The sequence below is a fragment of the Cryobacterium sp. TMT2-42-4 genome (assembly GCF_004402645.1).
GTDB lineage: Bacteria > Actinomycetota > Actinomycetes > Actinomycetales > Microbacteriaceae > Cryobacterium > Cryobacterium sandaracinum.
In genome coordinates, this window is record NZ_SOFT01000027.1 from 1 (window position 1) to 113,471 (window position 113,471).

106 protein-coding genes and 1 riboswitch (1 of these 107 running past the window's edge) are annotated in these 113,471 nt (G+C 67.4%); of the genes, 36 read left to right on the plus strand and 70 right to left on the minus strand.

All coding sequences use genetic code 11. From position 1 onward, the window contains the following. On the minus strand, positions 1–601 hold a 601-nt coding region (locus E3O18_RS09250; protein WP_174722114.1), incomplete at its 3' end, for a transposase. A gap of 65 nt (positions 602–666) precedes the next feature. Then, positions 667–1,200: a hypothetical protein gene (locus E3O18_RS09255; RefSeq protein ID WP_134417957.1), complete on the minus strand. Its 534-nt coding sequence runs from the start codon at positions 1,198–1,200 to the stop codon at positions 667–669. Positions 1,201–1,532: 332 nt separating this feature from the next. On the opposite strand from E3O18_RS09255, the gene E3O18_RS09260 reads away from it, so the two are divergent. From E3O18_RS09260 to E3O18_RS09275, 4 genes are all read left to right on the plus strand, one after another. Then, positions 1,533–1,790 (plus strand): hypothetical protein, encoded by a 258-nt coding sequence (locus tag E3O18_RS09260; RefSeq protein ID WP_134417958.1) that lies wholly within the window; start codon positions 1,533–1,535, stop codon positions 1,788–1,790. 251 nt (positions 1,791–2,041) lie between these two features. Further along, positions 2,042–2,611, plus strand: coding sequence for a hypothetical protein (locus tag E3O18_RS09265; protein ID WP_134417959.1), 570 nt, complete (start codon positions 2,042–2,044; stop codon positions 2,609–2,611). Further along, positions 2,608–4,569, plus strand: a complete 1,962-nt coding sequence (locus E3O18_RS09270) for a hypothetical protein (RefSeq protein WP_134417960.1) — start codon at positions 2,608–2,610, stop codon at positions 4,567–4,569. Before E3O18_RS09265 ends, E3O18_RS09270 begins: the two co-directional genes overlap by 4 nt. Before the next feature lie 167 nt (positions 4,570–4,736). After that, complete coding sequence (locus E3O18_RS09275; protein WP_134417962.1) at positions 4,737–5,096, plus strand: hypothetical protein; 360 nt, start codon at positions 4,737–4,739, stop codon at positions 5,094–5,096. A 304-nt stretch (positions 5,097–5,400) separates the two neighbouring features. On the opposite strand, the gene E3O18_RS09280 is transcribed toward E3O18_RS09275, so the two are convergent. The 3 genes from E3O18_RS09280 to E3O18_RS09290 all read right to left on the minus strand — a co-directional run bounded on the left by E3O18_RS09280 (position 5,401) and on the right by E3O18_RS09290 (position 7,753). Continuing rightward, positions 5,401–5,820, minus strand: a complete 420-nt coding sequence (locus E3O18_RS09280; RefSeq protein WP_134417963.1) for a hypothetical protein — start codon at positions 5,818–5,820, stop codon at positions 5,401–5,403. 399 nt (positions 5,821–6,219) lie between these two features. Continuing rightward, a complete protein-coding gene (locus tag E3O18_RS09285) occupies positions 6,220–7,221 on the minus strand; it encodes a hypothetical protein (RefSeq protein ID WP_134417964.1) in 1,002 nt (333 codons plus the stop codon). A gap of 277 nt (positions 7,222–7,498) precedes the next feature. Beyond that, entirely contained in the window at positions 7,499–7,753 is a 255-nt protein-coding gene (locus tag E3O18_RS09290) for a hypothetical protein (RefSeq protein WP_134417965.1), read from the minus strand. Between the two features lie 152 nt (positions 7,754–7,905). Here E3O18_RS09290 and E3O18_RS09295 point away from each other — a divergent pair, with 152 nt between their 5' ends. Continuing rightward, entirely contained in the window at positions 7,906–8,373 is a 468-nt protein-coding gene (locus E3O18_RS09295) for a hypothetical protein (protein WP_134417966.1), read from the plus strand. Between the two features lie 82 nt (positions 8,374–8,455). Here E3O18_RS09295 and E3O18_RS09300 read toward each other — a convergent pair whose 3' ends face one another. Beyond that, complete coding sequence (locus tag E3O18_RS09300; protein ID WP_134417967.1) at positions 8,456–8,812, minus strand: hypothetical protein; 357 nt, start codon at positions 8,810–8,812, stop codon at positions 8,456–8,458. Positions 8,813–9,767: 955 nt separating this feature from the next. Then, the gene (locus E3O18_RS09305) at positions 9,768–10,505 is read right to left on the minus strand and encodes a tyrosine-protein phosphatase (RefSeq protein ID WP_134417969.1); all 738 of its coding nucleotides are present in this window, start codon (positions 10,503–10,505) and stop codon (positions 9,768–9,770) included. 91 nt (positions 10,506–10,596) lie between these two features. On the opposite strand from E3O18_RS09305, the gene E3O18_RS09310 reads away from it, so the two are divergent. Together E3O18_RS09310 and E3O18_RS09315 are read left to right on the plus strand one after the other, a co-directional pair. Further along, the gene (locus E3O18_RS09310) at positions 10,597–11,184 is read left to right on the plus strand and encodes a helix-turn-helix domain-containing protein (protein ID WP_134417970.1); all 588 of its coding nucleotides are present in this window, start codon (positions 10,597–10,599) and stop codon (positions 11,182–11,184) included. A gap of 12 nt (positions 11,185–11,196) precedes the next feature. Continuing rightward, complete coding sequence (locus tag E3O18_RS09315; RefSeq protein WP_198410912.1) at positions 11,197–12,480, plus strand: MFS transporter; 1,284 nt, start codon at positions 11,197–11,199, stop codon at positions 12,478–12,480. A gap of 109 nt (positions 12,481–12,589) precedes the next feature. Here E3O18_RS09315 and E3O18_RS09320 read toward each other — a convergent pair whose 3' ends face one another. Continuing rightward, positions 12,590–13,525 (minus strand): phosphotransferase, encoded by a 936-nt coding sequence (locus E3O18_RS09320; RefSeq protein ID WP_134417971.1) that lies wholly within the window; start codon positions 13,523–13,525, stop codon positions 12,590–12,592. Between the two features lie 148 nt (positions 13,526–13,673). Between E3O18_RS09320 and E3O18_RS09325 the strand changes: the two genes are divergently transcribed. Both E3O18_RS09325 and E3O18_RS09330 read left to right on the plus strand, forming a co-directional pair. After that, positions 13,674–14,588 (plus strand): hypothetical protein, encoded by a 915-nt coding sequence (locus E3O18_RS09325; protein ID WP_206750812.1) that lies wholly within the window; start codon positions 13,674–13,676, stop codon positions 14,586–14,588. Next, complete coding sequence (locus E3O18_RS09330; protein ID WP_134417973.1) at positions 14,588–15,010, plus strand: GntR family transcriptional regulator; 423 nt, start codon at positions 14,588–14,590, stop codon at positions 15,008–15,010. Before E3O18_RS09325 ends, E3O18_RS09330 begins: the two co-directional genes overlap by 1 nt. 890 nt (positions 15,011–15,900) lie before the next feature. Here the strand turns inward: E3O18_RS09330 and E3O18_RS09335 are convergent. Then, the gene (locus E3O18_RS09335) at positions 15,901–16,254 is read right to left on the minus strand and encodes a hypothetical protein (RefSeq protein ID WP_134417974.1); all 354 of its coding nucleotides are present in this window, start codon (positions 16,252–16,254) and stop codon (positions 15,901–15,903) included. 398 nt (positions 16,255–16,652) lie between these two features. Here E3O18_RS09335 and E3O18_RS09340 point away from each other — a divergent pair, with 398 nt between their 5' ends. Then, complete coding sequence (locus tag E3O18_RS09340; RefSeq protein ID WP_134395053.1) at positions 16,653–17,090, plus strand: hypothetical protein; 438 nt, start codon at positions 16,653–16,655, stop codon at positions 17,088–17,090. A 35-nt stretch (positions 17,091–17,125) separates the two neighbouring features. On the opposite strand, the gene E3O18_RS16350 is transcribed toward E3O18_RS09340, so the two are convergent. The 3 genes from E3O18_RS16350 to E3O18_RS09355 form a co-directional block, all read right to left on the minus strand. Beyond that, positions 17,126–18,322 carry a GAF domain-containing protein gene (locus tag E3O18_RS16350; protein WP_198410913.1) on the minus strand — a complete coding sequence of 399 codons (1,197 nt, stop codon included), beginning with the start codon at positions 18,320–18,322 and terminating at the stop codon, positions 17,126–17,128. A 123-nt stretch (positions 18,323–18,445) separates the two neighbouring features. Beyond that, positions 18,446–19,780 (minus strand): DUF445 domain-containing protein, encoded by a 1,335-nt coding sequence (locus E3O18_RS09350; protein WP_241976629.1) that lies wholly within the window; start codon positions 19,778–19,780, stop codon positions 18,446–18,448. 70 nt (positions 19,781–19,850) lie between these two features. Then, entirely contained in the window at positions 19,851–21,767 is a 1,917-nt protein-coding gene (locus E3O18_RS09355) for a primary-amine oxidase (protein ID WP_134417975.1), read from the minus strand. 136 nt (positions 21,768–21,903) lie between these two features. On the opposite strand from E3O18_RS09355, the gene E3O18_RS09360 reads away from it, so the two are divergent. From E3O18_RS09360 to E3O18_RS09375, 4 genes are all read left to right on the plus strand, one after another. Then, positions 21,904–22,500, plus strand: a complete 597-nt coding sequence (locus E3O18_RS09360) for a TetR/AcrR family transcriptional regulator (RefSeq protein WP_134395056.1) — start codon at positions 21,904–21,906, stop codon at positions 22,498–22,500. A 114-nt stretch (positions 22,501–22,614) separates the two neighbouring features. Further along, positions 22,615–23,577: a helix-turn-helix domain-containing protein gene (locus E3O18_RS09365; RefSeq protein ID WP_241976645.1), complete on the plus strand. Its 963-nt coding sequence runs from the start codon at positions 22,615–22,617 to the stop codon at positions 23,575–23,577. Between the two features lie 125 nt (positions 23,578–23,702). Beyond that, entirely contained in the window at positions 23,703–25,148 is a 1,446-nt protein-coding gene (locus E3O18_RS09370) for an aldehyde dehydrogenase family protein (RefSeq protein WP_134395057.1), read from the plus strand. A 98-nt stretch (positions 25,149–25,246) separates the two neighbouring features. After that, a complete protein-coding gene (locus E3O18_RS09375) occupies positions 25,247–26,752 on the plus strand; it encodes an APC family permease (protein ID WP_134417977.1) in 1,506 nt (501 codons plus the stop codon). 31 nt (positions 26,753–26,783) lie between these two features. Here E3O18_RS09375 and E3O18_RS09380 read toward each other — a convergent pair whose 3' ends face one another. Both E3O18_RS09380 and E3O18_RS09385 read right to left on the minus strand, forming a co-directional pair. Further along, a complete protein-coding gene (locus E3O18_RS09380) occupies positions 26,784–27,767 on the minus strand; it encodes an aldose 1-epimerase family protein (RefSeq protein ID WP_134395059.1) in 984 nt (327 codons plus the stop codon). A 9-nt stretch (positions 27,768–27,776) separates the two neighbouring features. Next, complete coding sequence (locus E3O18_RS09385) at positions 27,777–28,655, minus strand: DeoR/GlpR family DNA-binding transcription regulator (RefSeq protein WP_134417978.1); 879 nt, start codon at positions 28,653–28,655, stop codon at positions 27,777–27,779. 84 nt (positions 28,656–28,739) lie between these two features. Here E3O18_RS09385 and galT point away from each other — a divergent pair, with 84 nt between their 5' ends. Together galT and galK are read left to right on the plus strand one after the other, a co-directional pair. Then, entirely contained in the window at positions 28,740–29,954 is a 1,215-nt protein-coding gene (galT, locus tag E3O18_RS09390) for a galactose-1-phosphate uridylyltransferase (RefSeq protein ID WP_134398026.1), read from the plus strand. Next, positions 29,951–31,111 carry a galactokinase gene (gene galK, locus E3O18_RS09395; RefSeq protein ID WP_134417979.1) on the plus strand — a complete coding sequence of 387 codons (1,161 nt, stop codon included), beginning with the start codon at positions 29,951–29,953 and terminating at the stop codon, positions 31,109–31,111. Before galT ends, galK begins: the two co-directional genes overlap by 4 nt. Before the next feature lie 178 nt (positions 31,112–31,289). On the opposite strand, the gene E3O18_RS09400 is transcribed toward galK, so the two are convergent. Further along, the gene (locus tag E3O18_RS09400; RefSeq protein WP_134417980.1) at positions 31,290–32,186 is read right to left on the minus strand and encodes an ABC transporter substrate-binding protein; all 897 of its coding nucleotides are present in this window, start codon (positions 32,184–32,186) and stop codon (positions 31,290–31,292) included. 198 nt (positions 32,187–32,384) lie between these two features. Next, a complete protein-coding gene (locus E3O18_RS09405) occupies positions 32,385–32,861 on the minus strand; it encodes a YbaK/EbsC family protein (protein WP_134395064.1) in 477 nt (158 codons plus the stop codon). Between the two features lie 49 nt (positions 32,862–32,910). Here E3O18_RS09405 and E3O18_RS09410 point away from each other — a divergent pair, with 49 nt between their 5' ends. Beyond that, positions 32,911–33,459 (plus strand): gamma carbonic anhydrase family protein, encoded by a 549-nt coding sequence (locus tag E3O18_RS09410; RefSeq protein WP_134395065.1) that lies wholly within the window; start codon positions 32,911–32,913, stop codon positions 33,457–33,459. Positions 33,460–33,501: 42 nt separating this feature from the next. Here the strand turns inward: E3O18_RS09410 and E3O18_RS09415 are convergent, their stop codons facing one another. The 8 genes from E3O18_RS09415 to E3O18_RS09450 all read right to left on the minus strand — a co-directional run bounded on the left by E3O18_RS09415 (position 33,502) and on the right by E3O18_RS09450 (position 42,152). Continuing rightward, a complete protein-coding gene (locus E3O18_RS09415; protein ID WP_134395066.1) occupies positions 33,502–34,386 on the minus strand; it encodes a bifunctional methylenetetrahydrofolate dehydrogenase/methenyltetrahydrofolate cyclohydrolase in 885 nt (294 codons plus the stop codon). Between the two features lie 151 nt (positions 34,387–34,537). Then, positions 34,538–35,836, minus strand: coding sequence for a serine hydroxymethyltransferase (gene glyA, locus E3O18_RS09420; protein WP_134395067.1), 1,299 nt, complete (start codon positions 35,834–35,836; stop codon positions 34,538–34,540). Positions 35,837–35,878: 42 nt separating this feature from the next. Then, a riboswitch (ZMP/ZTP riboswitch) is annotated at positions 35,879–35,968 on the minus strand. Between the two features lie 6 nt (positions 35,969–35,974). Next, entirely contained in the window at positions 35,975–36,313 is a 339-nt protein-coding gene (mnhG, locus tag E3O18_RS09425; protein ID WP_134417981.1) for a monovalent cation/H(+) antiporter subunit G, read from the minus strand. After that, positions 36,310–36,573, minus strand: a complete 264-nt coding sequence (locus E3O18_RS09430) for a monovalent cation/H+ antiporter complex subunit F (protein ID WP_134395069.1) — start codon at positions 36,571–36,573, stop codon at positions 36,310–36,312. Before E3O18_RS09430 ends, mnhG begins: the two co-directional genes overlap by 4 nt. Beyond that, positions 36,573–37,199, minus strand: a complete 627-nt coding sequence (locus E3O18_RS09435) for a Na+/H+ antiporter subunit E (RefSeq protein WP_134395070.1) — start codon at positions 37,197–37,199, stop codon at positions 36,573–36,575. The genes E3O18_RS09430 and E3O18_RS09435 overlap by 1 nt, the downstream gene beginning before the upstream one ends. Continuing rightward, positions 37,196–38,755 (minus strand): Na+/H+ antiporter subunit D, encoded by a 1,560-nt coding sequence (locus tag E3O18_RS09440; RefSeq protein ID WP_134417982.1) that lies wholly within the window; start codon positions 38,753–38,755, stop codon positions 37,196–37,198. Before E3O18_RS09440 ends, E3O18_RS09435 begins: the two co-directional genes overlap by 4 nt. Then, positions 38,752–39,240, minus strand: a complete 489-nt coding sequence (locus E3O18_RS09445) for an NADH-quinone oxidoreductase subunit K (RefSeq protein WP_134398017.1) — start codon at positions 39,238–39,240, stop codon at positions 38,752–38,754. The genes E3O18_RS09440 and E3O18_RS09445 overlap by 4 nt, the downstream gene beginning before the upstream one ends. Further along, entirely contained in the window at positions 39,237–42,152 is a 2,916-nt protein-coding gene (locus tag E3O18_RS09450; protein ID WP_134417984.1) for a Na+/H+ antiporter subunit A, read from the minus strand. The genes E3O18_RS09445 and E3O18_RS09450 overlap by 4 nt, the downstream gene beginning before the upstream one ends. Before the next feature lie 188 nt (positions 42,153–42,340). Here E3O18_RS09450 and E3O18_RS09455 point away from each other — a divergent pair, with 188 nt between their 5' ends. Then, the gene (locus tag E3O18_RS09455; RefSeq protein ID WP_241976628.1) at positions 42,341–43,867 is read left to right on the plus strand and encodes an amino acid permease; all 1,527 of its coding nucleotides are present in this window, start codon (positions 42,341–42,343) and stop codon (positions 43,865–43,867) included. Positions 43,868–43,972: 105 nt separating this feature from the next. Continuing rightward, entirely contained in the window at positions 43,973–44,392 is a 420-nt protein-coding gene (locus E3O18_RS09460) for a GreA/GreB family elongation factor (protein WP_134395075.1), read from the plus strand. 81 nt (positions 44,393–44,473) lie between these two features. On the opposite strand, the gene E3O18_RS09465 is transcribed toward E3O18_RS09460, so the two are convergent. Next, positions 44,474–45,799, minus strand: a complete 1,326-nt coding sequence (locus tag E3O18_RS09465) for an MFS transporter (RefSeq protein ID WP_134417985.1) — start codon at positions 45,797–45,799, stop codon at positions 44,474–44,476. 166 nt (positions 45,800–45,965) lie between these two features. Between E3O18_RS09465 and E3O18_RS09470 the strand changes: the two genes are divergently transcribed. Both E3O18_RS09470 and E3O18_RS09475 read left to right on the plus strand, forming a co-directional pair. Further along, the gene (locus tag E3O18_RS09470) at positions 45,966–46,838 is read left to right on the plus strand and encodes a formyltetrahydrofolate deformylase (protein ID WP_134395077.1); all 873 of its coding nucleotides are present in this window, start codon (positions 45,966–45,968) and stop codon (positions 46,836–46,838) included. Between the two features lie 28 nt (positions 46,839–46,866). Continuing rightward, positions 46,867–47,223, plus strand: coding sequence for a YrdB family protein (locus tag E3O18_RS09475; protein WP_241973364.1), 357 nt, complete (start codon positions 46,867–46,869; stop codon positions 47,221–47,223). 103 nt (positions 47,224–47,326) lie between these two features. On the opposite strand, the gene E3O18_RS09480 is transcribed toward E3O18_RS09475, so the two are convergent. The 5 genes from E3O18_RS09480 to E3O18_RS09500 all read right to left on the minus strand — a co-directional run bounded on the left by E3O18_RS09480 (position 47,327) and on the right by E3O18_RS09500 (position 56,810). Beyond that, a complete protein-coding gene (locus E3O18_RS09480) occupies positions 47,327–48,655 on the minus strand; it encodes a DUF222 domain-containing protein (protein WP_134417986.1) in 1,329 nt (442 codons plus the stop codon). A 255-nt stretch (positions 48,656–48,910) separates the two neighbouring features. Then, the gene (locus tag E3O18_RS09485) at positions 48,911–50,128 is read right to left on the minus strand and encodes an MFS transporter (RefSeq protein ID WP_241978162.1); all 1,218 of its coding nucleotides are present in this window, start codon (positions 50,126–50,128) and stop codon (positions 48,911–48,913) included. Between the two features lie 119 nt (positions 50,129–50,247). Further along, positions 50,248–53,337, minus strand: a complete 3,090-nt coding sequence (locus tag E3O18_RS09490; RefSeq protein ID WP_241978163.1) for a S8 family serine peptidase — start codon at positions 53,335–53,337, stop codon at positions 50,248–50,250. 148 nt (positions 53,338–53,485) lie between these two features. Next, entirely contained in the window at positions 53,486–55,447 is a 1,962-nt protein-coding gene (locus E3O18_RS09495; protein ID WP_134417988.1) for a heavy metal translocating P-type ATPase, read from the minus strand. A gap of 148 nt (positions 55,448–55,595) precedes the next feature. Next, complete coding sequence (locus E3O18_RS09500) at positions 55,596–56,810, minus strand: NADP-dependent isocitrate dehydrogenase (protein ID WP_134395080.1); 1,215 nt, start codon at positions 56,808–56,810, stop codon at positions 55,596–55,598. Between the two features lie 175 nt (positions 56,811–56,985). Between E3O18_RS09500 and E3O18_RS09505 the strand changes: the two genes are divergently transcribed. The 3 genes from E3O18_RS09505 to E3O18_RS09515 all read left to right on the plus strand — a co-directional run bounded on the left by E3O18_RS09505 (position 56,986) and on the right by E3O18_RS09515 (position 58,280). Then, on the plus strand, positions 56,986–57,438 hold the full coding sequence (locus tag E3O18_RS09505) for a GNAT family N-acetyltransferase (RefSeq protein ID WP_134395081.1): 453 nt from the start codon (positions 56,986–56,988) through the stop codon (positions 57,436–57,438). 10 nt (positions 57,439–57,448) lie between these two features. Next, complete coding sequence (locus E3O18_RS09510; RefSeq protein WP_134395082.1) at positions 57,449–57,769, plus strand: MGMT family protein; 321 nt, start codon at positions 57,449–57,451, stop codon at positions 57,767–57,769. 64 nt (positions 57,770–57,833) lie between these two features. Next, on the plus strand, positions 57,834–58,280 hold the full coding sequence (locus E3O18_RS09515) for a cytoplasmic protein (protein ID WP_241973361.1): 447 nt from the start codon (positions 57,834–57,836) through the stop codon (positions 58,278–58,280). A 24-nt stretch (positions 58,281–58,304) separates the two neighbouring features. Here the strand turns inward: E3O18_RS09515 and E3O18_RS09520 are convergent, their stop codons facing one another. The 9 genes from E3O18_RS09520 to sucC form a co-directional block, all read right to left on the minus strand. After that, a complete protein-coding gene (locus E3O18_RS09520) occupies positions 58,305–60,110 on the minus strand; it encodes an ABC transporter ATP-binding protein (protein ID WP_134417989.1) in 1,806 nt (601 codons plus the stop codon). Further along, the gene (locus tag E3O18_RS09525) at positions 60,107–61,828 is read right to left on the minus strand and encodes an ABC transporter ATP-binding protein (protein ID WP_134395186.1); all 1,722 of its coding nucleotides are present in this window, start codon (positions 61,826–61,828) and stop codon (positions 60,107–60,109) included. The genes E3O18_RS09520 and E3O18_RS09525 overlap by 4 nt, the downstream gene beginning before the upstream one ends. Positions 61,829–62,551: 723 nt before the next feature. Next, positions 62,552–63,637 (minus strand): Glu/Leu/Phe/Val dehydrogenase family protein, encoded by a 1,086-nt coding sequence (locus E3O18_RS09530; RefSeq protein WP_134417990.1) that lies wholly within the window; start codon positions 63,635–63,637, stop codon positions 62,552–62,554. Between the two features lie 119 nt (positions 63,638–63,756). After that, complete coding sequence (locus E3O18_RS09535; RefSeq protein WP_241978164.1) at positions 63,757–64,953, minus strand: mechanosensitive ion channel family protein; 1,197 nt, start codon at positions 64,951–64,953, stop codon at positions 63,757–63,759. Positions 64,954–65,047: 94 nt separating this feature from the next. After that, positions 65,048–66,724: a bifunctional phosphoribosylaminoimidazolecarboxamide formyltransferase/IMP cyclohydrolase gene (gene purH, locus E3O18_RS09540; RefSeq protein WP_134395085.1), complete on the minus strand. Its 1,677-nt coding sequence runs from the start codon at positions 66,722–66,724 to the stop codon at positions 65,048–65,050. Next, positions 66,721–67,314, minus strand: a complete 594-nt coding sequence (gene purN, locus E3O18_RS09545; protein ID WP_134417992.1) for a phosphoribosylglycinamide formyltransferase — start codon at positions 67,312–67,314, stop codon at positions 66,721–66,723. The genes purH and purN overlap by 4 nt, the downstream gene beginning before the upstream one ends. Positions 67,315–67,323: 9 nt before the next feature. Further along, a complete protein-coding gene (locus tag E3O18_RS09550) occupies positions 67,324–68,805 on the minus strand; it encodes a DUF6350 family protein (protein ID WP_134417993.1) in 1,482 nt (493 codons plus the stop codon). A 258-nt stretch (positions 68,806–69,063) separates the two neighbouring features. Further along, positions 69,064–69,951 (minus strand): succinate--CoA ligase subunit alpha, encoded by an 888-nt coding sequence (gene sucD, locus E3O18_RS09555; RefSeq protein WP_134395088.1) that lies wholly within the window; start codon positions 69,949–69,951, stop codon positions 69,064–69,066. Positions 69,952–69,964: 13 nt separating this feature from the next. Next, the gene (gene sucC / locus E3O18_RS09560) at positions 69,965–71,134 is read right to left on the minus strand and encodes an ADP-forming succinate--CoA ligase subunit beta (protein WP_134395188.1); all 1,170 of its coding nucleotides are present in this window, start codon (positions 71,132–71,134) and stop codon (positions 69,965–69,967) included. A gap of 234 nt (positions 71,135–71,368) precedes the next feature. On the opposite strand from sucC, the gene E3O18_RS09565 reads away from it, so the two are divergent. Both E3O18_RS09565 and E3O18_RS09570 read left to right on the plus strand, forming a co-directional pair. Next, positions 71,369–72,079 carry a VIT family protein gene (locus E3O18_RS09565; protein ID WP_134395089.1) on the plus strand — a complete coding sequence of 237 codons (711 nt, stop codon included), beginning with the start codon at positions 71,369–71,371 and terminating at the stop codon, positions 72,077–72,079. Between the two features lie 44 nt (positions 72,080–72,123). Next, a complete protein-coding gene (locus tag E3O18_RS09570) occupies positions 72,124–72,516 on the plus strand; it encodes a DUF3054 domain-containing protein (protein WP_134395090.1) in 393 nt (130 codons plus the stop codon). A gap of 189 nt (positions 72,517–72,705) precedes the next feature. Here the strand turns inward: E3O18_RS09570 and E3O18_RS09575 are convergent, their stop codons facing one another. From E3O18_RS09575 to E3O18_RS09595, 5 genes are all read right to left on the minus strand, one after another. Next, a complete protein-coding gene (locus E3O18_RS09575; protein ID WP_134395091.1) occupies positions 72,706–72,939 on the minus strand; it encodes a hypothetical protein in 234 nt (77 codons plus the stop codon). A gap of 131 nt (positions 72,940–73,070) precedes the next feature. Next, the gene (locus E3O18_RS09580) at positions 73,071–73,460 is read right to left on the minus strand and encodes a hypothetical protein (RefSeq protein ID WP_134395092.1); all 390 of its coding nucleotides are present in this window, start codon (positions 73,458–73,460) and stop codon (positions 73,071–73,073) included. Between the two features lie 66 nt (positions 73,461–73,526). Next, positions 73,527–74,648 (minus strand): FUSC family protein, encoded by a 1,122-nt coding sequence (locus tag E3O18_RS09585; RefSeq protein WP_241978165.1) that lies wholly within the window; start codon positions 74,646–74,648, stop codon positions 73,527–73,529. Beyond that, positions 74,648–77,104 (minus strand): UvrD-helicase domain-containing protein, encoded by a 2,457-nt coding sequence (locus E3O18_RS09590; RefSeq protein WP_134395093.1) that lies wholly within the window; start codon positions 77,102–77,104, stop codon positions 74,648–74,650. The genes E3O18_RS09585 and E3O18_RS09590 overlap by 1 nt, the downstream gene beginning before the upstream one ends. Positions 77,105–77,163: 59 nt before the next feature. Continuing rightward, positions 77,164–78,180: a glycerophosphodiester phosphodiesterase family protein gene (locus E3O18_RS09595; RefSeq protein ID WP_134395094.1), complete on the minus strand. Its 1,017-nt coding sequence runs from the start codon at positions 78,178–78,180 to the stop codon at positions 77,164–77,166. Positions 78,181–78,218: 38 nt separating this feature from the next. Here E3O18_RS09595 and E3O18_RS09600 point away from each other — a divergent pair, with 38 nt between their 5' ends. Together E3O18_RS09600 and E3O18_RS09605 are read left to right on the plus strand one after the other, a co-directional pair. Then, on the plus strand, positions 78,219–78,767 hold the full coding sequence (locus E3O18_RS09600; protein WP_134395095.1) for a hypothetical protein: 549 nt from the start codon (positions 78,219–78,221) through the stop codon (positions 78,765–78,767). A 66-nt stretch (positions 78,768–78,833) separates the two neighbouring features. After that, positions 78,834–79,640: a Bax inhibitor-1/YccA family protein gene (locus E3O18_RS09605; protein ID WP_134395096.1), complete on the plus strand. Its 807-nt coding sequence runs from the start codon at positions 78,834–78,836 to the stop codon at positions 79,638–79,640. 177 nt (positions 79,641–79,817) lie between these two features. Here E3O18_RS09605 and guaA read toward each other — a convergent pair whose 3' ends face one another. From guaA to E3O18_RS09640, 7 genes are all read right to left on the minus strand, one after another. After that, complete coding sequence (guaA, locus tag E3O18_RS09610) at positions 79,818–81,410, minus strand: glutamine-hydrolyzing GMP synthase (RefSeq protein WP_241978166.1); 1,593 nt, start codon at positions 81,408–81,410, stop codon at positions 79,818–79,820. Further along, positions 81,407–81,865 carry a DUF3817 domain-containing protein gene (locus E3O18_RS09615; protein ID WP_134395097.1) on the minus strand — a complete coding sequence of 153 codons (459 nt, stop codon included), beginning with the start codon at positions 81,863–81,865 and terminating at the stop codon, positions 81,407–81,409. Before E3O18_RS09615 ends, guaA begins: the two co-directional genes overlap by 4 nt. A gap of 9 nt (positions 81,866–81,874) precedes the next feature. Then, on the minus strand, positions 81,875–82,657 hold the full coding sequence (locus E3O18_RS09620; RefSeq protein ID WP_134395098.1) for an SURF1 family cytochrome oxidase biogenesis protein: 783 nt from the start codon (positions 82,655–82,657) through the stop codon (positions 81,875–81,877). After that, positions 82,654–84,162 (minus strand): cation:proton antiporter, encoded by a 1,509-nt coding sequence (locus E3O18_RS09625; RefSeq protein WP_134395099.1) that lies wholly within the window; start codon positions 84,160–84,162, stop codon positions 82,654–82,656. The genes E3O18_RS09620 and E3O18_RS09625 overlap by 4 nt, the downstream gene beginning before the upstream one ends. A 3-nt stretch (positions 84,163–84,165) precedes the next feature. Beyond that, entirely contained in the window at positions 84,166–84,693 is a 528-nt protein-coding gene (locus E3O18_RS09630; protein ID WP_104100916.1) for a TrkA C-terminal domain-containing protein, read from the minus strand. A 597-nt stretch (positions 84,694–85,290) separates the two neighbouring features. Continuing rightward, positions 85,291–87,021 (minus strand): glycerol-3-phosphate dehydrogenase/oxidase, encoded by a 1,731-nt coding sequence (locus tag E3O18_RS09635; RefSeq protein ID WP_134395100.1) that lies wholly within the window; start codon positions 87,019–87,021, stop codon positions 85,291–85,293. A gap of 87 nt (positions 87,022–87,108) precedes the next feature. Then, entirely contained in the window at positions 87,109–88,227 is a 1,119-nt protein-coding gene (locus tag E3O18_RS09640) for a GuaB3 family IMP dehydrogenase-related protein (RefSeq protein ID WP_134395101.1), read from the minus strand. A 63-nt stretch (positions 88,228–88,290) separates the two neighbouring features. Between E3O18_RS09640 and E3O18_RS09645 the strand changes: the two genes are divergently transcribed. Continuing rightward, entirely contained in the window at positions 88,291–89,433 is a 1,143-nt protein-coding gene (locus E3O18_RS09645) for an aminotransferase class I/II-fold pyridoxal phosphate-dependent enzyme (RefSeq protein ID WP_134395102.1), read from the plus strand. Between the two features lie 16 nt (positions 89,434–89,449). Here the strand turns inward: E3O18_RS09645 and guaB are convergent, their stop codons facing one another. Next, the gene (gene guaB, locus E3O18_RS09650) at positions 89,450–90,952 is read right to left on the minus strand and encodes an IMP dehydrogenase (protein ID WP_134395103.1); all 1,503 of its coding nucleotides are present in this window, start codon (positions 90,950–90,952) and stop codon (positions 89,450–89,452) included. Positions 90,953–91,229: 277 nt separating this feature from the next. Between guaB and E3O18_RS09655 the strand changes: the two genes are divergently transcribed. The 4 genes from E3O18_RS09655 to E3O18_RS09670 are packed head-to-tail and all read left to right on the plus strand — an operon-like array spanning position 91,230 to position 95,173. Beyond that, the gene (locus E3O18_RS09655; protein ID WP_134395104.1) at positions 91,230–92,507 is read left to right on the plus strand and encodes a branched-chain amino acid ABC transporter permease; all 1,278 of its coding nucleotides are present in this window, start codon (positions 91,230–91,232) and stop codon (positions 92,505–92,507) included. A 14-nt stretch (positions 92,508–92,521) separates the two neighbouring features. Next, positions 92,522–93,502, plus strand: coding sequence for a branched-chain amino acid ABC transporter permease (locus tag E3O18_RS09660; protein ID WP_134395191.1), 981 nt, complete (start codon positions 92,522–92,524; stop codon positions 93,500–93,502). Further along, positions 93,492–94,406: an ABC transporter ATP-binding protein gene (locus tag E3O18_RS09665; RefSeq protein WP_104171788.1), complete on the plus strand. Its 915-nt coding sequence runs from the start codon at positions 93,492–93,494 to the stop codon at positions 94,404–94,406. Before E3O18_RS09660 ends, E3O18_RS09665 begins: the two co-directional genes overlap by 11 nt. Further along, the gene (locus E3O18_RS09670) at positions 94,403–95,173 is read left to right on the plus strand and encodes an ABC transporter ATP-binding protein (protein WP_104171787.1); all 771 of its coding nucleotides are present in this window, start codon (positions 94,403–94,405) and stop codon (positions 95,171–95,173) included. Before E3O18_RS09665 ends, E3O18_RS09670 begins: the two co-directional genes overlap by 4 nt. A gap of 213 nt (positions 95,174–95,386) precedes the next feature. Here E3O18_RS09670 and E3O18_RS09675 read toward each other — a convergent pair whose 3' ends face one another. The 4 genes from E3O18_RS09675 to groES all read right to left on the minus strand — a co-directional run bounded on the left by E3O18_RS09675 (position 95,387) and on the right by groES (position 98,913). After that, complete coding sequence (locus E3O18_RS09675; RefSeq protein ID WP_134395105.1) at positions 95,387–96,682, minus strand: ABC transporter substrate-binding protein; 1,296 nt, start codon at positions 96,680–96,682, stop codon at positions 95,387–95,389. Between the two features lie 125 nt (positions 96,683–96,807). Beyond that, complete coding sequence (locus E3O18_RS09680; RefSeq protein WP_134395106.1) at positions 96,808–97,539, minus strand: ABC transporter substrate-binding protein; 732 nt, start codon at positions 97,537–97,539, stop codon at positions 96,808–96,810. Positions 97,540–97,585: 46 nt separating this feature from the next. Next, on the minus strand, positions 97,586–98,515 hold the full coding sequence (gene rarD, locus E3O18_RS09685) for an EamA family transporter RarD (protein WP_134395192.1): 930 nt from the start codon (positions 98,513–98,515) through the stop codon (positions 97,586–97,588). Between the two features lie 101 nt (positions 98,516–98,616). Then, on the minus strand, positions 98,617–98,913 hold the full coding sequence (gene groES, locus E3O18_RS09690) for a co-chaperone GroES (RefSeq protein WP_066597535.1): 297 nt from the start codon (positions 98,911–98,913) through the stop codon (positions 98,617–98,619). A 127-nt stretch (positions 98,914–99,040) separates the two neighbouring features. On the opposite strand from groES, the gene E3O18_RS09695 reads away from it, so the two are divergent. Then, entirely contained in the window at positions 99,041–100,240 is a 1,200-nt protein-coding gene (locus E3O18_RS09695; protein WP_134395107.1) for a methyltransferase domain-containing protein, read from the plus strand. Between the two features lie 25 nt (positions 100,241–100,265). Here E3O18_RS09695 and E3O18_RS09700 read toward each other — a convergent pair whose 3' ends face one another. The 10 genes from E3O18_RS09700 to glmS form a co-directional block, all read right to left on the minus strand. Further along, positions 100,266–100,676 (minus strand): DUF4190 domain-containing protein, encoded by a 411-nt coding sequence (locus E3O18_RS09700; protein WP_134395108.1) that lies wholly within the window; start codon positions 100,674–100,676, stop codon positions 100,266–100,268. Between the two features lie 19 nt (positions 100,677–100,695). Further along, entirely contained in the window at positions 100,696–101,259 is a 564-nt protein-coding gene (locus E3O18_RS09705; protein ID WP_134395109.1) for a DUF4190 domain-containing protein, read from the minus strand. 97 nt (positions 101,260–101,356) lie between these two features. Then, on the minus strand, positions 101,357–101,725 hold the full coding sequence (locus E3O18_RS16115; protein ID WP_166784637.1) for a DUF4190 domain-containing protein: 369 nt from the start codon (positions 101,723–101,725) through the stop codon (positions 101,357–101,359). A 139-nt stretch (positions 101,726–101,864) separates the two neighbouring features. After that, positions 101,865–102,977 (minus strand): tRNA (adenosine(37)-N6)-threonylcarbamoyltransferase complex transferase subunit TsaD, encoded by a 1,113-nt coding sequence (gene tsaD / locus E3O18_RS09715; protein WP_241976623.1) that lies wholly within the window; start codon positions 102,975–102,977, stop codon positions 101,865–101,867. Continuing rightward, on the minus strand, positions 102,974–103,483 hold the full coding sequence (gene rimI / locus E3O18_RS09720; protein WP_134395111.1) for a ribosomal protein S18-alanine N-acetyltransferase: 510 nt from the start codon (positions 103,481–103,483) through the stop codon (positions 102,974–102,976). The genes tsaD and rimI overlap by 4 nt, the downstream gene beginning before the upstream one ends. A gap of 2 nt (positions 103,484–103,485) precedes the next feature. After that, complete coding sequence (gene tsaB / locus E3O18_RS09725) at positions 103,486–104,118, minus strand: tRNA (adenosine(37)-N6)-threonylcarbamoyltransferase complex dimerization subunit type 1 TsaB (RefSeq protein WP_134417994.1); 633 nt, start codon at positions 104,116–104,118, stop codon at positions 103,486–103,488. Between the two features lie 126 nt (positions 104,119–104,244). After that, the gene (tsaE, locus tag E3O18_RS09730) at positions 104,245–104,766 is read right to left on the minus strand and encodes a tRNA (adenosine(37)-N6)-threonylcarbamoyltransferase complex ATPase subunit type 1 TsaE (RefSeq protein ID WP_134395113.1); all 522 of its coding nucleotides are present in this window, start codon (positions 104,764–104,766) and stop codon (positions 104,245–104,247) included. After that, positions 104,766–105,944, minus strand: coding sequence for an alanine racemase (alr, locus tag E3O18_RS09735; RefSeq protein ID WP_134395114.1), 1,179 nt, complete (start codon positions 105,942–105,944; stop codon positions 104,766–104,768). The genes tsaE and alr overlap by 1 nt, the downstream gene beginning before the upstream one ends. Beyond that, complete coding sequence (locus tag E3O18_RS09740; RefSeq protein ID WP_134395115.1) at positions 105,941–106,297, minus strand: holo-ACP synthase; 357 nt, start codon at positions 106,295–106,297, stop codon at positions 105,941–105,943. The genes alr and E3O18_RS09740 overlap by 4 nt, the downstream gene beginning before the upstream one ends. Before the next feature lie 59 nt (positions 106,298–106,356). Continuing rightward, positions 106,357–108,207 (minus strand): glutamine--fructose-6-phosphate transaminase (isomerizing), encoded by a 1,851-nt coding sequence (gene glmS, locus E3O18_RS09745; RefSeq protein WP_134395116.1) that lies wholly within the window; start codon positions 108,205–108,207, stop codon positions 106,357–106,359. 33 nt (positions 108,208–108,240) lie between these two features. Here glmS and coaA point away from each other — a divergent pair, with 33 nt between their 5' ends. Continuing rightward, positions 108,241–109,197, plus strand: a complete 957-nt coding sequence (gene coaA, locus E3O18_RS09750; RefSeq protein WP_134395117.1) for a type I pantothenate kinase — start codon at positions 108,241–108,243, stop codon at positions 109,195–109,197. Between the two features lie 291 nt (positions 109,198–109,488). Here the strand turns inward: coaA and glmM are convergent, their stop codons facing one another. From glmM to E3O18_RS09775, 4 genes are all read right to left on the minus strand, one after another. Beyond that, positions 109,489–110,850, minus strand: a complete 1,362-nt coding sequence (gene glmM / locus E3O18_RS09760; protein WP_134395119.1) for a phosphoglucosamine mutase — start codon at positions 110,848–110,850, stop codon at positions 109,489–109,491. Positions 110,851–110,872: 22 nt separating this feature from the next. Next, positions 110,873–111,358, minus strand: coding sequence for a 30S ribosomal protein S9 (rpsI, locus tag E3O18_RS09765; protein WP_104100939.1), 486 nt, complete (start codon positions 111,356–111,358; stop codon positions 110,873–110,875). 49 nt (positions 111,359–111,407) lie between these two features. Further along, positions 111,408–111,854, minus strand: a complete 447-nt coding sequence (gene rplM / locus E3O18_RS09770) for a 50S ribosomal protein L13 (protein WP_134363342.1) — start codon at positions 111,852–111,854, stop codon at positions 111,408–111,410. Positions 111,855–112,023: 169 nt separating this feature from the next. Further along, positions 112,024–112,857 (minus strand): tRNA pseudouridine synthase A, encoded by an 834-nt coding sequence (locus tag E3O18_RS09775; RefSeq protein WP_104171773.1) that lies wholly within the window; start codon positions 112,855–112,857, stop codon positions 112,024–112,026. 196 nt (positions 112,858–113,053) lie between these two features. On the opposite strand from E3O18_RS09775, the gene E3O18_RS09780 reads away from it, so the two are divergent. Next, positions 113,054–113,471 carry the 5' end (the start) of an acyltransferase family protein gene (locus E3O18_RS09780; protein WP_241978167.1) on the plus strand. Its footprint extends 1,493 nt past the window's final position, so only the first 418 of its 1,911 coding nucleotides appear in the window; its start codon is at positions 113,054–113,056; its stop codon lies beyond the right edge, outside the window.

The window sequence follows — 113,471 nt, forward strand, 5'->3', positions numbered from 1 at the left end:
CGAAACCGAGTACTTCACGGCGTCCGTCGGCCGCGACGCCGATCGCGACGACGATGGCCTGGGACACGATCCGGTGCCCGACGCGCGCTTTGCAGTAGGTCGCGTCAAGGAACACGTAGGGGAAGTCCTGCACGGAGAGGGTGCGGTCGCGGAACTCGGCCACCTCAGCGTCCAGGCCCGCGCAGATCCGGGACACCTCCGACTTCGAGATCCCCGTGTCCGCTCCGAGCGCTTTGACGAGGTCGTCGACCTTCCGGGTCGATACACCGTGGACGTAGGCCTCCATCACGACCGCGAACAACGCCTGGTCGACCCGGCGGCGCCGCTCCAACAGCGCCGGGAAGAACGACCCGGCGCGCAGCTTCGGGATCTTCAGGTCGAGGTCCCCGGCCGTCGTCGTCAACGTCCGCGGCCGGGTGCCGTTGCGGTGGGTGGTGCGGTCGCCCGAGCGCTCGAACGGGGCGGCACGGATGAACGCGGTCGCCTCCGCATCGATCAGTTCTTGATACAGGGTTTCGGTCGCGACGCGGATGCGGTCGGTGACATCGGTGAGTTTGAGTTCTCCCAGCAGGTCGAGCAGGGCAGACTGGTCTAGAGCCATCGTGTGGTGTCCTTTGTGAGTTCNGTTCTTTGATCGGTACTCACTGACCATCCCACGGTGGCTCTTCACGTTGACGAAGCAACACTCAAGAGCGGGAAACCACACCACTCACAGGGACGTAACCCCACGAACTCGGCGCGGGTGCTTTGGTAAAGCGTCACCCCAGCAATAAACGGCGTCCGACGCAGGGTTCCGACGTCATCGACGAGGAACCCGGCGACTTCGGACTCCTCCGCCAGCACACTCATGGGCAGCTCTTCGGGGGCATCGACCAACCATTCGTCGCAGAGCTGTGCTGCACGTGTAACTGCCCGTCGCGTTTGCTTGTACTGGAAATTGGTGCTGGCAGGGCGGAATTCCCACGAACTCGCTGACGGCCACCGCCAATCTTCCTTGGCGGCCATGCCCTGCCAGGCGATGGATGTTGCCTCGGTGACCAGCGTCACTTCGAGGGCGCCACGCCTTCCGTCTGGCCATTCCAGTAGGTAGTCCACAGCGGATTGGCGGCCGTCTATGTCGTAAGGAATGGCTTCCGCGCCGGTTTCGTGGGCGACCAAGTGCGCCGCAATTTGCTCAGCTCTGTCCGCGAACCCTGTCATGAGTTCGACTATGCCGTGGCGCATCTCTTCGACGGGGTGATTGGGTCACAGGTGCGGTGCGTTCGGGCGAGACTTCATCAGGGCCTACCAGCCATAGCGAACCTTGTGCGGGCGTTTGTTGTTAAGTGGCCTGCGAGCTTGGCAGTCTTGCCGAGTGCTATTCAGATGGATCGGAGCCGGAGCCTTGGGTTGGGTATGCAGGGGCGCGGCAATAGGCTGTGGCTAACCGAGGGGGACATCGGGGAATCGCTTTGGGTCCTCCGCTCGCATCCCACCTGTTCAAAACAGCAACGTGATGTGGCCGGGACGGAGCTCAAGAAAGGATCCTCGCAGTGGAGATTGTGACCGCATTCGCTGGGGCCGTGCTCTCACTGGTCGTCTTTGGAATCACGCTCTTTGCGGTGATCCTGGCAACCAAGCTATTCAGATATTGGCGACTGACTCGCTCTGCAGAGCGGGCACGGAGAAGGCAAGAGGTTTCCGATGCCCGCATTCGCGAATCGCTTCGGGTGGCTGGATTCAAGGAGTCGGAAATCGAAGATGCTCTCCGCGACTCCGGGAGCGTCGGGCCACCGACAGCTCAGGAGTGAGACGCTGCCGGGAACCTTTAACGGGATCCTCGAGAAGATCAAGCAGCAGCATGCTCCATCGATTGCGCTTCCACAGGAGTAAGCAGACGACGGCTGCGATGACCAGCTCCGCCGCTGTAATAGGGAATGACCAGGCTCAGAGCCCACCTCCTTAGGTTGGCGGTGGCGTGCACGATCACTCCCAGACTGTCGGTCGGCACAGACATCATCACCAATCACAGACGAGGGCTGAAGTCCCCTAGGTTGTCATTGTGAACTGTATCGATTTGCCCAGGTCAACCTCGTGTTATCTCGACGGGATCTATCAGAAGATGACCGAACCGGACTACCTTTCATACGCATCAATAGTTGTCTCTGCTCTGCTTGCGCTGGCGGCGTTGTTGGCAGCGATCTCGGCAAACAACCTCGCTCGGAAGAGCGTGAACTTAACGAAGGGTGCCAACGAGCTCGCAAATCAAGCTGTTGAGCTCACTCGGCGCGCTGAACGGCGCCGTTTTGGCGAGGCAGTGACGGCCTATTACAACAGTCGTCGGAAGGATCTATGGAGCGGCAAGAATCACAACATGCCGCACTACACGCACGAGGTGCAAGGTGTAGCGAACGAGGTGCAGGAACCGAATGCGGAGAAGCTCCTCGACTGGCTGACCACAACGATTGATACCGTCATCGACCCAGCGAACCCCAATTTTGCTCGACAAGCTGAGGCGCATCGCATGCGGATGACAGTGCCGATTGAAATTGGCAAGTGGATTCACGACCCCACAAGCTATACGCCAACACCGTTCGTGCGGGATGCCGCCCTGAACGGGACAGTCCAGTGAAAGAGGAAGACGACGAGCCGCGTCGGGTTCGCTTCTATGGAGTGCATGACCTGGCAGCTGGCTGGTACTCTCCGCGGGTCGCCGAGATCGCCGTCGAGTTCGATCCGGAGAATCCGCCAACGAACATCGTGGACGTTCTCGAGCTTCACAACGTTCAGCAATACCTCGAGCATGGATCTATCCCGAGCACCCACACAGATGAAGAACGCCATCGGCTTGTGGCGCTGGTGCCGCAGATTCGCAGTGCGGTTGCTCGATTCTTCACCGGCATCGACAGCTCGAACTTCGCCGCCATCGTGGCCGAGGTCGATTATGAGTATCACAGAGATCTCCTTGACCTTCTTGGTCGTAACAAGGTCTTCGCACGCTGTAAGAGTGAGATCGCCCTTCAGTCGCTGAAGGCGGCAGGTGTGCATCTCGGAGAGCTGCTCGCGAGTAGGAGCCTCGTTCAGGCGTATGACACCGAACTGCGGGATGAATTGCTCGTCTCGCCTCGCGGTGCTGAGTACCTCGTTCGCAAATACCTAGAGAAGGACGCGCGAGGGGAGGTACACCTTCCGCGTAGCTTCACGTCGATGGACGCCCGCATTCTGCTTGCGCGCTACATCGATGCCGATGAAGCGAACCTGAACTACGTGCGGTTGATAGCGACTGCACGAGATAATGCTCAGGCGGGGATCGACGCCAAGCTGCGGTTGCGGGCAAAGCGGCGTAGCGAGGTGCTGAACGCTGAGATCTTTGCCCGGAACGAAGGGTACAAGACCGGTTCGGAGGTGAGCATCTCCGATGTCCAGGATGAGCCAATCGTCCTCGAGGTGGACACCTCGGATGGATCGGTCTGGCGGTACACATACGGCGGGCGCTGGCTCGAGGACACTATCGATAATCCGAGCATCCTCAACAACTTTCAGCACCTGTTTGAGTTCGGTGATCGCCAAGTGCTCCTGACGCTTCCGTCCTACCCTGCGGGCTTAGGCGTGATGGAACGGACGGTGGGCCTCACCGGGAATGCCGAGTACAAGGTTGGCAGCGCTTTTCGAACTGTCAACTCGAGGTCGATGGTTCAGACGCTCATGTATCGTCAGTTTCTTGAATCGCACGATATTGACCTTGAACAGGTCATTTCATGGTTTTGCGGAACTTACCTCCTCGAAGAGTTCGGAATCTCGGAGTTCTCGTTCATTCCGTCGGCCGGCGGCTCCTCGTACCTCCAGAAGGTCCGGCATCTCTTCGCTGAGATGGAAAGCCTCGCCAACCAATTCGGCCTGTTCGTCGAGAACGGTGAGCTTGATCGCGATCTGCTCACTATCGGGGCGGACCAGATTCGATACAAGGAGATACCCAGCCTCCTCAAGGGCAAGTATGTCTACCCGTCCGAAGGCTCAGAGATCGCCAGCATCCTCAATCTTCTGTTTTCCGACCAATCGACGCTGACCTACATTGACGAAACTTTGCGGGCCGATAATGCGGCCAGACTCCTTCTTGAGAACCAACTCACCTATACAGACTTTCACCACTACCAGAAGGCAAGTGTCGACCATCTGAACAAACTAGGAGTTCTCCAGGACACAGGCGCGCGAGTTCAGTTCGTGAGCGGGGAGCAGCTGCTGATTCTCGCGGCGTTGTTCAATACGCAAGCCGCGAACTACTACCACCTCTCGGAGGCGGGACGCGCCGAAGCAGATTCTATGGCCGAGAAGGGTTGGGTGGTGCGCCGATCTTCTCTCTTGACGGTGGCCGAGGGCGACTACTTCAACTACTTTCTCAACATGGTGGGGTTCAGCAACGGGCCGAACTTGCGCAATAGGTACCTGCATGGGGTACAAGCCGGGGGCGAGAACGACGATGCGCATTTCAAGGCCTACGTCGTCGCCCTCCGTCTGACCGTCGCGTTCGTGATCAAGATGAACGATGATCTCTGTCTCTCAGAAGCTGAGAGTTCGGACTCCGAGGGCTGAGCCATGCGCTGGATGGCCGCCGAGTGGCGGACGGGTCTCGTGGCGGTCCCTGTCCACTCCCTTCGACCGTGCAGATAGCTGTCCAAACCGGGAACCCTCAACGACCGATTCGGTCTCGTTGGTCCAAATCGCCGGAGAACGTGGCGTGTTGCCTCTACTCTTACCGCATGTCGATACAGCCGCGCGAAGCAAAGCCTGGCCTTCGGTTCATGCAGGCACATTTCAGCTGGCGGAGTCTGCACCTCCTGTGGACGGTGCCCCTAGCCTTCGTGCCCGCATTATTGCCGGTTCTGGCGGTGAGCCTCGAGCGATGCTGGTTTGCCGGGTGCCCTGTTGAACCCGGCGGGTTCGCCGCACCGAACGCGTCGTCTGCCGTGTACGTGGCGCTGGGGGCGGGGATTCTCATGTTCGCTGCTTTGGCGCTCACGCCGTGGCTTCGACCGATCTGGCTGCGACTGAGCGCAGCTCTTGGCCTCTCCGCTCTCCTGGCCGTTTTCTGGACCTGGTTGATCCTCTTCAGTCATTGACTCGGTCTCACGGAGTCAGCCGGCGTGGTGGTGCGGGTGTCGACTTCTGGCTCGTAGTTGCCTGTTGAGCCTGTCAGTGTCGTAAGGGCTCGACAGGATGAGGGCACCCATCCCGTCCACAATCAGCTGCACGCTGGCACTCGTTGTGGACGACGGTCCGGGCGCGGTGCCCTGTTGGCGATCCAGCTCCAAGCTGCGGTCCGAACCACCGACCGGAGGAGAGGTTGGGTTGAGTTCGATGATGATGATGATCGTTTTGCGAGGTGAGGGCGGGCGTAGACCGGCTGCGGCTCCAAGCCGCGTGTCAGGTTGCGCTACGAGCCCTGATCGTAACCTCCGTGGTTCCCGACCATCCACGGACCTCGATCCGGGCTCCACGCCGTGACCATGACCCAGGGGAGTCTTCGGAAAACCCGGCCTCTGTGAGGTTGCGCTCAACGTTCGTGGCCGCGTTCACGCCGGACAGCAGCACGGACATGGTGGGGTCCTCACAGTTGCTAAGACCACCGTCGTCGAAAGTCTTCATCGATTCCACGGTCCCTGCCTCAGCCACCTGGATTTCCTCAGCAATTTCTGTCACGGCGTCGAAACATCCCTCGGTCGTGCCATACACGCCGAGGTAGAACAAGTAGCCGCTGGCAGTGATCGCCGTGACCAGCACGACCACGTAGATGACGACAGTCGCCCATATCGGGAAACGCCTGCGGGCGGACGAATCGGTCACGGTTTGGTGGCCTTTCCTGGTCGGGGCGGCTGGAGAGCTAGGGGAAGCAGAGCTTTCTTGATTTGAGTCTCAAGGTATACGCGGGTGCAGACGCTGACGCTCCTTTGTGCGAGAGAGTCGGTGCAGTTCCCTGTGGCGACTGCGAACCCCGTGCGTATCTCATCAAGGTTCTGGCAGGCCTCGGCCGACTGCAATCGGCGCCTCAGGGACGCGAGAGGCCGCCATTGACGCTCATCTTGGCAATCCAGTGGAGAGACTCGCTGGTTAAGTTGGATGCCGGGGAGGAACCCTCTCCGGGACGCCGATTCGTGCTTACGCAGGCGATGCGACCAGCCTTGAGTCGTTTCGTGCCGATTGCGGGATCCGGAGCCGTCACTGACTGTGAAGGGAGGCTGTCGGTCAGGCGATGTTCGTATAGCGGGAACAAGCATTGAGGATCTTGTTGGCATCCTGGGTTGCGGCTCGATTCATTCCGCGTGGGCCGAACATTGTGAACGGTAGATCTATGGCGCGCCCATCGACGGTCTGAAAAAAGTGGAGGGCTTGAACCGTCACGCTGAACGTGACGCTGAAATTTCCGGTCTCGACCGCAAGCCGGCCGGGATGGACATACTCGATGTCGTTCCAGGGCAGTGCGTAGCGGGGGAACTCAGTTCGTCCGCGGCCCCACAGCTCGATTCCCTTCGGTCCGAGAGTGACAGCGAAGTGTTGAGGCAGCCGGGGGCGGTCGGCCCCGATGGCCTTCAGTGCGTCGATGATTTCCGGGGTGCGCTGCGTCAGGAAGACAAAGGCGTCTGGTCGAACCAAATTGGCTGCCCGCAACTTGGAGCGCTGAGATATGGCAGTGCTCACGACGATCAGGGTGACGAGCATTCCAAACCCCGCGAGCCCGATGCGGCCTTCCTGTTGGAACGTCAAACCATTGGCGCTTTGGCCCTTTGAACTGGCGAATAGGACGCTGAGGGTTACGGCGATGAGCCCGATGATGAAGATCGCGAGGCCCCAGATGGCAATTTTCTTTTGCAAGGAGGGAGGATCATCCACGAATCGCACGACCCGGTCGAGCGATGAGGCGTTGGCTACCGCTCGGGAACTCCTTCCCACGGTGGCAACGTGATGCTTGGGTGTCGTGGTTACCACCGAGCCGGCTCTGCGAAGGACGATGCCGGTAACCGGGTCCAGTTGATTGAGATCCTGACGGCCACTCGCCGTGGTTGTGTAGCCGGCGGCTGCCTCAAGAAGCCTGCGACGACCGCGGGCAATGTTGACACCAATGAGGATCAGGATAGAGATTCCGAGGCCGGTCGCAATGATCACCAGGCCCATTTCGCTCACGCTGGCCTCATCCTGGATGGCTTGCGTGACGAAGAAGACAGTCGCGCCAAAGATGATGCTCGTCACGCGAGCTACTACCCGAATGATGCGTGACAGTCGGTGCTCCGAGACTCCCGGGACGAGTTCGTACCTGTCTAGGTCCCAGGGAGTGTCGATCATGTGCCGAGCCTACCCATCGTGTGGTGCGAGTGGTTCGCGACAACGAGGGTCGGAAATTTGGCCATGTTTGCGGCTGGTACTCCGGTCGCACCAATAAGGCCGCACCGTCGAGCATGAACGGGACCGCTCCCGACTCCTTCTCTTTACGGGTGCCAGGTGGGAACCGTGAGCGAAGAGCGCGTGTCTAAAACTCGTAGCCGTGGGTCAGACGCCAGACAAGAATGGTGAATGCGAAGACCCCAAAGAGTACATAGCCGACGCCCGCGATACGAAAGTTTCCAGTCTTGTAAACAGTGTTCCGCATCTTCTCTGGATACATGGTCATCGTGTCGCCCAGAAGTTTGAAGAACTTCGCGAGAGGTTCAGGCCAAAGCAGGATGGCAACGCCCGAGGGGATCGCAATGATGCCCATTACAAGCATTGCGATGTTGGCGGCCATGTGGTGATCCTAGCGACGCTCACAATCTCCAACGCCCAATCGGCCCGTAAGCCGGAGGTGCAGCGGGCGGCGCCGCTCTGCCCCACCTACGCGGTGACAACTGCGCATCCTGCGCGCTACGCTTCAGGCGGCCGAGTGCATTGGGGGATGGTGTGAAGGTTCTGGGTGCCGTCGCGGCCGGGCTGATGGCCTTGGGTGTCGCCGCGCTTCTCGTGGTGTTCGCCCTGGAAAAACGGGTCACCGAAGTCCTCGTGGAGCAGGCCGCGCAGCTGGGTGTCCCCGCCGACTGGGAGCAGGTGAACGACATGGTTCGCCGCGAACAGTTCCTGTGTATGAGCACGAACCCGTGCCCGAGCATCTCTCGGCGGTGGGTGACTGACACCGCAGTTAGCGTCCACGACTTGGAACGCATGGCGACGGGCGTGGGCCTCAGATTCTCGGTGGAGGGCACCTGCCAGCGGCCGCCGACGGCGTTCTCCGAAACGGGGGTCTGCACCTTGTACGGCGTCCGCGGTGAGTACCACTACCAGGTCTGGGTGAGTGACCGACCGCACGAGCCCCAGCAGGTGTCGCTGGAAGTGCGTCCGAACCGCCCCGGCCTCACTCAACCTCAGGGGTGAGTGCGTACACCTTGTCCCGGATGGTGGCGACTTCGGTGCGGAGCTGGTGCAGCTCGTAGGCCCTGTTGCCGAAGCTCGAACGCTAACCGAGTGCGAAGCCGGAACGGGTGAGAGTCCATAGAGGCGCGACGACGGCAGCCACGACAAGCACGATCAAAAGGACCCGTAATGCTTTTTCGCGGCGTCTGGGTTGAAGTACCGCGCCGGTGACCAGCAGCGCCACAAACAGGGCAACGAGGAGGGCGCTGCCAAGAAGTGCGGGACCCGAGCGTGCATCAGGAGCGCAGCTTGCCGGAGCGGGGTAAATCGCGGGGCAAATAGTGGGTAGCGATTGGGCTACCCAGATCAACAGAATAGAGACGACGGCGATCACGGCAGCCGGCAGCGTCCAGCGCCACAAAGCTCGCGCCATAGCCGGTTCATCCGGTTTGCTCTTCATGGGCTCAGAGTAACGGGGAATTACGCTGGCCCGTGGTTCGTGAAAGCTGGACAAAAATTTGCCCGCAAGAGGGACGCTTACCGCAGTACCGGCAGCTGAGAGCTGGAGGTGTCGCCGGCCGTGAGATTTATCGTGATGAACGTCGTCAAATTCTCGGTTGATGGCACGTCGAACTCGAATGTCGTTGGGGCAGAATCTGCCGTGCAGGGGCCTTCGGTATCGACCGAAAACCCGAACGTCATAGTCTCTAGATCCGCTGAGTCCGCGTGGGGCGGACAGCTTGAGCTGCTCAACAGGACAATCGCCAGCCGCCCATCGACGACTGTTGCGTAGCCCGCAGATGGGTCGACCAGACCACTCGGCCGAGGTGTTGGCTCGCCAGGGTACGCGGTCATTGCGACGCCCGCCGGAATATCCGTCGACGGCTCAGTCGTGCACCCACACATGCCGACTGCTACGGCAATCGAGATCACGATCAGCCCTCGTCGTTTCTGACTCATGGTCACAATGTACGGGCGAAGAATGCCCCCTCGCGGAAACGAGAGGCGATCGTTACAGGGGCTTGACCGTGCTTCGAGTCTTCTAAGTTGGCGCGCATTAGTTCACTACGTGGGTGTGACCTCGACGGATATTTCCGCCATGGTCACACCTCACCGACATAATTCGCCCGGGATCCGACTAGGGGACGTAGTTGAGCCCGTGGCCGTTTGCCATCAGTTCTGTCACCGGCGCGTAGAGAACCGTCGCGCTGCAAACACGTCCGCCGCCTCCCGGCTCACCTTTGCAGTTCGTGCTGCAGTTGGAAACACCACTGATGATCCCAGCGGCATAGATTCCGTGCGACGTCACGTAGACCGGACGTCCACGGCAGCAGATACGACGCCAAATCGCCGAGTACGGAGTCTTTGGGGGAGTGGCATTTGGGAACCCTCAGTGCGTCATTTTGTGTACCCGGTTACACGTTGCTTCGCCAACTCGTGACCGCAGCCCTGTTGGCTTCGTTGAGCTCCGGGGATGCGAGGAGCGTGACGAGGTCGAGGCCGAGGAGTGCTGAGCGGAATGCGCCCTCTGTTGTCGTGCCGTAGGTCTGACACAACGCCTCGATCTCGGGTTCGGCGTTGTTCCGATTCGATGTTGCCGCTCGAAGATCGGCAAGTCTGACTGTTTCGAGATAATCGTCGACGATTGCCTCTGGTTTCGTATCAATGGCAGCGAGAAGGAGCATCGCGATGAGTCCGGTTCTATCTCTTCCGCCCATGCAGTGAAAGAGCACTCCGCCTTCTGGCGCGCTGGCCAAGGCAGACAGGACGGCGACGCTACGCTCGGGCATCGCCTGGAGGTGCGGCAAGAAGTACAGGGCCGTTCCGCTGAGCCCGTTGCTCCAGAAGTCCTTCCAGAAGTCGGCATCATCGAGGCCGTCCAGATCGACTGTGACAGTGGTCAGCCACTCGGGCCGCGGCTGGGTGTCCTGCGCCCGTTCTCCTGCCTGGCGGAGGTCGACGATGGTGCGGATGCCGGATTCACGCATCTGGTCCCATCCCGCCGGGGTAACCCAGTCAACATTCTCGGAACGGAAGAAAACGCCCCTGGGAGTCCGTGTTCCGTTTTGCCGTGGGAGGCCACCGAGATCGCGTGCGTTCACCAAACCTTCGACCCGAAGAGCCCGGCCCTCATGTTCCGCCCCGTTGACCATGGGCTCAGCTTAGGAGCGAGAGACAGATCGAGTAACAGTTATTGCACAACAATCATTGCGCAATAACTGTTGTTCTTATAGTGTCATCGGTATGACCCCCCGCGACGCCTCACGCACCACGCTCAACTCTGCCGCCTCCATGCGGGTCCTCGCGCATCCGACCCGGCTGCGTCTACTCGGCCTGCTGCGCGAACGCGGCCCGCTGACCGCAGCCCAACTCGGCGACGTCGTCGATGAGGCTCCCGGTACCATCAGCTACCATCTCGGCAAGCTTGCTTCCATCGCCCTGATCGAGCCGGCCGAGGCTCAGAGCACCGACCACCGCGAACGCTGGTGGAAAGCCACGACCCTGCTGACCAGCTGGGAGCCCGCCGATCTGCTCGACGACCCCGACAAACTCGCGGCGTCATCCGTTCTGCAGAAGTCGATTGCCCAGGCATACGCCGCCCGGTTCACCGACTACATCGACGCGACACCTGCCCTGCCCCGTGAGTGGGTCGCGGCAGGCGCGAGCGGGGACCGCAGCCTGCTTCTTACTGTCGAGGAATTGGGCACTATGCGGGCCGAGCTCGAAGCCCTGGTCAACCGGTGGGTCGACGCGAGCGCCGCTCACGACCCGGCCACGGCCGATGGCGCCGAGCCCGTGGTGCTCGTCTACCAGGCCTATCGCCGTCCCTGAGTCAGACCGCCGATGAGAAAGAACATGAAGGAGACGCTGCCTCGGGACCGCCGCGCAACCGGCGCACTCTCGGCCCTGCTGGCTGCCCACGCGATCTCGCAAACAGGCAACGTGATCACAGCGTTCGCCATCCCCTTCTACGTCCTCGGCCTCGGCGGGTCGGGCGTCGAGGTGGGAATAGCGGCATTCTTCGCCACCGCCCCGGTTGTGGTCGGCGGGGCGCTCGGCGGGGTCGTCGTGGACAGGGTGGGTCACCGCAGAGCGGCGATCGTTGCGGACCTCGTGAGTGGTGCCACCGTGCTGGCCATGCCGGTACTGGCGCTGACCGTCGGGCTGCCATTCTGGGCCCTTCTTATCCTGGTATTCGCGGGTGGTCTGCTCGACACCCCCGGGCAGACTGCGCGGCGCGTCATGCTGCCCGGGTTGACCGTAAGGGCCGGCGTGCGGATCGAGCAGAGTGTCGGGCTGTTGGATGGTTCTGAGCGCTTCGCCAAGCTGATCGGTGCCTCGATCGCCGGTCTGCTCGTCGCGTTCCTGGGGCCGATCGCAGCCCTATTCGTCAACGCGGCCACGTTCGCGGTCTCTGCACTGATGACGTGGGCGTTTGTGGCAGCCGCGCCTGCCGCCGTCAGGCTGAGCGGCGACAGCGTTGACGCTCCCCGTTCCTCCTATTGGGCCGACCTGGCCGAAGGCTTCCGCTTCGTCATCCATGACCCGTTGATGCGGTTGGTCGTCGGCCTCGTACTGGTCACGAATCTGCTCGACGCCGCGCGCGGCTCGACCCTGATGCCCCTCTATGCGAACGATCGGCTGGGAGGCGCGGCCGCTCTCGGACTGCTTGTCGCCGTCATGGGCGGATGCGCCCTAGTGGGCAACGTGGCCTTCGGCTTCGTCGCTCACCGCGTGCCCCGCCGCGTGACCCTGGCGGTTTGCTTCGCCCTGGCTGGCGGCCCGTCGAGCGCTGCCTTCGCCATCGGTGCGCCGCTACCCGTGCTGGTCGTGATGACCGCGCTCTCGGGCCTGGCGGCTGGGGCGATCAACCCGATACTCGGAACGGTGGAGCTCGAACGCGTTCCCGAACACATGCGCGGCCGGGTGTTCGGCCTGATCAACGCCGGTGCGTGGGCGGGTGTGCCGTTCGGCGCCCTGCTCGGCGGCATCGCCGCCGACACGATCGGCCTGTCGCTCACCTTCGGAATCATCGCGATCGTCTACACGCTCATCACGCTGAGCCCACTGTCCGGAGGAGCCTGGCGGGAAATGGAGCGGCGTCCGGTCGTGGTGGCCGCGAACTGAATGGCCCGACCGCTCGCCCGTCCACGCTGGCAACCTGAGCCCCGATAGTTCGGCGCGTCCACCAACCGGAAGCGGAACCTACTGCGGGCCGAGCTCCGTGCGGCGGTGCTTATTCAGTCAGTAGCCGTTCCAAGGTTTGTAACGCTTGGCTAAAGAACACCGGATTGGTGTGTTCGTAGTAATGCAGGCCGCCAATCGCCATCTCGAAAGCCCAACCGCGTCCGCGCTCCTGGGCCGCAACGTCGAGCCCCATTGCGGTGATGAATGTACTGCGTGCCGGTTCCTCGAAGAGAACCCACGCAGGTTGGAGATCAGCAGCCGGATCGCCAACTGCCGGCGTTCCAACATCCACCATGCCCGTGAGCACTCCGTCGTTCATGAGGAAATTACCAGGCATCGGGTCGCCATGGATGCGCAGCGGAGGGTCGATATGTGGTCGGGCTGAAAGCGCCCGCTCCCACACGGCCGTCGCCCTAACCCGATCGATGAGATGGGCTGATCGGTCAATCGACTCCCGCACCCAGGTCGTGTCGGCGAGCGGGCTTCCTCCTCGACCAACGCCATTCCATGGCAGACCGACCGACGGCAACGACTGAATCGATCCGATCACGGTTGCGAGGTCAGTCGCGAGACGAACATCCCGAGACACTGTTAATCGGTCGAGTGATCTTCCAGGCAACCATGTCCATAGGGACCAGACACCCGCGTACCCTTCAAACGGTTCACCCACACCAATCGGCTGTGGCACCGCGATGTCGAGAATGTCGGTGAGAATGATCGCGTGCTCCTGTTCACTGCGAACACTCTCTCGTGCGACATCCGAATCGGTCGGCACGAGCGGCAGTCGGGCGACGACGTGCTCACCGACACGAAACGGCGCGACAACGGTGCCGGCTGACTCGACATGCTCCACGGGCAACCCAGCGAAATCGCTAAACTGCGCCGTGATCGCCGCGGCCACTTCGTCCGCAGCAAGCTCCACTTGACCCTCATGCATCACATAGTCCATCCTCACGCACGCGACGTCGCTGAGAGGAACCTTCACTGCTGATTGACCTTATGTCGCGCTTCCCCCAAAACGGTCTGGAGACGCGGGCCTCACCGACCGATTGTGTCTTGCCTATTGTATTTCTCGCGTGAGACAATGAGGCATACACAAAGGAGCGTGCATCGTGGAACTACTTAGTGACCTCATGGCAAACCTGAGCCAATCGACGTGGCTGGTGTCCGGCGGCCTCATCGTTCTTTCGATTGCCGGCCTTGCGTGCGCGAGACTGGATGGTCCCCGAAAACTGGTGGTTGGGCGACTCGTTTCCTCGATCGGCCTTCCCGTTGACGAAAGAGCCGACCATGCGGTTAACGCCGCGCAAGGTCGACGTGCCGTCGGCGTCGCGATAGGTGGCGTCGTCGGCACGGTCTTGGCAACCTGGTTTGTGTGGTTCGTGGGCGCTGATCGCGGCGGGCCGGCACCTCTCTTCCTGATCGGGGCGTACGTCGTCGCGGCCTCACTCGGTCGAGCGGTGGCGTCGATTTCGGGAGAAGCGAAGAAACTGGGTGGGCCCGACTATGTTGCCCACGTCCGGTTCAGGAATCTCGGCGATTACATCCCTGGTTGGGAAAGAGTTGCCGCCCGCACAATGGTGGGATTGTCCATCGTCACCCTCAGCTTTGAAATGGCGCTGCCATGGATCGCGACAGACGTTTTAGGGCAAGTCTTTCCCGAGAGGTTCAGCGTGGCAGCGACGGCAACTTTTCTCGCCGTTGTGGCGCTGATCGGATTCGAGGTCGGGGGCAGACTGATTTTGCGAGTTCGTCAGAGACAAGGATCAGAATTGAGTTTGGCGTGGGATGACCTGCTGCGTTCGTTCGCGGTCCGCGACCTGGCCACCACTGCGTTTCTATTGGGAACGTTTGGAGTTTTCTTCGCTGTTCAGGAGGTTCTGATGGCCATGAACCCCATGAACCCGCCGTTCATTGCGTCTGCTGCGGGCTTCAATTTGGTGGGCACATTCGTGGTCATCGTCGCCGCGTTGGAGTCTCTGCTGCCACGATCTCGGCAGCACATCCTCCGTCGCCGGTACCCTGACCTGGTCAGCGTCGGTGCCTAATGATTCTCCGAATTGATGCAGCGTCTCCGACTCCGCCGTTCGAGCAACTACGGCTACAGATACTCTCCATGATAAATATTGGTGTTCTCGTCCCCGGAACGCGTCTACCCACCGTTCGGGCCCTTGCTGCGGACCTTCGGCTGGCACCGAACACAGTCGCCCGGGCATACAAAGAACTTGAAGAAGCCGAATTGCTGCAGACCAGGGGCCGAGCTGGCACCTTTGTCAGAGCTGGTACAGACACGGCGGCCCATCATGCGGTCCAAGCCGCGCGCGACTACGCGGACCTGATGCGGAAGCTGGGGGTTACAGGCCAAGAAGCCATTTCCTACATCACCGCCGCCGTCCAGAACTCCGGCCTGAGCGAGACAATAGACTCCCGGCCGACTCCCGTACGCAATGAGGCCACCCCCGAAATCTAACAATCTCCCGGCAAGTCCCGATCCGTTGTGTCCGCAAGCCGGACGTCATGCGGGAACGGACTGCTGAATGCTGGTCTGCGCGGACCGCCGGAGCTGACCCTGTCGTGTTTGACCTGTCCGTAGAGATGTCTCCCTCAGGTGCGTCAACTGCGACGGGCTGAGGACCGCATTCGCGTCACGTCTGCTCAAGACAGCGGCATGACTCTCAACGAGCCCGAACTGAACTGTCACGCGACATCAGACAACCGACTCAACTTCATCGGCTTGAGCGGGCTTTGCGGCACCCTGATATCCACAGCGCTGGGAGGACTTCCAACCGGCGGCGGCAGCCTCGCAAAGGTTTGGCGAGTTCTCGGACGCAACCACTATGCCGGCCCGTCACTTGGCTAAGACGCTCGGGAGCAACGCCATCCATGGTGCGACGAGTGCAGCGCCCATCGTGAAGCTCTCGTCACTGCTCCCCGGGGCCACCGTTACGGATGCCACCGAGATTGCACATGCCCTCGCCGAACGCTTCGAGCTCCTGGACCTGTCGCGCTTCGAGGCCCTGGGGGAAGCCGGGGCTTCAGCTCCTTCGCTCGTGCGCCTCATCGCGATCCAAGGCCAAGGCCTGTCGTTCACAGACCTCCGAGCGATCTTGCGGGCCATGCTTGGCGACTACGCCAGAGTCTCAGGAGGTGGCAGCGGCACCGTGCGCTTCGACGATGACCAGAATCACCGGGTAATCCTCGAGCGCCTCGACGGGGTGACCCACACCGGGGCCAAAGAGAAGCACACCAAGAGTTATGGCACGAAGCTCGAGGCGAACCTTAAGCAGCCCACACCTGGACGTCACCAGGCAGCGCGACCGGAGCGCACTCACAAGTCGCCCTCTACGGCGGATGCCGCACTCAGGTCAGTGATTCGATGGTCCGTCGGCCGACGTCAGCAACAACATTGGACGTCGCTTTGTCCGCCCCTGGTTCGCCCGCGTCTGGGGCGCCCCGTTCCAACGCCAGTGAGAAATCCAGCACACGGTTTCGTATGATTTCTGTGACCGCTCGGAGCTTCTGTACAGGAACTTCTAGCCATGCCGCTTCGATAATCATTGAGGGGATCTCGACGATCTGGAATTCACCGTGGGCCATCCGGACGTTCAATGCTTCGATGAGCTCCGAATCCCACGGTATTTGGATCTGCTTGTCACCCAGAGCGATGCACGATTCGATCCCGAGGATGTCAGCCGAATGGGGCTTAGCAACCAACTCGAGGGACGGGCTTCAAACGGGCACACTCGAATGACCAGCAGTGACGATGGTGCCCATATTTTGCCCACACTTGCCCACACTATTGCGTGATTTCCTGTTATTGCCGGTTACTCTAAACCGTTGAATTCACGGGCGATTACGGGAAAACTCGGGCTATGGCTGAACCCTGCCAAAGACTTTTAATCCTTGGGTCGTCGGTTCGAGCCCGACGGGGCCCACCCTCAGGATCAGCGTCGGTGCAAACCCGGGTCTCGGCGTGTCGCCCGGGCCCGGCGTCGACTCCGGACTCCCGGCGAGCACCCAGCGATGATTCGGGCGGCGTTCGGGTAGCTCCTCCATACTTCTCTGACATGGTGCCGGCATGCCCGATGCCGACGACCTGAGAAGGAGGCCCCGTGGGCAGAGTGAATGAAGAAGTTGAAATCGAGACCGGGATCATCACCCGTTACCGGCGTCACCCCAACGGACGCGGACTGGTGTCCCCCAGCGCGCGCGTGCATCCCGAGGCGTTCGTGTCCCGAACCGCCTACGTGGAGAGCGGTGCGCGGGTTGGGGCGGAGGCGTGGATCGGCCCCGGCAGTTGGATCGACCTGGGCGCGGTCATCGGTTCTCACGTGTTCATCGGCCAGAATGTGCACGTCGGCGCGGACGTCGTCGTCGGCAGCGCCGCGCGGCTGGGCAGCTATGTGCGGATCGGTCGCGGGGCACGGCTCAGCCCCGGAGCGGTCGTCGAACGCGATCTGCGGGTCCCGGACAAAGCCGTAATCGGCGCGGCCCCGCGCACGCGCCTGTCGCCCGGATCGGCACCCGCCGGTGTCGCCCACGCCGCCTAGGGGCGCGTTCACGAGCGTGTTTACGGGCGCGTTCGCTACTCGGCGGTGAAGGGGCTTGCGAGTTCTCGCTGCACCATCAGCGCCAACTCCCGCAACAGCACGAGGTCGACGGTTCCTGCCGCCCTCGGCTCCGAGTCGAACACGCAGAGGGCCCCGATGAGCTCCCCCGACGGCGACTCGATCGGGAATCCGGCGTAGAACCTGATCTGCGGCTCACCCACCACGAGTGGATTGCCTCGGAAGCGCTCGTCGAGGAGGGCATCCGGGATCACCATCGCCGCGGTGCCCTGGATGGTGGTCGCGCAGAACGAATTGGACCGCGGTGACTCGGCATCGGCCACGCAGATGCGGGCCTTATGCCACTGGCGATCGCCATCGATCACCGTGAGCGCCGCGGACTGGGTGCCGAACAGGGTGCGCGCCAGTGCCGCGATGCGGTCGAAGCGCTCCTCCGGTGGGGTGTCGACGATCCCGAGCTGGTCGACCGCGAGCTGGCGCCGCGCCTCCTTCGCCCTCGCCTGGTCGTCGGAGGGCACCGGTTCGGCGTCAGGGGTCGGGACCCGGTCGGCGCCGAGGAGCGGCGCCATCCGGGAGGCGAGAACGTCGGCCCAGTGCGCATACGTCTCCGTGGACCGGTACCGGCCCGGCGGCGGCGTCGGCGCCGCACTGGACGGCACGAACAGGACCTCGTCGCCGCAATCGGCAACGAGCCGTACCGTCACCCGGTTCAGGAGGCGGCCGTGGTGCTCTGCCAGATTTCCCAGCCTGGAATCGAACACAGGGATCGACCGGATGGGCTGGATTCCCGCCACGATGATGCGGGTGCTGCGGGACGATGACGCCGTGAGGAACCGGAGCAGATTCGCCAGATCGCGCCGCCAGGCCCGGAGGGAAACCAGGTTCACGGCCTCGTTCACGCCCAGGACCAGCACGATCGCGTCGAACCGGGTGAGCCGCACCCCGGTCAGCTCGAGGAGGGCCGTGGCGACGGTCATGCGGGGATTGACGATGAGGTCGACGTCGACCCCGCGGCCGATCTGCGCGGACAGGGCGCGGGCGAGCGAGCCGGGTAGTGCCAGGTTGTGGCTCATGACCCCGCGGCCGACCGCCAGCCCCGAGCCGAGGATGAGGATCCGGTCGGGATCAATGCCCGCGGAGTGCGCTTGCGGAGCATCCGTGGGCATGGGGACATTGCCGAAGCCGCGCTCGGACGCGGCGGCCCAGGTGCGCATGGCGGGAGCCAGCGCCCATCGTATGAGTTCCCGCACAGATGCCCCTTTGTTGCTAAGACACAAGGGTGTATCCAAGACCGGATTCCAAGTATCCCCCATTCGGGGCGGGAGTACAGGGCCGCGTTACACCAGTGCCACAACGGCCTGGGCGAGCGCGAAAATGACCAGGCCGGCGAGCGCGCCCACCACGGTGCCGTTGATGCGGATGAACTGGAGGTCCTTTCCGATCTGCAGTTCGATCTTCTCGGCCGTCTCGGCCGCGTCCCACCGCGCGACGGTTTCCGTGATCACCTCGGCGATCTCGTGCCGGTACCGGCGCACGATGTAGCTTGCACTGTCGGCCAGCCACCGGTCGATGCGGGCGCCGAGGGCCGGGTCGGTGGACAGCCTCCCGCCGACCTCCATGACGGTCGAGCGGATGCCCGTGCGCAACCCGCTCGAGGGGTCGTTCAGAGCCGCCGTCAGGGAGACCTTCGCGGCCTCCCAGGTTTTGCTCGCGAAATCGCGCAGCCGGGCGCTGTCGAGCAGGTCGAGCTTGAGCGCCTCCACCCGCTCGATCATCGCCGGCTCGTGCTGCAGGTCGTCGGTCACCTCGACGAGGTAACGATCGATGGCCTGGCGGAGCGGATGCGCGGCATCCGCACGCACGGTGGCCACGAAGGCGAGCACCTCCCGGTGCGCCTTGTCGTCGACCAGCTTGTCGACGAAACCGGGGAGCCAGGTCGGCAGACGCTGGGACACGGCCCGCCCGAAGGCCTCCGGATGCTCCAACAGCCAGCCCTCGGCCCGTTCCAGCAGCAGGTCGACGGCGGCGTGCTGCTGCCCCGATTCGACCAGCCGCGCCCCCACGTGCCCGATTGTCGGACCCCATTCCGGCTTCAGCAGGTTCTCGCGGGCCACGGTTTCGATCAGCTCCTGGATCGCGTCGTCGCTGAGCAGGTTGAGCAGGCCGGCGCCCGCCACCGCGACCTCGTCGGTGAGCCGACGCGAGTTCTCCTCCTGGGAGAGCCACGCGCCGAGCCGACGGGACGCACCCAGCGACTCGAGCTTGCCACGGATGACCGCCTCGGACAGGAAATTCGTCTCGACGAATTCACCCAGGCTGGCACCGATCTCGTCCTTGCGGCTAGCGATGATGTTCGTGTGCGGAATGCGCAGGCCGAGCGGGTACCGGAACAGGGCCGTCACGGCGAACCAGTCCGCTATGGCGCCGACCATGCCACCCTCGGCCGCGGCGCGCACGTACTGCAGCCACGGGTAGCTCTCCTGCAGCGCGAACGAGGTGGCGAACACCACCGCCATCAGGACGAGCAGGCCGATGGCGAGCCGCTTCATGCGGATCAGGGCCGTCAGGCGTACGGCGTCCGGCAGGCTCAGCGGCGGCCGGGCGGCGCCTGCCACCCGTGCTGCACGGGGACCGGTCTCGGTCTGGTTGTTCTGCACCATCTTCTCGGCCATCCTCCCAGACTGCCGGATCGCGGCCGGGGAGGGAAACCCCGGCTCCCCTCGACCCCGGCGCGCCGAATACTCAGCAGTGGCAGTGTCCCTCTTCGACGGGCGTCGACGGCGGCACATCGAGCACCGGGCTGCGGTCGAAGAAGCCATCGGGCCTCAGCTTGAATCCGGCGGTGTCCACGGGCATGATCGGCCAGTCCTCGATGCGCGGATAGTGGGTGAGGCCGAACGTGTGCCAGAGCACGATGTCCTGGCCGTCGATGTCGCGGTCGGCTTCGATGTAGGCAGGCAGGCCGGCGCCGCCCGCGTGCTGATTGACGAAGTCGCCGGTCGGGTAGCGCTCGTCCTCGGCGTACCGGGTCACCCACAGGTCCTTGGTCGCGAAGGCCGCCCGGCGGGCCACGGACGAGTTCTCGTCGGCCAGCAGGGTCGGCTGGCCCTCCGGGTACAGCTTGTACCCGACCGGTTCACCAAGCCGGTTCAGCACGTTCGGGTTGGAGACGAGCCAGGTGCGCCCGCTGCGCATGTCGGCCTCGCGAACCCCTTCGGATTCCCGGGCCAGGAGGGTGCGCCGACGCGTGAAGGCGTTCCCGCGCTCGTTGCCGGGCCCCATCGGCACGCGCACGGCCTCCTCCTCCTCGACCCGGTTGGTGTTGCCGTCAAGGGCCATGTCCAGGCGGGCGCTGAACAGGTGCTGGTGGAACGGCGCACCCAGACCCGGGGCCAGCTCCGAGGCATACGGATAGTCCTTGCCGGGGTAGGCGCTGGTGAACACGACGCCGGTGGCCTTGGCCTCGAACTCGATCGTGCCGTCGAGGTAGAGGTACCAGTAGAAGCCGTAGTCGTAGTTGCCCACGGTCGTGAAGAAGGAAATCACCAGGCGCCGGTTGCGTCGGGTGTATTCGATGCCCGACCAGAGGTCGCTGTGTTTGGCGAGGATGCTCCAGTCCTCCTCGTGCATGCAGATGCCGTTCCGGATCGTGCGCGGGTTGCCGAAGCCATCCGTGATGACCGGGCTCAGATAGGTGATGTCGCCGAGGCAGTCGCAACCGAGTTCCAGCGAATTGGCGTACTGGCCGACCAGGTACTCGCCCGTGTCGAAGTAGTTCTGCCAGGACCGCACGGGCGCAGGGTCTCCGTAGGGCACGACCATCTCCGCGATCGACGCCCGATTGATCACAGACCGCCGGACTCCGTTGTCGTCAAAGCCGATGTTGTGCAGCACGACCCCTTCACGCACGTCGAAGCCCACATCCAGGCTCCACTTCTCCCACTCGACGTGGTTGCCGCCGGTCACGGTGAAGCTTGGACCCTCCGGCTGGGTGATCTCGATCGGCTTGAGCGTCTCACGCAGCGGCCCGGTCAACACGGGATCGGTGTAGTTGCCGTGCTCGGCCGGGATCGGGACGACGCCGAAGTCGATCACCTGATCGACGGTCCTGCTGACGATGTCCACGTAGGCGACAAGGCCGTCGATGGGGTGCGCCCAGGCGCTGTCCTCGGGGAAGTCCTGTACGAAGGCGAGGCCGCGCAGGATGCGACGGCCCTTCTCCTCCGGGTATTCGAAGACCCCCGCGGACAGCGGCGCCACCCGCACGGTGGCCACGTCGAGGCCGCGGTCGGCCAGGGCCATGAGCCAGCGTTCATCGTGGGTGAGCAGTTCCTCGACCGCGGCGAATTCCTCCTCGAGCACCGGGAGCTCTCCGGTCACCGCGGTGTCGAGCACGACCACGGACTCGACCGACTGCCGGGTGGCGGACACGGTCACGTCCCGGGGCGCGCTGCAGCCCGACACGTCGTGCAGGAATACCCGGAACCGCCGGTCGCACTCCCCCGCGGCGCCGCGGGGCGGGTCGAGCAAGCCCAGATAGGCCACCCGGATGCTCTCATCGAGCAGGCCGGCATCGGCCAGAAGACTGCGCACCGAGAGGATCTCCTCCGCGGACGCGAGGGCGTACGCGGCGGTGACTGCGAGTGAAACGGAAGTCATGGTTACCCTTTCCGGGGCTGTGAGCGGCCGGATGGAGGCATCCATCCGCAATCTATTTTCTATAGTTGTAGAACCATAGGCGGTCGCTAAGCTCGCTGGCAAGGGCTTTTTTTGCCCGATGCAGCGGGAGGGCAGTATGCCGAAGGTTGTCGACCACGACCGGCGACGAGTGGAATTGGTCGAGGCGACCTGGCGGATCATCGCCCGCCACGGCATCGAAGGCGCGACCATGCGGGACATCGCCGCCGAGGCCGGCTTCGCCAACGGCGCCCTGAAACCGTATTTCCCGACCAAGGACGACCTCCTGGCCTTCGCGTTCAGCCACGTTTTCAGCCAGACGGGCCGGCGCATGACCGACGCCACCGTCGGCAGCTTCGGGCTGGGCGCTCTCCGGGCCTACTGCCTCGAAATCCTCCCGCTGGATGACATCCGGGTCAGCGAGGCCCGCATCGTCATCCCGTTCTGGCAGAAGGCGTTGACGAATGCCTCGAAAGCCGAGCTGCACGCGACCGCGATGTTGCAGTGGCGCGACACCATGTGCGGGCATCTCCGGGAAGCCAGGGCCGCCGCCGAGCTGCGCACTCCCATTCCGGACGAGGACCTCGCGGGACTCCTGATGAACCTCGTGCTCGGCGCCCAGATCACCGCCGTGCTCTCCCCGATCGAGAACTCCCCGGCCCGGCTCGTGGCGCAGCTGGATGCCTGCCTCCGGCTGATCGCCGAGGGACACTGAGCCTCCACCTTTTTTCGACAGACGTGGAAAAAAAGTGACAAACGCTGCGTGCCTGGGCTAAATTACTGGAAATATGTGTACGCGTTCACGCTGGCAAAGGAGCTACCCGTGACCCTGACGACCGTAACCGTCCCGCCAAATCGGGTCTTCGACCCGGTGCAGTGCGCCCGGGCGGACACCTTCGCCGAGTGGCGCACACTGGTCTCCGACTCTTTCGTTCCGCTGGAGGTGCGTTCGGATGCGACGGAGTTCCAGGGGACGCTTCGTTCCCGCGTGCTCGATGAACTCTCGATCGTCGAGGTCACCGCCAACGGCCATCAGGTTCTGCGCACCCCCGCGCTCATCTCCCGGTCGGACCGGCACTATTTCAAACTCAATCTGCAGCTCTCCGGGCACGGCATCTTGATCCAGGACAACCGGGAAGCCCACCTGCGCCCCGGCGACCTCGCGGTCTACGACACGCACCGCCCCTACACTCTCGCGTTCGAGCAGAATTTCCGGACCCTGGTGCTGATGTTCCCCCACGAGGCCCTCGACCTGCCGGTCGAATCGGTCGGCCAGCTCACCGCACGAAGAATGGCCGGAGACGCGGGACTCGGCCGGATGATCAGCCCGTTCATGGTGCAGCTCGCCGAGAACCTCGAGGCCTTGTCCGGCACGACCGGATACCGCCTGGCCTACAACGCCGTCGACCTCGTCGCCACGATGTTCGAGAGCGAGTTGAGCATTCGCCGCGAACCCGTGGCCGGAACGCATGGGGACCTGCTCACCAGCATCCGTCAATACATCGAGGCCGAACTCGGCGACCCGGAGCTCTCCCCCGCCGGCATCGCCGCCGCGCATTTCATTTCCACCCGCCAGCTGCACAAGGTGTTCCATGAGGCCGACACGACGGTGTCCAGCTGGATCCGCGCACGCCGGCTCGAACGGTGCCGTCGGGACCTGCGCGACCCCATCCTCACGGACCGGTCCGTCGGTGTCATCTCCGCGCGGTGGGGTTTACTCGACCCCGCGCACTTCAGCCGAATCTTCCGCACCGCTTTCGGCGAACCCCCCAGCACGTACCGGCGCGGCTGAGGGCCGCGGGAGAGCCGTCGCGCTCCGGCAAGTTCCGTTCGTTGAAAAACAAGTCCGCGGCCCGCTCGTCGGCGAGAGTCGTGACACTGGCTCCCACAGGCGGAGCCGCTCAACGAGGAGCCCCCATGACAACGAAGCTATTCATCAACGGCGAGTGGACCAGCGCGACGGGCGGATCGATCGCCACCCTGAACCCGGCGACCGAGGAGATCCTCGAGGAAGTCGGCTTCGCCAGCACGGTGGATGTCGACGCCGCCGTCGATGCCGCCCGCGCCGCCTTCAACGGCGCCGAATGGCGGGACCTGCTGCCGGTGACCCGGGCCCGCCTCCTGTTCCGGCTCGCCGACCTGATCGAGGCCCACGCCGACGAGCTCGCCGAGCTGGAGACCCGCGACCAGGGCCAGCCACTCGGCATCTCCCGCAACATCTCCGTGGCCGGGGCGGCCGAGCACTTCCGCTACTACGCCGGCTGGGTCACCAAGATCGAGGGGCGCACCTCCCCGATCTCGTTCCCGGACACGCACCACTACACCCGGCGCGAACCAATCGGGGTCTGCGCACTGATCACCCCCTGGAACTTTCCGTTGATGATCCTGGCCTGGAAGCTCGCCCCAGCCCTCGCCACCGGCAACACCGTGGTGATCAAACCGGCGGAGCAGACCCCGCTGACGGCGATCCGCCTGGTCGAGCTGGCCGCCGAGGCCGGTTTCCCGGCCGGCGTGGTGAACCTCGTCACGGGCGACGGCAGCACCGGCCAGGCCCTCGTGGACCACCCGCACGTCGACAAGGTCTCGTTCACCGGTTCCACCGCCGTCGGCCGCTCCATCGTGGCGGGCTCCGCCGCCTCGAACCTCAAGAAGATCACCCTCGAACTCGGGGGCAAGGCCCCCTCCATCATCACTGCGGACGCCGACATCGACGCGGCCGTCGGCGGCAACCTGGCGGGCGGCATGCTCAATTCCGGGCAGGTCTGCGCGGCCTACACGCGGTTCTATGTCAACAAGAAGCGCGAGGCCGAATTCGTCGAGAAAATGGCGGCCGGGGTCTCCGGCATGAAGCTTGGCGCCGGGATGGACCCCAGCACTCAGCTGGGTCCTCTGGTCTCTCGAAAACACCTCGACCACGTCGAACGGATGGTCACGGTCGGCCGTGCCGAGGGCGCGGAACTCGTGACCGGTGGCGCCCGGGCCGGCGAGGTCGGCTTCTTCTTCCAGCCGACGGTGTTCGCCGGTGTGCGCGACGACATGGCCATCGCGACCGACGAGGTCTTCGGGCCGGTGCTCTCGATCATGTCCTACGACGATGACGACGACCTGCAGGAGCTCATCAACCGGGCCAACGACACCGACTATGGGCTCGCCGCCACGGTCTGGACGAAGGACCTCGAGAAGGCACACCGACTGGCCAACGGCATCCGTGCCGGGGCGATCTTCGTGAACATGCCACCGGTGCCGGACATGGCCGCGCCGTGGGGCGGGTTCAAGACCAGCGGCTGGGGCAATGAGATGGGCCCGTATTCGATCGACGCGTACACGCAGGTCAAGGGCGTCTGGATGCACTACGGCAGCTAGCCGCACGGGTTTTTCGCGGCATCCGTTCATTTTCGCGCACTCGTCAACTCGCGCACTCGTCAACTCACGCAATCGTCAACTCAATGAGGAGTAAACCCATGACGACCACTCGCAGTACCCCTCAGTCCGACTCCCAGACCACCCTGCGCACGGGACGCCTCGGTGTGATCGGCATCGTCTTCTTCGTGGTCGCGGCGGCCGCGCCGCTCGTGGGCATGACCGGCGCGGTCCCGGTCGCGATCGTTCTCGGTAACGGCGCGGCCGCCCCGGGCGCCTACCTCGTGGTGGGCATCACCCTGCTGCTGTTCAGCGTCGGCTATGCCGCGATGAGCCAGCGCGTCACCAATGCCGGTGCCTTCTCCGCCTACATCGGCCGAGGCCTCGGTCGCCACCTCGGCAGCGCGTCGGCCTTCGTCTCGATCCTCGCCTACCTCGCCATCCAGCTGGCGATCTACGGGTTCTTCGGCGGCCTGCTGGGTGCCCAGGTCGGCCTGCTCCCCTGGTGGGCGTGGGCGCTGCTGGCCTGGGCAACCGTCACGCTGCTCTCGCTGCTGAGCGTGGACGTCGGCGCCAAGGTGCTCGGCGTGCTGATGCTGCTCGAACTCCTGGCACTGGTCGTCACCTCGGTCGCCATCCTGGCCGACGGCGGGCCGGAGGGCCTGAACTTCTGGGCTTCGTTCAACCCGGCCGCGATCCTCGCCGGCGGGCTGGCCGGCTCGGCGGGCATCGCGTTCGCCTTCGCGTTCGCGTCCTTCATCGGCTTCGAGGCCACCGCGATCTACGGCGAGGAATCCAAGGATCCGAAGACGGTGGTCCCCCGCGCCACCTACCTGGCGGTCGGAGTGATCACGGCGCTGTTCGCGCTGACGGCGTTCGCCATGGTCACGGGAATGGGTGCATCCTCGGTCGTCGAGAAGACCGTGGAGCTGTCGAGTCTCGACGGGGTTCCCCTGGCCGACCCGGCCGCGGTGCTCTTCTCCCTCGCGACCCAGTACGTGGCCCCGTGGATGGCCACCGTGATGGGCGTCCTGGTGGTCTCGAGCCTGTTCGCCGGACTGCTGGCCTTCCAGAACGCGGCCAGCCGGTACCTCTTCGCCCTCGGCCGCGGCGGCGCGCTGCCCGCGCCGCTCAGCCACGTCAACGGTCGCGGCGCCCCGAGCACCGCCTCCCTCGCCACGTCGGTCCTCACGGGTCTCGTCATCGTGACCTTCGCCGTCTTCGGGCTCGACCCGGTGCTCAACATGTTCTACTGGTTCAGCGGCCTCGCCGTGGTGGCGATCGTGCTGATCGAGATCCTCGTCTGCATCGCGGTGATCGCGTTCTTCCGCCGCAATGCGGGCAGCGAGAACGTGGTCCAGACCATCATCGCCCCGGTGCTGGCCACCATCGGTCTGGTCCTCGGCGAGTACCTGCTGATGAGCCGCTTCGGACTCCTCGCCGGCACGGTGGCCGAGGGCGTGGACCCGACGATGTCCTCGTGGGGCCTGAGCCCGATCGGCTGGGTACTGGTGTCCCTGCCCTTCGTGCTCCTGCTCGTCGGCTACCTGCACTCGCTCTGGTCTCACACCGAGAACGAGGCTCTGGTCAAGGACGTCCTCTCGTAGCCGGCAAGCCGTGAGACGGGGTGATGCCGGGTCAGAGGCGGAAACCCTGGTGACGGATGCCCCAGCGCACAGACCAGGACTCCCCCGGTTCGACCCAGCGCAGCCCCGCGCCCGAATTGAAGGCATTCGCAGGGGCGGTCATCGGCTCGATCGCCACCGCCAGTCCCAGAAACGGGCCGCCCGGCCCCGGGAAGGGGAAGTTGCGCGGCGTGAAGACCTGAACGTTGCGGATGTTCCGGTCGCCCCAGATCGTGACGCTGCGGCCGTCGGGCGCGGTCAACGAGGCCACGCTGGGGGTCCCGGATTCCTCGCCGGTCACGTCGGACCGCACCTCGGGAGCCTCAGGGCCCACCCCGCCGAAGCCGTCGTCGAGGTCGACGTCGCCCACCCGGCACCCCGCGCGCAGGTCGAACCGGGTGCTGACGACGGAAGATTCCCCGACGGGGTTCTGCCGGTCGTCGACGTCGACATGGGTACGCGCCGCGATCGTGAGCACGAGGTCCTCGGTGGGAACGCCGCCGATCTTCGGGTACGGATGCGCGCCGATCGCGACCGGGGCCGCGTCAGGGCCCACGTTCCGCACCGTGTGGGTGACCGCAAGACCGTCGTCGGTGAGCGCATACCGCACGGTCGTGTCGAGCAGGAACGGGTATCCGGCCTGCGGGAAGACCGTGGCGGCCAGAGTGACCGCCCTCGGGCTGCGGTCGAGCATACGGTAGGACGAATACCGAAGCAGGCCGTGGATGGCGTTGTGCTGTTCCGGCTCGGTGAGCGGCAGCCGCTGCGCGACGCCCTGGTGCTGCCAGAGGCCGTCCCGGATGCGGTTGGGCCACGGCATCAGCACGATGCCGGCGCCCCACGGCGGGGTGGCCTCTGCCGCGAACGGCTCGACGAGGTCTATGCCGTCCACGGAATACAGCCGGAGGCCGGCGGCCACCTCGGTGACGATCGCCAGCGCAGGCCCACTCGGCGTGGCTGCCCTCAATTCATACTGGAAACCCGTTGCAGCGCGCATAGTATCAGCCTACTCCGGCTGCAGAACGGTCAGGCCGGCCTCGCGGAGGGGTACCAGCCTGACCTCGTCGGCCGCGGCATCCGTCACCAGGGTGTCGAACGCTCGCAGCGGGCCGACCTGCCCGAGGTGCACCTGGCCGAGCTTGGAGGCGTCGGCCACGACGACCGCCCGGGTCGCGGCGGCCAGCATGAGCGTTTTGACCCCAGCCTCGGGGAGGTTGATGTTCGTGACCCCATAGCCTGCATCGACGCCGTTGCAGCCGATGAAAGCCAAATCGGCGTGAACCTGACTGAGCACCGTCCGTGCGAGCGGCTCGACCAGGGAGTGCTGCAGCGGGCGAAGCGAACCACCCGTGACGATCACGGTGAACCGCGGGATGGCCGGTTCGAGGGCGAGGGCGATGCTGAGCCCGTTCGTGATGATGACGACATCGGTCAGATCGGTGCGGGCCAGCAGCGCGTGGGCGAGGGAGAGGGTGGTCGTGCCGACGTCGAGGAGGATGCTCTGCCCGCTCGTGACGAGGGCCGCGGCGAGCACGCCGATCTGCTGCTTGGGCAGCACGGATGACGCGAGGGCCTCCTCGAAGGAGAACTCCCGCAGCGGGCGGCCGCTGGGTGGCGCGGCCGGAACCGCCCCGCCGTGCACGCGCTGCACGGTCCCGGCGGACTCAAGCACGTCGAGGTCGGCCCGCGCCGTGACGCCGGACACTCCGAACGCCTCGCGCAACTCGCGCACTCGTACGAAACCGCGCTCCCCGACGAGGCGCTGGATCTGCTCCCGCCGCTGGTGGGCCGGGAGCGTGTCGCGGTCGCCGGGCCCGTCGCTCACGCCGATGAGGTCGGTCGTGGCGGCCGATTGGGTCGATTCGGTCGATTCGCGAGAAGCCATGCCTAATCTTCGCTTAGTTTACTTTTGTTATCAACCTGAAAGATCTGGTTTCACATGTGCAAATCAGATATTGTTGCTTTCGCCATGAACACACCAGAATTCGTAGCCGACACCGGCATCATCCGTCACCGCCACACCCTCGCCGATGGTCGCGACCTCATCTACTTCGATGACCCGCAGACCACCCTGCCGCCGGATCGGGCGGCCGACCTGCGCGAACTCGACCCGCGCCCGGCCACCGCGCGGATGCGCCAGGACCCGCTCAGCGGCGAATGGGTCTCGATCGCCGCCGCCCGCCAGAACCGCGTGTTCCTGCCGCCCGCGCACCTGGACCCGCTCGCCCCGTCGACGCCGGGGAACCCGTCCGAGGTGCCCAGCAACTACGACGTGGCCGTGTTCGAGAACAAGTCGCCCTCGTTCGGGCCCCTCCTCACCGACGCCGACGCCCCCGCCGGACTCGACGACCTGAACACCATCGGACTGAACCGCGTCCGCACCTCGGTCGGCCGCTGCGAGGTCGTCTGCTTCAGCCCCGAGAACGAGGGGTCGTTCGCGAGCCTGTCGGTCGTGCGCGCCCGCACGGTGATCGAGGCCTGGGCCGAACGCACGTACGCCCTGTCACAGCTACCCGGCGTGGAACAGGTCTTCCCGTTTGAAAACCGCGGTGAGGAGATCGGCGTCACGCTGCGCCACCCGCACGGCCAGATCTACTCCTACCCCTACGTCACGCCGCGCACCCAGCGCGTGATCGCCTCCCTCGACCAGTACGGATCAAACCTGTTCGCGGACATCCTCGCCAGCGAGCAGGCCGGGGGCCGGGTCATTCTGACCGGCGAGCACTGGACCGCCTTCGTGCCGTTCGCAGCCCGCTGGCCCATCGAGGTGCACATGCTGCCGCACCGGCACGTGCCCGACTTCGCGGCGACCAGTCTGGCTGAGCGCGATGAGCTCGCCGTTCTCTACCGGCGGCTGTTGCGCGGCATCGATGCCCTCTACGACACCCCGACGCCGTACATCGCGGCCTGGCACCAGGCCCCGGTCTCGGTGCGCCGCGACGAGATCCGGCTGATGCTGCAGGTGACGAGTCCTCGCCGGGCCGCCGACAAGCTGAAGTTCCTGGCCGGGTCGGAGGCCGCCATGGGCGCCTGGATCGGGGACGTCACGCCCGAGCAGGCGGCCGACAACATTCGCCGCGCGGTCGAACGCTCCGCCGAGACGGACGCGACCAAAGCGGCGGCCGGCGCCGCGACGTCCGTTTCCGCTATCAGCACCGCACTCGAAGGGCAGGCCCACGCATGACCGATCTCATCCAGACCGTGACGGATGGCTTCACGAGCCGCTTCGACGCGGCCCCGGCCGGACTCTGGTCGGCCCCCGGCCGCGTCAACCTGATCGGCGAGCACACCGACTACAACGACGGGTTCGTGTTTCCCTTCGCGATCAACCGGCGCACGCTCGTCGGGCTCGGCCTGCGCGGCGACCGCCAGCTGCGGGTGGCGAGCTCGTTCGCCGCGGAAACCGTGGAGCTCTCCCTCGACGACCTGACTCCGGAGAACCTGGCCGGCTGGTCGGCGTATCCGCTCGGCGTGGCCTGGGCCCTCGGCCAGTTCGGCGCCGACCTGGCCATCCTGACCGGTTTTGACGTGTTCATCGACTCTGACGTGCCGATCGGGGCCGGACTGTCGTCGTCCGCCGCGATCGAGAGTGCGGTTGCCGTGGCCCTGAACGACCTCTGGCAGCTCGGACTCGACCGGCGCGTGCTCGCCCGGGTGGGCCAGCTGGCCGAGAACCGGGCCGTCGGGGCTCCCACCGGCATCATGGACCAGTCCGCGTCCCTACTGGGCGAGGCCGACTCCGCCGTCTTCCTGGACTGCCGCACCCTCGAGGCCGAGGTGATCCCGCTCGGCTTCGACGGGGCCGGCCTCGACCTGCTGATCATCGACACGCGGGTGAGCCACGCCCACTCGACCGGCGGGTATGCCTCGCGCCGGGCATCCTGCGAACTGGGTGCACGGATGCTGGGGGTCCCCTCCCTGCGCGACCTCACCGTGGACGACCTCGGCCGGGCCGCCGACGCGCTCGACGACGAGACGTTCCGACGGGTGCGGCACGTGGTCACCGAGAACCAGCGCGTGCAGGACACCGTGCGCACCCTGCGCGAGCAGGGACCGACCGCGATCGGCGCCCTCCTGGACGCCTCGCACCTGTCAATGCGAGACGACTTCGAGATTTCCGTGCCCGAACTCGACCTCGCCGTGGAGATCGCGCGCGGCACCGGGGCGATCGGCGCCCGGATGACCGGCGGCGGCTTCGGCGGCGCCGCCATCGCCCTTACCCCGCGCGCCCTGATCCCCGCGGTCACGGCGGCGGTCACGGCCGCGTTCGCAGCCCGGGGCTTCGCGGTCCCGGACCTGTTCGTGGTGCGCGCGGCCGACGGGGCGGTGCGGGAGCAGTAACGCAGCGGGGACTCGCCCAACGTGGCTAATTCAGGAGAAGTCGTGCCGCCGCCCGTACGCATCCGCAGACCTGTGCGGGTGCGGAGGAGGTTCGGCGGGGATCTCCTGAGTTAGCCACGCAGGCGACGGCCGAAATCGCTGCCCGGGGTCGAGGCGGCGCCCAGAGGCGGCGAGGTGCCTAGCCCCTCGCGCCGGCGTTGAGGGTGATCGTGTCGAGACCGCCGTCGATGACCCCCCAGTCGTCCAGAATCTTCTCGTAGGTGCCGTCGTCGACCAGCGACTGCAGCGCGGCCTGCACGGCCTCGGCCATCCCGGAGTCCTTCTGCACGGCCATACCGTATGGTGCCGCCTCAAACGTCTCTCCCGCGGTCTGCAGCTTGCCCGTCAACTGAGCGATCCCGTAGAGGGTGACCGGGGAGTCGGCGCTGAAGGCGTCCGCCTGGCCCAGCGCGACGGCATTCGCCGCGGCATCCTGCGTGTCGAGGGGGACCTTCTGGATCGGCGGTTTACCCGCGGCGACGCAGGCGTCACTCTTCGCCGGGATCTCGACGGTGTCCTGGTAGGTGGTGGACTGCACGGCGACCTTGAGGCCGCACGCATCGTCGGGGTCGACGGTCGTGCCCGTGGGCGAGGCCCACTGGATGCCGGCGAGGTAGTAGTTCACGAAATCGACCTGCTTTTCGCGCTCCGCCGTGTCGGTGAAGGACGACATGCCGACGTCGATCTTGCCGCCGGCGACATTCGGGATGATGTTCTCGAATTTGGCCACCGTGTACTGGGCCTCGAGCCCGAGCTTGGCGGCGATCGCATCACTCAGGTCGATCGCCCAGCCGATCGGTTCACCGGCATCGTTTTTGAACTCGTTCGGCGCGTAATTCGGGCTGGTGCCGAAGACGAGCTTGCCCGGGGTCGCGGTCGTTTCCGGGAGGAGCGCGGCGGCCTCCTCGTCGGTGGTCACCACCTCGGCCGCGGATCCCTCCGTGACGCCAGTCGTCGGAGTGGAGTTGTCCACGCAAGCGGTAAGCAGGAGGGCGGCCACTGCGGCCAGGGCCGGAAGAGCATGTCGAGCGCGCATTGAGCATCCTTTGTGAATTTTTCGTCATCGAAGTGATCAGAGGTGCAACTCTGCCGAGTCTATGTTCGGTACCGGTCGCGCCCGGGACGTGCCGGGCATCCGTCGCCGTACGCCGCCGAACTGTGACTTCGCCCATCGGCGAGGGAGCCATCCTCCCGGTCGGCGGTGCGCACGTGGCGGAGATGAGGCCGCCGAGATCTAAGGCGCGACGGCGGTGGGCTCGCCGCCGGTGATTCGCACGAGTTCGTCGAACGTGGTCGGGAACACGGTGTGCGCGTGGCCCGCAGCCGCCCAGACGACCGGGAATTCGGCGAGGGCGTCGTCGACCAGGGTGCGCAGTGGCGACGGATGTCCCAGCGGCGCGACCCCGCCGATCACCTGACCGGTGGCCCGCCTGACGACATCCTTCGAGGCACGTCCGATCGTGCCGCCCAGCCGGTCCCCCAGCCACACCGCATCGACCCGGTGAGCCCCCGAGGTGAGCACGAGCAACGGCTCACCATCGAGGGTGAAAACGAGCGAATTCGCGATGGCGCCGCGCGAAATGCCGAGCGCCTCCGCGGCGGCGGCCGCGGTTGTCGCCGCATCGTCGAACCAGCGAATTTCCGGGTCCAGGCCGTGGGCGCGGAGAGCCTCCCGAACCCGGTCGACGGACGGATGCGCGAAATTGACCATGCCGAAATCCTAGAGCCTGCACGCGAAGCAGCCCGATAGGCTGACGCGTATGACTGCCGACAGCGCCGCCCGCATCATCACCCTGCCCGACCGACCCGGACCGGTCGTGGCCGAGACCGCCTACGTCGCCCCGGGCGCCGTGGTCGTCGGCAACGTCACCCTGGCCGAACACGCCAGCGTCTGGTACAACGCCGTGCTGCGCGCCGAGGCGGAACCCATCCGGATCGGCCCCGGCTCCAACCTGCAGGACAACGTCTCCTGCCACGTGGACCACGGATTCCCGCTGATCGTCGGCCGGAATGTGTCCGTCGGGCACGGGGCAGTGCTGCACGGCTGCACGGTCGAGGACGGCTCGCTGATCGGCATGATGGCGACGGTGCTGAACGGCGCCGTCGTCGGTTCCGGGTCGCTCGTCGCCGCCGGGGCTGTCGTGCTCGAGGGCACCGTCATCCCGCCGAGGTCGCTGGTCGCCGGCGTTCCCGCCAAGGTGCGGCGGCCCCTGACGGATGAGGAGGTGGCCGGCCTCGGCCACAACGCAGAGGAGTACCTGCGTCACTGCGCCCTGCACGCCTCGGTGACGGCGCTGCCGCAGCGCTGAGTCGGCCCGCCTCACGTTCGCGGCGCAGGCCGTGGCGCCCGGCTACCCGCTGAGCGACAGCTCGGCTGCCTTCACCACGTTGCACAGCAGCATGGCCCGGGTCATCGGGCCGACGCCGCGCGGATTCGGGGACAGGAAGCCGGCGACGTTCGCGACATCCGGGTGCACGTCACCGGTCAGGGTGCCCTTGCCGGTGATCGGGTCGGTCACCCGGGTGATGCCCACGTCGAGCACGGCGGCGCCGGGCTTCACCCAGTCCGCCTGAATCAGGTGCGGCACGCCGACGGCGGCCACGACGATGTCGGCGCGCCGAACCTCGCCGGGCAGGTCGACCGTGCGGGAGTGCGTCAGGGTGACGGTGGCATCCAGACCCTTGCGGGTGAACAGCAGTCCGAGCGGGCGCCCGACGGTGAGGCCGCGCCCGACGACGACGACGCGCTGGCCGACGATCGGCACGTCGTAGCGGCGCAGCAGCTCGACGATGCCGGCCGGGGTACAGGGCAGCGGCGAGTCCAGCTCGCCCTCGATGCCGAGCACCAATCGGCCGAGGTTCGTCGGGTGCAGGCCGTCGGCATCCTTCGACGGATCGATCAGTTCGAGCATGGCGTTGTCGTTGTGGCCGACCGGCAGCGGCAGCTGAATAATGTAGCCGGTCACCTCGCGGGCGGAGTTCAGGTCGGCGATGGCGGCGCGCACATCGGCGCTGGTCGCCGACGCGGGCAGGTCGACCCGGATCGATTCGATGCCGACCTCGGCGCAGTCGCGGTGCTTGCCCGCGACATACGAGCGCGAGCCCGGGTCATCGCCGACCAGGAGCGTGCCGAGCCCGGGCACGATCCCGTGCGCGCGCAGCTCCGCGATCCGGTCGATGAGCTCGGTCTTGACCACGGATGCGGTCGTGACACCGTCGAGGGTTATTGCCGTCATTGTGGATCCATTCAGTCGGAGGTTCTGACGTTTGCAGGCGCTCAGGCGTTCAGGCGCCGGAGTCACGTGCGAATCACACGCCGTACGCCAGGGTGCGGAGCCTGCGGGGTGTTGGCATCCGGGCCGCGGGCGGCCGGGTGCGCGGCGGGCGTTACTGCTGCAGGCCGGGGTAAAGCGGGAAGGCCTCGGTGAGCACCTTGACGCGGGCGCGGAGGCCCTCGATGTCGGCGTCGGGCTTGAGCGCCTCGGCGATGACGTCGGCGACGACCGTGAACTCCTCGTCGCCGAAGCCACGGGTGGCCAGGGCAGGGGTTCCGATGCGCAGGCCGCTGGTGACCATCGGCGGGCGCGGGTCGAACGGCACCGAGTTGCGGTTGACCGTGATGCCGACCGCGTGCAGGGCGTCCTCGGCCTGCTGGCCGTTGATCGGCGAGTTGCGGAGGTCCGCGAGCACGAGGTGCACGTCGGTGCCGCCGGTGAGCACGTCGACGCCGCCGGCGCGCGAGTCATCCGCCATCAGACGGTCGGCGAGGATGCTGGCACCGCGCAGGGTGCGCTCCTGACGTTCCTTGAACTCGGGCTCGGCCGCGAGCTTGAACGCGGTCGCCTTGGCGGCGATCACGTGCATCAGCGGGCCGCCCTGCTGGCCGGGGAACACGTTGGAGTTGAGCTTCTTCGCCAGCGCCATGTCGCGCGAGAGGATCAGACCGGACCGGGGACCGGCGAGGGTCTTGTGCACCGTGGTGGACACGACATCCGCGTAGGGAACCGGGGACGGGTGCAGGCCCGCAGCGACGAGTCCGGCGAAATGGGCCATGTCGACCCAGAGCACGGCGCCGACCTCGTCGGCGATGCTGCGGAACGCCTCGAAGTCGAGGTGGCGGGGGTAGGCGGACCAGCCGGCAATGATGACCCGGGGGCGGGACTCGAGCGCCTTCTCACGCACGACGTCCATGTCGACGAGGAACGTTGTCGGGTCGACGCCGTAGGCGACGGGGTTGTAGAGCTTGCCGGAGAAGTTGAGCTTCATGCCGTGGGTGAGGTGGCCGCCGTGGGCCAGTTCCAGCCCGAGGATGGTGTCGCCGGGCGTCGCGATGGCCGACAGCACGGCGGCGTTCGCGGTGGCGCCGGAGTGGGGCTGCACATTGGCGTAGGCGGCGCCGAAGAGGGACTTGGCCCGGTCGATGGCGAGCTGCTCGGCGACGTCCACGTACTCGCAGCCGCCGTAGTAACGGCGTCCCGGGTAGCCCTCGGCGTACTTGTTGGTGAGCACCGAGCCCTGCGACTGCAGCACTGCACGCGGCACGAAGTTCTCGCTGGCGATCATTTCGAGGTAGTCGCGCTGGCGTCCGAGCTCCTGCTCGAGGACGGCGGCGATCTCGGGGTCGACGACCTCAAGAGGATCGTTGAACGTGGACCGCAGAACGGTGGATGGCACGGAATCGGGCACGGGGGTCTCCTCAGACTTTGTGATTACGACGTGATGATCAATCGTCGTGGCCCAGGCGTGCGGTCACTAACCGTGTCAGTCGCTCCCCGATGGTGACCCATCTTTCGTGCTACGCCAGTCGCGACAGGGTCGATCTTATCAGTCGGGCCGGGTGCCCAGCTCATCGATTATGAGCACGTCGACGCGCACATGGTGCGTGTCATAGGCGGCCCGGCCCACCATGTGCGCGGCCACCGGGGCGGTCAACGCCTGGAACACGACGATCGCGATGACGAGGGTGACGGTGCCCACGGTGAAGTTGTTCAGGGCCACATCGGCCGTGATCGCCATCAGCCCGAAGATCTGCGGCTTGGTGGCGGCGTGCAGCCGCGACAACACGTCGGGGAAACGGATGACGCCGATCCCGGCCGCGAGGCACATCACGGCCCCGGCGAGCACCAGAACCCCCGAGATCACGTCTTGCAGGTCGTCGCTCATTCGCTGTCCTCCACGGGAAGGAAGCGTGCGACGCTGAGCGACCCGAGCACCGCGAAGAGGGCGAGAACGAGCAGCACCGGCAGCGTGTCGGTGTGCCGGTTGAACGCCATCTCAGCGCCCATCGCGCAGATCACGGTCGCGACCAGGACATCCGAGGCGATGACCCGGTCCAGCACGGTCGGGCCGCGCACGATTCGAAGGAGGGCGCACAGGGCGCCGGCCCCGAACAGCACCCCGGCAATAACGGCGACGATGTGCATCAGGCGGTTCCTCCCCGCTTTCGTTTCTCGTGCGCATGCTGGTCGCGTGCGCGTTGGTCTTGCTCGCTCCGGTCCTCGCCGCGGACCCGGCGGAGACGTTCCATGTCTTCCCGGGACCCGAGGGCCATCACGATCCGGCGTTCCTCGTCCAGGACGCCGTTCCGGAACCGTTCCACCTGGTCCGGCCGATGCACGTTGAGCACGTGCAGGTACAGGGTCGACCGCACCCGGTCCACATCGACCACGATCGCGCCCGGGACGATGGACGTCGACACCCCGGTCAGCGTCAGGATGAAATCGCTGCGGGTGCGCAGGTGCACGGCGACGATGGCGTTGCTGGGCGTGTAGCGCGGGGAGAGCGCGAGGACGGCCACCTGCAGCGAACCACGCACGATGTCGAAGCCGAGTCGGCCCAGGAAGATGAGCGTGTACCAGAGGTTCAGGCGCAGACCGAGTTCCACCGCGGGCAGGTAGAAGCCCACGGAGACGATGGCGGCCAGCAACATTCCGGTGAGCAGGTTGAGCCAGGAAAAGGAGCCCCAGAGCAGCATCCACAGCAGCACGAGCCCCAGGAAGAAAGGCACCTGATTCGCGAACGTGGCGAGGCGCTGCTTCGGGGTGCTCATGGCGTGCCGTTCGGGAAGACGACGTCGATGTAGGTGGCGGGGGTCTCGATGTTGGCGGCGGCGCGGGTGGTGAGTGCGAAAACCGGCCCGGCGAACACGGTGAGCGAGACGGTCAGCAGCAGCAGCGCGGTCGTCGCGGCGGTCATCAGCGGCGAGATGGTGCGGGTCGTGACCGCGCCCTCGTCGTCGGGATCCTCGAGGAGCGCATCGAGCATCGGCGACTCGTAGTCCTCGACCTCGCCTGCCCCGCGCCAGAAGGCGATGTTCCAGACCCGGGCCAGGGCGTAGAGCGTGAGCAGCGAGGTGGCGGCTCCGGCGCCCATCAGGATGTACGTCACCGGTTCGGCGATGTCCGCGCCGGCCTGGAAGAGGGCGATCTTGCCGAGGAAACCGGAGAACGGCGGGATGCCGCCGAGGTTGAGCGCCCCCACGAAGAACAGGAAGGCCACGAACGGCGCCGCTTTCAGCAGCCCGCCCAGCCGTGCCAGCGAGGTGGTGCCGCCCACCCGCTCGATCAGCCCCGCGCAGAGGAAGAGGGTCGTCTGCACCGTGATGTGGTGCACGACGTAGAAGATGGTGGCCGCGATCGCCAGGGGCGTGCCCATCGCGATGCCGAAGATCATGTAGCCGATGTGGCTCACCAGAGTGAACGACAGCAGTCTCTTGATGTCCGCCTGCGCGAGCGCCCCGAAGATGCCCACGATCATGGTCAGGAACGCCACCACCATCAACGGCACCGACAGCACGCTGTCGGGGAAGAGCAGGGTCTGCGTGCGGATGATCGCGTAGATGCCGACCTTCGTGAGCAGACCCGCGAACACCGCCGTGACCGGGGCCGGAGCGGTGGGATACGAGTCGGGCAACCAGAACGACAGCGGGAAGACCGCGGCCTTCACGCAGAAGGCGAGCAGGAGCAGCAAGTTGAGGATCAGCTGCACGTCGGGCGGGAGGTCCGCCACCCGGTCGGCGATCAGCGCCATGGTCACGGTGCCCGTGGCGCCATAGATCAGGGCGATCGCACTGAGGAACAGGATGGAGGAGACCAGGCTCACCACGATGTAGGTGACGCCGACGCGGATGCGCGCACCCGTGCCACCGAGCGTCAACAGCACGTAGCTGGCCGAGAGCAGCATCTCGAAGCCGACGTAGAGGTTGAACAGGTCCCCCGCGATGAACGCGTTGAACAGCCCGGCCGCCAGCACAAGGTAGGTGGGGTGGAAGATCGACACCGGTGTTTCCCGGTCGCCGTCCACGATGCCCTGCCCGACGGCGAACAGGAGCACACCGAGCAGCATCAGCGCCGAGACCAGGAGCATGATCGCGGACAGACGGTCGACGACGAGCACGATGCCCCACGGGGCATCCCAGCCGCCCACGTGCACGACGGCGGGGCCGGTCTGATCGACCTGCACCAGCAGGACGGCGCCGATAATCGCCACCAGCGTCAGGGCGATCACGCTGACCACGATCTGCTGAGGGCGACGGCGGCCGAAGGCGAGGGTCAGAGCGCTTCCGAGCAGCGGGATCGTGACAACCAGAGGAACGAGGAGATTCATAGCTTCATCCCCTTGCCCGGCGCGTCGGCAGGGGCATCGAGCTCGCTCTCGCGCTCGCTCGCGTCGAGGTCTTCCTGGCTGGCTGCCTCGTCCTCGGTGACCGAGCGGAAGGACTTCTCCGTGCCTGCCACAGTCTCGGTCGCATGCTCGTCGGTGACCGTGTCACCCTCGTCGCCCAGCCGGGCCAGCCACCAGGACCGGTAGATGAGCGCGAGGATCAGCGCCGTGATACCGAAGTTGATCACGATGGCGGTGAGCATGAGCACCTGCGGCACCGGGTCGGCCATCGCGGCGTCGGCGGCCGTTCCGGTGACGATGGGCGAGTTGCCCGGGCGGCCGCTCATGATGAAGATCAACAGGTTCGTCGCGTTGCCCACCAGCAGGAATCCGATCAGCACCCGGGTGAGGCTGCGCTCCAGCATCACGTAGACCCCGGCGGCGTACATGACCGCCATCACGATCACGAGGGTGAGGGAGGCGCTCATGCCGAGGCCTCCGCACCCTGCTGCGACTGCGAGCGGGGCTCGGTCTCCCCGGCTTCCTGCTGGCGGTCGACCTCGCTGCCGAGGCTGCGCAGGATGTCCAGCACCAGACCGACCACGACCAGGTATACGCCGACGTCGAAGATCGTCGAGGTGCCGAAGGACAGGGGACCGAGCACGGGCACCGTGGTTTCGAAGTAGGCGGATTCCAACGGGATGCCGCTGAAGAAGAGGGAGACCACGGCCATCCCGACCGCCAGCACGATGCCGAGCCCGAGAATCTTGCCGGGGTGGACGGGCACCGCCTCGCCCAGTTCGTAGCGGCCTCCCGCGAGGTAGCGGGAGACGAGGGCCAGGCCGGCGATCAGTCCGCCGGCGAAACCGCCGCCGGGCGCGTTGTGCCCGGCGATCAGCAGGTATACCGAGACGATCATGGCCGGGTGAAAGAGCAGGCGAACCAACACCTCGAGCATGATCGAGCGGTCCTTCTCGGCGACCGTGCGACCGGCCAGGAGCCAGGACTGGCGGGTGACGGCATGCCCCTCGGAGGGCGCGGCCGGGTCGGCGACCACCGTGCGCCGGTGCGGCAGAGACCGGAGCTTCCGCGATTCGCGCAGCCGCGGCACGACCGTGTTGCGGCCCGAGACGAACAGCAGGCTCGCGACGCCGGTGGCCACCACGATCAGCACGGAGATCTCGCCCATCGTGTCCCAGGCACGGATGTCCACGAGCATCACGTTCACGATGTTGTGTCCGTGCCCCTCCTCGACCGCGAGTCGCGGCAGCTCCGCGGCGATGCTCGGGGCCTGCCGGGCGCCGAGCGCGATCACACCGATGGTGCCCATCACGGCGCCCACCAGCACGCCGATCACCGCGCGCCGCCGCGGGTGAACGGGCCGGTTGCGCTGGTCGATCTTCTGGGGCAGCCGACGCAGCACCAGCACGAAGACGACGATGGTGATGGTTTCCACGAGCGCCTGGGTCAGGGCCAGATCGGGGGCGCCGTGGAACGCGAACAGAGCGACCAGGCCGTAGCCGGTGACTCCGGCCAGCAGCACGGCGGTGATCCGCTCGGCGACGCGCGCGGCCATCACCGCGGCGATGCCCATGGTGAGGGCGATCGCCACCTGGCCGGGGTAGTCCCAGAGCACGACCTGGTCCGGCCAGCTGCGGTTCACGAAGGCCGCGAACCCGAGCGCCAGCACGAAGACGACGAGGATGGTGGACAGGTACTGCGGCAGTCCGCCGATCTGGGCGAAATGGGTGATGCGCGCCGCGGCTCGGTCGATGCCGCGCACGGTGTAGCCGTAGCCCTGGCCGGCGTCGACGTAGGCCGGCACGGTGCCCTGCAACCGGGCCACGCCTCGCCGCTTCCAGAACAGTGCGAGGCCGAGAACGACCACCGCGGCGCTCAGGGCGAGCGCCGGTTCGAAGCCGTGCCAGAGCGCGAGGTGGTAGTCGCCGTCGCCGGGCACGGTGTCGGCATAGGAGGCCAGCACGGGGTCGAGCAGGAAGACGAGTGGGCCGAGCAGGAGGGTGGCCACGGCCAGCAGCCCCGGCGCCAGCTGGAAGTCCCAGCGGGCGGGGTGCAGCGCGGTGTCCGCGAGGGTCACCCGGGTTCCGAAGGCACCCCAGAAGAAGCGGGCGCTGTAGGCGACCGTCAGCACCGAGCCGAGCACGGTGCCGATCAGGGCGACCCAGCCCCATCCGTCGCCGGCCAGTGCGGCTTCCAGGAACGCCGTGAACACGGCTTCCTTCGCGACGAAGCCGAGCAGCGGCGGGATGCCCGCCATGGAGGCGACCGACACCAGGGCGATCGCGGCCAGCACGGGCGCGTTGCGCCCCACGCCGGAGAGCTGCCGCCAGTCGCGGGCGCCGGCGCGGTGGTCGATGATGCCCACGGTCAGGAACAGCGCCGACTTGTAGAGGGCATGCGCGAGGAGCAGCGCGACCCCGGCGAGCGCCGCGTCCCGGGTGCCGAAGCCGACGACGACCATCAGGAACCCGAGCTGGCTGACCGTGCCGTAGGCGAGCACCAGCTTGAGGTCGTACTGGCGCAGCGAACGCCACGCACCGACCAGCATGGTGCCGACGCCGAGGGTGACGAGCACCGGCATCCAGCCCGGCGTGTCGGCGTAGCCCGGTGCGAGACGGGCGACCAGGTAGAGGCCGGCCTTGACCATCGCCGCCGCGTGCAGGTAGGCGCTGACCGGGGTCGGCGCCGCCATCGCGGCCGGGAGCCAGAAGTGGAAGGGCACGAGCGCGGACTTCGACAGCGCGCCGACCAGGATGAGCAGCACCGCCCAGGTGGCAGCCGGGCCGGTGACGGGGTCGGCGACGATGGCGGCGAGCGACGTGGTTCCGGCCTCCACCGCGAGGATGACGACCCCGACCAGCATCACCAGCCCGCCGAACGTGGTCACCAGCAACGCCTGCAGGGCGGCCCCGCGGCTCGCCCGCTTGAACGTGTAGTGCCCGATCAGAATGTAGGAGAGCACGCTCGTGATCTCCCAGAAGATGAACATGACGACGATGTCATCGGATGTCACCAGTCCATACATCGCGCCGGCGAATGCCAGCAGGACCGCCGCGAAACGTCCGAGCGCCGGTTCGCCGGCGTTGAAGTAGCGGGCGCAGTAGACGAGCACGAGGGCGCCGACCCCGGTCACGACGAGGGCGAGCAGCCAGGCGAGGGTGTCGACGCGGAACGAGAGCGAGATACCCAACGCGGGAATCCACGGGACGCTCTCGGTGATCGCTGCGCCGGTCGACACGGCCCGGGTCTGAGAGAGGGTGTAGCCGAAGGCGGTCGCGGGGAGCAAAGCGATGACGTAGAAAACGCGCGTCGAGAGCCACCGCGTGAGGATCGGGGTGAGCGCGGACAGGGCAGCGAAAGTCAGGAGGATCGTCGCCATGCGGCCTCCCGGCTCTCGTGAAGTCCGAATGTCGAAGACAGTCTACCGGAGGCCGTGGACGCCAGCCCCGTCCGGGGGCCGCTAGGGTTGGCCAAAACCCGTTAATCGTAAAGAGCCCCATGACGCGTGCAAGCCGGGGGACTCAACTCCCCCATAAACCAGACCACCCCGAGTACCACGGTCGGGGCGTGGAGACGCCGTTCGAGCACATCTCGGATGCCCTCATCGTGCACGAGGACGAGGGTCTGCACAAGGGCCTCAAGGCCCGACAGGTGCAAATGATCGCCATCGGCGGGGCCATCGGCACCGGCCTGTTCCTCGGGGCAGGCGGACGCCTGGCCACCGCCGGGCCCTCCCTCGTCTTCGTGTACGCGATCTGCGGTTTCTTTGCGTTCCTGATCCTGCGCGCGCTCGGCGAACTCGTGCTGCACCGCCCCTCGTCGGGCTCGTTCGTCTCCTACGCCCGCGAGTTCTTCGGCGAGAAGACGGCGTTCGTCACCGGTTGGCTGTACTGGCTGAACTGGGTGATGACCGCGATCGTCGACGTCACGGCCGTGGCGCTGTACATGAACTTCTTCGCCAAGTACTGGGCCCCCTTCGGCGACGTGCCGCAGTGGCTGTACGCCTTCGCTGCCCTTGCCGTCGTCCTCTCCCTGAACCTCCTGTCGGTGAGCGTGTTCGGCGAACTCGAATTCTGGTTCGCCCTGATCAAGGTGCTTGCCATCGTGGCCTTCCTGCTGGTCGGCACCTGGATGGTCATCTTCGGCACTCCGATCCCCGGCCAGGAGGCGGGCTTCAGCCTGATCGGGGACAACGGGGGCTGGCTGCCGAACGGGCTGATCGCATCCGTTCTCGTGGTGCAGGGCGTCGTCTTCGCCTACGCCTCGATCGAACTGGTCGGCACGACCGCCGGGGAGACCGAGAACCCGGAGAAGGTGATGCCGAAGGCGATCAACACCGTCATCATCCGCATCGCCGTGTTCTACGTGGGCTCGATCCTGCTCCTGTCGCTGCTGCTGCCTTACACCGCGTACAAGGCCGGCGAAAGCCCGTTCGTCACTTTTTTCGGCACCATCGGTGTCGGCGGCGTCGACGTGATCATGAACCTGGTCGTGCTCACGGCCGCCCTGTCCTCGCTCAACGCGGGCCTGTACTCGACCGGGCGCATCCTGCGGTCGATGGCGCTGGCAGGGTCGGCGCCGCGCTTTGCCGGCAAGGTGAGCCGGACCGGCGTGCCGTTCGGCGGCATCCTGCTCACCGGCGTGGTCACCCTGCTCGGCGTCGGCCTGAACGCCGTCGTGCCCGACAAGGCCTTTGAGATCGTGCTCAACATGGCCGCCATCGGCATCATCAGCGCCTGGGGCATGATCGTGCTCTGCCAGCTGCGCCTGCACGCCTGGTCGAAGCTCGGCATCCTGCAGCGACCGGCGTTCCGGATGTTCGGGGCTCCGTATACGGGGTACGCCAGCCTGGCCTTCCTGGTCGCCGTGCTCGTGCTGATGGCCTTCGACTGGCCGGTCGGCACGCTCACCATCAGCTCACTCGTGATCATCATCCCGCTCCTGATCGTGGGCTGGTACGCCTGCCGCGGCCGTATTCTCGAGATCGCCGCCGCCCGTGAGGGTTTCACCGGCCAGGTGCCGATCCTCCCCAGCCGCCCGCTGTCGGACCAGCTGCTGGGCGCCGATCAGAAAGACGCCGACCACCAGCAGTAGCCGCCACGCCACCGATCTCCGTTTCCCCGTGTCGAGAGGCGGGGCGGCTAGCATGGCCGATTGATCACTGCGCGGCAGATTGTCTCGCGATTTACGGAGAACCCTATGACCACCGAATCGGTGTGGCTGCCACCCCGCTCGCTCGCCCTCCTGATCGAGGAGCTCGCTGTGCTGGGCAGCGACCCCAACCCGAACGCGGCCACAACCGAGCGAATCCGGGAGCTGCGCACGACCCTCCGCCAGGCCGAGGCCTCGGTCAAACCGGACGACGGCCTGGTCGAGCCCGGGATGAGGATCACCGCGATGCTCTCCGGCGACACCCGGGCGACCGTGTTCCTCCTTGGCGAGCGTGAACTCGTCTCCCTCGACCCGGAGGTGAAGGTGGACGTGTACTCCCCGTCCTCACCGATCGGCCAGGCCATCATCGGAACCCACGTCGGCGACACCGTCGCGTACACGACGCCGACCAACGTCAGCATCCAGATCGAGATCCTCGCAGCGGTCCCGTACATCGGCGGCCGGTGAACCGACGCGATTGAGGGGTGCGGATGCTTCCGCGCCCCTCAATCGTGTCGTCTCAGCCGTGTCAGATCGGCACGCCGTCGGTCAGGCCGCCCGGCGGCGCACGACGACGTCGCTGACGATCACCAGCACGAAGGCCAGCGCCAGGATTCCGACGTAGACCAGCGGCACGGCCTGCATCCCGGCCGAGCCGAGCAGCGCGGCGCCGAGGAGGGCGCCACCGCCGATCCCGGCGTTGAACGCGGTCGTGTAGATGGCGCTGGCGGTGTCGCGGATGCGGAGCGAGGCCGTACGCAGCAGCCGCGTCTGCAGCAGCGGCGGCAGCATGCCGAAGGCCAGACCCCAGAGCACGAAGGCGGTGATGGCAACCGGCAGCGTCGCCGCGAAGAGTGCCAGCACGGTCACGCTCAGCGCCGACACGGCGATGCCGATGACGAGCCCGAGCTGCGGCCGGGGGCCGAAGACCGTGCCGGAGAGCACCAGGCCGACCGCGCCGGCAATCCCATAGGCGAACAGGAGCGGGGCGACCGCGCCGGAGTCCACGCCCATCTCGTCGATCAGGAACGGGGCGATGTAGGTGTAGAACGTGTAGTGCCCGACCATGGTCAGGCCGGTGATCACGGAAAGCAGGATCACGGCGCGCATGGTCGGATCGCGACGCGGTTCCGCGATAGCAGTGGCGGCATGAGCGGCGGCGGCCCCCGCGGTGCCGGCCGCGGTCGGATCGCTTGCCGCGGCATCCGTCACGCGAGCACCATAGTGCGACACCGGCGGCAGGAACCGCCAGACGACGACCGCGCCGATCAGCATGAGGGCGGCGAGGGTCAGGAACGACAGCCGCCAGCCGAGCAGGTGCCCGGCGGCGGTGGCGATGGGCACCCCGAACACGAAGGCGAGCGTGCCGCCCGAGACGGTGATGGCCACGGCGCGGCCGATCTGTTCCCGCGGCACGAGGTGCGCGGCGTAGGCGCCGACGACGGCCCAGAACAGGCCGTGGGCCATTCCGCCGATGATGCGCCCGCCCACCATGAAGGCGTAGTTGGGGGCGATGGCAGTGAGCACATTGCTGATCGCCAGCACCACGAGCACGAGCACAATCAGGCCGTGCCGCGGTAGGCGCCGGGTGAGGTGGGCGAGGGAGGTGCTCGTGAGCACCACGGTGAACGCGAACCAGGAAACGAGCAGGCCGACCTGTCCCTCGGTGACCCCGAGTGCCCGGCTCATGTCGGGCAGAAGGCCCGTCGGGAGCATTTCGGAGGTGACGGAGAGGAAGACGGCGGCGGCCAGGGCGAGTAGGCCCACCCAGGGGAAGGGTCGGGCGGCGGCCGTGATGCTCTCCGGCGCGTGCGGCGCGTCCAGCGCGTCCAGCGCGTCCAGCGAGGGCAGGTTGATGGGTGCGGTGAATGACATGGCTCTGTGGCTCACAGACGGGAACAGGGGCAGCGCGGGTGTGCCGCGGGCCGGTCCGGATCGACTGCGCGCCGACGTGCGCGCCCGGGGCCGGCGTGCTGCGCCGACCGCTTTACAGCCTAGCCGACGGGCGGAGTGTGCGGCAGGGGGCCGGTAACCTAGTCCGATGACCTCTTCCCTCGCACCGAACCCGCGCCACCATTGGGTGATCACTCTCGTCTGCGTCGACCAGCCGGGTATCGTGCACGCGGTCAGCGGCGCGATCGTGCGGGCGCGCGGCAACATCACCGAGAGCCAACAGTTCACCAGCGCCGACACCGGCCGGTTCTTCATGCGGCTGCAGGTGGAATCCGCGGCGAGCCAGGCTGATCTCGAAGACGAGCTCGCCCCGGTCGTGCGCAGATACGCCATGGAATCCGTCATCGATGTCGTCGGGCGTCCCAAGCGCACCCTGATCCTGGCCTCGACCGCCGGGAACTGCGTCAACGACATGCTCTTCCGCCAGCGCGGGGGCCAGCTACCCATCGAGGTTCCGCTGGTGCTGAGCAACCACGGCACGCTGCGCGACCTGGTCGGCTTCTACGGGGTGCCGTTCGAGTCGCGTCCGGTGACGGATGCCGCCAGCAAGGCGGCCTTCGAGGCTCGCGTCGTCGAGGCCATCACCGAGCACGACATCGAGCTGGTGGTGCTCGCCCGGTATATGCAGATCCTCTCCCCCGCACTCTGCACGCTGCTGGAAGGCCGCGCCATCAACATCCACCACTCCTTCCTGCCCGGGTTCAAGGGCGCCAACCCCTACAAGCAGGCGCACGCCCGCGGGGTCAAATTGATCGGGGCGACGGCCCACTTCGTCACGGGCGACCTCGACGAGGGTCCGATCATCGAGCAGAACGTCATGCGGGTGGACCACTCGCGCAGCCCGGCCGAGCTCGTCGCCATCGGACAGGACGAGGAGAGCCGCACCCTGACCCAGGCGGTCACCTGGTTCGCCGAGCACCGCGTTCTGCTGGACGGCGCCCGCACCATCATCTTCAGGTAGCCTCCCGCCTCTCGGTAGGATGGGGCGAGTGACCGATACGAGCGCGACGACCAGTACCAGCCCCAACGACATCGTGCGCTTCCTGCTCGAATTGTTCGCGTTCATCAGCCTGGGCATCTGGGGCTTCGCCGCCTGGCCGCTGCCCTGGCCGGGCCTGCTCGTGGGCATCCTTGCCCCTGCCTTCGCCATTGTGCTCTGGGCGCTGTTCCGCTCCCCCAAGGCGGTTTTCCGCCTCGACCCGTTCGGCAAGGCCATCATCGAGATCAGCGTCTTCGGCGCCGCGGCTCTGGCCTGGTGGGACCTCGGCCTGCCGCTGGTCGCGGTGGTCTTCGCCCTAGTGGCCACGGTCAGCGGCGTCATCTCCGGTCGCGCGGAACTGCGCTAGAACCACCGACGCAGCACTGCCGGCGCACTGCCGGTTCGCCCCGGTGGTTGAGCTTGTCGAAACCAGGGACCAGAGACCTGGAACCACGGGCCGAACACTCTGCCTACAGCTCCGCCCGCTTGCTCGGCAGTGCGATCCGCGTCTGTTCCGGGTCGACCTCCGCCGGTGGCCGGAGCCAATATTGCGTGCCGGTTCGGATGATCGTCCAATGCTGGTTGTGCAGCAGCAGATGGTGCGGGTGGCAGAGGAGTACTCCGTCGGCGAGGTCGGTGTGCCCGTTGTCTTTAAACCATTCGTTGATGTGGTGCGCTTCGCTCCACGCCGGTGGTCTGTCGCAGTCGATCCAGAGGCATCCGCCGTCACGAACGGCCATCGCGGCCCGCTGTGCCTCGGTGAAGAGTCGTTCGTCGCGGCCGACGTTGATGATCTGGCCGTCGGCGTCGAACGTGATGCCGCGGGAGCCGGTCTCGCAGAGGAGACGGTCGATGCTCTCCTGGGAGATGGGGACCGGGTTGCCCTCGATCTGCCCGTGCGCGGCCGGTTTGCCCGGGCCGTGCTCGTTGACCTGCTCGGTCTGACCCGACTGATCCACCTGACCCGACTGACCCGCCTCACCGCTCTCGAGCGCTTTCTCGGTCACGATCACCCGCACCGACGGCCGGCGCCCGCCGAAGACCCGGCCCGGGTCGGCCTCGCCGGCGATCTTGAGCAGCTGCAGGAGTGAGTCCGCGGCGATCTGCTCGTTGCTGCGCGGGTCGTCCTGCATTTTCTTCGCCCAGACGGCCCGCTCCGTGTCGACGAAGCGCACCCCTCCACGGCGGGGAGCGGTAATGGAGTCGAAGGTGGAGAGCACGACCTCGCCGTCTTCCGGCGAGAAGAGCCCGTTCAGGCGGACATTGCCGTTGTTCAGCCGGTACACACGCAGGTAGCGGTCGTCGTAGGCCTGCTTCTCCCGGGCGGCGATGCCGGCCTCGGCGAGCGTGTCGCGCATCCGTCTCGCACGTGTGAAGACCTGGTCGGCATTCAGCGACGACGCCTCGACCAGCAAGGCTTCGAGTGCCGCCGCGAGCTTTTCCGCGGTCACCGCGGCGTCGATCTGACCGAGCCCAGCCCGGATCGACTCCGCCGCGTCGACGGAAAGGGTTCCGGCCGTGACGTCCCGGGCGATCGGGGCCTGCCACGGCACCGTCGCGACGAACGCCGCGACCTCGGCGGCATCGGCATCGAGCGCTGAGACCGCCTCCTCGACGAGTTTCTCGGCCGCCTCCGCATCGGCCATCATCGTGCCGACGGCCACCAGCTTGTAGGCGTCACCCTTCGACGACCCGGTCCACTTCTGGATCAGGGCCTCCGGCGAGAGGAACCCCTGCTGAGCGGCCAACCCTGAGTGCCCGAGTTCCGGCCGGGACCGGCGGGCGATGGTCGCCGCCATCCAGGCGGCATAGGTGTCAAGGAGACGGCGGGCCGACGCGATTCGCTTCTGACCGGCCAGCGCTTCGTCATCAGGCAGGCAGCAAGATCTGCGCTCGAGGATCCCAGCAGGGCCACGGCGTCGGCCGCCTGCCTGAGGTCTTCCGCGAGGTTGGTCATGTTCCGATTTTAGCCCATGACGCACGTATGGTCGAGAGTTCGTCACTTTCTGTGCAAGAATTTTCGAAGTCAGCTCCGAGCCAATCCCTCGGCCGGACTATGCCGGGCGGGCCTGCCGCGGCATCCGCAGCGCGTAGGCGGAGGTTGCGAAGAACAGCAGGGCGCCGACGCCGAAGGCCACCGGGTAGGAGACGCTGTCGACGAGGAACCCGGCGGCGAGCGGGCCGACGATGGCACCCAGGTCGGAGAACATCGAGAAGACCGACACGGGGCGTCCGCCGCCGGCCCCGGCCGCATCGCCGACGGATGCGGCCGGAGCGGTGCCCATGAACGCCGAGGCCACGCCGTAGAGGCAGAGAAGTGCGGTGAGCACGATGATGTTCGGCGCGAACGGGACCGCGAGGATGGTGAGTCCGGCGACCAGGAATGCCCCGATGATGGCCGGGCGGCGGCCCACGATGTCGACGAACCGCGCGGCCGGCGCGAGTGCCACCGTCTGCGCGACGGCCGCGAAGGCGAAGGCGATGCCGGTCCAGGCGGTCGGACCCCGCAGCACCTCGACGACCAGCACGGGGATCAGCGCGTTGCGCACGCCGAACGAGTTCCAGCCGGTGGAGAAGTTGGCGATGCACGCCGCGCGGAACCGGGTGTCCCGCAGCACCGTTCGGAGCGGGATGCGCTCGGGCACCGGGCCGGCCGCGGCGACGACCCCACCCCGCACCGGGCGCAGCAGCACGAGCCCGAGGATGCCGGCAACGGCGAGCGTCGCGGCGTAGAAGAAGAACGGTGCGGTGAGCGAGATCGTGGCGAGGAGTCCGCCGAGCGCGGGGCCGGCCATCCCGCCGAGCAGGAACCCACCCTGGTAGAACCCGATGGCCCTGGCCCGGAATCCCGGTGCCGTGGAGCCGAGCAGGAGAGTCATGGCCGCCACCGTGAACATGGCCGAACCGACGCCGCCGGCCCCGCGCAGGAGCAGCAGCTGCGGATAGTTCTGGGCCACGCCGACCAGCCCGCTGGAAACGGCGACGATCCCGATGCCGGAGGCCAGGATCACGCGTTCGCCGGCCCAGTCGATCAGGCGCCCGGTGAACGGGCTGGAGACGAAGCGCATCAGCGCGAACGCGGAGACGACGGCGCCGATTTCCAGGTAGCCGACCCCGAAGCTGCGCACGTAGACGGGCAGCACCGGCACGACGACACCGAAGCCCACCATCACGAAGAACGCGATCACGCCGAGCACGTAGACCTCTCGGGACAGCCGCGGCCGGCTCACGCCGGGGGGCTCGCCGCCTCGGCGCATTCGTGCGAATCGCATTAGCTCAGGGTAAGCCTTCGGTCGGTGTCCGTCCGCCGCCCGCCCAGAACCGCACCCCTGACGAATTCGACGCCGGACGCGGCGGGCGAGTCCGCCCTCGCCGACGAACCTGGCGGCCGCTAGTTCTCCACCGCCACGACCGTCGAGAAGCCAGTGTCGCCGTAGCGCACCAGCCCGAGGTAATCCGTGCCCGCGGCCAGACCACTCCACGAGGCCGTGTAGGTCGCTTCAACGCCCTGCACTCCCGGGAGAGGGTTCGGGGCAACGGTGAACGCTCCGGCGCCGGCACCCGGAGCGACCGTGAAGGTGGTCAGGTCGTACCGGTCGGTGCCACTGAAGACCGACGCGACAACCTGGTAGTACCCGGCCGTCGGGTTCAGCAGATCGACGTGTTCGTCCGTCGCCGCCGTGGCCGACTGCCAGCCTTCGATCGGCGTGCCGCCCTTGCCGCTCAATCGGTTGACCACCAGGTCAAGGTCGGCGGCGTCGGTCAGTGAATCAAGGTCGAAGCGCTGCACCACCGTTCCCGCCGGAACCTGCACGGTGAAGACGATCTCCGTTCCGGGGAGCCCCGTTCCGGTGTAGGCCTTGCCCGGGCCGCCCTTCTTCTCCTTGAGCAGCACGCCGGCCGCGAGGCCGTCGGTCGCCAGGGGGATGTCGGCGGTCGTGCCGGGCGTCACGCGGATGCCGACGGAGCCGGCCAGACCGGTTCCGTCGGCGGCGATCGGCGACTCGAGGGTGACGGGCTTGACCGCCACCGGGCTGTGCACGACGGTCGCGCCACTGGTCCAGCTGAGCGAGCCGGTCGCGAACGTGTCGACGGGCGCATCCGTTCGGGAGAACGTCGCCCTGTAGGACTGAGTCTCCCCTGCCGCGCCGAAGGTCAGCGTGGACGGCTCGATCGTCACGTCGATGCCGGCGAGTCCGGACACCGAGGCGTCGAAAGTGCCTGCCTGGGTCGACGTCACCGTGCGGGTGATCGTCTCCGGCCGGGTGAGCGAACCGATGCCGATCGAGGCCAGGTTGAGGTTCGACGGGTCGACCGCGGTGACGGCGTCCAGGCCGCCCCCGGTGTAGCCGGCGCCCTTGATATAGGACATCCAGTCGCTCTCCCCGTTCAGGTAGACGAGCCCCGGCGTGAAGAACTTCGTCGGGTCGACGTGGCCGGCGCCCTGCAGGAACGGGTCGGTCACGGCAGCGCCGGAGCCGGCGACCGTGTCGTAGGCGGTGGTCATGAAGGCCGATTTCACCTCGGCCGGGCTCGCGCTCGGCGTCTGGCCCAGGTAGAGGGCAGCAAGGCCCGCCACGTGCGGCGACGACATCGACGTTCCGGACAGGAACTGGTACGTGCCTGCCGCACCCGCGGCGTTGGCACCGCCGGCGAGAATCGCGACCCCGGGCGCCGAGACGTCCGGCTTGATGATGTCACTGCCGTCGGCAAGTACCGGTCCGCGCGAGGAGAACCCGGCGACCTGCGGGGCGGGCGGAGTGGTCCCGAGCGCGTTGCCCGGCGTGAGGGTCACGGTCGCCCCGGCGGTGCCTGCGTAGGCGAAGGCCGTCACGAACGCTTCGGCGTTGAGGTGCACCGTCGGCACCGCGTGCTGGTCGAGGTCGAGCGAGCTGGCCGTCTTGTTCACCAGCACCATGCCGATACCCCCGGCACGCTTCACCTCGACGGACTTGGCGACCCGGTCATAGACGCCGCGCTGACAGAACACGACCGTGCCGGTCACCTTGGCCGGGTCGAGCGAGTTCGGCCCGCAGAGCAAGGGGTCTGTTCCGCGCCGGGCGGCGACGAGGTCACCGCGCACCAGCGCACCGGTCACGCCGACGGCGGGGACCGTGATCGAGCCGCCGCCATAGCCCAGGCCGCTGCCGAGGGTGGCGGTGGCCTCGTAGCTCGGAATGGTGCTGGCCGCCACGGTGGTGATCCACGGCGACGCGTTATCGAGCGTGGAGGCGTCGGGACCGGCGTTACCGGCCGACGCCGCCACGAAGATGCCGGCGGATGCCGCGCCCAGGAAGGCGACGTCGGTGGCGGAAACCGTGGTCTGGGCCGCACCGCCGCCGATCGAGAAGTTGATCACGTCGACACCGTCGGCCGTGGCCTGGTCGATCGCCGAGAGGAGGTCGCTGGTGGCGCATCCGTCGTCGTCCTGGCTGACCGGGTCGGGGCCGGACCAGCAGACTTTGTACGCGGCGATCTTCGCCCCGGGCGCAACGCCCGAGATGGTGCCGAAGTCGATGCCACCGACCGACGCGGCGACGGCGTGGTTGCCGGCTGCGGTGCCGCCGGTGTGTGAGCCGTGGCCGTCGCCGTCGCGCGGCGAAAGGTACTCGCCGACGCCTTCGGCGCCGATCCTGGAGGCGCCGAACCCGTCGACGTAGTACCGGGCACCGACGATTTTGGTGCTGCAGTCGTCCGCGGTGAACTGCACACCCACGATGCAGGCGCCGGTGAAGGTGCCGCCGTCGGACTTGCCGAAGCGGATGCCGCCGTCGGCCGTGCGAAACGGAGCGTCGCCGGAGTCGGTGCCGAGGGGGTCGCCGGCGAAGGAGCCGTTCTCCGGGGCGATGCCGGTGTCGATGATACCGACGACGACGCCGGCGCCGGCCGCGTCAACGCCGCCGACCGCGTCCCAGACGCCGCCGGCGCCGGCGGCATCACCGAGCCCGAGGAAGTCGGTCGAGGACTGCGCCGTGACCCGGCGGATCGCGTCCCTTTCGATGGCGAGAACCTCTCGGTTCGCGGAGAGCGCGGCGGCCTGGGCCGCGGTGAGGTCGGCGGCGAATCCGTTGAGTGCGGTCGTGTAGGAGACGCTGACGCTCACCCCGGCGGCCGCGGCGACCTTTCTCTGCTCGGCCGCGAGGTGCGCGGCGTAGGCGGTCGCGTTCTTCGATCTCGCGTCGAGCTGCCGGCCCGGGGCCGGCTTGGTGGCGTCGAAACCGGCGACGCCGCCGGAGTAGGCGGCGACCGCGCTGGCGGCCAGCGTGACGACGTAGCGGCCGGCCTCGAACGCGGTGGCCGGCTTTTCGATGGCCGCCAGCGGAGCCTGCTGCGGTGCGGCGCCGGCTGCGACGGTGCCGCCGACGAGGGCCGCGGTAGCCACCAGCCCGACGGTCAGGGCCACCGCGGTGGCCCGGCGCAGTGCGCGCGGCGGCCGGGGGTCGAGGTCCCAGGGTGAGAAATGCCGATTTCGTGAGTTCACGTGCATCATCCAATCCGTTCAACGACGAAAGGTTGACCCCCAACGGAGGGACATGAACTTGAAGCTAGCTGAATTCGACCTCAGACTGTGCAACTTGCACGCGTTGACACCTGAACTGGGGGCATCCAGCACAATAGGGCGACGCGACTCAGCGACTCAGTGCGCCGGCCGCAGCCGGCTCGCGAGCGGCGATCTGGGCCTGCACCGAGGCGTCCCGGCGGCCGCCGATCGCCCGCAACGCGTTCAGGATCGTGGCCAGGTCGACGAATTCCTGCAACAGCGCCCCCGCGGTGGCGGGAATGAAGCCGAACGCGGCCAGGACCATCAGGCCGAGGCTCAGAGCGATGCCGAGCCAGATGCTCTGCAGCGCGATCCGGATGGTGTCCTGGCCGATCGCGACCGCGCGGGCGGCGCGGGTCAGGTCGTCGATCAGGATGACGACGTCGGCCGATTCGCTCGCGGCCGTGGCTCCGCGGGCTCCCATGGCGATACCGACGTCGGCGACGGCCAGCACGGGCGCGTCGTTAACTCCGTCGCCGACCATGATCACCGGGCGGTGGGCAAGGCCACGCACGGCGTTGACCTTGTCGGCGGGCAGGCAGTCCGCCTGCACCTGCCCGATCCCCACCAGCGCCGCGATGTGCTCGGCGGTGGGCCGGGCGTCGCCGGTGAGCATCACGGTATCCCGCAGGCCGAGGGCCCGCAGATCCGCCAGAGTCTGCGGTGCGTTCTCCCGCAGCGTGTCACTGGCGACGATGCTGCCGGCGAAACGACCGTCGACGGCGATGTAGATGGCCAGTTCGCCGCCCTCGAGCGGGGCGGCCACGGCATCCGTCGCCCGTTCCCGGATGAACGACAGCTTGCCCACGGTGACCTCGCGGGCGCCCAGCCGGGCCACGACGCCGTGCGCGGGAACCTCGTTCGCGGTCTCCGACCCGATCAGCTCCAGCCCGCGGGTCCGGGCCGCCGCGATCACGGATGCCGCGAGCACGTGCGACGAGTACTGCTCCGCCGACGCGGCGAGTGCGAGCAACTCGTCCTCGTCGAAGCCGGGCTCGGGAAGCACGCGGGCGATGGTGGGGCTGCCGTGGGTGAGCGTGCCGGTCTTGTCGAAGACCACGGTTTTGGCCCGGGAGAGCATTTCGAGCACCCCACCGCCCTTGACGATGATGCCGTTGCGGGCGGCCCGGCTCATGCCGCCCATGAAGGCGACCGGTGCGGAGATCAGGAGAGGGCAGGGGGTCGCCACCACCAGCACCTCGGCAAACCGGGCCGGGTCGCCGCTGACGATCCAGGCCAGGGCGGCGATCGAGAGCGAGACCGCAGTGAACGGCACGGCGTAGCGGTCCGCCAGGCGCACCACGGGGGCCTTGCTGGCCGATGCCTCCTCGACCAGCGCGATGATCTGCTGGTACTGGCTGTCCGCGGCGGTCGCGGTGGCTCGGATGGTGGCGGCAGCCTGGCCGTTGATCGACCCGCTGAGCACGGCGTCGCCGGCTTCGCGCTCGACCGGGAGGCTCTCCCCGGTGAGCGAGGACTCGTCGAAGGCTGCGCTGACGGAGACCAGAGCGCCGTCGACCGGCACGATCTCGGCGGGGCGAACGAGGAGCAGGTCGCCCGGCCGCACATCGGTGGCCGGCACGTCCTCGACCTCGCCGTTTCCGGTGTCGGTATCGGTATCGGTATCGGTATCGGTATCGGTATCGGTATGGGTATCGGTGCCGGTACCGGCAACGAGCCGGTGCGCGATCTGCGGGGCCCGCCGGAGCAGGGCGTCGAGCTCGCGCTTGGCCCGGTTCACGGCGAAGTCTTCGAGGGCCGCGCCTCCGGTGAGCATCAGCACGATGATCAGGGTGGCCACGTATTCGCCCACCAGCACCGTGGAGACAATGGCCGTGATCGCGAGCACGTCGATACCGAGGGTGCCGCGCAGCAGCCGGCGTACCATGCCGATCGTTTCGTAACCGGCGACCAGCAGGCCGAATCCGCTGAACAGCCAGCGCACGGCATCCGTCTGACCGCCCAGGGCGAGCACCGCGCCGATGAGCCCGAGCAGCACGGTCGTGGCGACGAGCGGGTAACGACGAGCGGCGGCGACCAGAGACGACATGGTCATATTCTTGCCTCACTCGCCGGGCTCCGCCAGCAAGGAAAGCCTCCCCTCAAGGGCCGGGATAACCCCGGGAAAACGCCCAAACACGAGCGGCAGCCTCACACCCCCCACCCCCGGGGTAAGACTGCCGCCCTGGCGCTGCGAGTCAGGCCATGCGGGCCTGGAGGTTTTCCGCGATGGCCGCGAGGAACTCCTCGGTCGTCTGGAAGGGCTGCTCCGGGCCCACGAGAAGCGCGAGGTCCTTGGTCATCTTGCCGCTCTCGACGGTCTTGATGACCACGTCTTCGAGCGTGTTGGCGAACTCGGCGAGCGCCGGGTTGCCGTCAAGCTTGGCGCGGTGCGCGAGGCCGCGGGTCCAGGCATAGATCGAGGCGATCGGGTTGGTCGAGGTGGCCTTACCCTGCTGGTGCTGGCGGTAGTGGCGCGTCACGGTGCCGTGCGCGGCCTCCGCCTCGACGACCTTGCCGTCCGGCGTGGAGAGCACGCTGGTCATCAGGCCGAGCGAGCCGAAGCCCTGCGCGACGGTGTCCGACTGCACGTCACCGTCGTAGTTCTTGCAGGCCCAGACGTAACCGCCCTCCCACTTCATGGCAGAGGCGACCATGTCGTCGATCAGGCGGTGCTCGTAGCTGAGGCCGGCCGCGTCGTAGCGGGCCTTGAACTCGGCGTCGAAGATCTCCTGGAAGATGTCCTTGAAGCGGCCGTCATACGCCTTGAGGATCGTGTTCTTCGTCGACAGGTAGACCGGGTACTTGCGCTCGAGGCCGTAGTTCAACGACGCGCGGGCGAAGTCGCGGATGGAGTCGTCGAGGTTGTACATCCCCATCGCCACGCCGCTGCCGGGGGCCTGGAATACCTCGAACTCTTGCGGGGCCGAGCCGTCCTTCGGGGTGAAGGTCATGCTGAGCGTGCCCTCGCCCTCGAAGCGGAAGTTGGTGGCCTTGTACTGGTCGCCGAACGCGTGGCGGCCGATGATGATCGGCTTATTCCAGCCCGGCACGAGGCGCGGGATGTTCGAGATGATGATGGGTTCGCGGAAGATGGTGCCGCCGAGGATGTTGCGGATGGTGCCGTTGGGCGACGCCCACATCTTCTTCAGGCCGAATTCCTCGACGCGCGCCTCGTCGGGCGTGATGGTCGCGCACTTGACGCCGACGCCGTGCTTCTGGATGGCGCGGGCCGAGTCGATCGTGATCTGGTCGTCGGTCTCGTCGCGCTTCTGGATCGACAGGTCGTAATACTCGAGGTCGATGTCGAGGTACGGGTGGATCAAGGTCTCCTTGATCGCGTGCCAGATGATGCGGGTCATCTCGTCCCCGTCGAGCTCGACGACAGTGCCTTCAACCTTGATCTTCGCCAATGGAAATCTCCTCAGAATATCGGGGGGCAAGAATAGCCACATCGATTCTAGTGGGGCGACGTAACTATCTTGACATCGAGACAGTTTCCGGATCTTCCGGATGGGGCGGCTCACACGCCCTGTCGTCCGAAAACCCGACTACCCGACTGGCTCCGGTGCACGTTAGCCTGTTCGCATGGGTGAACTACGACTGGAAGAACTGTCCGCGCGCAACATCGTCGCGGCGAATAGCCTGAGCCTGAAACCGGGCCAGGAGCAGTTCATCGCCCCCGTCTCTTACGCGGTCGCGGCGTCCGTCATCAACCCTGCTACCGCCTGGCAGCGCGTCGTTCTGCTGGACGGCGAGGTTGCCGGCTTCATCCACGGAAACTTCGACCCCGACTCACCGCACGAAGAATTCCGTGCCTGCATCTGGCGCATCAACGTGGACGCGGAGGCCCAGGGCAAGGGTGTCGGCAAGTTCGCCGCAGACGCACTCGCCGCCGAGGCCCGCAAGCGCGGCTTCGACCACATCACCGTGATCTGGGAACCCGGCGAAGAGGGGCCGGAGTCATTCTTCCACCGCCTCGGCTTCAGCGACATCGGGCAAACCGTCTACGGCGAGACCATCGGCGCATTGCAGCTCTGACCCGCAGCCGATGACGGATGCCGGCACCCGGGAACCTGCTTTCGTCACGCACGTTCTCGGAATCGTGGAGTCGATCCCGGCCGGTCGCGTGATGACCTACGGCGACGTCGCGGCCGTGCTCGGCTCCCGTGGAGCCCGCCTGGTCGGGCAGATCATGGCGCGCCACGGCGCCGCCCTGCCCTGGTGGCGTGTGATCCGGGCCGGCGGATACCCGCCGATCGGGCACGAGGAGCGCGCGCTCCCCCATTACACCGCGGAGGGCACCCCGTTGAAGCCCGGGGTAGACGGCTACCGCATCGATTACGCGGAGGCGCGCTGGAGCCCCGCGTAGCGATCGCCGCCCGGGGTTGCCCGCAATGCTTGGTTCGAGGCTGCGCCGGATGTTACCGTTTTTCATGGACAGCGAAAGCACAGCCGCACACACCGCACTCGATCCCGTCGTCACCGACCCAGGCGCCTACCGAGTACTGCTGGAGAATGACCGCGTTCGCGTGCTCGAGTTCCTCGACGCTCCCGGCGATGAGACCAATCCCCACGAGCATCCCGATAGCGTCATGATCACGCTCAGCGCCTATGCCCGGCGCCTGTCGTCGGAGGGCCGCGAAATCGACGTCGAGCTGCCCGCCGGCGAGACCCGCTGGCTGCCGGCCCAGGCGCACGCCGGCGTGAACATCGGCCGCACGCCGACACACGCGATCTTCGTCGAGCTCAAGGAATCGTCCGCGATCCCGCGGGATCCCAGCTACCACCCGCTCGGACCGGTCGCCTCCAACCGCCCCCTGACGGGCACGCCGCTCTCCGACGACTCGAGCGACGAGGAGAAGGCCTGGGGGTTCGCCTAACCGCTCGCGCCGTCGCGTCGCCGATCAGACGAGCGAGTCGCGCCAGGCGGCGTGCAGCCGCGCGAACCGGCCGGTACCGGCGATCAGCTGGCCGGGCGTGCCGTCTTCGACGATGCATCCGTGCTCCATCACGAGCACCCGGTCGGCGATCGCCACGGTCGACAGGCGATGCGCGATGATCACGGCGGTGCGTCCCCCGAGCAGTGTCTGCAGCGCCTGCTGCACGAGGCGTTCACTCGGGATGTCCAGACTCGAGGTGGCCTCGTCGAGGATGAGCACCGCCGGGTCGGCCAGGAACGCCCGAGCGAACGAGATCAGCTGCCGCTGCCCGGCGGAGACACGCCCGCCGCGCTTGTTCACGTCGGTGTCGTACCCGTTCGGCAGACCCTCGATGAAGTCGTGCGCACCGACAGCGCGAGCCGCGGCCACGATCTCGGCGGGCGTCGCATCCGGTTTGCCGATCGAGATGTTGTCGGCGACCGAACCGCTGAACAGGTAGGCCTCCTGGGTGACCATGACGATCGCTCGGCGCAGGTCCTTGGGGTGCAGGTCGCGCAGGTCGACGCCGTCGAGGGTCACCCGGCCCTCCGACGGGTCGTAGAAACGCGCCATCAGCTTGGCCAGGGTGGACTTGCCTGCCCCGGTCGACCCCACCAGGGCGATGGTCTGCCCGGCCGGGATCGTCAGGTCGAACTGCGGCAGGATGACCCGGTCGCTCTGGTATTCGAATTGCACATTCTTGAACGAGACCGCACCCTGTGCCGCCCAGAGGTCGACCGGCGTCACCGGGTCCGGCACTCCGGGATGCTCCTCGAGCACCCCGGAGATCTTCTCCAGCGCCGCGGCGGCCGACTGGTAGGAGCTGTAGAACATCGCCATCTCCTCCATCGGGTCGAAGAACCGGCGGGTGTAGAGCAGGGCCGCGAGCAGCGCGCCGATGGCAAGCTGGCCGTCGACGACGCGGAACCCGCCGACCAGGAGAACGACCGCGACGGCCACGTTCCCGATCAACACGAGACCCGGATCGAAGATGCCGAACAGCTGGATGACCCGCTCATTCACCGTGCGGTAGTCCTCGACCAGTTCGCCGAACACCTTCTCGTTGCGTTTCTCCGCCCGGAAGGCTTTGACCGCACGGATGCCGGTCATGGTCTCCACGAACTGCACGATCAGGCTCGCCGACGCCGTTCTCGACCGGCGGAAGAGCGTTTGCGAGCGCACCTGGAACCAGCGGGTGAGCAGCGCCAACGGCACGATCGACGCGAGCAGGACGAGCCCGCTCGTCCCGTCGAGCAGGAACAGGGCGATCGCGGTGAACACCATGTACAGCAGCCCCTGCACGAGCTGGTTGATGCCCGAGTCCAGCAGTTCCCGGATGGCGTCGAGGTCGCTGGTCTGCCGGGAGATGATGCGCCCCGAGGTGTACGACTCGTGGAATTCGAGACTCAGCCGCTGCGTGTGCAGGAAGACCCTCTTGCGCAGGTCGATCAGCACGGCCTGGCTGATCCGCGCCGACATGATCGTGTACCAGGCGATCAGGATGGCCCCGACCACGCCCGTGGCGAGGTAGACCACCCCCGTGGCGGCCAGCGGCACCCAGTCCTGCTCCATCAGCGCGGGCAGACCGCGGTCGATCCCGAACGCGATCAGGGCCGGGCCGGCCACCTGCGCGGCCGTGGACACGACCACGATCAGCATTGCCGCGAGGACCGAAAAGCGCACCGGGTTTAGCAGCGACCCGAGCAGGCGCAGCGACCGGCCCCGGATCTGCTTGCTCTCCGCCGCGGTGAAGTTGCTGCGGTCTTCGCCCTCGACACCGGTGACGCTCATCGCGTCGCCTCCTCTCGTGCGGACTCTCGTCGTTCCTCGTCTTCCAGGCTCGAGATGACGAACTTGTAGTGTTCGCTCTCGCGGAGTAGATCGGAGTGCCGTCCGATCGCGGTGACACGCCCGTTCTGGAGCAGCGCCACCCGGTCGGCGAGCATCACGGTGGACGGCCGGTGCGCCACGATCAGCGCCGTGGTCGCGGAGAGCACCTCGCGCAGCGCGGCTTCGACAAGGGACTCGGTGTTCACGTCGAGCGCTGACAACGGGTCGTCGAGCACGAGCACGGCGGGTTTCGCCGCCACCGCCCGCGCGAGCGCGATCCGCTGCCGCTGGCCGCCGGAGAGGCTCATCCCTTCCTCTCCGACGAGCGTGTCCACGCCCTCCGGGAGGTCGTGGGCGAAGCCGGCCTGGGCGACCATGAGCGCCTCCTCGAGTGCGGCATCCGCTTCGGGCGAGCGCTCGGCCCACTCCGGGCGGCCGAGCAGCACGTTGTCGCGCACGGATGCCGAGAACAGCGTCGCATCCTCGAACGCCATCGACAGGTGGCGACGCAGTTCCTCGCGGCCGAGGGACCGCACGTCAACCCCGTCGAGGGTCACCGCCCCCTCCGTCACGTCGTAGAGGCGGGTGGTGAGCGCCGTCAGGGTGGACTTGCCGGAGCCGGTCAGACCGACGAGCGCCATGGTCTCCCCCGGTTCGAGCACCAGGTCCACGCCGTCGAGCAGGTCCGGGAAGCGGCTCGGCGAGTCGGGGTAGCGGAAGTGCACGTTCTCGAACGCGAGGCGTCCGCGGGGCCGGTCGACGGTGACGGGATGCTCGGGGTCCGTGATCGCGTTCGGCGCGTCGAGCACGTCGAAGAACCGGTCGGTCGCGGTGCGGGCATCGAAGGTCATCGACAGCAGGAACCCGACCGACTCGATCGGCCAGCGCAGCACGGTGGCCGTGGCGAAGAAGGCCACGAGCCCACCCACGCTGAACTCGCCCTGGCCGGCCAGCCAGACACCGGCGACGAGGCAGAGGGCGAAGGCCACATCCGGGATCATCAGCAGCCACAGCCAGATGCCGGCGATGGCGCGCGCCTTCTCGATCTCGGTGCCGCGCAGGCTCTCGGCCTGGTCGGAGAAATTCTTCAACGCGAACTTGCCGCGCCCGAAGGCCTTCAGCACCCGAATGCCGTGCACCGACTCCTCGACGGCCGTCGCGAGGTCGCCGGCCTGGTCCTGGCTGCGCCGCGCAACGACGGAGTATTTCTCCTCGAACAGGTAGCCGACGATCCACAGCGGCATGGAGCAGACGAGGAAGATGAGGCCGAGGATCCAGTTCATCGACACCAGGATGGCGGCGCCGATCACAACGGTGACGACGTTCACGATGAGCAGCACGAGGCCGAACGAGATCCACCGGCGGATGAGGTTGAGGTCGCTGACGGCGCGGGAGAGCAGTTGGCCGCTCGGCCACTTGTCATGGAATGTGACCGGGAGGTCCTGCAGCCGGGCGTAGAGCGCGTTGCGCATCCGCGCCTCGATGTGGGTGCCGGGGCCGAGAACGAACCAGCGGCGCAGTGCGATCAGCACCGCCTCGATCACACCGAGGGCGAGTACCACGATGACGGCCGGCCAGATCTGGGCGGCGTCCTGCTGGGTCAGGGCACCGTCGACGAGGTGCTGCAGCACCTGCGGGATGGCGAGCGCCACGAGCGCCGCCAGTAGGGCGGCGAGCATGCCGAGAGCAAGGCGCGGCAGGGCCGGCCGGGCGAAGGGGTAGAGGCGCAGCAGCACCTGGAGGGTGTTCCTCCGGGGCAGGGCAACAGGATCGGTTCCCGCTGCGGGGTCGGGGTCGGGCGGATGGCTGTGGTCGGTGAGCGTGGTCACGAGTGAGTCCTGAACGAGTCTGGTTCCGGTGAACGGCGGCGCGCGGCGCCGGGAAGCCGACGACAAGCACGTCGGTCGGCGGGGGTGGAAGCCGTAGCTTCCGGGGGCAGCATGGCTGCCGGCCTGCGGGCGGAGCCGGTCGCTGGGTGTCAGCGGCCCGGCGTCAGACCCGAGGCGGGGCGGGAGATCGCGGGAGGCGGCCGGCTAAGCGGCGCGCGGGAACGAGGTGGCTGCGCCAAAGCGCGCGCCGTCGTTCGCAGACGTTGCGATCGTGTACGGTGCTGTCTTGGTCATGTCGGCCTCCTGAGCGCGTGGTATCTAAGCTGTGCCCCCCTGATCAGGCAGCCTTTCAGACTACGGTTCCGGGGCCTCGGGCGCAAGCGCCGAATCTGGGGATTCAGCGCACCCGGACGCCCAGGCAGGTGACGCAGCCCTCGAGCTTCTCGACGTCGGAGATGGGTGGCCCGGATTCGGCGCGCCGGTCATGCGCCGCTCCGCGCGTGGCGTGCCGTGCGCGGAGCGGCGCAGCACGCGCGCAACGCGCGCAAAGCGACCGGGGAGCTGCCCGGGCGGCTACCGCGGGCGGGCGGAGTCCAGCCGCGCGGCAGCGAGGCGCTCGGCGGCGGCGAGCGTTGTGATGCCTTGCTCGCGGGCATCCGTGAAGATCTGCGCGACGACATCGCCGATCGCGGCGACCCGCTCGGCCACGACGGCCCGGTCGGCGTTCGGCTCCGAGGCCAGGGCCAGATAGATGACGCCGCCGGCGTTCACGACGAAGTCGGGTGCCCAGAGGATGCCCCGCGCGTCCAGCTGAGCGGCACCCTCCGGCTGGGCGAGCTGATTGTTGGCGGCCCCGACGACCCCGAGCACGTTCAGTTCACCGATCACCCGGGCGGTGAGCACCCCGCCGAGCCCGCAGGGCACGAACAGGTCGGCCGGCACATGGTGCACCTCGTCGACGGGGACCCAGGTCGCGCCGAGGTCGGCGGCGAACTGCTGCTTGCCGAGGTTGACGTCGCTGACCGTAAGGCGAGCCCCGGCGGCGGCGAGCTCGCCGGCAAGGCGGCCGCCGACCTGGCCGAGGCCGGAGATGACGATGTGCCGGCCGGACACCTCGCGGCTGCCGAACAGGGCGTCCAGAGTGGCAAGCACGCTGGCGTAGACGCCGGCCGCGGTCGCGTCGGCCGGTTCGCCCACGCCGCCGCTGGCGGCCGGGAGACCGCAGACGTGGTCGGTGCGTTCCTTCACGATGGCCATCGACTCGGCGTTCGTGCCGACGTCCTCGGCCGTCATGTACGCGCCGTCCAGACTCTCGATGGCGTCGCCGAGGTCGAGCATGACGTCACGCCGCTCCGCCTCGCTCAACTCGGTGCCGAGCGGCACGTGGATCACAGACTTGCCGCCGCCCAGGTTCAGCCCGGCGGCCGCGTTCTTCAGCGTCATGGCCGCGGACAGGCGCAGCGCGTCGGCGACGGCATCCGTCCAGTTCTCGTACTGCCACAGGCGGGCGCCGCCGAGGGCCTGGCCGAGCCGAGTGGAGTGCACGGCCACGGTGATCACGAGGCCCGAACGGATGCCGGTGGTGATCAACACGCGCTCGTGCGTGAATGCGAGGCCGATCAGGGCGTCCAGCGAGGTGGTGGGGTGAGTGAGCGTCATGGGGTGGTTCTCCTCGCTGGTCGGCCTTGTGGGCTGGCTGTGCCGCCGCGATCGTGACGCGTCGACTGCATCAGAATAGCCGCGCGACTCCCTGACTGCGCGTTGTGGCCGGCGGCGCGTCAACGCTTCTCGGCCGGACCCTCCTGCACGGGGATGGTCGCGGTGAACTCGGCTGCCCGCGCCTTGGCGTTCTCGTCGCCGGAAAACAGCCCGACGGGCGCGGTGACGGGGTGGGCCGGCTGCGCGGCGCGCGCGGGAACCTCCGCACGCGGGGGCTCCCGCCGCAGTTCCATCCGTCCCACCGGCAGTGCCTCGGGGTTGTGCGTGTTGAGCCAGTCGATCAGGTTCTCGCGCACGAGGCAGCGGAGGTCGAACAGGGTGGGAGCGTCGGCGGCGGAGACCAGCACGCGCACACGCACGAAGCCGCCCACGGCATCCGTCACCTGGAGCACGACCACGCGGCCGTCCCAGAGCTCGGTCTGCGCGACGATGCGGTCGAGTTCCACGCGCATGCCGGCTGGGTCGACACGCCAGTCGAGGTCGAACTCGACCGCGCCGAGCAACTCGCTGTTGTGCCGGGTCCAGTTCTGGAACGGGTTGGTGGTGAAGTAGGTCGACGGCAGCACCATGCGGCGGTCGTCCCAGATGTGCACGACCACGTAGGTGAGGGTGATCTCCTCGATCTTGCCCCACTCGGTCTCGACGATCACCACGTCGTCAACCCGCAGGGCGTTGTTGAATGCCAGCTGGATGCCGGCGAACACGTTCGCGAGAGTGGATTGTGCGGCCAGGCCGGCCACGACGCTGAGCAGACCGGCTGAGGCGAACAGGCTCGCGCCCAGGGTCGCGGCGCCGGGGATGCTGAGCAGCACGGCCCCGATCGCGCAGATGACGATCACGACGACGCCGATGCGCCGCAGCATCCGCAGCTGGGTACGCACCCTTCTCGCGACGCGGTTGTCGCGCACGTCGATGCGGTAGCGGGCGGCCGCCACCTCCTCGAAGAAGTAGAGCAGCGCGCAGACCAGCCAGGTGGACGCGGCGATGAAGAGGGCCCGGAAGAAGAAGTCGACCAGTCGTTCGATCTCCGCGGAGGTCTGCAGGAACAGCGTGTGAACGGTCCAGATCGCGCCCACCAGCAGCGTCAACCGGAACGACACCCTGACCAGGCCGACCAGCGTGCGCGCCCAGGCTTCCTTGCGGCCCACCACCCGGAAGACCAGGGCGAGGATCGCTGTGAGCGCCACCGCGGCCACGACCGCGACCGCCAGGGCGACGAGGTAGTCGGTCTGGATGAATCCCTCGAGGTCTGGCACGGCGTTCCTTCCTGCCGGGGCGGGTCCGGCGAAGCCACGGTTCCTTCAATCGTGCCAGATTCCGTGGCCGCACCGGGGCTGCCCCGATGAACGCCTAGTGGAAGAAGTGGCGCTCCCCGGTGAAGTACATGCTGACGCCGGCATCCGCGGCCGCCTGGATGACCTCGGCGTCACGCACGGAGCCGCCGGGCTGCACAACGGCGGTGACGCCCGCGTCGAGCAACACCTGCAGGCCGTCCGCGAACGGGAAGAACGCGTCCGAGGCCGCGACCGAGCCGGCCGCCCGGTCGCCGGCGCGCAGCACCGCGAGGTGGCAGGAGTCGACCCGGTTGACCTGGCCCATTCCGACGCCGACGGATGCCCCGCCGCGCGCCAGCAGGATGGCGTTCGACTTCACGGAGCGGCAGGCCTTCCACGCAAACTCGAGGTCCGCCCGGGTGGCCGCGTCGACCTCGTCGCCGGCCGCGAGGGCCCAGGTCGACGAGTCGAGGTTGTCGAACGTGTCGGACTCCTGTACGAGCAGGCCGCCGGAGATCTGACGCAGTTCGAGCGAGGATCGGTGGTAGTCAACCGGAAGCTCGAGTAGGCGGATGTTCTTCTTGGCGCTGAGCAGCTCGAACGCGGCCGGCTCGAAACCCGGGGCGACGAGCACCTCGGTGAAGATCTGACTGACGGTCTCGGCCATGCCGAGGGTGACCGTGCGGTTGGCCGCGATGACGCCGCCGAACGCGGAGATCGGGTCGCAGTCGTGCGCGCGGTGGTGCGCGGAGGCGATCGCGTCGGGCGCCTTGGGGTTGGCGACGGCGATGCCGCAGGGGTTGGCGTGCTTGATGATGGCGACGGCCGGTGCGACGAAGTCGTAGGCGGCGCGCACGGCGGCATCCGCGTCGACGTAATTGTTGTACGACATCTCCTTGCCGTGGCGCTGCACGGCCTGCGCGATGCCTTGGCCGCCCTCGCCGAGGTAGAGGGCCGCGGCCTGGTGCGAGTTCTCGCCGTAGCGGAGCACCGCACTGCGGGTGGCCTCGATGACGAGGTTCTCGGGGAACGGCATCTCCTCGGAGAGGGCGTCGCCGATCACGGCGTCAAACTCCTCGAGGATCTCCTCGTCGAGGGCCGCGGCGTCGTCCTGCCACTGGTCGTAGACATTCTCCGTGAACCAGGCGGAGACGCTCAGGTCGTAGCCGGCGGTGTGCTCGAAAGCGAGCGAGGCCAGCTTCTGGCGCAGCGTCAGTGGGGTGCCGCCGGCCTCGACGGCTGCGATGATCTCGTCATAGTTGTCGGGGTCCACCACGATGGCGACGTTGGCGTGGTTCTTGGCCGCAGCGCGCACGAGGGCCGGGCCGCCGATGTCGATCTGCTCGATCACGTCGGCCGGGACCGCACCCGACAGGGCGGTCTCGACAAACGGGTACAGGTTCACGACGACGAGCTGGAATGCGGCGATGCCGAGGTCGGCGAGCTGCGCCTCGTGCGCCTCGAGGCGCAGGTCGGCGAGGATACCGGCGTGCACTCCCGGGTGCAGGGTCTTGACCCGGCCGTCGAGGGATTCGGGGAAGCCGGTGATGGCGGAGACATCCGTCACGTTGTGGCCGGCGGCGCGGATGAAGGCGGCCGTCGAACCGGTCGATACGATTTCGACGCCGGTCGCCGCGAGAGCTGCGGCCAAATCGACCAGACCCGTCTTGTCGCTCACCGAGATGAGGGCGCGCTGTACGGGCACGACGTCGCGGTGGCGGTACAGGCTCGGGGCGTTAGTGGGACCGCTCATATGTGGGGATGCTCCTTGAGATCGACGTGTCCGTTGGCGATATCGAGCACGGCCTGCACCAGCAGGCGACGCTCGACGATTTTGATGCGGTCGTGCAGGGATGCCTGGGTGTCACCGTGCAGCACCGGCACCCGTTCCTGCGCGATGATCGCTCCGTCGTCGACGCCGGTGTCGACCACGATCAGACTGGCGCCGCTTTCGGCGACCCCGGCGGCGAGCGCGTCACGCACCCCGTGCGCCCCGGGGAATTCGGGCAGGTAGGCCGGATGCGTGTTGAGCAGGTTCGGGGACAGCGCCGCCACCACCCGGGGCGGCAGCAGGCGCATGAAGCCGCTGAGCACGATGAGGTCGGCGTCCCACTGCTGGATCTGCGCGAGGAGCTCGTCGCCCCAGGCCTCCCGGGACGGATGCGACGTGTACGGCACCGTGAACGTGGAGATGCCGTATTCCTCGCCGAGCACGAGCCCGTCGGCGTCCCGGTCGGAGCCGATGGCCACCACGCGGGCCGGGTATTCGGCGTCGCGGCAGGCCTCGAGCAGGGAGCGAAGGTTGGATCCCCCGCCGGAGATCAGTACGACCAAGTTCAGCACGGGAGAAGCCTACCGGCGAGGGAGCGCGTCGCGCAGCCGGCCGAGGAGACGACCGACCCCGGTAGCCCCACTGCGCGCGGCACCTGACGCGGTTCCCGGCTTGGTTCCCGGCTTCGTTCCCGGCAATCCGCCCGTCGCACCGCGTCCGGAGCCGTTCGCGCCGACCGGGGGCGCGGGAGTCAGGAGACCGAGGCAGGCCGCGATGCCGACCTCGAGCGCGACCAACGCCCCGACCAGCAGCGGGTTCGGGCCGACCTCGACAAGACGGCCCGGGCCGAGAGCTCCGCCCGACCACCAGGCCAGCAGCCCGAGCAGCACACCGGCGACGAACCCGGTGCCGAGGCCCGTGAGGAGCCGTTCCGTGACGGAAGGAGGGACATCCACGGTCGCCCGCTGCCTGAGGATGACGGCGGCGAGGAAACCGACCAGCAGCGGCACGAGCAGGCCGACGAACCCGAACGCCAGGCTGCCCTGCGGCAGCACGCCGAGGATCGGCAGGCCCGGTACGGCGCCGAGCGAGGTGCCGACCGGGGACACGCTGGTGCCCACGCCTACCGCGATGCCCGGTCCGGCAAACCAGGCCGCGGCCCAGATGACCAGGTTCGGGATCAGCGCCAGCTGCAGGAGTGTGAGCGCGATGCCGCCCAGGACGCCGGCCTGCACGGTCTCGTAGAGTCCGATGATGGTGGCGTAGCTGGTTAGGATCAGCACGAAAACGGTGATCCCGGAGACGAAGAGGATACCGGCGGCCGCGGCCGTTCCGCTCCGCAGCGCCGCGGCGGCGCCCGCGCGCACCGCTACCGGGAGCAGGCCGGCTGCGGCACCCGTGCTGCTGGTGTAGCTGCTGGTGTTGGTGCTGGGGCCATTGAGGCCGTGGACGGTCTTGCCGGCGCTGTCGGCACTGCTGCCGGCTGCGCCGCGGCCCGCGCCCCGGACGACTCCCGGGAGGCGGCCGGGCAGCCCGGGGATGCTGCCGATCAGGTGGCCCAGCTGACCCTGGGCGGCGCCGATCAGAACGCCGGCGGCGAAGATGAGCGGGGGCAGAACCAGACCCTGTACCGTCTGGGGGCGCACGGCATCCGTGCCGGCCGACAGCACGAGCAGAGCGGTCAGCAGCGCGTAGCCGGCGATGGCGCCCGTCACCCCGACCCAGCGGTAGGGGGTTTCCGCCGCCCGGCGGCCGGTGCGCAAGCCGAAGAGCACCGCCATCAGCGCGAAGCCCAGCAGTGCGATCGTGATCGGGAACGCGGCGTCCGAGCCGGGCAGGTTCAGGGCGGCGACGAGGGTCGGGTCGAGTTGGACGACCAGGTCGACGCCGTTGCCGACGAGCCAGACGTCGACCGCGGCACGCCAGAACACGAGCCAGTTGACGGCCATGTCGAACTGCGTGGCCCACAGAACCGTGAGCGGAACGAGCGCGATGCCGACCCCGATGGCTACGACAATGAGCGCGTCGAACGCGGCGAGCAGGGCGGTCGTTAAGCGTTTCATCCGATCGGAGCCTACCGTTTCCGCCGCCCCGGCTCCCCTGCCCCCGCCGCGGGCTGACGATTTCGACGGAGATTTTGCTCGATCCAGGTTGAAACGGATGTTTCCGAGCCGGTTGTGACCAAAATCGCCGTCGAATTCGTTCGGGCTCCGGGCACGGCAGAGGCACGGCAGGCAGGCTCGCCGGCCGCGGACGACGACGAGACGGGGCCCGCCTGGTGAGGCGGACCCCGTCGTTCGGTGCCGGTGCAACGATGCCGGTTACAGCGCCGCGAGAACCTCACGCAGCAGGGTGGCGGTCTCGCTCGGCGTCTTGCCGACCTTGACCCCGGCGGCCTCGAGGGCCTCCTTCTTGCCCTGGGCGGTTCCGGCCCCGTTGGAGACGATGGCGCCGGCGTGGCCCATGGTCTTGCCCTCGGGGGCGGTGAAGCCGGCTACGTAGCCGACGACGGGCTTGGTGACGTGGGCCTTGATGTACTCGGCCGCCTTCTCCTCGGCGTCACCGCCGATCTCACCGATCATGACGATGGCGAGCGTCTCGGGGTCAGCCTCGAACGCCTCGAGCGCGTCAATGTGCGTTGTGCCGATGATGGGATCGCCGCCGATGCCGATGGCGGTGGAGAAGCCGAGGTCGCGCAGTTCGTACATCATCTGGTAGGTCAGGGTGCCCGACTTGGAGACGAGGCCGACCGGGCCCTTGCCGGTGATGTTCGCCGGCGTGATGCCCACGAGCGCCTCACCGGGGGTGATGATGCCGGGGCAGTTCGGACCGATGATGCGGGTCTTGTTGCCCTTGGCGTTGTTGTAGGCCCAGAACTCGGCCGAGTCCTGCACGGGCACACCCTCGGTGATGATGACGAGCAGCGGGATGCCGGCGTCGATGGCCTCGATGACGGCGTCCTTGGTGAAGGCCGGCGGCACGAACGCGATGGAGACATCCGCGCCCGTCTTTTCGATGGCCTCGGCAACCGTGCCGAACACGGGCAGCTCGACGCTGCCGTGCACGACGGTGGTGCCGGCCTTGCGAGCATTCACGCCGCCGACGACCTGGGTGCCGGCCCGCAGCATGAGGGCGGTGTGCTTGGTGCCCTCACCTCCGGTGATGCCCTGCACGATGACCTTGGAGTCCTTGTTGAGGAAGATTGACATGTTCGAAAATCCCTTACTTCGCGGCGTGGGCGAGTTCGGCGGCCTTGGCGGCACCCTCGTCCATGGTGGCGGCCAGTGTGACGAGCGGGTGGTTGGCCTCGGTGAGGATGCGACGGCCTTCCTCGACGTTGTTGCCGTCGAGGCGCACAACGAGCGGCTTGTTGGCGGCACTGCCCAGTTCGGCGAGCGCGCCCACGATGCCCTTGGCCACCGCGTCACAGGCGGTGATGCCGCCGAAGACGTTGACGAACACGGCCTTGACCTGCGGGTCACCGAGGATGACGTCGAGGCCGGCGGCCATGACCTCGGCGGATGCTCCGCCCCCGATATCGAGGAAGTTGGCAGGCTTGACGCCGCCGTGGTTTTCGCCGGCGTAGGCGACGACGTCCAGGGTGCTCATCACGAGTCCGGCGCCGTTGCCGATGATGCCCACTTCGCCGTCGAGCTTGACGTAGTTGAGGTCGTTCTCCTTGGCCTTCGCCTCGAGTGGGTCGGCAGCGGCCGCGTCTTCGAGGAGGGCGTGTCTCGGGTGGCGGAAGCCGGCGTTTTCGTCGATCGTGACCTTGCCGTCGAGGGCGATGACGTCGCCCTCTTCGGTCAGCACAAGCGGGTTGACCTCGACCAGGGTCGCGTCCTCACCCGTGAATACGTTGTAGAGCTGCACGAAGACGGGTGCGACCTTGTCGACGAGGTCGGCCGGGAACTTCGCGTCGACCGCGATCTGACGGGCCGTGTCCAGGTCGATCCCGGCAATCGGGTCGATGGCCGTGTAGGCGAGCGCTTCGGGCTTCTCGACAGCGAGAACCTCGATCTCCACGCCACCCTCGTAGCTCGCGAGCGAGAGGTAGGAGCGGTTGGTGCGGTCCAGCAGCACGGAGAAGTAGAATTCCTGCGCAATGCGGGCTCCGCCGGCCACCATGACCCGGTTGACGGTGTGGCCCTTGATGTCGAGTCCGAGGATGGCCCGCCCGGCGGCTTCAGCGTCGTCGGGGGTCTTCGCCACCTTCACGCCGCCGGCTTTGCCGCGGCCGCCGACCTTGACCTGGGCCTTGACGACAACAACGCCGCCCAACTTCTCGGCCGCGGCACGCACCTCCTCCGGAGTGTCCGCGATGATGCCCGGCAGAACCGGGACTCCATACTGTTCAAACAGGTCTCGTGCCTGATATTCGTAAAGATCCACGCTGCTCTTCCAATCCGCGTCGTAGCGTTCCTGCAAGGTCTTGAGGGGCAAGGGCACGGATGACCGCGCCGCAGATAGCTCGACATCAAGACATACGTACCATTTGAAACTCTATCGGTCCCCGCGGACATCGCGAACACGCCGTGCGCCGCACGTCGGTCGCCGTGAAGTTGCAGCCGTGAGGCAAGCCAGTCCTTGCTGGCGCGGCACGCATCCGCCTGCTTGGATTCAGTCATGACTGAACCCGAACACGGCGTCGATCCCCACTCCGCCGACCATGCCTCGCGCCTGAACTGGCTGCGGGCCGGCGTGCTCGGAGCCAACGACGGCATCGTGTCGGTGGCGGCCCTGGTGGTCGGCGTCGCGGCGGCGACCACGGATGCCTCGGCGATCCTGATCGCGGGCGTCGCCGCCCTGCTCGCCGGCGCGATCTCGATGGCCCTGGGCGAGTACGTCTCGGTGAGCAGCCAGCGCGACACCGAGCGCGCTTTGATCGCCAAGGAGACCTGGGAACTCGAGAACATGCCCGAGCAGGAGCTCGCCGAACTGGCCGACCTTTACCAGGCCAAGGGGCTCACCCCACGGACGGCGAAGCAGGTGGCACTCGAGCTGACCGCACACGACGCCCTCGCCGCGCACCTCGAAGTGGAACTCCACATCGGCGCCGACGAGCTGTCGAACCCGTGGCACGCCGCCTACGCCTCCGCCATCGCGTTCACGGTCGGCGCGATCCTGCCGCTGCTGGCGGTGCTGCTGCCGCCGCCCGAGTGGCGCCTGCCGGCCACCTTTTTCGCCGTCGCAATCGCCCTGGTCATCACCGGCTGGCTGAGCTCCTACCTCGGCGGCAGTCCGAAAGCCCGCGCGATCTCCCGTGTGCTCGTCGGCGGCCTGCTCGCGCTCGGAGTCACCTGGGCGATCGGCTCCCTGCTCGGCACCGCGGTCTGATCGGCACCGCGGTCTGACCCTCCGGGCCCCCGTAGGCTGCAGACATGGCAATCCAGCAGAACAGTCGGTCCGGTCTCCTCCTTGCGGCAGGGCTCGACGCCGCCCTGGTGCTGGTCTTCGTGCTGATCGGCCGGGCCAGCCACCAAGAGGAGATCCTCGGCACCCTGATCACCGGGCTGCCCTTTCTTGGCGGTCTCCTCGTGGGCTGGCTCATCATGCGCGCCTGGCGCAGCCCGCAGAAGATCGTCTGGACGGGTACCGGAATTTGGCTCTTCGCCGTCGGCGTCGGGATGCTGCTGCGCACCGTGAGCGGGCAGGGTACGGAGTTCAGCTTCGTCGTCGTGGCGACCGTCGTGCTCGGGGTGTTCCTGCTCGGCTGGCGCGGGCTCGCGGTGTTCCTCCGCCACCGGCAGGCTCGCACCCGCGCCGTCGCGTAGCCGCGCCGACGCACGTACGCTCGCCGAACGGTGAGCAGAGCTCCTCTCCCCACGGCCCACAGGGTGAGAATCTCCATCGAATTGATTCGCCGCGGGCACGGCGCCCCTCTGGGGGTGATCGGCGCCCACGCGGTGCGGTCGGCTCTGATCTTCCGAGAGCGACAGAACCAATCCGTTCGTCGTGGCCGGCTACTCCCGGGGTCCGGGCTCGCCGGGCTCCTCGGTTTCCCGGTCGTCGTCCTCATCGTCAAGTCCAACCGGGCGCTGGTCGGCGTCGATCATCCACTCCGCATCGCCGTCCTCGGCGAGCGGCGCATCCTCGTCGAGGGTCAGTTCGATGTCATCGATCTCGCGGTCTTCGTCGAGTCCGTCGCTCGCCGCGTCCGCTCGCCGCGGCGAGAGTCCGTCCGGGTTGCTCGCCATGATGACACCTCCAGCTCGATGGGAGCCGCCCCGTTTGGGCATCCCCGCGGCGGCAACGCTACGCTCCCGAGCCGCAAGCGACAAGGAAGGGCGTCATGGCAGGGCGACAGGCCCCGCGCCCGCGAGCCCGGTCAGGCCGACGCCGCCCGCAGGCCCGGCGTGGCCAGCAGCGAACCGTCGCGCAGCACCGCCAGCACATCCGCGGTCACGATGTCCCGGGCGAAGACGGTGACCTGGCGGTAGGCCAGCGCGTAGCCCACGATCACAAGCCCGGCGTGCGCGAGGATCAGGGAGAGCGCCGGCTTGCCGAACGACTGGTGCAGGGCCATGGCACTGTCGTGGCCGAACGCCCGAAGCGCCGCCATCAGCCAGGAGCAGGGCGATGACGAGGGCGACGGAGAGACGGTACAGAGAACCTGCAGGGTGTCGGCCAGCCGCATCCGGTGCCGGTATTCGGGGCGCACGCGCGGCGCGGGAGCAGTGCGCCGCCGCGGCGGGGTGGTGCGGATGTCGATGCTCATGCGAAGAGCCTCGCGAGCGTACCCATCGACGGGCTATCGAAATGCTGGGAGCAACCTGTGCAATTCCTACGCGTCCAGGGGTGGACGCTGTCCACCGAGCCGACGCGAACGCTGCCGGGCGAGGCCGCGCGCCACGAGCACGATCAGCACCGCGACCACGCCGCCGAGCGCGGTTTCCGCCACCCGGTCGACCAGCAGCGTCGGCACGGCGACCGGGTCGGCCAGGTGAGCCACGGTCAGGGCCAGCGGGGTGACGAACAGCAGGGCGGCGCCGTAGTGCCTGCCGATCAGGATTTCCGCGCCGAACTGGCCGATCGCGATCACCGCGATCAACACCCAGACGGATGGCCCGGGCAGCAGCACGAGGGCGGTCACCGCCACCCCGAGCGCGGTACCGATGATGCGGTGCACCGCCCGGGAGATGGAGTGCGCGGCGCGGGGCGGCGGGAGCACGGCGACCACGCTCACCACTGCCCAGTAGGGGTGCCCGATGCCCACGAAGAGGGCGAGCCCTCCGGCCAGCAGTACGCCGACCAGGTTCTGCAGGATGGTGAGCCAGACCTGGACGTCGCGGAACGCGGCCGGTCGCAGCAGCGGCGTGCGCGGCAGTTCCTTGAACAGGTCGCCGAAGCGGTCGCCGGCCAGGCGCCGAAACGCCCAGCCGGACATGGTGAGCAGCCAGGCCAGTGCGGCGCTCGCCACTGCCACCAGCAGGCGCGGCAGCATCTCGTCGACCGGCGCGGGCACTTGCGCACAGACCAGGTAGGCGAAGACGAAGAAGATCGGCGTGCCGGGGAACAAGCCATACGTCGATGCCAGCAGGATCCCCGCCGTGATCACGAGCAGAAGCCCGAGCACCAGGGCCGGCAGGGTTGCCTCGGCCACGCTCATCACGAGCCCGGCAGCGACGCTGACCAGCAGAAAGACCGCGGCGACGCTGACCGTGCGCGCGCGAATCCGGTACGGCTCGCTCCGGCCGTAGAGCGACGTCATCGCCCCGAACGACGCGTAGGCGGCCCAGTCGATCCGGCCCAGCAGAACGAGCACGACGAGTGGCACGACCACGGCGATGCTGGCCCGGGATGCCACCTCGAGGTCGAGGGCGCGCACCGATTTCACGCGTTCGAGCAGGGTCTCCGGTCTGCCCGGTTCCGGCGCGCCGGGGCCTGCGGCACGCGGCTCCGCCACTAGAGCTTCTCGATCGGCGCGATCTTGATCAGAAGCTTCTTTGCGCCCGCCGTGTCGAACTGGACGTGCGCGATGCGCTTGGTGCCGTCACCGGTGACCTGGTTGACGCGGCCGTCGCCGAAATCGACGTGACGGATGCGGTCGCCCTGCATCAGGGTGAGGTCACCGTTGTCGCGCACCTGGCTCGGCACCCGGCTGGCCCATTCGGTCTTCTTCTTCGGCGCGGGCGGCAGCGCCTGCGGGTCACCGCGCCCCGCGAACCCGCCGCCGAAGCCGTCGCGTCTCGCGTTCAGCGCCCGAGGCTGGGTGCCGCCGCGGGAGTTCGCCATGCCCGGGGACTGCTTCCAGTCGATCAGGTCGACGGGGATCTCCTGCAGGTAGCGGCTGGGCATGGCCACGTTGATGTCACCGAACTGGGCCCGGGTCATCGCCAGGGAGAGGTAGAGCCTCTGGCGGGCGCGGGTGATGCCCACGTAGAACAGGCGCCGCTCCTCGGCGGGCCCGCCGGGCTCGTTGGCCGACATCTGGTGGGGCAGCAGGCCCTCCTCCACGCCGGTCAGGAACACGGCCTCGTATTCGAGTCCCTTCGCCGTGTGCAGGGTCATCAGGGACACCGTTCCGGAGGCGTCGTCGAGGTCGTCGGCGGCGGCGACCAGGGACACCTGGGTGAGGAAGTCGACCAGCCCCGAGTCGGGGTTCTCCTTGTTGAAGTCCTTGGTTTGAGCGACGAGTTCCTCGATGTTCTCGGCGCGCGCCTCGTCTTGCGGGTCGCGGCTGCCTCGCAGCAGGCTGAGCAGTCCGCTGCCGTCGAGCAGGAAGGTGAGCAGCTCGGACACGTTCGCCGTGCCGGCCGGGTTCTCCGGGTCGAGCTTCAGTGCCGCCTCGTCGAGCAGGGTTGCCAGCTTCAGGATGGCCCCGGTCACCTTGGGGCCGAGGCCCAGCGATGCGCAGTCGCGCATCGACTGCCGGAAGCTGATCTGGTTCGCCTCCGCGAAGCTCGCCAGCGCCGTCTCGGTGGCCGGGCCGATCCCGCGCTTGGGGGTGTTCAGGATGCGACGCAGCGCCAGTTCGTCGTTCGGGTTCGCGACGGCGATCAGGTACGCCAGCGCATCCTTGATCTCAGCCCGCTCGTAGAACTTGGTGCCGCCGACGACCCGGTAGGGCACCGCGGAGCGCACCAGGATTTCTTCAAGCGCACGGGTCTGCGCGTTGGTGCGGTAGAACACGGCCATGTCGCGGTAGGCCATGCCGGCGCGGTGCAGCACCTCGATCTCGTCGGAGACGAACTGGGCCTCGTCGTGACCGGAATAGGCCGTGTAGCCGACGATCTTCTCGCCGTCGCCGCCCGCGCTCCACAGTTTCTTGTCTGTGCGGTCGAAGTTGTGGCCGATCACCGCGTTGGCGGCCGAGAGGATGTTCTGGGTCGAGCGGTAGTTCTGCTCGAGCAGGATCACCCTGGTGCCCGGGAAGTCGCGCTCGAACTCGCTGATGTTGCGGGTGTCCGCGCCGCGGAAGGCGTAGATCGACTGGTCAGAGTCGCCGACCACGGTGAGCGAGGCTCCCGGGATGCCGCCGGAGGCGTCGCGCAGGTTGCGCACGTGCACACCGGTCGCCTCCATCTCCTCGGCCAGATCGGGCTCGACGGGACGGGTCAGCTCGCGCACGAGCGAGTACTGCGCGTGGTTGGTGTCCTGGTATTCGTCGACCAGGATGTGGCGGAACCGTCGCCGATAAAGGGCCGCGACCTTCGGGAACGCGCGGAACAGGTAGACCGTCTCGCCGATCAGGTCGTCGAAGTCGAGGGCGTTGGCCGCGCGCAGCCGATGGGTGTACTGCCGGAAGATCTCGACGAACATGACCTCCTGCGGGTCGCTCATGTTCGCGTTGCGGGCGTAGGAGTCGGCGTCCGCGAGCTCGTTCTTGAGCTTGGAGATCTTCGCAGACGCATTGCCGGGCGTGAAGCCGAGCGTGTCGGCGTCGAGTGCCTTGATGATGCGCTTGAGCGTCACCTTGGTGTCGGCCGAGTCATAGATGCTGAACGTGGCGGAGAGGCCCGCGCTTTCCGCTTCGCGGCGCAGGATGCGCACGCAGGAGGAATGGAAGGTGCTGATCCACATGCCGTCGGCCCCCTGGCCGAGGATCGCCCGCACCCGCTCGCGCATCTCCGCCGCGGCCTTGTTGGTGAAGGTGATGGCGAGGATCTGGCTCGGCCAGGCCTCGCGGCTCTCCAGCAGGCTGGCGATGCGGCGGGTGAGCACGCTGGTCTTCCCGGAGCCGGCGCCCGCGATGATCAGCAGCGCCGGTCCGCGGTACAGCACGGCCTCGCGTTGCTGGGGGTTGAGCCCTTCGAGCAGCGGACTCTCTCGGTCGCGCGGAGCCGCTCCGTCCAGGATGATGGGCACCGCGGAGGGAACCTGGCGGGCGGGCGGGTGATCCGGGTCGAAGAGGGTCGTCATATCGCTCCCAATTCTACGTGCTGCGTCTGACACCGCCCCGGTGCGGCGCAGCGCCTCGGTCAGTCCTCCGCGGCCAGCTCGTCCCGAATGAGCACCGCCAGGTCGGGGTGATCGGCGAAGACCCCGTCGATCCCGGTGCCGAGGATGGTGCGGAACTCGGCCTGCCAGTTTCCGAAGTCGGCCCGAAGCCGCCCACGGCGGAACGTCTTCGCAAGGTACCGGTTCTCCGGGCGCAGCGTCCAGCAGTAGATCTCCAGGTCCGCGGCGTGCGCGGCGTCGACCAGGTCGGAGGCGCCGGAGACGTGACCGTCGGCATCCGTGGCGAGGATGAGCGATTTGGGCACGCTGATCCCGTCGACCGTGCCGCTCATTCCGTAGAGCCCGGTGTCGGAGAGGTAGTCGGCGTAGTGGGGCGCTTTCGGCCCGAGCAGCGCGACCTCGTCGAAGGGTTTGCCGCGCGCCTCGAGCAGGAAGACACGCTTGCCGTAGATGCCGCGCGCGTAGATCTTGTCGAGGAGGCTGCGCTCGAAGCTCTCGATGGTGAGGCGGCCGTCGCCGGCGTTCCAACCGGCGTCGTTGACCTCGGCGGCGAACAGCTCGTCGAGCGGAAGCCCGATCGACTCGAAGTAGGTGGCGTGCTTGAGCTCGGCGACGACGCCGATGGGCCGGCGCGCCCGTCCGGAGACCCGGTCCATCAGCTTGAACACGTCCCGCAGGCGCAGCAGGGGGAACCGGCCGTCGAAGGTGGCGCTTGCCTTCCGAACCTCGGGCAGGCGCTCCCGCGCGCGCAGGGTGCGCAGCTCTGCCCAGGTGAAGTCCTCGGTGAACCAGCCGGTGAGCCGGATGCCGTCGATCACCTTGGTCGCCCGGCGGCCGGCGAACTCGGGGTGCGCTGCGACATCTGTCGTCGCCCCGATCTCGTTCTCATGGCGCACCACCAGGACGCCGTCGCGGGTGGCGACGATGTCAGGCTCGACCGCGTCCGCGCCGAGAGCGACGGCCAGTTCGTAGGCGGAACGGGTGTGCTCTGGCCGGTAACCGCTCGCCCCGCGGTGACCGATCACAATCGGCTGCATTTGCCAACCCTACGCGTGCAACTGCCAGAATCGAGGCGATGACACCCTGGACCGTTCCACCGACCCGCCTGCACCGGTGGGGCAGCTACCGCGCCCGATACCTGACCGGACTGACGCTGGTCGTGCTCGGGGTGCTCGCCACGAACTTCACCAGCACCTACAGCCTGTTCTTCCTGGCCATTGGCCCGCCCCTGCACGTGCTGGGCTGGCTGATTCTGCCTGGGGCCCTGTGGCGGCGGCTCACGGTTCTGGTTCCGGCCCTGCTGTGCAGCATCCTGCTGCTGGGCGGCGCCCACTTCAATGGTGTCTTCGCCGTGTTTCTGGCCTGCTGGTTGCTCGTGCGGCACCGCCCGTGGCTGAGCTATCTCGCTCTGATCCCGTCGATCACGATGAGTTTCCTGCTCAAGGACGCGCTGAACAATTACGACCAGAACTGGGTGGGCTATCTGGTCGGTTTCATCACCACGGCGGCCGCCTCCTGGCTCGCCTGGTGGCTGGCCGGCTGGTCGGCGGGGCGCCGCCCCCGGTCACCGCGAACTACGGGCGCCAAATTGGGCGGATCCCCAGCAGATCTGCATAGAATCTAGGAACTGGTCAGCACCTACCGGTGTTGGCTCCGCTACCTACCCACTTGATTGTGAGCTACGGCAACCATGGCATCTTCCAACCCCGCGTTCTCCCGAAACGCCGCGTTCGGCGCTCCAGGCGCCACTGCCGGCGGCAAGGTGCTCTCCGACAGCGACCTGCAGAGCATGTTCAATGCTCCCTCGGCCGGCTCGCAGGAAACCGACCGGATGAGCTACGACGACACCATCCGCAAGACGGTGCTCAGCTTCGCCCTGCTGCTGGTGACCGCCGCCATCGGTTGGCTCGTCACCCCGGTGACGATGCTGCCGCTGATCGTCGGTGCGATCGCGGGTCTGGTCCTCGGACTGGTCAACGCGTTCAAAAAGGAGCCGTCGCCGCCCCTGATCCTCGCGTACGCCGCGGCCCAGGGCCTCTTCGTCGGTGGCATCTCGATCGTCTTCGAGCAGATCTACCCGGGTGTCGTCACCCAGGCCGTGCTCGCCACGCTCGTCGTCGTCGGTGTCACGCTGGCCCTCTTCGCCAGCGGCAAGATCCGCGCCTCCAAGAAGGCCACCAAGGTCTTCATGATCGCCATGATCGGCTACGGCGTGTTCTCGCTGATCAACTTCGGCATGATGGTCTTCGGCGCCACCGACAACGCGTTCGGTCTCCGCAGCGCCGAGATCTTCGGCATCCCGATCGGCCTCCTGATCGGCGTTCTCGCCGTGATCATGGCCGCGTACTCGCTGGTGCTCGACTTCGACTTCATCCAGCGCGGCGTCAACAACCGCATCCCCCGCAAGTACGGCTGGACCGGCGCCTTCGGCATCATGCTCACCGTCGTCTGGCTCTACGTCGAGATGCTCCGCATCTTCGCCATCGCCCGCGAGTAGCACACCACCCCGCACGCAGAAGGGCCGCCCCATCGGGGCGGCCCTTTCGTCGTCCTCCCCCCACAGTTGCTTCTCCCTCAGCGACCGCGAAGCGGGGAGCGGGCGTGTCGCGGGGTGCCGGGTTATGGGCGGCGGAGCGACACGCCCACTCCCCGCGTCACAACCGGGAGCATTCCCCTACTCCCATTCGATGGTCCCCGGCGGCTTGGACGTGACGTCGAGCACGACGCGGTTCACCCCGTCCACCTCGTTCGTGATCCGGTTCGAGATCCGCGCCAGCAGGTCGTACGGCAGGCGGGTCCAGTCGGCCGTCATGGCGTCTTCCGACGACACCGGGCGCAACACGATCGGGTGACCGTAGGTGCGGCCGTCTCCCTGCACGCCCACGGACCGCACGTCGGCGAGCAGCACCACCGGGCACTGCCAGATCTCACGGTCGAGGCCCGCGGCGCTCAGCTCGGCGCGCACGATCGCATCCGCGTGGCGAAGCAGGTCGAGCCGGTCCTGGGTGATCGAGCCCACGATGCGGATGCCGAGGCCGGGCCCGGGGAACGGCTGGCGCTGCACGATCTCGGCCGGCAGTCCCAGCTCGGCGCCGATCGCGCGCACTTCGTCTTTGAACAGGGTGCGCAGCGGTTCGATCAATTCGAACTGCAGGTCTTCCGGCAGGCCCCCGACGTTGTGGTGGCTCTTGATGTTGGCGGTGCCGCTGCCGCCGCCGGACTCGACGACGTCCGGGTACAGGGTGCCCTGCACGAGGAAGCGGATCGGGTCTTCATTCGTTGCCGCCGCTTCCCTGATCAATTCGGCCTGAGCCTGCTCGAAGGTTCGGATGAACTCACGACCGATGATCTTGCGCTTGGTCTCCGGGTCGCTGACGCCCTCCAACGCGGTCAGGAACTGCTCACGCACATCGACGGTGACCAGACGCACGCCGGTGGCCTTGACGAAGTCTTCCTCGACCTGACGGCGCTCGTCCTGGCGGAGCAGGCCGTGGTCGACGAACACGCAGACGAGCTGGTCGCCGATGGCCTTGTGCACGAGCGCAGCGGCCACGGCGGAATCGACTCCGCCGGAGAGCCCGCAGATGACCTTGCCGGTGCCGACCTGGGCCTGGATGCGGGCCACCTGTTCGGCGATGACGTTGCCGCTGTTCCAGTCGGCGGGGATGCCGGCGGCGCGGTGCAGGAAGTTCTCGAGCACCTTCTGGCCGAATTCGGAATGCTTGACCTCGGGGTGCCACTGCACGCCGTAGAGCCGGCGCGTATCGTTCGCGAAGGCGGCGACCGGGGTGGAGCTCGTGGACGCGAGCACCGAGAAGCCGGCGGGGGCCTTCGACACGGAGTCACCGTGGCTCATCCACGCCGTCTGCTCGGCCGGCTGCCCGGCCAGCAGCGCGTTGCCGCTGTCGGTGACTCTGACCGGGGTCGCGCCGTACTCGCTCAGGCCAGTGCGGGTCACCTCGCCGCCAAGGGTCGTGGCCATCACCTGAAAGCCGTAGCAGATGCCCAGGATCGGGATACCCAGGTCGAAGATGGCCGGGTCGAAGGTGGGGGCGCCCTCGGCGTAGACGCTGGACGGCCCGCCGCTGAGCACGATGCCGAGCGGGTTCTTCTCCGCGACCTCGGCCGCGGTGATCGAGTGGGCCACGATCTCGGAGTAGACGGATGCCTCGCGCACCCGGCGCGCGATCAGCTGCGCGTACTGGGCCCCGAAGTCGACCACCAGAACGGGGCGGGCGCCGGTCGAGGCGCTCACAGCGGCGCTCACGAGCGGGCCTCGGCCCCAGCGGCAGCGGCAGCGGCAGCGGCAGACGAGTCGGCGTGCGTCGCCAGGAAGGCGTTGACCTCGCGCGCGACGCGAACCTCGAGGAAGAAGGACAGGGTAGGAATGATGCCTCCGAGTGCGATCAGCAGAAACTTGGGGAACGACCAACGCATCAGGCTCCAGAGCTGGAAGTCACTGAACAGGTAGAGCACGTACAGCCAGCCGTGCACGATCAGGATGCCGGTGCTCAGGTTGAATGCGGTCACCGAGTCCCGGGCGACGAGGGCGATGATCCCGTTCGGGCCGCCGACTTCGATTTCGAGCTGCAGCACGAACTTCAGGAAGACCTCGACGCAGAGCAGCAGCAGGAAGACACCGGTGATGACCGAGGAGACCTTGTAGAGCCGGAGCGCAGCGGGGATTTTGGGGATGTCGGCAGGCTTGGGGTCAAGTGGCATAGGCCAATTCTAGACGGCCTCCGCCGCGTCGATAGCGGCCTGCTCCTGCTGACGCTCCCAGTCGTCCCGAACCAGGCGGTACCAGAGGAACACCGCGAACCCGGCGAAGACTGCCCATTCGAGGGCGTAGAAGATGTTCAGCCAGTTGACCGATGCGTCGTTGCCGGGCACGGGCGAGTCGATCACGGTGAGGTTCGCGGCAGCATCCGTGTCGACGATGTAGCCGGCGTAGACGGACTGGTCGGTGAAGTCCGCCCACCGGTTGATCAGCGCGGCGGTGGAGACCGTGGTCTGGGTGCGCGGGTCGCTGTCCTCGTCCGGCACGACGGGAGCCTCGGAGGGAACGAAGCGGCCGGTCACGGTCTGCTGCTGCGCGGCCTGCGCCGAGAGCGCCTCGATCGCCGACCTGGCCTCCTCCTCGGTGGCGGCCCAGCCGCGAGCCACGGCGATGGTGGAGACGGGCACGGATGCCGTTTCCACCGTCGACAAGCGGCTCACCACCCAGAAACCGCTGTCGCCCCCGTTGAGGCGTTCGCTGATCAGCACGTCGTCCCCCGGCACGAATGAGCCGTCCACGGTGACCAGCTGGCCGGTCGCAGACTCGCGCGGCGGCCCGTCCGGCGACACCGCCTCGTGGAGCGGCTGCACGGTCTCGGTGCTGCGCTCCACGACTTCGCCGGACGCGATGGCGCGTTCGAGCTGCCACCGGCCGAGCAGGGCGAAGGCCGCGGCGATCGCGAGCGCCAGCAGCAGCGCGATCAGCCAGCGCGGCCGGAGCATGGTTGTGATCATGAGTAGTCCCCTGACGCGGTGTCACGCACCGGCTTGTCGACCGGGCCGGTTTCGGCCGGGCGCCGGCCGGAGATGAAGTCGAGCATGGAGTCCCGAGCCTCGGACGCCGGTCCGTCGGCCGCGGCGGCGTCTGCCTCCGCGTCGGCGGTCGCGTCGGCAGGCGCCATGGCCGGCACTGCGCCGGGTGCCGCGGCGGCCGGGCGCTGGCGGTGTTCGGCGAGGAGACGGTCGGCGGCGCGTTGGGCATCCGTGCCGGTGTCTGCGGCGGTGGCCGCCTCGACCAGGGCGATTTCCTCCGCCAGCATCACGTCGTGGGCGCGTTTCCCGGCCGGGACGGCCTTCCGGCGTCGCCGCAGGGCCGCGCCGATCTTCTCGGAGTTCGCCGCGAAGAGCGGCCCCAGGATCGCCATCGTGAGCACGTAGAGGCCAGCGAAGGGCTGCAGCCGCTGGTCGAGACCCGCGGTCACCGACAGGGTTGCCAGGATCAGCGTGAACTCGCCGCGGTTGACGAAGATGGCCGCGGTGTTGAGTCCCTCCCGCGGGCCCATGCCGTGCAGTTTCGCCATCAGCATTCCGGAGATCAGGCTGAGCACGAAGGTCATGCCGACGGCCGCGAACACGATGGTGATCACCGACCCGAATTCGGCCACGTTCAGCGCGAGGCCGAAGTTGAGGAAGAAGAAGGCCCCGAACACGTCGCGCAGGGGCACGGCGACGCGCTCGATCCGGCCGCGGTACGTGCTCGCGCCGAGCACCACCCCGATCAGGAAGGCCCCGATCGCATCCGTCACGCCGATGATCTCACCGATCCCGGCGAAGAGCACGGCGAGCCCGAAGAAGAGGATGGTGAACAGTTCGTCGTCCTTGGTGCGCATCAGCCGGGAGACGACTTTGGCGCCCCAGCGGGCCACCGAGAACATCACGACGAGAAAGAGGAAGGCGATGCTCAGTTGCAGCACGATCGGCCAGACCTCGGTCTTGCCACTGAGCACGACGGAGACGATCGCCAGGTAGACCGCGATGAAGATGTCGCCGACGACGGTCACGCCGAGGATCATCGGAGTTTCCTTGTTGGCAAGCCGGCGCAGTTCGATCAGGAGCTTGGTGATGATGGCGCTCGAGGAGGTGCCGGTCATTCCGGCGATCACGAGGGCCTCCCGGCTGCCCCAGCCGACCATCAGGCCGAACGCGAAGCCGACTCCCATGTTGATCAGAACGTAGGAGCCGCCGGAAATCAGGAGTTTTCCGGCGTCGCCGAAGAATGCCTCCTGGTCGAATTCGAGGCCAAGGCTGAACAGGAGCAGGATCAGCCCGAAAATGGCGATCAGTTCGATGTCCGCCGACTGGAAGTCCAGCGGGAACCAGCCGGTGTTCGGGCTGGCCAGGAGCCCGACGATCATGTAGATGGGGATGGACGGCAGCCCGATCAGCTTTCCGGCACGACCGAGGAGATAGGCAACGACGAGCAGGATGCCAAGAGTGATGAGGTCTTCGCCGAGGTGCATGAACTAGCCCCCGGGCGGCGCGTCGACGGACTTGGCCTTAACCTCGCCGGTGCGGAAGAAGGCGAAGGCCTTCGCGACCTTCTCGGGCGAGCCGGCGACGACGAGCGTGTCGCCGGGGAAGACACGGAAGTCGTGGGCGGGCGCCGGGTTCGCGGACTCCCCGCGGACGACGGCCACGACCGTCAGACCGGCTATGCCGCGGTCGGCGGGGTTGCCGAGCGCCTGGCCGGCGATGTGGTCTTCGTAGTCGACGGTGAACCAGTCGATGCTGAGGCCGGGGATCTGGTCGAGCGCGGTGAGCGACTCGGTGATCTGGGTGCCGCCGAGGAGCTCGGCGAGTGTGTGCGCTTCGTCTTCGTTCAGCCGCAGGGACACCTTGGCGGCGTCGGGGCCGCCCTCATCGTCCGCGAAGGTGATGAGGTCGCTGTGCCCCGAGCGGTGGGCGATGACGCCCACTTTGCCGCCGTCATCCGTGATGAAGGTGTGCAGCACTCCCACCCCGGGAAGTTTGACCCGCCGAACGTCAACCATGGTGCAACTCCTGAGGTTTATGGGCAGTCAGCCCAGTCTACCGGAGCGAGTTTGCGTGCCTCCCGCCCGCAGTCGCGCCGCCAACCCCGCGGCCCCGCGCCCCGCGACCCCCGCCGCGCCGCCGCGCCGCCGACTGCTCTCACCAATTCGACGGAGATTCTGCTCCCGAAGGTGCTGTCGGACGCTTTCTCCTCCGCACCGGCCACAATCTCCGTCGAATTGCGACGGGCTGGGGCTGAGTGTCTGGCGGATGCCCGAACCGCACAGGCGCTGCGGCACATCCGCTCGGTGTTGCGGCTAACGCAGGAGATCCGTCCGGCCGGGCCCGGGCACCCGCACGAGTTCCGCTCTGGTCCGTGTCGGGCGGGCAGCCCAGGTGACGGATGTCCTGAGTTGGCCACACGCGTGCGCTCGGCCGGCCTAACCAATTCGACAGAGATTTGGCTCTGAACGGCGCTGTCGGGTCACCCCAGCATTTTTCAGGCCCCACAGGGCAGAATCACCATCGAATTCGTTCACGCACCGGCGGGGTGCGGGCGGACAAGCGGAGGCAGGGAGTGGACGCCGGGCGAGGGTGGCGGCAGGAGAGGCTCGCTCCTATTTCGTAGCGGCGATGTCCGGAGCCTCGAGCCGCACGCGGTCGGCGGACTCGTCGTCGGGCTGCTGCTGTGACGCGCGTTCCGCCGCCACCCGCTTGAGGTAGGTGCCCACTTCGCGCGTCTCCCGGGCCTCGTCCCAGCCGAGCACCCCGGCCATCAGCCGCGCGGCAACGGGCGCCGCCGAGACGCCGCGGTCCCAGGCCTCGATCGAGATGCGAGTGCGGCGAGCCAGCACGTCCTCGAGGTGCAGGGCGCCCATATGCGTGGCCGCGTACACGACCTCCGCCTCGATGTAGTCGTCGGCCCCCGGCAACGGGTCCGCGAGTGACGGGGTCTTGCGGATCAGGTCGAGAAGCTCGTCGGTCAGGGTGCCGTAGCGGTTCAGCAGGTGCTCGACGCGGACGGTGTGCAGGCCGAACGCCCGCGCGATCCGGCCGCGCTTATTCCAGGCCGCCTGGTAACCCTCGGCGCCGAGCAGCGGGATGTCCGCCGTGGTGGAGGCCGGGACCCGTTCGTCGAAGGCGTCGACGGCCGCATCGATCGCATCCTTCGCCATCACCCGGTACGTGGTCCACTTTCCGCCCGCGATCACCACCAGGCCGGGCACGGAGTGTCCGACGAGGTGTTCGCGGGACAGCTTCGAGGTGCTCTCCGACTCCCCGGCCAGGAGCGGCCGCAGGCCCGCGTAGACCCCCTCGACGTCCTCCCGGGTCAGCGGCACCCGGAGCACGGCGTTCACGTGTTCGAGCAGGTAGTCGATGTCGGCGGCGGTGGCGGCCGGGTGCGCCTTGTCCAGGTGCCAGTCCGTGTCGGTCGTGCCGATCAGCCAGTGCCGTCCCCAGGGGATCACGAACAGGACGCTCTTCTCGGTGCGCAGCAGCAGCCCCATGGCCGACTGGAACCGGTCCCGGGGCACGACCAGGTGGATGCCCTTCGACGCGCGCACCTTGAATGTACCGCGTTCGCCGACCATGCGCTGCGTGTCGTCGGTCCAGACCCCGGTGGCGTTCACGACCTGCCGGGCCCGCACCTCGAACCGTTCATCGGTCTGCAGATCGTGGGCGTGCACGCCGACCACCCGCTCACCCACCTTGATGAATCCCTCGACCCGCACCCGGCTGGCCGCGTGCGCCCCGTAGAACGACGCGGTGCGCACGAGCGAGGCCACGTAGAGCGCGTCGTCGACCTGCCCGTCGTAGTAGGTGATGCCGCCGACGATCGTGTCGGTGTTCAGGCTGGGCAGCAGCCCCTTCACCTGCCGCTTGGACAGGTGGCGGTGGTGCGGCACACCGGGGGCGCGCCCGCCGGTATACGAGAACAGGTCGTAGAGGAGCATGCCGGCGCCCACGTAGAAGCGCTCGGTGACGCGCTTCCTGAGCGGGTACAGGAACCGCACCGGCTTTACCAGGTGCGGGGCGATGCGCTGCAGGAGCAGGCCACGCTCCGTCAGAGCCTCGCGCACCAGCCGGAAGTCGGCCTGTTCCAGGTAGCGGATGCCGCCGTGCACCAGCTTGGACGACCGGCTCGACGTTCCCGACGCCCAGTCCCTGGCCTCGAGGATGCCCACGCTCAGGCCGCGGGTGACCGCGTCCAGGGCGGCCCCGGTGCCGACGATGCCGCCGCCGACCACGAGGATATCGAGCTCCTTGCCCTTCAGTCGTTCGAGGGCCGCAGCTCGTTCCTCCGGACCCAGTTTCGTGGATCGCGACGCCGAATTACCTGATGCCATGTGCTCACTCCCATTCCGGATGGTGTGGTGCTTACCTGACGCTAATTCATACCGACGCTAGTTCACTCGTCGCGGCGCGACAACCGTCTAATTCCCCCGGTACGGGGCGACGACCACCTCGACGCGCTGGAATTCCTTCAGGTCGGAGTAACCGGTGGTCGCCATCGACCGGCGCAGCGCGCCGACGAGGTTCGCGGTGCCGTCGGCGATCGGCGTCGGGCCGTACAGGATGGTCTCGAGCGGTGCCAGGGCGCCCACCTCGACCCGCTTGCCGCGGGGCAGCTTCGAGTGGTGCACCTCGGCGCCCCAGTGGAAGCCGCCGCCGGGGGCATCCGTCGCCCGGGCCAGCGCGGTGCCGAGCATGACGGCGTCGGCGCCGCAGGCGATGGCCTTGACGATGTCGCCGGAGGTGTTGAGTCCGCCGTCAGCGATGACGTGCACATAGCGTCCACCGGACTCGTCCATGTAGTCCCGGCGGGCACCGGCGACATCGGCGACGGCCGTGGCCATGGGCGCGTGGATGCCGAGGGAGGCGCGCGTGGTCGAGGCAGCGCCGCCGCCGAAGCCGACGAGCACGCCGGCCGCACCCGTGCGCATGAGGTGCAGGGCCGCGGTGTAGGTCGCCGCCCCGCCCACGATCACGGGCACGTCGAGTTCGTAGATGAACTTCTTGAGATTGAGGGGCTCCTGGTTCTGCGAGACGTGCTCGGCAGAAACGGTGGTTCCGCGGATGACGAACAGGTCGACGCCGGCGGCGACGACGGTCTCGTACAATTCCTGCGTGCGCTGCGGCGACAGGGCGCCGGCCACGGTCACGCCGGCCGCGCGGATCTCCGCGAGGCGGGCGGTGACGAGCTCGGGCTTGATCGGCTCGGAGTACATCTCCTGCATGCGCGCGGTGGCCCGGTCGGCGGGCAGCTCGCGGATCTCGGCGAGGAGCGGCTCGGGGTTGTCGTAGCGGGTCCAGAGGCCCTCGAGGTCGAGCACGCCGACACCGCCGAGCTGACCCATCATGATGGCCGTCTGCGGGGACACCACGGAGTCCATCGGCGCCGCGAGGAACGGGATCGAGAACTGATAGGCGTCGATGGTCCAGTTGACCGACACATCCTCCGGGTCGCGGGTGCGCCGGCTGGGCACAATCGCGATGTCGTCGAAGGCGTACACGCGGCGGGCGCGCTTGGAGCGGCCGATCTCGATTTCCATGATTTCAGTTTAGGTGCCGCGGCGCTCCTCGACGACGGATGCCGCGGGGTGCATCCTGAGGTGATGGACGTCACCGCCGACCCTCTGTCCCTCCTGCGCGAGCGCACCAGCATGAAATGGCGCAGTTTTCCCGCCGATGTGCTGCCGCTATTCGTCGCCGAGTCCGACTTTCCGCTCGCCGAACCCATCCGGGACGCGTTGACAGCGGCGGTGCGGCGCAGCGACACCGGGTATGTCGCACCGGTCAACGGGCTTGGCGCGGCCTTCGCGGGATTCGCCGGTCGCCGCTGGGGCTGGCAGGTCGACCCGGAGCAGGTGACCACCACGACGGATGTCAGCGTGGCCATCGTGGAGACCCTGCGAATGCTGATCAGGCCCGGCGACCGGGTTGTGATCACTCCCCCGGTCTACCCGCCCTTCTTCGACCTCGTGCCCGAGGCCGGCGGGGTGCCGCACGCCGTGCCGCTCCTCGCCGGTCAGACCGGCTGGACCCTCGACCTGGACGGCCTCGAGCGCGCCTTCCAATCGGGCGTGCGCTGCGTCCTGCTCTGCAACCCGCACAACCCGATCGGGCATCCGCACACCGTCCAGGACCTCACGGCGCTGTCCGGGCTCGCCGCCCACTACGGCGTCACGGTCGTCAGCGACGAGGTCCACGCCCCGCTGACCTACACCGACGCCGCTTTCACGCCCTACCTCACCGTCTCCACCGAGGCCGCAGACCACGGCGTCTGCGTGACGAGCGCGAGCAAGGCCTGGAACCTGGCCGGCCTCAAATGCGCGCTTCTCGTCACCGCCGGCGAACGGATGCGCGCCGAGCTCGCCGCCCTGCCCCAGGAGGTATCCTGGCGCACAAGCCAGTTCGGGCTGATCGCCGGCATCGCGGCGTTCCGCGACGGGGAGCCGTGGCTGGACGGGGTGATCGCGGCCCTCGACGACAATCGCCGTGAGCTCGCCGCCCTGCTCGACGCGCAACTGCCCGGGGTCGGCTACCGGCAGCCAGGGGCCGGCTACCTGGCCTGGCTTGATCTGCGGAGCCTCGGCTGGGGTGACGACCCGGCGCTGATCGCACTCGAGCAGGCCCGGGTCGCACTCAGCCCCGGCCCGATGTTCGGCGAACCGGGCCGGGGCTTCGCGCGTCTCAACTTCGGGTGTTCACCTGAGGTGCTCGCGGAAGCGGTCTCCCGGCTGGCCGCGGCCACCTAGTCACCCTCGAGTACTGTCAGCGGCGGTAGTTGGGCGCCTCGACCACGATCTGCACGTCGTGCGGGTGCGACTCCTTGAGCCCGGCGGACGTGATCCGAACGAACTTACCCTTCTGCTTGAGCTCGTCGATCGTACGCGCGCCCACGTAGAACATGGACTGGCGCAGGCCGCCGATCAGCTGGTAGGCCACGGCGGACACCGGTCCGCGATACGGGACCTGGCCCTCGATGCCTTCCGGGATGAGCTTGTCGTCGGAGGGGACATCCGACTGGAAGTAACGGTCCTTGGAGTAGGAGGTCTTCGTGCCGCGGCTCTGCAACGCGCCGAGCGACCCCATGCCGCGGTAGGTCTTGAACTGCTTGCCGTTGACGAAGACGAGTTCGCCGGGGCTCTCGTCACAGCCGGCGAGCAGAGAGCCCAGCATGACGGTGTCCGCGCCGGCGACCAGTGCCTTGGCGATGTCGCCGGAGTACTGCAGCCCGCCGTCGGCGATGACCGGGATGCCGGTCTCCCGAGCCGCGAGCGACGCCTGGTAGACGGCGGTGATCTGCGGCACGCCGACGCCGGCGACGATGCGGGTGGTGCAGATCGAGCCGGGGCCGACCCCGACCTTGATCGCGTCGGCGCCGGCGTCGATGAGGGCCTGGGCGCCGGAGCGGGTGGCCACGTTGCCGCCGATCACGTCGACCCCCTCGAAGGCAGGGTCGGACTTCAGGCGACGGATGATCTCGAGCACCCCGGCGCTGTCGCCGTTGGCGGTGTCGACCACGAGCACGTCGACGCCCGCCTCGAGAAGTGAGGTGGCGCGCTGCCAGGCGTCGCCGAAGAAGCCGATGGCCGCGCCGACGCGCAGTCGTCCGGCGTCGTCCTTGGTGGCGAAGGGGTATTCCTCGCTCTTGTCGAAGTCCTTGACCGTGATCAGGCCCGTCAGGCGGCCGTGGTCGTCGACGAGGGGAAGCTTCTCGATCTTGTGGGTGGCGAAGATGGCGACGGCGTCCATCGGGGCCATGCCGACCTTGCCCGTGATCAGCGGTGCCGTCGTCATCACCTCGCGCACCCGGGTCGTGTGCTTTTTGGTGGTGGAGACGAACCGCATGTCCCGGTTTGTGATGATGCCCACGAGCACGCCGTCGCCGTCGACGACGGGGAGACCGCTGATCCGATACTGCCCGCAGAGGGCGTCGACCTCCGCAACGGTGGCGTCGGGCGAAGTTGTTACCGGATTGGTAATCATGCCGGATTCGCTGCGTTTGACGAGGTCGACCTGCTCGGCCTGGTCCGCGATCGAGAGGTTGCGGTGCAGCACGCCGAGGCCACCCTCACGGGCCATCGCGATGGCCATCCGGGTCTCGGTGACGGTGTCCATCGCGCTGGACAGCAGCGGCGTGGCCACGCTGATCCGGCGCGTCAACCGAGACGTTGTCTCGGCTTCACTGGGAATGACGTCGGTGTGCCCCGGAAGGAGAAGGACGTCGTCGTACGTGAGCCCGGTGAAACCGAACGGATCTGGCTGATCCATAAAACCCCTTTTAATAATGCAGGAAAGTGGAGAAAACGCGGCCATCCAACTTGATTACCGGCTTCTCAATGTTAAGCGACGTTGCGCTCCGCGCATTCCTCAGCAGAGAATCTAGGGAGTGTCGGCCGTCGTCGTTACATATGCGACATAATCTTCACTTACTGTCAACAAAGATGTTGGTAGGTGAGACCCGGGGCACGCTCGGTCACAGACCCAACGGTGCCGCCATGGAGGTGCAGTGAATTCCCCTGAAGCTGTTCGCAGATTCTCACCCAGAATGCTGGTGATCTTTCTCGGCCTGCTCTTTGCAGCCCTGACGATGTCCACATTCGCCACCGTCTCGGCCAGTCCGGCTCATGCCGACGAGGTCGGAACCGACGAGTACGAGTTCGTCCTCACCGGCAATGTGCAGTTCGACCAGAAACCACTCGACAATGTGCTGATCACCGTCGAGGGGGCCGGCTATGAAGCATCCGTGGAAACGGGTGCCGACGGCAAGTGGAAGGTCGGCGTGCCCGAGAAGGCCACCTACACCGTCACCCTCGATGAGGAGACCCTCCCCGAGGGCGTCGTCGTCGCCAAGGGCGGCAGCGTGATCGAGGCGGAGTTCGCGCTCACGAAGGTGAAGTCGGTCAACTTCTTCCTCGGTGAGGGCACGCGCACGACGGTGAGCTTCTTCGACCAGTTCATCAATCGGTTCGTCAATGGGCTGAACTTCGGTCTGCTCCTGGCCCTGGCCGCGATCGGGCTGTCCCTGATCTTCGGCACCACCGGGCTGAGCAACTTCGCGCATGCGGAGATGATCACCTTCGGCGCGCTGATGTCCCTCCTCTTCTCGGTCACGCTCGGCCTGCCGATCTGGCTGGCGATCATCATCGCCGTCGTGCTGAGCGCGGGCTTCGGCTGGAGCCTGGACGCGGTGATCTGGAAGCCGCTGCGTCGCAAGGGCGTCGGTCTGATCCCACTGATGATCGTGAGCATCGGTCTCTCGCTCGCCCTGCGCTACCTGTTCCAGATCTTCGTCGGCGGCGGAACGAGCCAGCTTCCGGGATCCGGCCTCGCCGACATGCAGCTGGGTCCGATCCGGCTCTCGATGATCGACGTGGCCAGCATGGGCATCAGCATCGTGGTGCTGTTGGCCGTTTCCTACTTCCTGCTGCGCACCCGCATCGGCAAGGCCACCCGCGCGGTCTCCGACAATCCCAGCCTGGCCTCGGCCAGCGGGATCGACGTCGACGGCGTCATCCGGATCGTCTGGGTGCTCGGTGGGGCCCTCGCCGGCCTCAGCGGAATTCTGTGGGCCTACTTCCGTCCGGGCGTCAGCTGGGACATGGGTTTCCAGATCCTGCTGCTCGTCTTCGCGGCCGTGACCCTCGGCGGTCTCGGCACCGCTTTCGGCGCCCTGATCGGTTCGATCATCGTCGGCCTGTTCGTCGAACTGTCGACGCTGTGGCTTCCCTCCGACCTTAAATACGTCGGTGCACTTGTCGTGTTGATCCTGGTGTTGCTGCTTCGGCCGCAAGGCATCCTGGGTCGCAAAGAGAGAATTGGCTAGAAGGGCATCCGATGATCGACTGGGGAGCAATCTTTAGCAACGCAGCCGTCGAGCTGATCAGCCCGACCACCGCCGCCTACGCCCTCGCGGCACTCGGGCTGGCGATCCACTTCGGATACACCGGCCTCCTGAACTTCGGCCAGGCCGGCTTCATGGCCCTCGGAGCCTACGGGTTCGCCATCTCCACCCTCAGCTTCGGTTTCCCCGTCTGGGGTGCCGTGCTGGTGGGGGTCGGCGCATCCATCGTTTTCGCCCTGGTCCTGGGCATCCCGACGCTCCGCCTGCGCGCGGACTACCTCGCGATCGTGACGATCGCGGCGGCCGAGATCGTGCGCCTCCTGTTCACGACGAACACGTTCCAGTCCATCACGGGTTCCGCGAACGGCCTGAGCGGCTACAAGGGCGGTTTCGCCGGCCTCAACCCGATCCCGGAGGGGCGCTACGGCTTCGGCCCCTTCGAGTACAACGAGTATGACTGGTGGCTGCGCATCGTGGCCTGGTCGATCGTGGCCCTCGCCTGCCTGTTCACCTGGCAGATCATGCGCAGCCCGTGGGGTCGCGTGATCAAGGGAATCCGTGAAGACGAGGATGCTGTGCGCGCGCTCGGCAAGAACGTCTACTCCTACAAGATGCAGTCCCTGATTCTCGGTGGCGTGTTCGGCACGATCGCCGGAATGATCTTCGTGCTTCCCCGTGCCGTGGTGCCCTCGAATTATCAGACGTCCCTGACGTTCTTCATCTACGCGATCCTCCTGCTCGGCGGCGCGTCGACGATTCTCGGGCCGGTCATCGGCTCGATGGTCTTCTGGGTTCTGCTCTCCTTCTTCTCCGGGTTCATCGCCCGAGCAGTGGAGGCAGGCTGGATCCCGTTCATCACCAGCATCCAGGCCGGCCAGCTGCGCTTCATCCTGGTTGGAGTGGCGATCATGCTTATAGTCATCTTCAGACCGCAAGGCATCTTCGGAAACAAGAAGGAGTTGGCCTTTGTCAAATAACACCGTTCCCAGCAACAAGCCGGTCAAGTCGACCGACCTGCACATCGGCGAGGCCGAACCGGGCTGCAAGAAGCGCGACCCGATCTTGGTTGCCGACGGCGTGAGTCGAACCTTCGGCGGTCTCAAGGCCGTCGACGTCGACCACGTCGAGATCCCGCGCGGCGCCATCACGGCGCTGATCGGGCCCAACGGAGCCGGCAAGACCACCCTGTTCAACCTGCTGACGGGCTTCGACAAGCCCGACACCGGGTCGTGGACCTTCGAGGGTCGCCCACTGTCGGGGATGCCCGCGTTCAAGGTGGCCCGGATGGGCCAGGTGCGCACTTTCCAGCTCACCAAGGCGCTCGGCCTGCTGACCGTCATGGACAACATGCTGCTCGGCGCCAAGGGCCAGGCCGGCGAGAACCTGTTCCGGGCGATCTTCCCCTTCTTCTGGGCCAAGCAGGAGGAGGCGAATAGGGTGCGGGCCCTCGATATCCTCGAACGGTTCAAGCTCGACACCAAGAAGGACGACTACGCCGCCAGCCTCTCCGGCGGGCAGCGCAAACTGCTCGAGATGGCACGGGCGTTGATGAGCGAGCCGAGCCTGGTGATGCTCGACGAGCCGATGGCCGGGGTGAACCCGGCACTGACGCAGTCGCTACTGGACCACATCCTCAACCTGAAGGCGGAGGGCATGACGGTTCTCTTCGTCGAACACGACATGCACATGGTGCGCCACATCGCCGACTGGGTCATCGTGATGGCCGAGGGCCGCGTGGTCGCCGAGGGCGACCCGCACGAGGTGATGCGTAACCCCGCCGTGATCGACGCCTACCTGGGTCAGCACCACGACGAGGACCTCGGCGAGGATCCGGCCGCCGAAACAGAACGTGTGGAAGCCATTAAGGAGTTGCTCGATTGACGAACACCAGCCCTGCCGCCGCGCCGGCCTACACCCCCACCGGGCAGCCCGTCGTCGAGGTCAAGACGGTGACGGCCGGCTACCTGCCGGGCGTCAACATCCTCAACGCCTGCTCCCTGACCGCCTACGACGGCGAGCTGATCGGGATCATCGGCCCGAACGGCGCCGGCAAGTCCACGCTGCTCAAGTCGATCTTCGGCCAGGTCAAGGTTCGGGAGGGTGAGATCCTGCTTCGCGGCGAGAACATCACCAACCTCAAGGCGAACAAGCTCGTGGCCAAGGGCGTCGGTTTCGTGCCCCAGACGAACAACGTCTTCCCCACGCTCACGATCCAGGAGAACCTGGAGATGGGCATGTTCCTGAAGCCGAAAGGCCTGACCGAACGCCTCGAGTTCGTCACGGAGATCTTCCCGGAGCTCGGGAAGCGTCTGCAGCAGCGCGCCGGATCGCTGTCCGGCGGGGAACGCCAGATGGTGGCCATGTCGCGGGCGCTGATGATGGGCCCGCACGTGCTGCTGCTCGACGAGCCGAGCGCAGGCCTCTCCCCCGTGCGCCAGGACGAGGCTTTCCTGCGTGTCAAGGAGATCAACAAGGCCGGCGTGACCACGATCATGGTGGAGCAGAATGCGCGCCGATGCCTGCAGATCTGCGACCGCGGTTACGTGCTCGATCAGGGCCGTGACGCCTACACGGGCACCGGCCGCGAGCTGCTGAACGATCCCAAGGTGATCGGCCTCTACCTCGGCACCCTCGGCCAGGACGACTAGCCGGAGCCGCCCGCACCGACTGCCCCGCACGACGAAGCGGCGCCCGAGATCTTCGGGCGCCGCTTCCGTGTGTCCGGTGCTCCGGATCCGGTGACGCCGCTGGTGTCCGGGAGGGGCGTCACCGGGTGACGGCCGTCACCGGGCGAACGAAGAAGGGCCCCGACCGAAGTCGGGGCCCTTCCAGATCGAATGCTGGTCAGCGACGAATCGTGACTAGTTGATGCGCTTGTACGTGTTGTCTTCGAGGTACTCGTAGACGCCGATGGTTGCCTCGGTCGGGTCGCCGTTCTCATCGAACGTGACCGGGCCGGAGAAGCCGTCGTAGTCGACCTGGTCGCCGTCCGCGAGGGCCTTAGCCGCCGCGGTGAAGTCGGAGACCGTGGTGCCGTCGCCGGTTCCCCCAGAGACCTGGCGGAGGTGCTTGGAGATGGCCTCACCCGAGACGTCGTTGGCCGCGTAGGCCGCAAGCGCGACGAGCATGACGGCGTCGTAAGATTCTGCCGCGTAGCTGAAGTCGGTCAGGGTGGGGTCGATCTCCTTGAGACGATCGGTGAAGTCGCCGAGCGTTCCCACGTCGAGGCCGGGCAGCGTGCCCTTGGCACCGGTGATGATGCCGGCGTCGAAGTCCTTGCTGTAGTCGGACAGGTTGCCGTCCACGAAGTACAGGTTGCCACCGGGGAAGCCGGAGCCGACCAGTGCGGGGGTGATGACCTTGGCCTGGTCGAACGTGATCAGGGCGATCGCGTCGGGGTTGGCGGCGGTCACTTCGGAGATCTGAGCGGCGAAGTTGGAGTCACCCTCGTTGAACAGGGACGTGGCGACGACCTCGCCGCCCGCAGCCTCGAAGGCGGTCGTGGTGGACTCGGCCAGGCCGGTGCCGTACGAGTCGTTGAGCACGATCAGGCCGAGGGTGCTGTTGCCGTCGTCGGCGATCTGGGTGCCCAGGACTTCACCCTGCAGCAGGTCGGACGGGGCGGTGCGCCAGTAGAGGTCCTTGTCGGCATACTTCGTGAAGTCCGCCGAGGTGTTGGCCGGGGAGAACTGCACGACGCCCGCGCCGGTGATCTGGTCGATCACGGTCTTGGAGACGCCGGAGGATGCCGCGCCGATGATGGCGGAAACCTTCTGCGAGAGAAGGTCGGTCACCGAACCGGTCGCGGTGTCCGTCGTGGTGTCGCCGGAGTCACGGAAGATGGCCTCAACGGTCAAGCCGAGGTTCGCGTCGTTGATGTCCTTGACGGCCAGGGCGACGCCGGCTTCTTCGGGCGGGCCGAGGAAAGCCAGGGCACCACTCTGGGGAAGGATGGTGCCGATCTTCAGGGTCAGGTCGCGGTCGCCGGCCGTGATGGCCTGGGCGTCTCCGCTCGCGGCGGGGGCTTCCGATGCAGCCGGCTCAGCGGTGTTGCTGCTGCAGCCGGTGAGCAGAAGTGCACTGACGCCGACGAGGGCGACTCCAGTGACGACTGCCCGAACTGAGCGGGAGGCCGAGGCCTTCGCGAATACGCTCATGTTGCTCCTTGGGACTAGGAATGAGAAATGACAGCGGTCGATTGACTGCCGTTCTGTCACATTATTGACAGGAATCGCGCGAAACAAGGCAACCGGGTTACATCCGTGTAACGCAGACCAAATCGTTACGATCGGCGGCCGGTGACGCCCTGATAGGCGATCTGTTGCGCATCGGCCAGCGCGGCCGCACATTCTCCCCAGGATGCGCAGGCGAACGCCCCGGTACTCACCTGGTCGAGAGCGGGCCTGATCGACGCCGCACCGTCGTCTCCGGCCCGTGCTGCTGCCAGGGCGCTCAGGACAACTCCGTCATAGGCTTCACCGCCGCCGGCAGTGTCGACCAGCCCTGGATCGAGGGTGCGCAGGCGCGCAGCGAAGCCGTCACTGGCGGCCAGCGGCGTGCCCCCGTTTGCGAAGTCGCCGAGCCACAGCAGTACCACCGGCGCCGCCGCGACGGCGGCGGCCAGATCGCCCGGCATCGGAACGGTGGCGTCCCACAGCACGACGTCGACGCCACGGGCCAACAAGTCGGTCAGCGACGTCGCCGGGTCGACGGCGGAGTCGCGGTGGATGATCTCGATCGGAGTGCCGAGAATGCGGCCCTGCTCGGTGATCTCGCGGGCGGCCAGTTCGGAGCCGGCCACCTGTGCCGCACCACTGGCCGCCGACGGGCCCGTCATGGGGAACAGGGTTCCGAGGCGCACGGTACCGTCACCGGACGGAGCCACCACGACGGACGCGGCGGCAGCGGGCTCGACTACGGGCGGCGCGACCTCGGCCCTGCATCCGGACAGCAGGAGCACGCAGGCGAGCGCCCCGACGAGGTGGACGGGCAGGGAAGTCGACGCAGTGCGCATCCGGTGTCCTTTCACGTACGAGGTGCGTCCCCGAGCGTAGCGGGGCTCAGACCGGTTCAAGGGACGCACGCCGGGGCGCGCGTCCGGTGAGGACCATGTCGGTCGTGAGAAGGACCAGCGCCACCCAGACCAGTGCGAAACCGACCCAGCGCTCGGGAGGCATGGGCTCGAGCAGCACGAAGACGCCGACCAGGAACTGCAGGATCGGAGCGAAGTACTGGATCAGACCCATGTAGGTCAGAGGCAGGCGCCGGGCCGCGGCGGCGAAGAACAACAGCGGCACGGCGGTCACAACACCTGCTGCCAGCAGCCCCACGGTATGCCAGGTGGACACGCTTCCGAAGGTGAGACCGGAGACGGAGGCCACCACGATCAGCTGCACCACGGCGATGGGTGCGAGCCAGACCGTTTCGAGGGTGAGTCCGGCGACGGCATCGACGTCACGGCCGACCCTTTTCTTGATCAAACCGTAGAAGCCGAACGAGAACGCGAGGATGAGTGACACCCACGGCAGCGAGCCGTAGCCGACGGTGAGCACGACGACGGCCCCGAGGCTGATTCCCACGGCTACCCACTGCAGCAGGCGCAGACGCTCGCGCAGCAGAATGACGCCGAGGAACACGGTCACGATCGGGTTGATGAAGTAGCCGAGGGCTGCCTCGACCACGTGGCCGCTGAGGGCGGCGAAGACGTAGGTCTGCCAGTTGACGAAGATCAGGAGGCCGGCCAGACCCATCGTGAACACGATGCGGGGCCTCCGCAGCAGCGCGAGGAAGGACTTCCACTTGCGCGTGACCGTGATCAGCAGTGCGCAGAACACCAGAGAGAAGAGAACCCGCCAGGCCACGATCTCGAAGGCACCACTGGGCGCGAGGAGCAGAAAGTAGAGCGGCAGGGCGCCCCAGAGGGCGTAGGCGAGGACCGCGTAGATCAGTCCCTTGCTTTGCTCCGACCGCGCCGGGCGGGCCGCGCGGATTTTCCCGGGTGAAAGAGGGTCTTGCGCCACAGCGGACCTTTCTTAACGACGAATCCCGGATGGCCAGGGCCATCCGGGATTCTACCGTTGCGTGGGTGTGGCTAGCGAACGACGACTGCGAGCACGTCGCGGGCCGACAGGACGAGGAGGTCCTCGCCACCGAACTTGACTTCGGTTCCACCGTACTTGGAGTAGATCACCTTGTCGCCGACGGCGACGTCGAGTGGAATGCGGTTGCCGTTGTCGTCGATGCGGCCGGGGCCGACTGCGACAACTTCGCCCTCCTGGGGCTTTTCCTTGGCGGTGTCAGGAATGACCAGACCTGATGCGGTGGTCTGCTCTGCGTCGACCTGCTTGATGACGATGCGATCCTCGAGCGGCTTGATGGAGACCGACACGGTTGACCTCTTTCTTAGCTAAGACATAGTTAGCAGACTCACAGCGAGAGTGCTAAGACGAGTTTAGGGCGCATCTGGCACTCACGCAACGTGAGTGCCAGATGCGCCGTGTTGATAGGTTTGCACGATGGAACGCTCAGAGCTCGTCGAGCTGTTATCGCCGGGCGGTTTGCGCCTGCTGGACTCGTTGCCGCCGTACGACCCGGCCGCCGACGTCGTGCGGGTGGTGAGCGAACTCCGCAAGGCCGGACACAGCCCCGACCTGGTCACCGCGGTGCTCAGCCAGTCCCGGCTCCGCGCCAGGGCCGTGCCCAAGTTCGGCGAGTTCGCCGGCCGCATGCTGTTTACGGAGGCCGGCCTCGAGCAGGCCACCCGGTTGAGGGTGGCGGCGCTGCACGCCGGCCGCTTCGCGGGCGCGTACCTGGACCGGGTCGTCGACCTCGGCTGCGGCATCGGAGGCGACGCCATGGCCCTGGCCGCCATGGACCTCACGGTCACGGGGGTGGACGCCGACGAGGTGACCGCGACCGTCGCCAGCTACAACCTGGCTCCGTTCGAGAACGCGAGCGTGCTGCACTCGTCCGCGGAAGACATCGACCTGGCTGGCTTCGACGCCGCCTGGCTCGACCCGGCCCGGCGCACCGCCGGGCACTCCAACACCTCGCGCCTGACCCGGCCGGAGGACTACTCCCCCCACCTCGATTTCGTCTTCGGTCTCAGTGAGCGGATGCCCGTCGGCGTCAAGCTCGGGCCGGGCCACGACCGCGAGCTGATCCCCGCGGAGGCCGAGGCGCAGTGGGTCTCCGTGGACGGCAAGCTCGTGGAGATGGGGCTGTGGTTCGGAGCACTGGCACGCGCCGGCATCCGTCGCTCCGCCCTGTTGCTCGGCCGAACCGGGATTCACGAACTGACCGCGCCCCACGACAGTACGGATGCCCCGGTGGGAGTGCTGGGCGACTACCTGTACGAACCGGACGGCGCGATCATCCGTGCACGTCTGATCGGGGACCTGGCCCGGTCGCTCGACGCGTCGATGCTGAGCGAGGGGATCGCGTACCTCACCTCCGAGACCCTGCACCGCACGCCCTTCGCCACCGCATTCCGGGTGCTCGAGGTGCTGCCCGTCGACGAGAAGAAGCTGCGGCTGGCCCTACAGGAACGCCGCATCGGCACTCTCGAGATCAAGAAACGCGGCGTGGACGTCGACCCGGCCACCCTGCGCACCCGACTGAAGCTCAAGGGCCCCGAGTCGGCGACGCTCGTGCTCACCCGGGCCGCCGGTCACCGGGTGGCTCTGCTGGTGGAGCGGGTTCCGCCACTCGACTAAGGCCAGCGGCGAAGGACAGCGCGGCTCAGCCGGGCACGACCGTCAGCACCTGCGTGACGATCAACACCCACCCGACCGCGAGGACCAGCCCCGCCAGCCCGGTCCACAGCCCGTAGGCCCACACGGTGCCGGCACGGCGCTCGGTCAGGCGGGCCATCACGGCCAGCACGACCGCGGCCAGGGAGAGCGCCGCGCCCCAGACGCCGAAGACCGCGATCAGCAGCCCGAGCAGCCCGAAGACGAGCGATGCGATGGACAGCCCGCTCCGGTCTGCCTGCGCGCTCAGCTCGCTGTCGGTGTAGACGTACGGCACCCATTCGGTGGGGGCTGTGATGGTCGACGCGTAGTCCAGCTCCCCCGGAGCGGGCGCCGGAGGCCGGGTGAGGTCGACCCGGAAGTCATCGTTGCGGGACCAGTCCCGTTCCTCCCCAACCATCCCCGCTGCTATCTTCCGCTCAGTACGACGAGGTAGGGATGGTGGCGAAGAAGACAGACCAGATCACGATACTGACCAGTGCCAGCCCGACGCCGATGAACCCCGTGATCAGCCCGGTCAGCCAGAAGCCCCTCGCCTGCGGCTCCTTCGACTTGCCGAGGAAGCCCAGGACGACCGCGGCGGCGGGGATGAATAGTCCGAGGATGCCACCCACAATCGGGAGGAACACGATCGGCGAGCCGAGCACGCCGATAACGCCGGCGACCAGCGCCAGGATGCTGAGAATCGGCTGCTTCGCGGCGACCGCACCGTAGGGCGACGAATACGCGTCGCCATAGGCAGGTGCCTGGGTCATCGTCGGGGCGCCGTAGCCGGGCGGCTGGGTCGGGCCGCCGTAGGAGGGCGGGACGGAGGCCGGCGGGGTCGGGCCGTTGTACGCCGGCGGGGCGGCAGACGCCCCCTGCTCGTCGCGCGGGATATCGGGGACCTGTGGCACGTCGGGCACCTGCGGTACGCCGGGCACCTGCGGCACGTCAGGCACGCGGGGCACGTCAGGGTTGCTGGGGTTGTTGGAATCGCTCATGCGAATTCATTCCTTTCCGGACGACGGGGTGGCGTCGCTGGTTGCATATCGGGTCACGGGCCATCGACGCGCAGGGTTTCTGCCCGTGGCCACCGGGTCAGTAGGTATTGAGCAGGGTCGGGTCGTTCGCGATCGCGATCATCAACGGGATCAGCAGGACGACGGCCAGGAGCTGAGCCGCCAGGCCGGCGTAGCCGACAATGAGGCCGGCGATCGCGAGTCCCCGTCCCTTTTCTCCGGTCTTCCCGATCTGACTCAGACCGATGTGGCCGGTGATGATGCCGACCAGGGAGATCCCGAGCACCGAGGTCACGAGCGACACGATGGACAGCACGTTGTACTTCTCGGACGGGCCCTGCGGCGCGTAGGGCTGGGGGTAGCCCGGCTGGGCGTAGGCCGGAGCGGCCTGCGCCGCCGGCGGCTGGAACATGGGCGGGCTAACCGGCGGCTCGTTGGGGTCGGTCATGTCGATTGCTCCTTCGGGAATGGTGCATCTGGGCTGCCGATCTGGCTCCCAGTCGGACAAGGTGTTGATCGCACGAACAAATGTCGCCTGCCGAAGCCAGAATACCCGTCCGGTGGCGAAATACCGGTGGGAGGGGGTTTCAGACTTGGATCTCGGAGACCGGAAGAGTGGAGTCCGCCCCGAACTCCAGTGACGACGGCGCATGCCCGGCCATGATCAGCTGCGCCCCGAGGGCCGCGATCATGGCGCCGTTGTCGGTGCAGAGCGACAGAGGCGGGATGCGCAGGGCGATGCCGGCGGCGTTCGTGCGCTCCTGGGCCACCTGACGCAGCCGAGCGTTGGCGATCACGCCGCCCCCGAGCAGGAGCCTCGGCACACCGAGGTCGACGCAGGCAGCGACGGCTTTGGTCAGGAGGATGTCGACGACCGCCTCTCGGAAACTGGCGGCCACGTCGGCCAGCGGCACCGGCTCATCCGCGTCGCGTCTCTGCTCGACCCAGCGCGCGACCGAGGTCTTGAGCCCGGAGAACGAGAAGTCGTACCGGTGTTTCGCCATGTCCTTGGTCTGGCTGAGACCGCGGGGGAAACGGATGGCGGCGGGATTGCCTTCCCGCGCGGCCCGGTCGATCTGGGGTCCGCCCGGGTAGGGCAGGCCGAGCAGGCGGGCCACCTTGTCGAAGGCCTCGCCGGCCGCGTCGTCGATGGTCTCGCCGAGCAGTTCGACATCGGAGACCAGATCGCGCACCAGCAGCAGTGAGGTGTGACCGCCGCTGACGAGGAGTGCAACGGTGGGGTATTCCAGCGGCTCCGTGGAGTCGTCTGCGCCGAGTCGAAGCACATCGGCCCCGACGTGACCGACCAGGTGGTTGACCGCGTAAATCGGTTTGCCGAGAGAGATGGCGAGTGCCTTGGCCGCGCCGACCCCGACCATGAGCGCGCCGGCCAGACCGGGGCCGCAGGTCACGGCCACCGCATCGATGTCCTGCAAACGGATGCCGGCCTCCAGCGCGGCCGCCCGGATCGCCGGAACGAGCTCCTCCAGGTGCGCGCGCGCGGCCACCTCCGGCACGACTCCGCCGTAGCGGGCGTGTTCGTCCATCGACGACGCGATCGTGTTGGAAAGCAGGGTGGTTCCGCGGACGATTCCGATTCCGGTCTCGTCGCAGGAGGTCTCGATGCCGAGCACGAGCGGGTTGGCGGGGTTCTGCGCGGTCATCGCGTTCAGGGTGGTCTGCGCGTTCAGGGTGGTCATTCGGTGGCCTCCGGTGCGGCCTCTGCCGGTGTCATCTGCATCTCGGCGTCAGGCACGTGCAGTCGCATCACGATCGCGTCGACGTTGTCGGGCTGGTAGTAGCCAGGGCGGATGCCCAACTCCTCGAAGCCGAGCCGGCGGTAGAGCTCCTGGGCCGGCGGGTTGTCGGCCCGCACCTCGAGGAACACCTCGCGCATGCCCCGCTTCCGGGCCTCGGCGATCAGGCTGAGCATCAGGGTTCGGCCGAGGCCGTGACCGCGGGCCTCTTCGGTGACCGCGATGGTCTGAATGTCGCCCTCGCGCGCTCCCTGCAGGGCCTGCAGCCCGGCGTAGCCCTCGATTCGGTCGGGCTCATCGGGGGGGAAGGCCACCAGGTAGTAACAGTTCGGATTGACCACGTCCTGGGCCATCGCCTCGGCGGACCACGCGTCGTTGACGAAGATACGGGTCTCGAGCGCCATGATGGCGTCCACATCGGCGGCCCGGGCGCGCCGCAGCTGCCACATGATCAACTCACCCGTTTCGGGCCGTTGGACACGGTGACATCCGGCGAGCGCAGGTAGAGCGCCGTGTCGGCGGCGAACGGGCGCTGGTGGGCCCACATCAGCTCGGCGACCTGCCCCAGCTCCCCGGCGGACACGGCGACCGCGTCGAAGCGGGGCACCCCAGCATGCGCCCAGTCGGACTCCCGCAGCACGGCCGGCCGGGCCACGCCAGGACCGTCGACCCGGATCGGAAGACCCACGGCATCCGCCCCACTGTACACAGACCAGTTCACCTCGCGGCGACGGGCATCGGTGACGACGACGAGCGGACCGGTGTGGCCGGCCTGATAGCGGCCGAAGGCGAGCGCATCGTGGCTGACGACGGGCACGAAGGGAACCCCGGCGCCCAACGCGAAGACCCGCGCGGCGGCGATGCCCACCCGGAGGCCGGTGAAGGGGCCGGGACCCATGCCGCCGACCACCGCGGAGAGGCCGCTGATCGGCACGGCCGCGTCGCTGAGGCAGTCGGCGATCAGGCGGCCGACCACCTCGGCGTGGCGCATAGTGTCGTCGGTGGCGTGTTCGGCGATGACGCCTCGGGCGAGATCCACGACCGCGACGCTCGTTCCGGCGGAAGTATCGATGGCGAGAAGCACGTCACCAGCCTATTCGCTGTGTCCAATGCGCTGCGCCGCCGATGTGCTGTGCCGCCGATGCCTGCTCGTCGGCCGCCGTGAACGAATTCGACGGAGATTTTGGGCTCTAGAGCCGAATCGTGCCCGTCATGGGCCTGTCGGAAAGCAATCTCCGTCGAATTCGTTCGGCCAGCGGGGGCCGTGCGGTGTGACCGTGACCGTGCGCGGCTCGTCGAGGTCGAGCACCTCGGCCTCGTCGGCGACGACGGATGTGGCCGCCTGCGAGGCCCCGACGGGCCGTTCGATCTCGATATCGAGCCAGGATTCGGCGATACCGTTGAGCATCCCGCGACCCCACTCGACCACGACGATCGACCGGGCGAAATCGATGTCGAGGTCATCCAGCTCGAGGGCGCTTCCGAGCCGGTAGGCGTCGACGTGCACGAGCGGGGGTCCTCCGATCGTGCTGGGGTGGGTGCGGGCCAGTACGAAGGTGGGGCTGGTGACCGAGCCGCGCACCTGCAGACCCTCCCCCAGGCCGCGGGTGAAGGTCGTCTTTCCGGCGCCGAGGGGCCCGGTCAGCACGATCAGGTCGCCGGCCTGCAGCAGCCCCGCGACCGCGCGGCCGAACTCGTGCATGCTGTCGGCGTCGGGGATGACGGCGCGCATCAGCGCGAACCGCCGCCGGGACGAACGCAGCCACCGGGCCGGGTGCCGCCCGCCGCGCCGTCGACCGCGTTCCGGTAGCTGCGGGTAACTCGGCGGCCGATCCGGGTAACGATCTCGTAGTTGATGGTACCGGCGGCGTCGGCCCAGTCGGTCGCGCTCGGCACACCGGTCTCCGGGTTGCCGAACAGTACGACCTCGTCGCCGACCGTCACACGTTCCTGGCCGACGCTGACGACGAACTGATCCATCGCGATGCGCCCGACCAGCGGATGCGAGCGTCCAGAGATGTCGACCCACGCGGTTCCGGAGGCCTGGCGGGGCACGCCGTCCGCGTAGCCGAGTGGCACGAGGGCGAGGTAGCCGTCGACCGGTGCCCGCCACAGGTAGTCGTAGGACACCCCGGCCCCCGCAGCCACGCGGCGCACGGCGGCGATGCGCCCCCGCAGCGTCATCACCGGGATGAGGCCCAAATCCTGCGACGTCTGGTCCGCGAACGGCGACAGACCGTAGATGCCGATACCCACCCGCACCATCGAGAAGCGGGCGGCCGGCACGCGCAGCGCCGCCGCGGTGGACGCCAGGTGGATCAGAGCCGGGGCCAGCCCGGTGCCGGCGGCGAGAGCAACACCGCGTTCGAAGCGCTCGATCGCCTCGGCGTCGTCGACCGGGGACGCATTCGACAGGTGGCTGAAAATACCGGTCACGGTCAGGCGGCCGGCCCGCTCGAGCTGGGCCGCCAGAGCGAACGTCTCGGCCCAGTCCGGTTCGTTCACGCCGTTGCGGTTGAGCCCGGTCTCGAGCTTGAGGTGGACCTCGGCCACGCGACCGAGAGCGGCAGCGGCCTCGGCGACCTGGCGCAGCTGCCGCGCCGAGGACAACCCGAGGGTGATGTTCCGGGTGATGGCGACGGTGAAGTCGGCATCCGGATCGTGCAGCCAGGCCAGGACGGGCGCGTCGATGCCGGCGGCCCGCAGCTCGAGCGCCTCGTCGACGTCGGCCACCCCGAGCCAGTCTGCGCCCGCGGCGAGCGCGGTACGGGCGACCGGCACTGCCCCATGACCGTAGGCGTTCGCCTTGACGACGGCCATCAGGTGCGGGGTGCCGGCCACCTGCCTGAGGTGCGCGACGTTGGCGTAGACCGCGCCCAGGTCGACGACGGCCTCGCGGTATCCGGTCATGCCCCGCCCTCCGCGACCACGAACGCACAGGCCACCCCGGCGTCGTGGGTCATGGTCAAGTGCACCGTGTCGATGCCGCGGGCCGTCAGTGCCGCCGCGGCAGCCCCGTGAAGCACGAATCCTGGGTTGCCGTGCGCGTCGGTCACGACGTCCATCTCCTGCCAGCTGGCGCCGGCACTGTCGCCGAGCGCTTTGATCAGTGCCTCCTTGGCCGCGAAGCGCGCGGCCAAGGAGTGCATCGGCAACCCGCGCTCGGCTTCCGTGAAGAGCCGGGGAATGAGCCCAGGCGTGCGCAAGACCTGCCGTTCGAAGCGAGCGAGGTCGACGATGTCGACCCCAATGCCCCGGATCATCCGGCCAACCCTTGCACCCTGTGCTGCACCCTCCGGCTACTCCGACTCGAGGACTGGCGCTACTCGACCGTGACGGACTTCGCCAGGTTGCGCGGCTGGTCGACGTCGAGGCCCTTCACCGTGGCGAGCTCCATGGCGAAAATCTGCAGCGGTACGACCGCGAGGAGCGGTTCGAACAGCGGCGAGGCCAGCGGGATGCGGATGACGGTGTCCGCGAACGGCAGCACCGCGACATCCCCTTCTTCGGCGATCGCGATGATGCGCGCGCCGCGGGCCCGGATCTCCTGGATGTTCGAGACCACCTTGGGGTGCAGGTGGGCGGAGCCGCGTGGGCTCGGCACGATGACGAAGACGGGCTGGCCGGGCTCGATCAGCGCGATCGGGCCGTGCTTGAGCTCACCGGCGGCGAAGCCCTCCGCGTGGATGTACGCGAGCTCCTTGAGCTTGAGCGCACCCTCGAGCGCGATCGGGAAACCCACGTGGCGGCCGAGGAACAGCACGGCGCGCGTGTCGGCCATCCAGGTGGCCAGCTCGTGCACGGTCGACTCCTGCAGCAGCGTGGTCGCCAGCTTGTCCGGGATGGCCTGGAGCTCGGCGATCTGCACGGCGCACTCTGCTTCGCTGAGGCTGCCGCGCACCCGGGCCAGGTGCAGGCCGAAGAGGTAGAGGGCGGCGATCTGGGCGGTGAAGCCCTTCGTCGAGGCCACGGCGACCTCCGGGCCGGCGTGGGTGTAGATGACGGCGTCCGACTCGCGGGGGATGGTGGCACCCTGCGTGTTGCAGATCGAGATGGCCTTCGCGCCCGCTTCCCGGGCGAACTTGACCGCCATCAGCGTGTCCATGGTTTCGCCGGACTGGCTGATCGAGATGACCAGGGTCTCAGGGTTCAGCACCGGGTCGCGGTAACGGAACTCGTGGCTGAGTTCGATGTCGACCGGAACCCGGGTCCACTTCTCGATGGCGTACTTGGCGACGTAGCCGGCGTTCGCTGCGGTGCCGCAGGCGACGACCACGATGCGACGGATGCCGGCGAGCACGTCGTCGCCGAATTCGGTCAGCTCGGGAACGACGGCCTGGCCCTCATGGATGCGCCCGCGCAGGGTGTTGCGCACGGCATCCGGCTGCTCGGAGACTTCCTTGGCCATGAAGCTGGACCAGCCGCCCTTCTCGGACGCGGAGGCATCCCAGGCGATGTCGAACTCTTCGACTTCGACGGCGTTGCCGTCGAAGTCGGTGACGGTGACGAGGTCCGGCGTGATCGTGACGATCTGGTCCTGGCCGATGGCGACCGCGCGGCGGGTGTACTCGACGAAAGCGGCGACGTCGGAGCCGAGGAAGTTCTCTCCGTCGCCCAGGCCGATCACGAGTGGTGAGTTGCGGCGGGCGCCGACGACGATGCCGGGCTGGTCTTGGTGGACGGCGAGCAGGGTGAAGGCCCCGTCGAGGCGGGAGACGACAGCCCGGAACGCTTCGCCCAGGTCGCCGACGCGCTGGTATTCCCGGCCGAGCAGGATCGCGGCGACCTCGGTGTCGGTCTCACTCTCGAAGGTGAATCCCTCCGCGAGGAGTTCGTCCTTGAGCACGGAGAAGTTTTCAATAATTCCGTTGTGGATAAGGGCCAGCTTGCCGTTGTCACCCAGGTGCGGGTGCGCATTCACGTCATTCGGCGCCCCGTGGGTGGCCCACCGAGTGTGTCCGATACCGGTGTTCCCATTATTAATCGGGTTCGCCTCGAGCTCGGCGGCAAGAACGGCCAGTTTGCCCGCCCGCTTAGCGGTATTGAGAGTACCTTCGCTGTCGATGACAGCGATCCCCGCGGAGTCGTACCCCCGGTACTCGAGTCGCCGCAGACCTCCCATCAGGACCTGAACGCTCTTGTTATCTCCGACGTATCCAACGATTCCACACATGACTGCGATATTAGTCCGAGTAAGCTCGGTGAAATGTCCGATCCGGTTGCGAGTCCCTGGAACAACGGCCACAGCACTCCTTTCGTCGAACTGGACCGGGCTGACTGGGCCGCCCTCGCGCCAACCACCCGGCTTCCGCTGCGGGAGACGGAGATCGTGCAGTTGCGGGGGCTGGGTGAGCCGCTCGACCTCAATGAGGTGACGGATGTCTACCTGCCGCTCAGCCGCCTGCTCAACCTCTACGCCGCCGGTGCACGGCAGCTGCACCGCGCCACGAGCGACTTCCTCGGGGAGCGCGCCCAGCGCACGCCATTCGTGATCGGGGTCGCCGGATCGGTCGCGGTGGGCAAGTCCACCATCGCCCGCTTGCTGAGGGAGCTGCTGGCCCGCTGGGAGGACACCCCGCGGGTCGAACTGGTGACCACCGACGGTTTCCTGCTGCCTAACGCCGAACTCACCCGCCGGGGCCTGATGGACCGAAAAGGGTTCCCGGAGTCTTACGACCGGCGGGCCCTGCTGCGCTTCGTGGCCGCGGTCAAGAGCGGTGCCGCCGAGGTGCGGTCGCCGTTCTACTCACACCTCAGCTATGACATCGTGCCCGACGCCCAGATCGTGGTGCGGCAGCCGGACATTCTGATCGTCGAGGGCCTCAACGTGCTGCAGCCGCCCGGACCCGGCCATGGCCTCGCCGTCAGCGACCTCTTCGACTTCACCGTATACGTGGACGCCCGCACGCAGGACATCGCCCGCTGGTACGAGGAGCGTTTTCTCAAGCTGCAGCGCGGCGCATTCAGCAATCCGAAGTCGTACTTCCACCGGTACGCGAGTATGACCGAGGCCGAGGCGCGGAGCCGCGCCCGGGAAATCTGGACCGAGATCAACGAACCGAACCTGCTGCGAAACATCCGTCCGACCCGCTCTCGGGCGACCCTCGTGCTGCGCAAGGATCCGAACCACTCCGTCTCCAAGGTGCTGCTGCGTAAGGTGTGACCCGCCGTGTGCCACCGCACAGTGTGCTCCGCCGTGTGTCACCGCACGGGCATCCTCGACGTCCGGGCACTCCGGCTGTGAACCAATTCGACGGAGATTTTGGCGAAAAGCCGGTTTCTCTGGCTGTTTCGGAACGATTCGGGCAAAATCTCCGTCGAATTCGTCAGGGGTGCGGGGCAGAGCGGGCGCGCGGGGCGCGGCCGAAAACGAGAGTGCGGGGCCCGCGGCCGAGAACGAGGGTGCGGCCCCGGGTGCGGCCGCGGCCCCGGGTGCGGCCGCGGCGAGAACTCTCTAGAGGGCGAGCTGCAGGCGCACGATGTCGGCCAGCTCGTTCGCGAGCCGGTCGGCGGTGCCCTGATCGGCCGCTTCGACCATGACGCGCACCATGGGCTCGGTGCCCGACGGGCGCAGCAGCACCCGTCCGGTGTCCCCGAGCTCGGCCTCAGCGGCGCGGATAGCCTCCGCGATGACCTCGTTCGATTTCAGCCCGTGATGGTCGATGCCGCGCACGTTGACCAGGATCTGCGGGTAGACCGTCATCACCGAGGCGAGCTCTGCGAGGGTCTTGCCGGTGCGTGCCATTTCGGCGACCAGGTGCAACCCGGTCAGGATGCCGTCACCGGTCGTGGCGAACTTGGTCATGATCACATGACCGGATTGTTCGCCGCCGAGGGACAGCCCGTCGACGTTGAGTTCTTCGAGCACGTATCGGTCGCCGACCTTGGCCTCGATCATGCGGATGTCGTTGGCCGCCATGGCCTTACGCAAACCGAGGTTGCTCATCACCGTGGCCACGAGCGTGCGGTCCTTCAGAACCCCGCGCTCGGCCATGGAGACAGCGAGGATCGCCATGATCTGGTCACCGTCGACGACGTTGCCGTCGCGGTCGACGGCCAGGCACCGGTCCGCGTCGCCGTCGTGGGCGATTCCGACGTCCGCACCGGCCTCGAGGACGGCACGGGAGAGGTTGTCGAGGTGGGTGGAGCCCACCCCGTCGTTGATGTTGTTGCCGTCGGGGTCGGCGCCGATGACCGTGAGCGTGGCACCGGCATCCGTGAAGACCTGCGGCGATACGCCGGCGGCGGCACCGTGCGCGCAGTCGAGCACGACGTGGATGCCGTCCAGGCGGTGCGGCAGCGTTCCGAGCAGGTGCACGACATAGCGGTCCTCGGCGTCCGCGAAGCGGCTGATGCGACCGACGTCTCCGCCGATCGGCGTGAGCATGTCGAGCGACAGATGCTCTTCGATGCGGTCCTCGACGTCGTCGGGAAGCTTGGTTCCCCCGAAGGCAAAGAACTTGATGCCGTTGTCGGGAGCGGGGTTGTGCGAGGCGGAAATCATCACGCCGAAATCTGCGCCGATATCGGCGATCAAGAAAGCCGCGGCTGGAGTCGGAATGACGCCCGCGTCGAGCACGTCCACACCGGAGCTCGCCAGGCCGGCCGCGACCGCGGCCGAAATGAATTCACCGGAGATCCGAGGATCCCGGGCGAGCACCGCGACGGGCCGACGGCCCTCTGCGCGACGCAACTCCGCGCGGCGGCCCTGCGTGAGGACCGCCGCACTGGCCTGGGCGAGGGCCAGAGCCAGGCCAGCCGTGAGATCACGGTTGGCCAGACCCCGGACGCCGTCCGTGCCAAATAGTCGAGGCATTTTTTCTACGGTGCCAATCGACTTAACGCTTGGAGAACTGAGGAGCCTTACGGGCCTTCTTGAGTCCGGCCTTCTTGCGCTCCTTGACGCGAGCGTCACGGTTGAGGAAGCCGGCCTTCTTGAGGATGGCGCGGTTGTTCTCTTCGTCGATCTGGTTCAGTGAACGAGCGATACCGAGGCGCAGGGCACCGGCCTGGCCGGAGGGGCCACCACCGGTGATGCGGGCGATGACGTCGTAGCTGCCGATGAGGTCGAGCACCTTGAACGGGTCGTTGATGAGCTGCTGGTGCAGCTTGTTCGGGAAGTAGTCCCCGAATTCGCGGCCGTTGACGGTGATCGTGCCGGAGCCGGGGACGATGCGCACGCGGGCGATGGCCTGCTTGCGGCGTCCGACGGCTGCGCCGGGTACGTTGAGGATGGCGCGGGGCGCCTTGGTTACAGTCTCGGTCGGAGTCTCGGTCGAGTAGCTCTCCGGAGCCTGGTCAATCTGATCTGCGATTTTCGCCACGATGGTGTGAATCCTTTTTTCTTAGAGTCGAAAAGTCTGGAGGCCGGCGCTACTGAGCGACCTGGGCGAGGGTGTACGGCTTCGGCTGCTGCGCAGCGTGCGGGTGCTCCGGGCCGGCGTAGACCTTGAGCTTGGCCAGCTGGGCGCGGCCGAGCGTGTTCTTCGGCAGCATGCCACGGATGGCCTTCTCAACCGCACGGGTCGGGTGCTTCTCGAGCATCTCCGAGTAGTTGGTGGCCGTGAGGCCGCCCGGGTAACCGGAGTGGCGGTACGCCATCTTCAGGTCGAGCTTCTTGCCGGTGAGGGCAATCTTCTCGGCGTTGACGATGATGACGAAGTCGCCCATATCCATGTGGGGAGAGAACGTTGCCTTGTGCTTCCCGCGAAGGAGAATTGCGGCGTGGCTGGCAAGACGACCGAGCACGATGTCTGTGGCGTCGATGACGACCCAGTCGTGCTGGACTTCGCTTGCCTTGGGAGTGTAAGTGCGCGTCACTATTGAGCTGCTTTCTTGTTCGAACGGAGGTGTTCGTGAATCCCGCTCCGGGTGTGTTCCCAGAGAGGGAACACGATCGATGGAGGGCTCACGTTCGTGTGTCTGGCTGCAACGCACAGACACCAAGGAGTAACTCTAACGCCGTCGGCCCGGCAGCGCAATTCAACCATCACTCGGTGTCGTCGATGAGCTCCCGGCGCGCGCGGGTTTCGCGGGCCCGCAGGGCGAGCAGTTCGTCGGCCGGATAGCCGACCTGAAGCAGCGTGAGACCCTGGGCGGGCATCACCTTGAACTCGCTGGTGCGGGCCCGCTCGATTCGGAGGTCGACCAGACGGTCCCCGGACAGCCGCCCCTCCCCCACCGCGACGCAAGCCCCGACCAGCGCGCGCACCATACTGTGGCAGAAGGCGTCAGCCTGAACGGATGCGACGAGCACACCATCCGGATCGCGGTACCAGCGGAACTCCTGCAGGGTGCGGATCGTGGTGGCCCCGGGCCGCGGCTTGCAGTAGGTGGCGAAATCGTGCAGGCCGATCAGCGTCGCGGCAGCCGCGTCCATGGCGTCCACGTCGAGGGCGAAGCCGTGCCAGGTGGTACGGAACCGCTGCAGCGGGTCGTGCCCGACGACGGAGTCGGCGATCCGGTACTCGTAGCGCCGGTACAGCGCGGAGAACCGGGCGTCGAACCCGGGCGGGGCGAGCACGGAGGATGTGATCACGATCTCGGGCTGGGTGACGAGGATGCCGCTGAGCCGCCGCTGCACCATGACCGCCAGGGGTGTCGGGGGCCGCCCCTTGCCGCGGGAGATGCGCACGAGGCCGTCGGCCTGGTCGGGGTTCAGATCGAAGTGGGCGACCTGCCCGGTCGCGTGCACACCGGCATCCGTTCTCCCGGCCACGGTCAGGATCGGGGTCGGCGGGTGGCTGTGCAGGATGCCGGCCAGCCCGGCCTCGATCTGACCCTGCACGGTGCGGAGGCCCGGCTGCGTCGCCCAGCCGCTCATGCCGGTGCCGTCATAGGCGATGTCGAGCCTGATCCGGGTGGTGCCCGCTGCTTGGGTCTCGTCGGGCGCCGGGGGAAGAATCACGGAGGTAAGTGTACGGTCCGGTCCGGGTTATCGTAGAACCCGGGCTTCGGTCCCCACCTGTCATGAAAATTTGCCGCCCCCGCCCTCTGACGCTCATCCGTACTCCGTGAACGTGCCCACCAAACGCCTGGCCGGTCTCGACGGCCTGCGTGGTATCGCCGTGGTTCTGGTCGTGGTGTTCCACTTCTTCCCCGCGGTCCTTCCCGGCGGATTCATCGGGGTCGACGTCTTCTTCGTGATCAGCGGGTTCCTGATCACGGGCCTCCTCATCACCGAACGAGACGAAACCGCGCGGATCGCGCTCGGTCGTTTCTGGAAACGGCGGGCGCTGCGCCTGGTGCCGCCACTGGTCCCGCTGGTGCTGATCCTGTGCACTGCCGCCTGGCTGATCGGCGGCGACGTGCTGGTGGGCCTCGGCTGGCAGCTGCTCGGCGCGATCACCTTCGGCTACAACTGGGTGTCGATCGCCGGGTCGGCGAGCTATTTCAGCGCCACGGCGCCGGAACTGTTCCGCAATCTGTGGTCGCTGG

Excerpts from the sequence above, each read along its gene's own strand:
- E3O18_RS09620 (WP_134395098.1), bottom strand. The coding sequence starts at position 82,657 with ATGATCACAACCATGCTCCGGCCGCGCTGGCTGATCGCGCTGCTGCTG.
- mnhG (WP_134417981.1), bottom strand. The coding sequence starts at position 36,313 with ATGAGCGACGACCTGCAAGACGTGATCTCGGGGGTTCTGGTGCTCGCC.
- E3O18_RS09605 (WP_134395096.1), top strand. The coding sequence starts at position 78,834 with ATGGCATCTTCCAACCCCGCGTTCTCCCGAAACGCCGCGTTCGGCGCT.
- E3O18_RS09440 (WP_134417982.1), bottom strand. The coding sequence starts at position 38,755 with ATGAATCTCCTCGTTCCTCTGGTTGTCACGATCCCGCTGCTCGGAAGC.
- E3O18_RS09740 (WP_134395115.1), bottom strand. The coding sequence starts at position 106,297 with ATGATCCGGGGCATTGGGGTCGACATCGTCGACCTCGCTCGCTTCGAA.
- E3O18_RS09290 (WP_134417965.1), bottom strand. The coding sequence starts at position 7,753 with ATGGCCGCCAACATCGCAATGCTTGTAATGGGCATCATTGCGATCCCC.
- E3O18_RS09495 (WP_134417988.1), bottom strand. The coding sequence starts at position 55,447 with ATGTCGTCTCTGGTCGCCGCCGCTCGTCGTTACCCGCTCGTCGCCACG.
- E3O18_RS09595 (WP_134395094.1), bottom strand. The coding sequence starts at position 78,180 with ATGCAGCCGATTGTGATCGGTCACCGCGGGGCGAGCGGTTACCGGCCA.
- E3O18_RS09430 (WP_134395069.1), bottom strand. The coding sequence starts at position 36,573 with ATGCACATCGTCGCCGTTATTGCCGGGGTGCTGTTCGGGGCCGGCGCC.
- E3O18_RS09325 (WP_206750812.1), top strand. The coding sequence starts at position 13,674 with ATGGCAAACCTGAGCCAATCGACGTGGCTGGTGTCCGGCGGCCTCATC.
- E3O18_RS09675 (WP_134395105.1), bottom strand. The coding sequence starts at position 96,682 with ATGAGCGTATTCGCGAAGGCCTCGGCCTCCCGCTCAGTTCGGGCAGTC.
- E3O18_RS09640 (WP_134395101.1), bottom strand. The coding sequence starts at position 88,227 with ATGGAAATCGAGATCGGCCGCTCCAAGCGCGCCCGCCGCGTGTACGCC.
- purH (WP_134395085.1), bottom strand. The coding sequence starts at position 66,724 with ATGAGCGGTCCCACTAACGCCCCGAGCCTGTACCGCCACCGCGACGTC.
- E3O18_RS09330 (WP_134417973.1), top strand. The coding sequence starts at position 14,588 with ATGATTCTCCGAATTGATGCAGCGTCTCCGACTCCGCCGTTCGAGCAA.
- E3O18_RS09590 (WP_134395093.1), bottom strand. The coding sequence starts at position 77,104 with ATGACGACCCTCTTCGACCCGGATCACCCGCCCGCCCGCCAGGTTCCC.
- E3O18_RS09700 (WP_134395108.1), bottom strand. The coding sequence starts at position 100,676 with ATGGTTGGGGAGGAACGGGACTGGTCCCGCAACGATGACTTCCGGGTC.
- E3O18_RS09645 (WP_134395102.1), top strand. The coding sequence starts at position 88,291 with ATGGACGTCACCGCCGACCCTCTGTCCCTCCTGCGCGAGCGCACCAGC.
- E3O18_RS09515 (WP_241973361.1), top strand. The coding sequence starts at position 57,834 with ATGGACAGCGAAAGCACAGCCGCACACACCGCACTCGATCCCGTCGTC.
- E3O18_RS09355 (WP_134417975.1), bottom strand. The coding sequence starts at position 21,767 with ATGACTTCCGTTTCACTCGCAGTCACCGCCGCGTACGCCCTCGCGTCC.
- E3O18_RS09460 (WP_134395075.1), top strand. The coding sequence starts at position 43,973 with ATGACCACCGAATCGGTGTGGCTGCCACCCCGCTCGCTCGCCCTCCTG.
- E3O18_RS09635 (WP_134395100.1), bottom strand. The coding sequence starts at position 87,021 with ATGGCATCAGGTAATTCGGCGTCGCGATCCACGAAACTGGGTCCGGAG.
- glmS (WP_134395116.1), bottom strand. The coding sequence starts at position 108,207 with ATGTGTGGAATCGTTGGATACGTCGGAGATAACAAGAGCGTTCAGGTC.
- E3O18_RS09520 (WP_134417989.1), bottom strand. The coding sequence starts at position 60,110 with ATGAGCGTCACCGGTGTCGAGGGCGAAGACCGCAGCAACTTCACCGCG.
- coaA (WP_134395117.1), top strand. The coding sequence starts at position 108,241 with ATGTCCGATCCGGTTGCGAGTCCCTGGAACAACGGCCACAGCACTCCT.
- E3O18_RS09275 (WP_134417962.1), top strand. The coding sequence starts at position 4,737 with ATGTCGATACAGCCGCGCGAAGCAAAGCCTGGCCTTCGGTTCATGCAG.
- E3O18_RS09565 (WP_134395089.1), top strand. The coding sequence starts at position 71,369 with ATGACTGAACCCGAACACGGCGTCGATCCCCACTCCGCCGACCATGCC.
- E3O18_RS09705 (WP_134395109.1), bottom strand. The coding sequence starts at position 101,259 with ATGAGCGATTCCAACAACCCCAGCAACCCTGACGTGCCCCGCGTGCCT.
- E3O18_RS09385 (WP_134417978.1), bottom strand. The coding sequence starts at position 28,655 with ATGGCTTCTCGCGAATCGACCGAATCGACCCAATCGGCCGCCACGACC.
- E3O18_RS09580 (WP_134395092.1), bottom strand. The coding sequence starts at position 73,460 with ATGAGCATCGACATCCGCACCACCCCGCCGCGGCGGCGCACTGCTCCC.
- E3O18_RS09445 (WP_134398017.1), bottom strand. The coding sequence starts at position 39,240 with ATGAGCGCCTCCCTCACCCTCGTGATCGTGATGGCGGTCATGTACGCC.
- E3O18_RS09380 (WP_134395059.1), bottom strand. The coding sequence starts at position 27,767 with ATGCGCGCTGCAACGGGTTTCCAGTATGAATTGAGGGCAGCCACGCCG.
- rimI (WP_134395111.1), bottom strand. The coding sequence starts at position 103,483 with ATGTGGCAGCTGCGGCGCGCCCGGGCCGCCGATGTGGACGCCATCATG.
- E3O18_RS09435 (WP_134395070.1), bottom strand. The coding sequence starts at position 37,199 with ATGAGCACCCCGAAGCAGCGCCTCGCCACGTTCGCGAATCAGGTGCCT.
- guaB (WP_134395103.1), bottom strand. The coding sequence starts at position 90,952 with ATGGATCAGCCAGATCCGTTCGGTTTCACCGGGCTCACGTACGACGAC.
- E3O18_RS09695 (WP_134395107.1), top strand. The coding sequence starts at position 99,041 with ATGGAACGCTCAGAGCTCGTCGAGCTGTTATCGCCGGGCGGTTTGCGC.
- E3O18_RS09350 (WP_241976629.1), bottom strand. The coding sequence starts at position 19,780 with ATGGCCGAGAAGATGGTGCAGAACAACCAGACCGAGACCGGTCCCCGT.
- E3O18_RS09530 (WP_134417990.1), bottom strand. The coding sequence starts at position 63,637 with ATGACGCTCACTCACCCCACCACCTCGCTGGACGCCCTGATCGGCCTC.
- E3O18_RS09655 (WP_134395104.1), top strand. The coding sequence starts at position 91,230 with ATGCTGGTGATCTTTCTCGGCCTGCTCTTTGCAGCCCTGACGATGTCC.
- E3O18_RS09300 (WP_134417967.1), bottom strand. The coding sequence starts at position 8,812 with ATGAAGAGCAAACCGGATGAACCGGCTATGGCGCGAGCTTTGTGGCGC.
- E3O18_RS09525 (WP_134395186.1), bottom strand. The coding sequence starts at position 61,828 with ATGCTCGCCGCCCTACTGGCGGCGCTCGTGGCGCTCGCCATCCCGCAG.
- E3O18_RS09370 (WP_134395057.1), top strand. The coding sequence starts at position 23,703 with ATGACAACGAAGCTATTCATCAACGGCGAGTGGACCAGCGCGACGGGC.
- sucD (WP_134395088.1), bottom strand. The coding sequence starts at position 69,951 with ATGTCAATCTTCCTCAACAAGGACTCCAAGGTCATCGTGCAGGGCATC.
- E3O18_RS09470 (WP_134395077.1), top strand. The coding sequence starts at position 45,966 with ATGACCTCTTCCCTCGCACCGAACCCGCGCCACCATTGGGTGATCACT.
- E3O18_RS09575 (WP_134395091.1), bottom strand. The coding sequence starts at position 72,939 with ATGGCGAGCAACCCGGACGGACTCTCGCCGCGGCGAGCGGACGCGGCG.
- galT (WP_134398026.1), top strand. The coding sequence starts at position 28,740 with ATGAACACACCAGAATTCGTAGCCGACACCGGCATCATCCGTCACCGC.
- glmM (WP_134395119.1), bottom strand. The coding sequence starts at position 110,850 with ATGCCTCGACTATTTGGCACGGACGGCGTCCGGGGTCTGGCCAACCGT.
- E3O18_RS09315 (WP_198410912.1), top strand. The coding sequence starts at position 11,197 with ATGAGAAAGAACATGAAGGAGACGCTGCCTCGGGACCGCCGCGCAACC.
- E3O18_RS09255 (WP_134417957.1), bottom strand. The coding sequence starts at position 1,200 with ATGACAGGGTTCGCGGACAGAGCTGAGCAAATTGCGGCGCACTTGGTC.
- E3O18_RS09360 (WP_134395056.1), top strand. The coding sequence starts at position 21,904 with ATGCCGAAGGTTGTCGACCACGACCGGCGACGAGTGGAATTGGTCGAG.
- E3O18_RS09510 (WP_134395082.1), top strand. The coding sequence starts at position 57,449 with ATGACGGATGCCGGCACCCGGGAACCTGCTTTCGTCACGCACGTTCTC.
- E3O18_RS09615 (WP_134395097.1), bottom strand. The coding sequence starts at position 81,865 with ATGCCACTTGACCCCAAGCCTGCCGACATCCCCAAAATCCCCGCTGCG.
- E3O18_RS16115 (WP_166784637.1), bottom strand. The coding sequence starts at position 101,725 with ATGACCGACCCCAACGAGCCGCCGGTTAGCCCGCCCATGTTCCAGCCG.
- E3O18_RS09375 (WP_134417977.1), top strand. The coding sequence starts at position 25,247 with ATGACGACCACTCGCAGTACCCCTCAGTCCGACTCCCAGACCACCCTG.
- E3O18_RS09450 (WP_134417984.1), bottom strand. The coding sequence starts at position 42,152 with ATGGCGACGATCCTCCTGACTTTCGCTGCCCTGTCCGCGCTCACCCCG.
- tsaD (WP_241976623.1), bottom strand. The coding sequence starts at position 102,977 with ATGACCACCCTGAACGCGCAGACCACCCTGAACGCGATGACCGCGCAG.
- E3O18_RS09775 (WP_104171773.1), bottom strand. The coding sequence starts at position 112,857 with ATGAGCGGCTGGGCGACGCAGCCGGGCCTCCGCACCGTGCAGGGTCAG.
- E3O18_RS09680 (WP_134395106.1), bottom strand. The coding sequence starts at position 97,539 with ATGCGCACTGCGTCGACTTCCCTGCCCGTCCACCTCGTCGGGGCGCTC.
- E3O18_RS09400 (WP_134417980.1), bottom strand. The coding sequence starts at position 32,186 with ATGCGCGCTCGACATGCTCTTCCGGCCCTGGCCGCAGTGGCCGCCCTC.
- E3O18_RS09625 (WP_134395099.1), bottom strand. The coding sequence starts at position 84,162 with ATGCACCTCGGCGAAGACCTCATCACTCTTGGCATCCTGCTCGTCGTT.
- E3O18_RS09485 (WP_241978162.1), bottom strand. The coding sequence starts at position 50,128 with ATGCGATTCGCACGAATGCGCCGAGGCGGCGAGCCCCCCGGCGTGAGC.
- E3O18_RS09405 (WP_134395064.1), bottom strand. The coding sequence starts at position 32,861 with ATGGTCAATTTCGCGCATCCGTCCGTCGACCGGGTTCGGGAGGCTCTC.
- tsaE (WP_134395113.1), bottom strand. The coding sequence starts at position 104,766 with ATGCGCGCCGTCATCCCCGACGCCGACAGCATGCACGAGTTCGGCCGC.
- E3O18_RS09465 (WP_134417985.1), bottom strand. The coding sequence starts at position 45,799 with ATGTCATTCACCGCACCCATCAACCTGCCCTCGCTGGACGCGCTGGAC.
- E3O18_RS09570 (WP_134395090.1), top strand. The coding sequence starts at position 72,124 with ATGGCAATCCAGCAGAACAGTCGGTCCGGTCTCCTCCTTGCGGCAGGG.
- E3O18_RS09415 (WP_134395066.1), bottom strand. The coding sequence starts at position 34,386 with ATGACGGCAATAACCCTCGACGGTGTCACGACCGCATCCGTGGTCAAG.
- E3O18_RS09600 (WP_134395095.1), top strand. The coding sequence starts at position 78,219 with ATGACACCCTGGACCGTTCCACCGACCCGCCTGCACCGGTGGGGCAGC.
- E3O18_RS09630 (WP_104100916.1), bottom strand. The coding sequence starts at position 84,693 with ATGGTTGACGTTCGGCGGGTCAAACTTCCCGGGGTGGGAGTGCTGCAC.
- galK (WP_134417979.1), top strand. The coding sequence starts at position 29,951 with ATGACCGATCTCATCCAGACCGTGACGGATGGCTTCACGAGCCGCTTC.
- E3O18_RS09310 (WP_134417970.1), top strand. The coding sequence starts at position 10,597 with ATGACCCCCCGCGACGCCTCACGCACCACGCTCAACTCTGCCGCCTCC.
- E3O18_RS16350 (WP_198410913.1), bottom strand. The coding sequence starts at position 18,322 with ATGCGCACCTGGGCCGCCGCGTCCGAGCGCGGCTTCGGCAATGTCCCC.
- E3O18_RS09305 (WP_134417969.1), bottom strand. The coding sequence starts at position 10,505 with ATGGTCAACGGGGCGGAACATGAGGGCCGGGCTCTTCGGGTCGAAGGT.
- alr (WP_134395114.1), bottom strand. The coding sequence starts at position 105,944 with ATGACCGGATACCGCGAGGCCGTCGTCGACCTGGGCGCGGTCTACGCC.
- E3O18_RS09410 (WP_134395065.1), top strand. The coding sequence starts at position 32,911 with ATGACTGCCGACAGCGCCGCCCGCATCATCACCCTGCCCGACCGACCC.
- E3O18_RS09550 (WP_134417993.1), bottom strand. The coding sequence starts at position 68,805 with ATGAAACGCTTAACGACCGCCCTGCTCGCCGCGTTCGACGCGCTCATT.
- E3O18_RS09505 (WP_134395081.1), top strand. The coding sequence starts at position 56,986 with ATGGGTGAACTACGACTGGAAGAACTGTCCGCGCGCAACATCGTCGCG.
- E3O18_RS09480 (WP_134417986.1), bottom strand. The coding sequence starts at position 48,655 with ATGGCGGCGACCATCGCCCGCCGGTCCCGGCCGGAACTCGGGCACTCA.